The sequence below is a fragment of the Sporosarcina sp. JAI121 genome (genome assembly GCF_013408665.1).
Classification (GTDB): Bacteria; Bacillota; Bacilli; order Bacillales_A; family Planococcaceae; genus Sporosarcina.
Window position 1 is genome coordinate 2,276,049 of the sequence record NZ_JACCCL010000001.1, and the last position, 115,343, is coordinate 2,391,391.

Consider the following 115,343-nt stretch of genomic DNA (forward strand, 5'->3'; position numbering starts at 1 on the left):
CTTTTTTTATTTTCAAAATTGAGAGGAGAATGAAGATGTTACAAGATCAAATGCTACTACGAATTCCGGGACCGAGCCCCATCCCGCCAAGTGTTCAACGGGCGATGAGTCAACCAATGATTGGCCACCGGGGACAAGAGACATCGAACATGCTTCGAACTATCGCGCCCGGTCTGCAACGGATTTTCGGCACGACACAAGATGTTTTAATTTTAACAGGAAGCGGTACAGCTGGTTTGGAAGCTGCCGTTGTAAATATTGTCAATCCTGGCGATGAAGTATTAGTCGTTGTAACAGGAGCATTCGGCGAGCGTTTCACAAAGATTTGTGATGCTTACAACATCAAGGTTCATAGCGTAGATGTCGAATGGGGACAAGCACTCGATCCTTTGGAGATTAAACGTTATGTACAAAATCATCCTGAAATCAAAGCTGTATTTTCTACATACTGCGAAACTTCAACCGGCATATTGAATCCTATCAAGGACTTGGCACACGTGATCCGTGAAGTGTCAGATGCCTTACTCATCGTAGATGGTGTTTCCTGTGTCGGCGGTGTGGAGACGAAAATGGATGACTGGGGAATCGACGTCTTAGTAACAGGTTCCCAAAAAGCATTCATGCTGCCAGCAGGACTGGCCTTTATCGCAGCAAGCGAACGCGCTTGGAACATAATTGAGAACAATCCACAACCCCGCTATTATTTAGATTTAATAAGATATCGTGACAATTTGTTAAAAGATACTACCCCCTTCACACCTGCATTATCTTTATTATTCGGTCTGGAACAAGTGCTTCAGCTCATTGAGAACGAAGGCGTCGAGCAAGTGAATGCACGTCATACATTGATGATGAATATGACGCGCGCCGCATTCCAAGCATTAGGAATTCCTTTATTAACAAGTGACAGGGACGCCTCCCCTACTGTCACAGCGGTAAAACCGAAAGACTTCGATGCAGAAGCGTTTAGAAAAGTGATTAAACAAGAATTCGGTTTAATCGTAGCAGGTGGTCAACAGCATTTGAGCGGAAAAATATTCCGCATCGGCCATATGGGGTACTGTTCACCGGCAGATGTTCTTCAAACGATAAGTGCCATGGAAATCGGTTTACTCAAAATGGGCAAAGAAATTGAATTAGGTAAGGGCACTGCAGCTGCACAGCAAGTCTACTTAAATGAAGGAGTGTTGGTCTAAATGACTTTTAATATATTAATCAGTGATCCGTTAAGTGAAGATGGTATTTTTCCGTTAAGACAAGCTGAAGGTTTGAACATCGTTATTGAAACAGATTCCTCACCAGAACAATTAGCCGAGAAAATCAAAGACTATGATGCCCTACTCGTTCGTAGTCAAACACAAGTGACACGTGAAATCATTGAAAAAGCGTCGAAGTTGAAAATCATTGGACGTGCAGGTGTCGGCGTCGATAACATCGATTTGGATGCAGCGACCGAGCACGGCATAATCGTCGTCAATGCCCCGGATGGCAACACGAACTCCGCTGCCGAACATACAATGGCAATGCTGATGGCTCTTGCAAGGAAAATCCCACAAGCATTCAATTCGTTGAAAAATAAACAATGGGACCGAAAATCATTTATTGGCGTCGAGTTGAAAAATAAAACCCTTGGTGTGGTAGGTCTTGGGCGAATCGGTGCGGAAGTTGCAGCTAGGGCAAAAGGTCAGCGAATGAATGTCATCGCATATGATCCCTTCCTAACTGAAGAAAAAGCGAAGAAAATGGGTATTAGCGCCGGTTCTGTTGAAGACGTGTTAAAAGCAGCGGACTTCATCACCGTCCATACCCCTCTTCTAAAAGAAACAAAGCATATGATCAATAAAGAGGCATTTGAGTTGATGAAGGACGGCGTTCAAATAATCAACTGTGCGCGCGGCGGTATTATCGATGAAGATGCATTATATGATGCAATTGTGTCGAAGAAAGTTGCAGGAGCTGCACTTGATGTTTTTGAAACAGAGCCGTTTGTCGGTCATAAACTGTTGACACTACCTGAAGTAATCGCGACACCGCACTTAGGTGCAAGTACGATTGAAGCGCAAGAAAGCGTTGCAATTGATGTTAGTCGGGATGTCGTCACTTTCCTAAATGGAGGTGCCGTTAGTAATCCCGTCAATCTTCCTTCCGTCTCCAAAGAAGCGCTCGCTAAAGTTGAGCCGTTCTTTAACTTGGTGGAGAAGCTGGGTGTTTTCCTATCTCGTCTGGCGGAGGGCGTCATTGAAGAAGTGAATATCTATTATTCTGGGCAATTAGCCGAATCTGACGTTCGTCCTTTGACTCGCAACACCTTGAAAGGTTTATTGAAACGCAATCTTGGTACACATGTGAATGATGTCAACGCGAAATACTTAGCGGATCGCTTTGGTATTAAAGTGAATGAACATAAAACATCTACAGCGAAAGGCTTTTCTAATTTAGTGACCGTTGAAGTGTCAACAACGAATGGAGTTAGACGTGTTGCCGGTACATTACTAAACGGCTTAGGTGCACGTATTGTGAAAGTCGATGATAATCTTGTTGACGTCACGCCTGAAGGTCACTTGCTCTTCATTAAACATAAAGACCAACCGGGTGCTATTGGACGGGTTGGGACTTTACTGGCGATAGAAAACATCAACATTGCAACGATGCAAGTTGGCCGGTCAACTGTCGGCGGAAATGCAATCATGATGCTGTCTGTAGATAATCATGTCGAGCAAGTCAATGTGGATAGAATGAAAGAACTTGAAGATATTTATGATGTTATTGCGATAGATTTGTAGGATATAGTTCACTATCCGATAAAAAACGTACGATTATAAGGGTCCACAGAAAAAGTTAATAAACAGAAATGAGGCGACATTTCGTTCAGAATCAAACGAAATGTCGCCTTTTAAAATTCCCATTTACCTACGGAGTTAAAAACATAATTTTTTCAATAGCTTCAAATATAATGCCCAACTATTTCTTTATTCAATATACTAACTTCGTATATTGAATTTTTAATTATGATATAATTCAGAGCGCAGGCGCCTTACAGGGGTAGCCGAAGCCGTAAGACTGACGACGAAGTTCTCTGGCTTATGGCGGAAGGCATCCCCAAGCGCCGAAGCGTGTATTATGAACAATCCTTATCCAAAATCGATAATAGTGGGATTTTACAGCAACCATGATTTCCCAGCCGGTTTTTTCATTATCATACGATACAATCCCCTGTAAGCTTTCCAATCAAAATCATTCCACATCTTGATTATCTTCAATAACTTTTTTAAGTTTGGCGAGTTTGTTGTCCCAATACTGTTCATAGATGGATAGCCAAGACTGTAACTTTTGCAACGGTTCAGTTTCTAGACGATATAGCTTTTCGCGACCGCTCTTTCGAGAATTAACAAGTCCAGCCGATTCCAATATGTGAAGATGCTTTGTGACAGCTGTTCTACTCATCGTAAAATGGCTGCTCATCGTTGAGATTGATAATTCTTCTACCGCAATTATCTCAAGTAGTTTGCGGCGTGTTGGATCTGCGATTGCTTGAAAAACATCATACTTTTGGGTTTCTTCAAGCATTTAGGCTTCAACTACATTTTTCAGCTTCAGCACGAGACCATCCCAGCCGACAGACATGCGTGAACGTACTTCTGTATGTAATTCTCCAAACTCCGTTTGGCTTTCCTCATTCCAACCTGCGTGGATAAGTGTCAATTCGGTTTGGCCCGCTTTTGCATCCAATTCAAACGTAATTAGCCATTCCTTCCCCCACTCAAAAGATAATCGATTCGGCGGATTCACTTCCGTCACTTTACACGCCGATTCTCCCCATGGTCCCGCCTGAAGGATAAACTCCTTCCCTTCGATCGGTTCCATGTCGTTCGGCATAAACCAAGCACCAATTCCCTCAGACGTAGCGACATATCCCCAAACCTTTTCGATTGGTGCGTTGATGAGTATTTTCTTTTTAACTTCAGCAAAACAATCATTCTCATTGATGGACATAGTCATACCTCCTGTTTTGTAAATGAAACCATTTGGTTACGCATTAAATTATATGTAACCAAATGGTTGTATGTCAACCACTCTTTATCAGTCCTCTAACAATACCCATTATTTCTAGATACTTGTTACCGATATGATGAAGCCAATGACTTAGAAGTAAGTACCTTTTTCATTAATTCGAAAACCATATAACCTAAGGCACCACCTAATGTATTTAACATTAAATCATCCACATTGAATGTTCGTCCCGAAAGTGAAAGGATTACTCATTGGACAGCCTGTTTCTTATTCAACTCTTCAAGTATAGGGAATAACTTTTCCAGATGATCAATTTCATATGTTGGGGTAACCTCTTCACTTGGCTGTTTGTTCCCTCGATTAATCCAGACGGAACACATCCCTACCCGTGATGCTCCTAAAATATCAGTCATCAAATTGTCGCCTACCATGATTGCTTCATCTGCGGTTACGCCACTTTCAGCAAGGACATGTTGAAAAATAGATGCATCGGGCTTTCCTATTCCGAATGCCCCTGAGACAATGATTTTATCGAAGTATGGGGCAAGTTCAGATGTGATTTCCAGTTTGGTCTGTTGCAAACTGGGTGAACCGTTTGTTAATAGGACGAGTTTGTATTTATATTTTAGAGAGTCCAGCACCTTGAATGTCTCTTCATATAGAAAGGGATGCTTTTTTCGCTCCTGCGGAAATAGTTCTGCCAAGTTGCTGCCAAGTTCCTTATCAGAAATGCCGACACGCTGGAGTCCTTTTGTCCACGCTTCTTTTCGATACTCCGGAACAATTTCTTTCATTTTCTGAAAGAGGTCCCCTTCATCATCGAATGTACCCCATAAACCTTCAAACGGATTGATGCCGATTTTTTGTGTGAACTCATATGTATCATACGTTGCGTAAAGCGTTCTTGCTTCCAACCTGACAGCTTTTTCAAGTTCAGCCGGATTAAGAGTATGTACCCCTGCCGCATGTTCACATGTTTTCGTGAATGCTGTTTCCACACTTTTTTCATCCCATAATAACGTATCATCCAAATCAAAAATAATCGTCTTTATCATAAGTGACCATTCCCTTCCTACTATATTAACCATATAAGTTGAAGTAAAGATTTCTACTATTACGCTTTGGCGCTGTGGGGATGCCTTCCGCCATAAGCCCGGTAAGACGCCGACGCTGAGTTTATATACTGTATTCAATACTTCTATTTATATAGTATACATGATTTCAGACTAGTTAGACGAACAACAATAGTACTGGAGTCTAGTCGACAGAGAAAAACCGTCCCACATTGAAATTAGGGACGGCCTGATACATACTAATTGCTCAATAAATATCCCTATTCCAAAAACGTTGCGTTGCAATTGCTTTTACAAACGTTTTGTCAAAATCGGAATCGTTGGTTGCAAACACGATTCCCGGTCCCACCTTTGCATTTGATGCACTAAAGAATGGTACACCAGTCGATGCAAATCCAATTGGTTTATAATGCCTGAATGATTCGTTGATATAGTACTGAATATCAAAATTGAATTTCGCCTGATTGTCAGCTGTACCGCCGACAACGTACAGCGCATCAAACAGAACGGGATCCATTGTAAGGAAAGTGTCGTTCACATTTACGGAAAGGCCGTCTGTCCCTCTTACTTTGCCTTGTTTCTCTCCAACGATGTCAACCGTGACACCATATTTCCTTAACGTTTTAACGGTTTTCTTCACTTCCGCGCCGGTAAACCCGTTGCCGATCAGCACACCGACTTTTAATGTATACGGAACCTTTATCGTATTTTCCTGACTGAGTGCCGGAGATGATGCGGTAACATTCACTTGCTCTCCGGTTGGACGATTCACTCCGATACCATCTGCAACGCGGTCCGCCATTTCTTTATCCACACGAACGAACATATCGACAACTTGCTGTCTAACATTTAGGTTTTGCACTTTTCCGACCTCAAAAATGAAGGCATCAATGATATGCTGCTTCTCCGGAGGTGTCATACTATTCCAGAAAAGTCTTGCCTGAGAAAAATGATCTTTGAATGAATCGCTTCGTGCTTGAATAATACGCCCCTCAACTTTTTCTGCGTAATGGACGAATCCGCCTTCTTTCGCCGTTGAAGTTGAAGGTGTATTATTAGCTAGGGAATTTTTATGATAACTGACCTGACCGACATCTATTCTCTGACGGCTATAGCCGTTTCGCTGGTTATTATGAAATGGGCAAACTGCACGGTTAATCGGTATTTCTGTAAAATTGGGTCCTCCAAGACGAATTAGCTGTGTATCTATATAAGAAAACAGCCTGCCTTGCAGAAGCGGATCATTCGTAAAGTCTATTCCAGGTACGACATTGCCCGGGTGGAATGCAACTTGCTCTGTTTCCGCAAAGACGTTATCAACATTGCGATTCAAAGTCATTTTGCCGAAAATTTTAACGGGAACAATCTCTTCCGGCCAAATTTTTGTTGCGTCTAAAATATCAAAGTCAAACATGAATTCATCTGCTTCATCAATCATTTGCACACCTAATTCATACTCGGCAAAATTGCCATGTTCTATTGACTCCCATAAATCCCGCCTTTGGAAATCCGGATCTTTTCCAGAAATCTTCTGCGCTTCATCCCATACAAGTGAATGCACACCGAGTGCAGGCTTCCAATGGAACTTTACAAAATGGGCTTTACCTTCTTCATTGACGAAACGGAATGTATGAACGCCGAATCCTTCCATCATCCGCCAACTTCTAGGTATTGTTCGATCTGACATTTGCCACATGACCATATGTGCAGATTCCTGGTTGTTAGCAATGAAATCCCAAAAAGTATCATGCGCTGTGGCGGCTTGAGGAATTTCATTATGCGGTTCTGGTTTGACTGCGTGAATAAGGTCAGGAAACTTCACTGCATCCTGGATGAAAAAAACGGGAATATTATTACCCACAAGATCGTAATTTCCTTCTTGTGTATAAAACTTAACAGCAAATCCTCGCACATCACGTACCGTGTCTGCGGATCCAAGACTTCCTGCAACATTGGAGAATCTTGTAAAAACGGGTGTTTTCGTACCTGGTTCCTGTAGAAAACCCGCTTTCGTAAAATCCTTCATCGATTCATACAATTCGAAAACCCCATGGGCAGCATAACCTCTAGCATGAACAACCCGCTCTGGAATCCGCTCGTGGTCGAAATGAGTTATTTTTTCGCGAAAATGAAAATCTTCCATTAATGTCGGTCCGCGGATACCTGCTTTCAATGATTCCTCATCGTTTGAAATTTTCACCGCTTGATTGGTCGTTAGGCTTTTCCCTTCATTATTTACACGGAATTGTTCTAACTGTTTATCTTTACTGTTTTCATCTACAACACGTTTTTGGTTTAGCGATGATTTATCCACACAATCCCCTCTCAACATGAATATAGTCTGGTCTATTGAATGTATGGGACCCTTCACTACTATATGCAGGACCCTGAGACAAGGCATAAAGAAAAGGATAGCTCCACAAAGGGCTATCCTTTCCTCTTTCATACAGAAAAATTAATTATGCTTTCACCGGTTCAGTAACCTGAGTTACCCAACCGAATGGATCTTCTACTTTACCAGTTTGAATACCTGTCAGCGTGTCATATAACTTTTTGGCTAATTCTCCGGTTTCATTATTGTTGACGACCATTTTCTCATCATGCCAATTGAGTTCTCCGATTGGTGAAACAACCGCCGCCGTCCCCGTTCCGAAGGCTTCTTCCAACGTGCCTGCTTGGTGGGCCGCGCGAAGTTCTTCCATAGAAACTTTGCGTTCAGTGACTGGAATGTCCCAATGTTTCAGTAATTGAAGGATGGACTTTCTCGTAATCCCTTCCAAGATACTGCCATTCAAAACCGGTGTAATGACTTCGCCGTTAATTTTGAAGAAGACATTCATACTTCCGACTTCCTCGATATATTTCCGTTCCACGCCATCGAGCCAGAGAACTTGTGAATAGCCTTTCTTGTCCGCTATTTCCTGCGCTCTTAATCCGGATGCGTAGTTACCGGCTGTTTTCGCAGTTCCCGTTCCTCCAGCCACCGCGCGCACGTATTCATTTTCAACGAGAATTTTAACCGGGTGGATTCCTTCTTTATAGTAGGATCCAACAGGAGACAGGATGATGATGAATTTATATTTTTTCGACGGTGCAACGCCAAGATATGGTTCAGTCGCCACCATGAAAGGCCGTATGTAAAGTGATGTTCCTTCCGTAGTCGGAATCCATTCTTTATCGACGGAAATTAGTTTCTTCAAAGCCTCGATAGCGATTTCTTCATCGAAATGTGGCATACATAAGCGATCACTCGATTTGTTCATGCGTTTCATATTTTCTTCTGGACGGAATAGCAGGACCTGTCCATCTGTTCCTACATACGCTTTTAATCCTTCAAATATCGTTTGGCCGTAGTGGAAAATAGTAGATGCCGGATCCATTTCAAGTGGTGCATATGGAACAATTCGGTGATCTGTCCATCCTTGTCCTTCACAATAGTCAGCCACAAACATATGGTCTGTAAATACTCTTCCGAACTCCAATTGATCGGATGATGGCTGTTGTTTTTTCGATTCGCTCAATGTGACTGTAATTATATGGTTCGTCATGGTGTTTGCATCTCCCTATTCCAAATTTTCCGGCCATTCTCTCTGGCCATTTCCGTTTAATTGTCGATTAAAAAGGAATACCAGGATAAGCGACACATAACCGCTTAAATGATATCCCTTCGTTAGTATTCGAATACGGAAATCATTATCTAATAATATTGATTATATCAACTTATCCGCAAATAAGCTATCTAATCCATAAAAATTATTTGTGCAGGAAAATGCCTTGCTAATATGAACTTTCCGAGTTGATTTAGAGGTTTTAGGCTACACTAAGTGTGAACATGTCAGTACATTTTCAGAGGAGGAACAGGAGTGTCGAAACATTATTTTATTGGGATTACTATGCCTTCGACGTTAGAAAAACATGTCGAAGGTTTCAAGGATAAATATGAGCTTCAAACAGCTTATAAAGTGATTCCTCATATAGAGGATTTGCATGTGACCTTGCTGTATATTGGAGCCCTACCAGAGCAACATTTACCTTTTCTCACGGATAGTCTTTCGAAAATTGCAGCTACCCATACGTCATTTTCATTGTATATCGATGGATTATCCTATTTCGGTTCATCGTCCGGCCCGCGTGTCGTCTATTTGTCAGTTGGCGATTCCGTGGAATTATCACCTTTACAAAGTGAAATTGAGGTCACTGTCGCCAAACAACTTGATATGCCACTCTCGGATCGATTCACCCCTCACGTCACAATCGCGAAAAAAAGGAAGACAACGGATAAACTATCCATTCAAAAAGAGATGTTTGAGCCGATTGAAGTTCCAGTCCATTCATTTTCCCTTTTTACGATACATCCCGAAAAGTCTCCGAAATATGAGGCAATCGAAACGTTCCAACTTCAATCACAAACTGCAGATTTTAAATAAAATAAAATAAAATAAATAACCCCATCGAATCCGCTGCGGTACTAAGGGATATTCGCTGGTTTTTCTTAGGGATATTGGAGCTACTGAGAAAGTTCATGTCCACTATTAGAGAAGAGAATAAGCATTACACATGTTACACGCTTCGGCGCTTGGGGATGCCTTCGCTGTTTTTTTCGGGTATATTGTTGTACCCGATTCATCGAAACAAGATTAAAAGTTAACATGTGAAATATACCTTGGTATTACTAAAGATTTACTTTTAGAGATCCAGTACGTCAGTTTTTCAGTGCACGTACTAGCATCTGCATATAAGCTGAAGCATGTATTATTGCAATACTATGTCAAGTCTATAAGGGTGAACTTTTTTAGTGCAATTAATACCCTAAGAAGAACCATCGAAGGTGCCTTAATGTGAAGTAATATCCATTCACAACACCTTATGTCTTTGAAGTATCAAGTGATTAGGGGATTGAGATTTTGGAGTACGTGAACACAAGTACCTCTGCCGAATCAAAAAAGCTAATCGAACTATATAAAGTAATGGATGGCTATATTGAAAAAGGCGATTTCTATGAACATTATAGTTGTTGGGTTGATGAAGAAAAGAAAAAACGAGAGGGAGAAGTAACTTTGCAACTTTAATATTGGCAAAATTGAAACACCTAAAAGAACATTGATTCGGTTTGTGAAAAGTTGAATAATGGTTTTGTATAGATGTACGGGCACATGTTAGATAAATCTCTTTGCTAAAAAGACTTATTTTTATTGTGCCGTGACCCCCCTCACTTGACAAGGCAAAGAATCCTCTGTAAAATCACCTTGAATTCGAGATGTTTTTTATTACTACTAATTTTCACGAGAGGATTGATAAATATGAACGTAAAAGGTATTCACCATCTGACCGCAATGACTGGAAGTGCAGCGCATAACTTTAAGTTTTATACGGAGGTACTTGGCATGAGGCTTGTCAAGAAAACCGTGAACCAAGACGATACGACCGCTTATCATTTGTTTTACGGAGATGAAAAAGGAAATCCGGGAACTGAATTGACATTCTTCGATTTCCCAAATGCAGGCCCGAAAAGAGCAGGTGTCAGCAGCATCTCCAATTCATCGCTCCGTGTAGCAAGCGATGCTGCATTACAGTACTGGATTGAACGTTTTACTGAATTCAACGTCCAACATGCTCCCATTACAGAGTTTGCCGGTCGCAACGTTATTTTCTTCGAAGATGCGGAAGGCCAGCAATTGACACTAGTATCCGACGAAACAAATCCAGTCGCTGCAACGGGAACGCCGTGGGATAAAAGCCCGGTTCCTGTGGAGTACGGGATTACGGGACTCGGTCCAGTTAGACTTACCGTCCGCACACCGGAGCCTACAATCGCGGCGCTTCAAATTCTTGGGTTTACAGAAAAGAATCATGTTCCCGCTCTAGTCGCGGGTCAAAGCGATATCATCGTAATGGAAGTTGGAGAAGGCGGTTCGGGTGCTGAAGTGTACGTTGAACCACGCACCGATTTACCTGCTGAAGTTCAAGGAGTAGGCGGCGTTCACCACGTAGCTTTCCGGGTTGATGATGAAGAGGAACTGCATGCATGGATTGATAAAATTAACAGCACCCGCCTGCCGAACTCCGGTTTCGTAGAACGATTCTATTTCCGTTCTTTATACTTCCGCGAGCCAAATGGTATCCTGTTCGAACTTGCAACAGATGGTCCAGGATTCGCGACAGACGAACCGCTTGAAACATTGGGTGAATCTCTCGCACTACCTCCATTTTTAGAAGGTAAACGTGCATCAATTGAGGCGAACATCAAACCGTTGAATACGAAAAGATAAAAACGTGCCAGGCACCAACGCAACTTAAAATCGCGTCGATGCCTGGCACATTTTATTTAGAATGTACTATTAGTGACATTAAATATGCTAGATATAGTTAAGACCTTATTCATCTCAATACCTGTCGTTTGAAATCAATTTCCCTATTTCATCACATAATTATCGGCTAATAGTCAATAATAATTAGGATTATTGAAATCCAACGATAAGTAAGGATGTGAAGAGATATGGATTTTTTTTATGGTCAGGAAACACTTACGTCAATTCAGTGGATTTTACGGGCAATAATGTCGTTTCTCTTCTTACTGATCGCGACTAAAATGATGGGAGCACGATCTATTTCACAGTTGCGACTAATCGATTTCACCATTGCTTTAATACTCGGAAACATTATTGCTCACCCATTATCGGATGAAAAATTGGGAATGAAAGGATCCTTGATAACTACGACCGTGTTAATTATCTTATATATTATTTTCGTTTTCTTGAGTTTAAAATGGAACACATTCAGAAAGTGGTTTGAACCTTCGCCTTATCCTCTGATTAAAAACGGTGAAATAGTTTATGCGAACTTAGCAAAGGCAAGAATCACAATCGACCATTTATTGTCGGAACTACGAAAGGGAAAAATTGAAGATGTCGAAATGGTTGCTCTTGCACAATGGGAACCCGATGGTACCATTTCATTTTTCCTGTCGCCCCAACTCCAAGCACTGACTCCAGAAGACATGCAATTGATCAAAAAACCATTTTCTTTTCAAAGCATCATCATAAAAGAGGGGAATATCGATTTTCAGGAGTTACATCATACTGGTAAAGATACATTGTGGCTGGAAAACAAAATTTCTATCCTTAATGTAAAAATAAGTGACATTTTACTCGCTACTCTTGATAATAGCGATAACATGAAAATTTATTTGTATGACTAATGCAACATTAGTAAATAGTTCGTGGTAATAGCAAAACCGCAACTATTAACTTGAGTAATTCTGTAAGGTAAAGATTCAAATCAATGGTGTATGGCACCAATAGTTCAGTTTTCCGATTCGGCTACCTTTTTTACTCGTTCTACAAATTCAACAACAACTTTATCGTTGGCAAACAGTAAAAACAACTTCACAAACCATTTTAAAGGACGATTCGTCGTGGTATATGTAAAAGAGGTTTTATGCTCATTGAGCTTAACAAGTTCATAATACGCAGTAATATCAAACATATTAGCGAGTGTGAAACCGACTTTCATCTTTTTTTCATTCGGTAAATTCTGATATAGCAACGTTTCTACTTGGTACTCCATCACACGCTTGCCTTCTTTATATTTTTGTATATACACACTTCCAACCATTTCGTCTGTTATTGTTATTGGTTTGTTTTCAACCACTTGCGGCATAATTTTCCTCATATTTTCTGAAGATCCATCAAAAAGTTTCCAGACTTGTTCAATTGGTGCATCAATCTCAATTTTTTTCGTCCATTGTTTCATATTAATAACCACCTCTAAAATGTTTTATTCACCTGCTAGTAAGTACTTAACTTTACCACACCAGGAGATTTAATAATTATATACTTCATAAAAAAGGGAAACAGTATTAGCGGACTTACACCGCTCATCTGCTTCCCTTAGTTTCTGTCGGTAAGATTAGCCTAAACTATAGTACTTTACTTAAAAATGCTTTTGTCCGTTCATTTTTCGGTTCATTAAACACCTGAGCAGGTGTTCCTTCTTCGACAATAATACCTTGGTCCATGAATAATACCCGATCTCCCATCTCTCTTGCAAAACCCATTTCATGTGTGACGACGACCATTGTCATTCCTTCAACGGCAAGCTGTTTCATGACATCCAGCACTTCCTTCACCATTTCGGGATCGAGGGCTGATGTGGGTTCGTCGAACAGCATGACTTTTGGCTGCATTGCAAGTGCTCTTGCAATCGCAACCCGTTGCATTTGTCCGCCGGAAAGTTGTTCAGGATATGAATTTGCCTTATCGCCAAGACCAACTTTTTTAAGCAACTGATGAGCCAGTTTTTCCGCTTCTCCAGGATTCATTTTCCTAATTTTCCTCGGTGAAATAGTTATATTATCTAATACCTTCATATGCGGGAATAGGTTAAACTGTTGAAACACCATTCCCACATCTTTCCGGATTTCATTGATATCCGTTTTTGGGTCATTTACTTTTACGCCGTCAATAAAGACATCGCCAGCTGTGATATCTTCCAATAAGTTAATACAGCGTAAAAATGTGCTTTTCCCAGAACCGCTTGGACCGATAACACAAATGACTTCCTTTTCCTTCACTTCATAATCGATTCCCTTTAAAACGTCTAATTCTCCAAATGATTTATAAAGGCCTTGTACTTTAATCACCTGATCACCTTCCTACTTAACGCCGACTTGAAAACATTTTCTTTCTTTGGGTGGGAACATAACTATTACTGAACCGATTTTCCACATACGAAATAATTTTCCCGAAGACAAAAGTTAGGCATAAGTAAAGAATTGCAACCGTAAGATAGGGCTCCCAAAACCTGAAACTAGCACCTGCAACTACTTTCCCTGCATACAATAAATCATTTGCAGCGATGACCGTCACCAATGACGAATCTTTTAGAAGCGCAATCAGTTCATTCCCAAGCGGTGGAACCATCCTTCTAAAAGCCTGCGGCAGAATAATATTTTTCATCGCTACATTTTGTGTCATTCCAAGTGACCTTGCCGCTTCCATCTGTCCTTTTTCAATCGACTGAATGCCGGCTCGGATAATTTCCGCATTGTATGCAGCACTATTTAAAACGAGCGCCAATGCACCGGATACAAAATATCCTAAAGAATGACCGAAGATTCCTGGAATAAGCGCTAAGTGAATTAATAATATTTGAACTAATAATGGCGTCCCGCGAAAGAAGTCGACATAATATTTTGAAGGATAATAAATCCACTTTTTCTTGGACAATTTCCCCATACCAACGAATAATCCTAATACAAATCCTCCCAAATAGCCGACAGCGGTGAGTGCTAAAGTAATTCCTATCCCGCGAATGAACAATTCACGATAGTTCCAAATCATATCCAATCGAAAATCCAGGAAATCCAATTCAATCACTCCCATTTAAGGACTGGTATATGCGTTTTTTATATAAAACGATTACTCAACATCAAATCCCGTGATTTCCTTCAATTTCCCGTTTTCTTTAATTATCTTAATGCCTTCATTCAACATATCTAGAATTTCCGTATTTCCTTTTTTAACCATCAATCCATAATACTCTTTTTCGAAACTATCATCTTCTATTGTTTTCAATTTCACATTAGGATTGTTAGCCTTGTAATCGATAATGACTGCATTATCGCCTACAGATGCATCAGCATTGCCGTTGGTCATTTCACTGATTGCTAGCGGCATCGATTCTGTTGCAACGATTTTAGAACTTGTATTACCTAGAAGTTCCTTAGTTACGATATGACCCGTTGTATTGATTTGAACGGATACTCGTTTATCTTTCAATTCTTCAAACTTGGTAACTGTTGAATCTTCCGGTACTAGAATCAGTTGATTTGCAACGAAATATGGATCTGAAAAATCAAATGATTCCTTCCGTTCATCCGTAATCGTGATGGATGACACGGCAAAGTCCACTTCTCCACCACTTACAGCCGGGAATAGGGGCTCCCAACCATAGTTTTTAAATTCAACTTCGAAACCTCCCGCTTCTGCAATCGCTTTCACTATGTCAATATCAATCCCAATGATATTTCCTTTCTCATCCATTAACTCCATTGGTGCATACGTTGCGTCCGTGCCAACGATTAATAATCTTTTTTCGCTGTCACCTTCACCGCCGCTTTCTCCGTCTTTTGCTGAACCGGATTCCTTCGTGTCAGTTCCGCAAGCAAACAAAAGCATACTTACACTCAACAACAGTAGTCCTAATGAAAAAATGCGCAAACTTTTTTTCATTTTCATTCCCCCTTTATGATTTTTATTTCTAGCAACAGAGAGAGTTTTCGGACTTATCCGAAAACTCAAGTTGGTATTTTTATTATATACGAGTCCCCCTTCCTATACAATAGAAAAAATAGCCGCTATTAGAGGGACGATATCAATGGATATATCAATGAGGTATGGTGAAAAGTCCATGCTTAACACCAATTACCCCATTTCTTTCTCATAAAATGCAACTGTCATTCTTTCATTAATTTTAGTAAGTTTACCCGTCATGATATAACCTAATTTTTCATACAGCCGACAATTTTTTCTTCTAAAATCGTTTCCAGTTCCCAAACTAAACCGTCTTCATACATTCTCTCGACTGTTTGCATCATTGCTTTCGCAATCCCTTTCCCTTGGTATTCAGGGAGTATGAATAGTGGGGAAACCCTATATCGTCTATTCTTTTTCCTTACAATACGTATCGCACCTATCTTGATGGAGTTATAAACGATAAAATAATAATCTGTTTGGATTTGATGGAGACGATCTATCGTTCGCTGAATATTTTCGCTCGCTGGACTGGTCTCAAAATCTTGATACTTCTCCAAAAGCGACTTAAATGCTTGCATCTGCAGGGAATGGATTAATGCAGCATCCTCAACAAAAGCCTTCTTAAATGACTAATCGCTCCAAAACAGTGCACCCGCCTCTTTATTATAGTAGGCATTTTCTGACAACCACAGATGAAATACTTAACCTACAAGAACAATTCAGATTAGTTTCTGATTTGTAGTGGTGACTGTCACCCCAACAATATGCAGTTCATGCATTGGTCTTGTCATTGCTACGTATAGTAACTTCCGGTCGATTGGATGGTTACGAAATGGTTCGTTGAAGGTTGCTATAATGACCGCATCGAATTCCAGCCCCTTCGCCAAATGACTTGGAATGATAAGCAGACACTTATCGCTGATGCCGGATTGTTCACCCAGCAATTGAATCGGCATCCCGAACTTCTCCAGATGAATATGAATCTTCTCCGCATCTTTCCGTGTTTTGCAGATTAGTGCTACTGATTGATGTCCGCGTTTGATAATGCCTTCATAGATATTTTTAATTCTAGCACTATCAAACTCGGGCATATCGTAGAATTGAGGTTCCCTCCCATGGCGTACGACCGGTTCTACAAGCGGCAGATCTTCTTCCATCCGAGTAAGTACTTGATTGGCCAAATTCATTATTTCAATTGTCGTCCGATAGCTTTTTTGGAGTGTCGTGTATGTTGCACGGGGGAACAGTTCTTTAACAGGTTCCCACGACGTTAATGACCTATAGCTGTGAATTCCTTGGGCCAGATCTCCGACCATCGTAAACATATCCGTCTCGAGTCCTTCTTGTAATGAAGCGAGCTGAAATTCACTATAATCCTGAACTTCATCAATGAAGACAACCCTCATCTTCCAGTTATCTGCAACACCTTTCAGCAAGGCATGCAAATAATAAATGGCCGCTAAATCTTCAACTTCCCAGACTTCTTTTTTATGTGCATCAAAAAAAGCATTCTTTTCATTGTCGGACCAGTCGTGTACGAGCTCTTTTTGCAGTTCCTTGCTTGCCAGCCAATCCCGGTACAGCTTTTTCACATTGAATTTTTTGAATCTGCGCATGTAGACCGTTACGGTCGTCTTCCCTTCTTTTTCAATGATGGGAAGCCTTTCGTCGCGTTCTTCCAAAATTCTCGTCAATTTCGCTTTTCTTTTTTCTTCATCCCGGATTCCATACAGTGCCTTATCAAGTGCAGCATCATACTTTGTCGTTAGCATCGTCATGAGTTGTTTCCTTTTACGCTTAACGTCACTATCAACGATGATTTTAATTCGCTCTAGTCTTTTTTCGACCGGCAAATAGGCAAAGTCTTTTAGAAAGAGCTGTTTCAATCGGGAAGCCTTCATAATCCGATACTTTTCAATGAAGACATCTTGAAACAGGTCCGCCATATCAAGTTCCAGCTTCTTTACATAACGGCGCATGATTTCCCTGTATTGAAGTGAACCCTTCACACGTGTCACAAATAGCAAACCCGTTTCTAGCGTTTCAGATTCGGTCAACTGTTCCAACTTTGCATCCGGATCTGTCAATTTCAGTTTCAGCCCCGTCGCATTCAGTACATATTCCGTATAAGTCGTTTGACAAATACGCCCTACACCAAGTTCAGGCAGTACATCCGCGATATAATCCATGAATAACTTACTAGGTGCTAAAATCATCAGTTTATCGGATGGAAAGTTTTCACCCAACGTATAAAGGAAATAAGATATTCGATGGAGAGCGATTGTCGTCTTGCCACTCCCTGCGGCCCCTTGGACAATAATAGGCTGTTTTAAGTTTGCGCGAATGATGGCATTCTGTTCAGCTTGGATTGTCGACACAATTTCGGTCAGCCTAGTGTCCGCCTTGCCGGCTAGTGCTTCCTGAAGCAGTTCGTCGTTAGTCGTCAGGTCGACATCGCGAATATCAAGAAGCTCCCCCTCCTCAATCCGATACTGCCGTTTAGAATACAGATGTCCTTCAAATTCTTCATCCCGCACTTTATAAGACAGATTACCAAGCCTGCCGTCGTAATATACATTTGCGACAGGAGAGCGCCAGTCGACGATAATAGGTTCCTGCGTTTCACGATGGAATAAAGAGGTTTTACCGATATAAAGCAGCTCATCCGCCTCATCTTCCTTTTGAAAATGAATGCGGGCGAAATAAGGTTTTTGCTGAATAGCTTCCAGCCCTTCTTTTTGCGAGCGGGCCATTTCAAAAAAGCGGGTGTTGGTCAATATGTTGATGTAGCTTAAACTGGAGTCCAAGTAATCCAAGTCGGCTATTGACTGGCGGATCTGATCTTGAGAGGATTTCACGTCACTAAGAGATTCCTCTAAAAGTTTTTGCATGTATTCTTTTGTGTAATCAAGGCGCTGTATTTCAAATTCGAAATCAGGATGTTTCTGCATCATACAGGTCCTCCACTTTACGTATTTGCGTCCCTTAGTTTCTATAAATATAAAATCAGGAAATTTTGAACAGTATTCCATAATATCACTGTTAGCATCTCAGCGCAATCCATATTCTCAATATTACAAAACTATTCAAGGTGGGCACTATAAAACTAAAGACTTTTCATTAAATATGTACTTACAGTTTCCACCACTACCTAATTAAATTGACGTATTGAATATGATGTAAAACTAAGTGTGGCAACTGAAAAACTCTCCATTCAGGAAGAAAGTTAGATACCCCATAATACACGCTTCGGCGCTTGGGGATGCTTCCCGCTATAAGCCAGACAACTTCGTCGCCAGTCTTATGGCTTCAGCTACCCCAGTAAGACGCCTCCGCTCTTTTTATATACCATATTTAAATTCCCGACTTACATAGATAATACTTTGATTTATAAAGCAAAATCCGGGCATTATATTCGAAGTTACTGAAAAATAACGTTTTAAATTCCATAAGTAACTTTAGATTTAAAAAGACGACATTTCGTTTGATTCTGTACAAAATTGGTGCCTTTCCTGTTAATTATTTTCCTCTGATTCTCCCATTATAAGAGTCCCAAATCTTGTAAGCTTGACCGAGCATAATGCTATCGCACTTTGTTAAAGCTCGCCTGTAATCCGTTTACTCTGGATCAAAGAATTAGGTGACATCAATATTCTTGGGAGAATCCAGCGCAGGCGCCTTTCATGTGGTAGCCGAAGCGTTATTCAATGAAATCTTTACTCCATCATAGCTAGTCGACTATTCCCTTATAAAAATGAACAATCCTCTACTTCTCATCAAACTCTAATCTTTGTCACATTTCCCTCTAACAAAGAAACGTTATTCTATATTAGCAGGGCAGCCAAAACGTTAGTAAAGGAAATCCTTACTTCCACTAAATTAGTCCACAAATTACTTTTGTAAAATGAAATAACCATTTGTTCTCATCAAACTCTAATCTTCGTCACATTTCCCTATAATTTTGAAACGTTATTCTATATATACAGGGCAGGTGGAACATATTACATCAGGCTTGCCGCGAAATAAATTAGCAGCAAAATTATTCTATAAACTATAAAAAACGGAGGCTAAAACCATGTTAACTAAACTTCAAAAAAGAATTCATGGATGGATAACATTACATTTCCAAGGGAAAGATCTTTCATTGCTCTCCCAAAATGCAGTCACTAACTGGTTTAACCCAAATCCATTAAGCAAACATGAAATACAGCAATTACAAAATGATAGAATCAAAGCAAATGCCAAAATGCATAACTTTATATATTAAAATTAATCTTTAAAAACGGAGGCTTTATATATGTTAAATCAATTCCACATCACAAAAGCATTATTCCAGAACCATATTAATGAGCGGTTTTCATTTTCATTGAACTACCAAGGTAATGACTTTCAAGGAATCTATCATGAAGGTGTTATCAACTGGTTCAATCCACACCCACTAAACAAAATGGAAATTCAACAGTTGGGACAAGTTGAATCCACTGTAACTGATAAAATGGAAGAACTCCTCGTATCCATGTAAAGAAACAAACGCACTAAAAACAAGCAGATTGCACGTGGCAATCTGCTTGTCGTATTTTTTGCTTATAATCAATTCAAATCACTTTTCAAAACGAACAACCCACAGGTCATCCAACTTTTCAATTCCCGTGCCAATCCAGCCTTCTAGAAGATACTGTTGTTGTTCCTTTGTATCCTCCATCGCTATATGTCGACTTTTCGTGAATTCATATCCCGTTGCTGATTGTTTTAGGTCTTTCATCAAAATATACCTCAACATGTCTCCGTATTTCATCTTTAATGATACGATTTGCATGCCGTGGGCAAATTTGTCTTTTAAGCTGGCAATGTTGAATGGAGCAACAGTTGTACAGATGTAGCGGAACTTTTCTCCATCCACCGCTCCCATTAATACTTTCCCCAATAATACTTGTAACTTATTTCCCCGGAAATCCGGATCAACATTCGAAATTTCAGAGTAAAGCACTAGCGGCCACTCATTTCTAGGTAACCCTGCATCTATCCCCAGATGCTCTTCATCGATTTCAGGCTCAAGCATGGCCCGGAATGCAATCAATCGTTCATTATAATAAGCACCTATCATTATCCCCTTGCCATTTAAAATGTATAGAAACTCCCCTTCTGTTAATGGTTGCAAAAAGGACTCTGTAGTTAACGTTTCAACTACTTTGCGTTGCAGTGCAAGAATTTCATCGAGTTGATCAACAGTTAATTGAATGATAGTAATTTCTTGCCCATTTTTTAAAATATGCTTTTGTTTCATCCCATCACCTTCTCCGAGAATATAGTAAGTTCTTTGAGCACTTGCTCATCAATTTCAATCCCTAATCCGGGCTTGTCATTCAAGCGGATAAACGGAACATCGTAGTGTAAATCTCCAACGTCTTTACTGAATTTAAGGGGCCCTGTCAATTCAACACTTGTAATAATCTTTTTCGAGAATGCGACATGGAATCCAGCCGCTGACCCAACGGACGACTCGACCATTGAACCGATTTGACACTCAATTCCAGCCATTTCCGCCATATGGGCAAGCTTTGTGGCCGGATAAATACCACCGCATTTCATCAATTTAATGTTCACTTTGTCCGCAGCACGTTTGGCAATGATTTCCCTCATGTCACGCACGCCGCGCAAGCCTTCGTCAATCATCATTGGAGTGGAGGTTTTGGACTTCACTTCCACCATGCCGTCGATATCATCGGCGCGAACCGGCTGTTCTAACCAATCAAGCGAACAATTATCCAGTCTTTGAAGTCCTTGCAGTGTATTGGCACTCGTTTTCCACCCCTGGTTCACATCCACACGAATCGCAATTCCCTCGCCTACACGTTCACGTACTGCTTGAATGCGCAACACATCATCAGCAACATTAGTGCCGACTTTCATTTTCATCGAGCGATAACCTTCAGCCACTTTTTCTTCGGCTTCTTTTGCCATTTCTTCCGGCGCCGCGATGCTTAAAACATGTGTAATCGGAAATTCATCGTGGTATCTTCCTCCAAGAAGATCATAGACAGGGACCCCAAGCGCTTTTCCTACAGCATCATAGCATGCAATATCGATTGCAGCTTTAGCGGTTGGTACTCCGTAAATTTCGGAATCCATCAATTCATGGATGCGTTCCATATTCATCGGATTTTCGCCTATCAGTTTTGGTGCCAGGGTGTTTTTCAAGACTGCAAAGATGCCTTCCCAGCTCTCTCCTGTTACATGCTCGTCCGCTACACTTTCTCCGTAACCGACAATCCCCGTATCAGTTGTGATTTTCACAATGACAGAAGGCATGTAATCGTACGTTGCATAGCTGATGACAAAAGGTTCATATAGTGGCAAGTGAATCGCATGAATTTCAATTTCAGTAATTTTCATAAAGGCAACACCCTTTCTATTGGCAAAGTCTATATTTTATTGTAACATTGTCGTTAAATAGTCGCTAATTAAGGAGGCTTCATTTTGAAAGTTAAAATCGCTGTCATAGGATCGAATGATTTTTGCCGGCGTACAGAACAGCTTGTCGGCAATCGAAAAGACATTGAACTCAATTGCTATCGCTATGATGAACCCAGTGAAGCCCCCAGTTTGATGCAGACACTTACACCAAGTGATGCCATTCTATTTTCAGGTTCACTTCCGTATTTTTATTCAAAGAAGGTGCTGGACGGCCTGTCTATCCCTGCCGTGTATCTGCAACAAGATGAAACAGCTGTTGCCATCACATTACTTAAACTCTCTTCACAAGGGTTGCAGGATTTGAGCCGCATATCCATCGATGTGCGTGAACAATCCAATATTGAACGTGTCTTAAATGATTTGAATCGAAAGATAGAGTTACCTTTCATTCACTTACTGCAAGATGAAGAAATGATAGAAGCAATCACTTCCTATCACCAATCACTCTTTTTACAAGGCAAAACAGATATGGCGATTACAAGTGTCCATGCCGTTTTCGAACAACTGCAACAGCAAAACATTCCTGCGTGTAAAATGATCGATCCTGAAAGCACAATCCTTCGTTGTATAGACCAAGTAAAACAGCAAGCTCTTCTACACAAAAGTCAGTCTGCCCAGATTGCAGTCGGCATTGTACATGCAACTTCACCAACTATCAATATTGAAACGGCCATCACGACAATCTCGTCCATCATGCAGGCCCGCTGGAATGTGAAGGATGAACGATATACTTTATACACATCGATGGGAAACCTCGAATCCGCTTTAAAAAGAAGAGAATTCCTGTCTACTTTCGAGACCCTTGCCAATAAAGCCAAGATGGCATTCGGCTACGGCGAGTCGATTATAGATGCAACTGCCAACGCCAACATTGCACTCGATCTCATACAGCACAATGACGGGCATTCTTTTTACATAGTAGATTCAAATAAAAGATTGTACGGCCCATTTCCGAAATCGTTCGGAATCGTAGAATTGAAGAACATAGAGCCTGAACTCGTTAAGATGGCCGATAAAACGAAACTTAGTCCAGCTAACATTTCAAAATTGATGCATTACAGTCAAACACGTCAAACGAAACAATTTACAGCAAATGATTTGTCGCTGTACTTGGACGTCTCACGAAGAACTGCGGAGCGTACGTTAAAAAAACTTGTTGAATTCGATTATGTGAAAATCGTGGGTGAAGAAATGACGTATCGCCAAGGCAGACCCCGCGCTTTATATGAGTTTAATTTTCACTCTTATCGGTAAAAAAAAGGAAAGTTCACAAACCCGATGTGGACTTTCCATTCTTTCATTATGCCAAATTGACTTCTTTATCCATTCTTTTTTCTTCCAACTCTTCTTCTTCCAGTTTTTCTATTTCCAGTTCCGTCAGCTTAACAATAGAAAAGCCTGTTATTGCATAAAGCATTGAAATGAGCGGAACAGCCAAATTCAATATTGCATACGGACCGTATTGTACGACACTAACGCCCAATGTTCCTAATATGAATACGCCGCACGTATTCCATGGGATGAAAACCGATGTCAGCGTTCCGCCATCCTCAAGTGCACGCGATAAGTTTTTCGAATGTAACCCCATATTCCTATAGGCTCTACTGAACATGCGTGATGGTACAACGATGGAAATGTACTGCTCTGAACAAGATGCATTCGTTAAGAAACAAGCACCGATTGTCGATACGATTAAGGAAGCCGAGGATTTCACGACTTTAAGTAATTGATCCATCATTGCTTGAAGCATTCCCGAGAACTCCAAAATCCCTCCGAATGTCATCGCAACGATCGTCATGGAAACGGTATACATCATCGAATCCAATCCGCCTCTGTTAAATAAATCATCTACCATTACATTACCCGTGGCAATTGTAAAACCGCTCTGCAACGCTTCTAATCCACCAACGAGAGAACCGCCTTGTATAAAGACTTGTGCCAGGAACCCAAGAACAATACCAACAACAAGTGCGGGTATCGCGGGAACTTTCAATGCAACCATTACAATAACAGCCAGCGGTACAATCAAAAGCCACGGCGAAATAAGAAAGCTCTCCTGCAACACTTTTGCTGTTTGTGCAATATCAGCGACTTCAATATTATTTTCTGCAAAGCGTTTTCCTAAATATGCATAGATACCAAGCGCAATAGCCAATCCGGGAATCGTAGTGTAAAACATATGCTTAATATGATCAAACAAATCCGTACCCGTCAATCCTGCTGCCAAGTTAGTTGTATCTGACAATGGTGACATTTTATCCCCAAAATAAGCTCCAGAGATGACTGCTCCCGCAATCATTCCAGCGGGAATCCCCATACTCAAGCCGATTCCCATCCCTGCTACACCGATTGTTCCCATTGTCGACCATGAGCTGCCGATTGCTAAAGAAACAATCGAACAAATTAGACAAATAGTTACGAGGAACCAAGCAGGCGTAATAATTTGCAATCCATAGTAAATCATCGTCGCGACAATTCCGCCGCCCATCCATGCCCCAATAGTCAGCCCGACCAACATAATAATAACAACTGCAGGAAGTGCCAAACGAATTCCCTTATACATCATTTCCTCAATCTCTTTCCAAGTAAAACCAGCCCTCCAAGCAACAATAGCTGCAGTCGACGTTCCAATTATCAACGGTATATGCGGTCCTTGTTCTAATTTAACAACTGTAAAGATCATAACACCAATCATTACAACCAAGGGAACTAGTGCCATCCAAAAGCCTATCTTTCTATCCTGCTGTTGTTTCATTTGTATTCCCCCCAGTTTGAAGTTTTCATAAAATTACTAAATGTCGCTTAATAGTCGTTATTAGATATAATAAGTGCTGCGTGTTACAAAGTCAACATCATTTCATCATTTGTTGTAAGCGGTTTCACCTACATCTGAAAAGGATATGGAAACCGCGAATAGCTTCCAGCTTTCAGGGGAAAGTATTGGAGCAAGTTTCAATTGTGAATGATGGGAGGTAATTAATCGTGGCGAAAATTGCGGTGGAAGAACCATTTAGTGATGTAAAAACAGCATTAGGAGAAAAAGGGCATGAAGTGACGATGTTCGAAACAGGTGAAAATGTTTCAGGATATGACATCGGTGTCGTTAGAACTATCAATGAAGGACATAATGATGAATTCAATTTTCCCGTTGTAAGTATGAAAGGACAGTCAATCGAAGATGTTGTAAATGCTATCGAAAAGAAGCTAAAAGATTTTTAACAATAATAAGTTATGAGTGGCATCCGCTAATGATGCTGCTCATTTTATTGTCTTTGATACTTTCCCCTTGCAAAAGACTCCTTTGAAGTCACCACCGCCACTAATTCAGTCTGCATTTGTTATACTGCTACTTGTAGAGACTATTGATAGAAGGAGTGTCAGTAATGCAAACTATAAAAGGTAAAAACGCCATAATTACTGGAGCAGGCAGAGGAATCGGTCGAGCGACGGCAATCGCCTTTGCTAAAGAAGGTATTAACGTAGGGCTCATCGGAAAAACAGCTGCTAATCTTGAGAAGGTCGCGGAAGAACTTCGTGAATACAATGTTGACGTGACGATGGCCACTGCTGATGTATCGGATAATGAATCCGTCATTGCCGCGGTCGAACATATCAAAGCAGAACTTGGTCCGATTGATATCCTCATAAACAATGCGGGCATCGGTAAATTTGGTAAGTTCCTTGAACTATCACCGGAAGAATTCAAAAATATTATCGATGTCAACTTAATGGGCATCTATTATGTCACTAGAGCGGTTCTGCCGGAAATGATTGAAAGAGAATCAGGCGATATTATTAATATATCTTCAACTGCCGGGCAAAAAGGCGCACCTGTCACTAGCGCATACAGTGCTTCAAAATTCGGCGTTCTCGGACTTACAGAATCACTTATGCTTGAAGTAAGGAAGCATAACATCCGTGTCAGCGCATTAACGCCAAGTACGGTAGCTACAGATTTGGCATTCGAAGAAAACCTAACGGACGGCAATCCTGAAAAAGTAATGCAGCCGGAAGACCTTGCTGAAGTAATGGTTGCCCAGTTGAAACTGCACCCCCGAATCCTTATTAAATCGGCAGGTTTATGGTCGACGAATCCTTAATAGAATTTTATTTATATTTCTTCAAAACAAAAAGGACCTTTTCAGGTCCTTTCAGACTGTAGGCAAACTCCAAAAGTTAAAGCTTTCTTATAATATTATTTTCCCTTTGCCTAACACCTCATATATAGTATACCAACAACTCCAGTCGACTCTTTTTTTAATAAAAGAATTTACTGATAAAAAATAGTATTTTAAACCTCAATCCATCGCCCCCAAAAAACAGTTTAATTTAGGATTGGCTAAAAAAGATTCACAGAAACGTCACTTATGTAAAAAGATCTGGGCATATATAATTACATTTATTCGCTATACGAAAGGATGTTTTTATTTGCCTAGTACTAAAAAAGAAGGCATTATTTTCGGGCTATTCATGTGTTTTGGAATGGTTCTTATTATGTCATCCTACAATACAGCATTACACGGATTTTCATCATTTACAGTGGGGAGTGCAGTGATTCAATTTGTCATAACATTTATCGTCGCTTTTATCGCGGAGTCCTTCGTTGAACCTAATGCGCGTAAAATTGCTTTATCACTGCCTTATGACAAATCGAAAGAAATCAACTTTATTGTGGCAATTGCTTTTTGTATGGTCCCAATAATGGTTCTTATTATGTCAATTTACGGAGTTATTTTAACAGCGTTCATGACAGGAATTGAAGGTTCGATTTTTACGGCTTACCTTAAAACAGTTGGTCTAAACTTTATCGTGGCGCTTCCATCACAGTTACTTATTGTTGGACCAATCTCACGTATGCTATTAGCTAAATACATTAAACCTTCAACACAAAAGCCAGAATTAAACATGTAAAAATAAGCAAGCTACTTATTGGTGGCTTACTTGTTTTATGCACAACTTCCAAATTGAGTTTCAATGGCTTACCCTGTTATTCAACAAAACCTGCCTGTTACTTGAAGAAGAAATTTCACTGCTTCACTAATTCTTGGTTTCAAGTCGTCAGAAGAACGTGATTAATAACCACTTTAATATAATATAGAAAAATAAACTATGCCTTTTATTATTTCATTCTACTTTTAGTCAGCTTCTCCCAATCTTCAAAAGACAGCTTATCTGTAATATGTTTTAATTTATTAGGTACTTCGACATAACACATCAATTCTAAACTGTTACCATCTAGGTCATTGAAATAAACTGAAGCATTGCCTTGATGTGGTCGAATAAATGGCTCAATAGATTTACTACCACCAAATGGCACAACCTCAACTTTAATAGAATCTAACCATTTTAAAGACTCCTTTAAATCCTCATACGAAACTTGAAAAGCAATATGTCGTAAAGAAGGGTGATATGGAGTTTGATACTCATTACCTTCCCACAAACCCAACCAACTTTTTCCTTCTTCAATCCAAAAGAATGCAGTGTCTTCATCACGCCAAGCAAATTTCAAAGCCAATTTCTTATAAAACTCCAATGAATTATCTAAATTCTTTACCGGCAAATGTGCTTCATATATTCCTTTTATCAAGTTCTCACCCCTTTCGTAGACTTGAATATATCTCCGCTTTGGTTTATGGGATAATGCGGGCTTGTTCAACTATCCTGCCCTTAAGTTGAATAAGAAAAAAAGAGCCGTCTATGCAGCTCATTGATCTTTTGCAAATGCCTCCGATAGTTGAAGAATTAAATTAAAGCCTTTTCCCCAGGTGATCCGTTCTCAAATTCAAATTTAGCTGTCTATGCAAAATTTAGACCCTTAGCAAGCCACGGAAGCCCCTTGCAGCATAGTAGGATTCTGCTCCATTGTGGTACACAAAGACAGTGTCGTAGCGACGATCACAAAAGATGGCCCCGCCGAGTTTTCTAATAGCAGCAGGTGTTTGCACCCAGCTCGACGTTTTCATATCGAAATTTTCAAGTTTCTGCAACTCCCGGTATTGTTCTTCCGTTAAAAGTTCAATGCCTATGGCAGTTGCCATATCAATAGCATTATTTTCTGGTTTGTGTTTTTTCCTTGACTCCAGTGCTTCACGGTCGTAACATACACTTCGGCGACCTTTAGGACTTTCTGCAGAACAATCACAAAAAATGTATTCTCCCGTCTTTATATCATGGCCAACAACATCCGGTTCACCGCCAGTTCCTTCCATTTCATTGAGCGACCACAGTTTTTCAGCATTAGCTTCGAGCTTGGCTTGTACTGTAGCCCATTCGAGACCTACATGGCGGTTCATATTTTTCTCAAAACGAGCTTTCAAAGTTTCGAGTAATTCCTCACGTTGTTCTAGTGACAACTCCATATTTCTCTTTGTCATATTAGTTTCCCCCTATTTGTTTTTAGACTTTTATTCCTAGCAACCCATACTTCTGTTATATTCACCAATCGGACCTTCAAATTAAGTTCTGTGGTCTTTTATGATATTGGATGGATTGGTATACATTATTAGTTTGTAATACTTAATTCCAAACATAAAAAATTCACCCTTCACAATTCGACCATTTTATCATCTTTTGTTAAACTAAACTGCCCGTTAGTCGTTGAAGAACAAAAGATTTTTCCTTAATTTAAAACGGTCCATTTTGCTGGTCGTGCCGCGCCATCTCCCGTAGAGAATCGGCATCCGCTGAGTTCTGATTTAAAGACTTTTCCTGTTCTTTTAAATTATATTTCCGTCCAGTCAAAAAATCCACAAGATAGCTGCCTACAATCAAAGTTATCATGGAACCCCAGAAAATCCACATCACCCAATGCATTACATCCCCCCTTTTCACATATACGTAGCGTTTGGCTAAAAGTTACGTTTAATTTACTATTGTAGTAACCAGCCTCGTTAGTAAAAATGCGCCTCTATTGGTTGTAGAAACGCCTCCGTTCGCTGTATAAGGTTATTTAGATAAGTTGTTCTATATGACAGTAGATCTATTAATCAAATTTAAAAAAATAACTTGTAAAGTACATATCCAACTATTAATACAATTATTAATATAACCATGTCTTTCCAACCCATACCACCTGCCAAATCAACTAAATTACCATTTTCAGCTCGATCCAACCCCTCTTTTAATGCGCCTGTTGGATTTCCCTTGAGTTCTTCTTGTCTTACCCTTTCTCTTTTTCCAGCTGGAGTTTCTTGTCGATTATTCAAACCAAACACCCCTTATTACTACTGTACTAAATGGTTTTTGATTTTTTCGTTAATCAAGACTACCCATTTATTCAAGAAGAACATTTACTTATTCTTTACTCCTATGATTCGACTTCATTATTAGGAATACCTTTTTACTTTTTGACAGTAGACCAATCATCGGGGAGCCGAAGCATATTCGAAGGAAATCTTTATTTAACTTATGCAGTTGTGTATGCAAATTGAAAGAGGTTGATTTCTATTCCACACTTTTCAATTTCCTGAAAAACTAATGAAAAAAATCAACACTGTTAAAAGGCAGTGTTGATTCATGTTCTACTATGAAGTTAATTAAAATGTGCATCCATTGTTCATAGTAGAGAACTTATTCTCTACCATTATCACTTAATAATATGGCGAAATGAGGATATACACCAATACACCTGTAAAACTGACGTATAACCAAATTGGCATCGTCCATCTGGCAATTTTCTTATGACGCTCGTTCTCCATATTCCATGCACGGGCAACGCTTGTCAGTGCAAGCGGAACGATGGCTGCCGCAAGAATGATATGTGTAATCAGGATGAAATAATAGAATGCGGCCATAAAGCCTTCTCCGCCATATGGCGTGGATGGCGCTAGATAATGGTATGCAACGTACGTGATTAGAAAAAGAAATGTTGTAGTAAATGCCGCATAAATGAAACGGCGATGAACAGTGATATTCCGTTTAAGAATAGCGATTAGTGCACACGCAAGAAATACAAAAGTAAAGCTGTTCAAAATCGCATTCATCAAAGGCAGGATTGTTATATCGAATGCATCGAAGTCTTTAACTCCCTGCATTCCCGAAAGGACACCAATCGCACCAATCAGTATGACGGAAAGTACAATAATCATTGGTTTATAATTGCGTTTTTTAAAAGTCTTTGCAGAGTTCTCATTACTTTTCATGACAATCAATCACTCCATTATTATTTAGGTAAAACACTACCCTTTAATTGTATAGTAAGAAACGAAGCGGTGCCGCATGAAAAGGCACTTTTTTGTGAACGGTTGCCGGATTACTTTAGTGCTTCACTCCTGTTCACTACTAACCAAGGTCTAGCCCCTCTCCACTGGACCTTGACAGCAATCCGATATGTTTCGCTCAACAGATTATCACTAACCACTTCTTCTTTTGGTCCCCCCGCAACGACTTTTCCTTCTTTAAGTAGAAGAACATGCGATATCCCTGGAACAAGCTCTTCAATATGATGGGTTACGTACACAATATGACATCCATTCCCCATTACGTCATTGAGTGATTGCAGGAACTGTTCTCGGGATAAAATATCCAATCCTGAACATGGTTCATCCAGTACAAGCATTTTAGGGTCGCTCATTAAGGCACGGGCGATGAGCACTCTTCTTTTTTCTCCTTCGGATAGTAGCTGATATGGCTTTCCTATCAAATATGACAGATGCAAACTTTCAAGTAATAAGTGCGCTTTTTTCCAATCCTCTTTCTCCACTTGCTCATAAATGCCGAAACTTGCAAACTTCCCGCTTACTACGACTCTTTCTATCTTTTCTTTATTGAAATACTCCGCAAAGCGATCCAAGGAACTACTGACAAAACCGATTTCTTTTCGCAATTTTGGTAAATTGGTCTTTCCAAATAGATTCCCAAGTACTGAAACTTCACCGCTTGAAGGGAAATGAAACCCGGACATGATATTAAGCAGGGATGTTTTCCCCGACCCATTCAAGCCAAGTATTCCCCAATGCTCATTTTTTTGAATAGACCAATTGATGCCATGTAAGATTTCCCGGTCGCCTCTTCGAAGCATTACATCCCTAAAAGAAACAATTTCCTTCATACTTATATATCCTCACTTTCACAATTAAAGTGGCTGATTTTTTTCATCATACCACTTCATAAAAAAACATGCTCTTCAAATCATATTTCTCTTCCACAGAAATTTAGTAACATATATTCTGTAGTTTTTGATGTTCACTATAATTGCGAACACAAAATAACGGTTGATTTTATCCCCAAACCGATTCGATAATCAGTGGAGTATTCATTCTTATTTCAAATAATGCAAAGTTATATAGTTTAATAGTTGAATAGTCCGAATTCTGCTATGCTAGTAACAGGACATATTGTTGGAGATGAGCCATAATGAATTTAATTTTGATTATATTACCGGTATTTATCATTTTTTTCATTGGATACATCGGACAGAAATTAATAGGTTTTGATATCAAATCAATTTCGACAGCGGCCCTTTACCTAATGTCGCCCTTTCTAGCATTCCGGACATTCTACACAAATGAATTGACGATGGACTATCTTTACATTGTGTTATTCAGCATACTACTTACAATCATCCTTCTTGTTGTCGTTTGGATTACTTCTTTAATTATGAAAGCAACGCGGCCACAGCTGTCAGCGATGATTCTTGGTGGTGTATTCATGAATAGCGGGAACTACGGAGCACCGGTTGTTCTATTTGCATTCGGGGCTGTCGGATTTGACTATGCGGTGATCATGATGGTTTTTCAGTCGTTGCTAATGAATACAGTCGGTATCTTCTTTGCGTCCATCGGCGGTGAAGAGAAGGCAACTTTAGGGCAGTCATTCCAGCGCGTAATCCGTATGCCGCTTATTTATGCCGCCATGTTAGGCATTGGTCTTCAATTAGTTTCAGTACCTATACCAACAGCATTAATGGAAGGGATCAGTCTTGTGGCAGATGCATCCATTCCGACTGTCATGCTTGTACTCGGTATGCAGCTTGCAGTTATTTCTAAAAAGAGAGTGGCATACCGTTATGTATCCGCGGTCAGTGTCATCAGAATGGTGGCTTCTCCTTTGATTGCGGTGGGAATTTTGTATTTCATGCCGGTGAACGACCTGCTTAAAGCCGTTATTATTGTACAAGCGTCAATGCCCGCCGCGGCAAATACGACGATGTTCGCATTGCAATTTGGGACGGAACCTGATCTTGTATCATTTACGACATTTATCACCACGCTGATTAGTATCATCACCATTCCCGTTGTCCTGTTCTTCTTAGGCGTATAACTTTCCCCTTCCGCGGTTAGATTGAGTATAGTCTGATTTTACGAACGCCCGGAAAGGATGACCAACATGGAAAAGAGACCCATCAAGCTACTAATCGCACTGATTGCTTCTTTAGTATTGATTATAGGCTGCAGCAATAGGAATTTGGTGACAAAAGCGGAGACCGAAACGGATACAACGAAGGAATCCATTGGTGACGCATACGGCTTTACTTTGTTTGATTTGACGATTGATACAAAAGAAATGAAGGATGCGCTTGTCGTCAATTACAATGAAAAAAGTGATAAAACGGAAGCAATCTATGAAAATAAAATGGAGGATTCCTACTTGCATGGCAACAAAGCGATGGATAAACTCGAAAAGATTTTCAACGAACTTTCGCTTGAGGCGGATATGGATGCCGAAGATATGATCAAGAAAGCATCAGAGTCATTCGAGGTCATTGATTATACAACATTGAAATTGAAAGTGAAGTTTAAAGGTCATGACATCAAAGAATTGATGATGACGAAGTAACTGCTATCTATAAGGTGAGGATTTCCTTCAAATACGCTTTGACGATTTTGGAATGCCTTCCATTCTTCAACTTAATTGGAAACTGTGCGACGGATTGACTAAACTGTACGACAGGTTGAATGAACTGTACGAAAGAATAAACATTAGTTAAAGTTCTAGTTCATAATCAGTTAATAAAACTTCCAATTATCTAATTTGTCTGTTAATATTGCATAAAAGCAATCTATGAAGGGGGCTCGCCGGTTGTTTCCTTTTAAGAACAGAAAAACAGTGCGTGTAAAAGAGGATAAGTTGTATTACAGTTATTCATCAGAATCCTCGACGAAAGAAGATATGGATGAAATGTCCTTTCTGCTCACGACATTATGCAAGTCGTATAACAGAGAAATCATTTTTTTGTGTATCGGTTCAGATCGATCTACAGGTGAATCATTCGGACCCTTTGTTGGAACGATGTTAAAGGAAAATCATTTTCCTCATCATGTCTTTGGAACAATTGCAGATCCTGTTCACGCACTGAATTTGAATCTAGTATTGAAAGAAATCGATAACCGGTTTTCAGAACCAATCATTTTCGGCGTTGATGCCTGTTTGGGCGATAGTCATCAGATTGGTTCCATTCTATTAAAAGAGGGCCCCCTCATTCCTGGATGCGCCATCAATAACCTTCTACCCGAACTGGGCAACTATCATTTAAAAGCAGTTGTAAATCATTTGGATTGTATCACCCCCGTCAGCTCATTGAATACAACACGTTTAGATACGGTCCTGACTCTTGCAAAAATCACTTCTACTATTATATTGAATTCAGCAAAAAACAAATCCAATGCAAAAATGACGGCGAATCATTATTGATTCGCCGTCATTTTCATTTCAACCTATTGTAATAACACCTAACACCAATGCTGCTACGGTCATAACGACTACAGTTCCGAATGTCCACTTCAGAGCAAAACGTTGGAGATCACCAAACTCCGTTTCCACTAAGCCAATCAATAAATGAGCCGCCGTAACTAGAGGGCTTAGCACGTGAATCGGCTGGCCTAGCAATGACGCCCGCCCAATTTCTACAGCGCTTACTCCATAGGCTTCCCCAGCTTGTGCCAAAATGGGTAACACACCGAAGTAAAAGGCGTTATTTGACATGAAGAAAGTGAATGGTGCACTTTAGAATGCTACGATTATCGCCAAATAAGGACCGAGTGCATCGGGAATAATCATAACCATTGTTTTCGCCATCTCATCAATCATTTCCGTACCACTCATGATCCCGGAAAAGATACCTGCTGCAATTACAATAGAGACAACCGCCAATGCATTTTTCGAATGGACTGCGATACGTTCTTGCTACTGTTTCAATTCTGGATAGTTGACGAGCAATGCAATTGCAAAAGCAATCATAAAGAGAATAGCCAATGACATGAAGTCTATGATCAAACAAGCCATTAGGACAATCGTCAATGTAAAGTTGAACCAAGCGAGTTTCGGACGGCGATAATCGGGGGCTTCGGCAGTTGCCGCCAATTCCAGATCCGCTTCGTGTTGTTTTGCAACAGATTTTTTAATGGGTTCAAGTTCAATAACTCCTAATCTTTTGCGCTCCATCTTTCCTAACATAAACGCGGAAATCAGTACCCAAATCAGACCGAATCCCATAACTGGAATCATCGGGATGAACAATTCCGATGATTCCAGTCCTAACGATGCCATCGCCATAGCAGAGGCACCGCCCCATGGTGTCATATTCATGACACCCATCGCTGTTGTAGCCAATACCAACCGATTCATACCAAGCCGTTTATATAAAGGCAGCAATGCAGAGACAGTGATGATATAAGTCGTCGTCCCATCGCCTTGATAGAATATTATCAGTAATTAGAACAAAGGAATAGATAATGATCGTAATGACTATTTTTTTATTGTTTGACTTATTTTCGTATTTTTCACGGAAGCTATAGATTACATCATATAAATACAACTAAACAATTTTGTGTAATACAGCCATTCCCTCTAAATAGTAGGTGGTTGTTTTTTAAATGTACTGACTTAAAGCAGTTAATAATTTTAATTAGGTTTTGTCAGATGCTTTTTAAATACTGTTAAAGTTAAGTTTATTGGAATATTATTCATTACGAAATACGTCACTATTATCGCGCATTTGCAACTATAAAACATGCTATTCTTCTAATAGGAAATTAATGATTTTTAACTACTATGGTTGGTTAGCCATTGACATTTAATTTCCGTTAGAGCGCCTATTTAATTATTGGCGCTCTTTTATTATGTCGAATTCTGCTTATGCACCCTATTAAAGAACAAGCCGGTTACCCACATGTTGTATTCCCTCTTCGAATAGGCAGATTTCTTACAACCACACAGGTTAAAGGTAGTTCAATTATCCCCATTCCTAACAATAACGCATCCATTTTAAATGTAATGTCTTTATTCACCAGGCCATCGCCTTAACAATCCTAGAAAAGACTTGCCCCGTTCATCGTCAAAAGATAATACATGCCCTTCCTCCGTTTTTAGTAATTACTTTGAAACAAAACGTCTTGCATACCGCAACTGCTGTCATTTAATAGCTCAAAATGTAAAAACGATTGACCTGTCGCAAATATCGACTGATCAATCGTTTTTTAGCGGGTTGCCCGTTTATATTTTCTCTCTGGTCTTCCAACACTTCCATATAATATTTCGATTTCCACTTCTTCAAGAGAAACGAGATATTCCAAATATCTGCGCATTGTTGAATAACTAATTCCAGCCAGTTGACCGAGTTCGTCTGCACTTAGACTTCCATCGATATCCTTAATCTTACTTCTGACTAGTTTCAGTGTATGTTTGTCAATTCCATTGGGGTATGTCTCATTTTTAGATCCAGCAACTGCCTGCGTCTTATTGTTCGATCGAAATAAATCATCTATGTTGTTCTGATTAACTAATTGATTTTGGTGAAATTGCCCCCTAACAACGTCATATTGCTTCAGCGTAGCAATAAGCTTGTCGATTATTATGGGCTTTATCAGATAACCGAAAGCACCGCCGCGGATTGCTTCACTGACCGTTTCTGTGTCGTTTGCGGCAGTGATCATAATAACATCAATGCCACGATACTCTTTCCGGATTTCCCGAAGAAGTTCAATTCCATTCATATCTGGTAAATAGACATCTAATAATAGCAGTTGGGGTTGTATCACTTTCAATAATTGCAAAGCCTGTCCGCCTGAACTTGCTGTTGCAATTACATTAAAATGTTTGATTTGATTGGTGAACTGCTTATAGATATTTGCCGCGTCTTCATCATCTTCAATGATAATGACATTAATAGTTTCAGTAGACATTTTCACACATCCTTTTTAGTCCAACTCTCTAGTGGAATAACGATTGTAAATCTCGCCCCGCCTAACTCACTTGTATCGACATAGATTTGACCATTCAATAATCCGATTGCGTTTTTCACAATCGCTAAACCGATCCCATGATTCCCACCATTTTTTGTCGTGTAGCCATCCAGGAAGATAACATCTTCCATCGCCATTGGTATTCCCGCTCCGTTATCTTCAATATCAAAAATGATTTCATTGCCCAAATCTGTAAACGAAACATTAACCATCCCTTTGTTTCCATTCTTTGCTCTTGCAGCTTCCATCGCATTTTCAATGACATTGCCAATGATGGGAACGAAGTGATTCGATTTTGCATTATCTGAAACACTGTCCAAACGGCTTTCAGGATCAATGTCCAAACGTACTTGTAATTCCATGGAACGGTTTACTTTACCAAGTAAACAAGCTGCAATCAAAGGATCTTTTACTGACGATATGAGAAATGAAATGATTTCTTGACGTTCACTAACTTCTGAAGAAACAATTTCAATGGCACGATCATACTCTTTTAACATAAGCAATCCATATATCGTGTTTAATTTATTTAGGAACTCATGGTTTTGGGCACGCATGTTTTCAGAGAACGTTTTTTTTTTCGAAAACTCTTCCGTCAATTGTTCAATTTCTGATACGTTCCGTATTGTTATAACAATTCCCATTACATCATCTGCCAGTACGATTGGAGATGTATCTAAAAATATAAAGTTGTTGACTAAATAACAGCTTTTTATTGATATCGCTATCCTTTGTTTTGATGACATTATCGATATACTTTTTCAAATCAATATCTGTAATAACTGAGCCGACCGCAAGTTGCTGATTGTCGAATAATTCACGTGCGCGCTTATTCATTGAGGTAATTTCTTTTTCAATATTAACAGTAATTGTGGCGTCACGAATTGATTCGAGGGTCGCTTCTTTTTCTGTAAAGAGGAACGAAATTTCCTGTGGTTCCAAACCAAAAATAAGTTTTTTCAACCTTCTTGCTATCAATATTGCTCCGATTATCCCTACAATGAGTGGAATAATCGCCAATTGTATGATGCGTTTTCTGTAATTTAGCACTTGCTGCTCGATATTATTCACTAAAAAACCGACGGATGAAACACCGATAACTTTCCCTTTCTCATTCCAAACGGGTGTCTTCGCTTTAATAGCGGGTCCAGATACCCCGCTCCCCCGATAAATGACGGACTGATGCATATGCAACACAGGATCATTACCCGTAGCTGTTGGTTTACCTATGTTTTCAGGATTGGGATGAGAATAACGCAGTCCTTTGTCGCTGGCGACGGTAATCTGCACCCGTTGTTCGGCGAATTGTTTCAGCAATCGGCTGGATGATCTGCGACGGTTTCTCTTCGTTAAATGCTTGAATTATCGCTGGATGTTGGGCCGTTAATTTCGCTACTGTCATCGCTTGCTTTCCCATATAGTTTTCTACAATATCGTCAATCATTATATAAAAAAGAATGCTTACCAGTAATGTACTGATCAAAACAACGATGGTTATAAGTGATGTTATTTGAGTTAACAAAGTCATTCGGGATTTTTTCACTGATCTGCCCAACCGTTCAATTCACACCTTTACGTTTACCTTTATTCTAACGGGTTATCCTTTTGTATCACCTGCCAGCTATTTCTTACTTTTATCATACATCCATTGTCGATGAAGTGCCCACGCTGGAGCAAAGAAAATGCAGAATAGAATTGCGAGTCGATCGTTATTCAAGTATAATAACTATTTAACGAATATGAATTATGCCGATTTCTTATTTGAAAATCATTGCACTCGGGCTCATTACATTTTCATATTTTATTTGAATTATGTTATATTTAACGGTTTCCATGAGAGTAATCATGGTATCATTATATTTTCATATAGTTCGGATCATTGCAGTAGGTTATTAAATAAATTGTAAGTATATAAATAGGAGGGATATCATGTACTTACCTGGTTATTTTGAACATTCCAAAATTAAAGCGCAGTTGGCTAATGCAATTACATTGATGAATTTAAGTTTTGGCGTCTTTGCTATCATTCTTATATTAAAGGGCTTAGGTCATATGAGTTTATTATTTATTTTCCTTGCTGCGTTATTTGACCGTTTCGATGGCATGGTGGCAAGACATTACAACGCAGAATCCCACTTTGGCAAAGAGCTTGATTCGTTGTGTGATCTTGTTTCATTCGGATTGGCGCCTGCATTATTAATCTATGAAACGGCCATGTACCTAACACCTAAGCTTGGAATCATCGTTACTGTTTTTTATGTATTGGCAGGCGCAGTCCGTCTTGCGCGCTATAATTCAAATGAATTTGACGGTGCATTTTACGGGGTGCCGATTACTGCAGCGGGTGTTGCGATGACATTAAGCTATTTCCTCATCCCTTATTTGGGACCATTATTTTTTGTTGTTTTAATGTTGATTATGTCCGTATTGATGATTAGCAACATTCGCATTGCAAAGGTGTAAATGAAGATGTTGGGGGATAAAATGAAAAAAGTACTCTTTAAATCTTTTGTCGAGCTGACAGGAAACCCGGTTTCATCCGCTCTCTTAAAATCATTCACTAGCTCACGATTGAGCCGGCCGTTCATTCAGCCATTCAGCAATGCCTATCGCATTAATAATGAAGAAATGGAACACATGATTTCACACTATAAAAGTCTGCAAGCACTTTTCACACGCCGTCTGAAAGAGGGAATCCGTCAAGTGGATCCTTCGCCTAACGTGCTCACTTCACCAGTGGATGGCATTGTAAACGGAATGGGAAAAATAGCTGACGATCAAACTTTCCTAATTAAAGGCCACCAATATCGGATAAACGAAATTTTGGGCACTGAATCAAAGGCGGCCCCCTATAAAGATGGCACTTATTTTATCTTTTATCTTTCACCAAGTCATTATCACCATTTCCATTATCCTGTAACGGGTGAATTGGTTTCACGCTATGCGCTTGGCGGTGTTTCGTATCCTGTGAATAATTTAGGGTTACGTCTTGGACAGAGCCCCTTCTCTACGAACCATCGCCTCATTTCAGAAATTGAGACGGACTTTGGAAAAGTGGCGATTGTAAAAGTCGGTGCATTGAACGTCAATAGCATTCAACTCCTTACCTCTTCGAAAGAATGTGTGAAGGGCCACGATTTTGGTTATTTCAGTTTCGGCTCTACTGTTATTCTATTTCTGGAAAACAACCAGCACTTCACTCCGACAATTGAGTTAAATAACGAGGTACTGGTGGGGCAACCAGTCGGCTATTGGAAGTAACTGCAACTAAAAAGCAATTCCTGATCTGTGTAAACTGACCAGGAATTGCTTTTTTTGTACGATTATTTATTCGCTTTGTGCACTTTCAATAATTTTCCTTTAACCGTTGTCGTTTTCATTTCATTCAAAACCAGCTTGCCTTTGCCGTTTAGGATATCAATATATGTCACAGTATCCTGGATTTTGATGATGCCGATATCTTCTGCGGATACACCGGGAATTTTTGTAATTGTCCCAACAAAGTCAACGGCGCGAAGCTTTTTCTTTTTGCCGCCATTGAAATAGAGCTTCATGATATCTTTGTTCACCAATTCATTTTTGTTCTTTTTCAATTTCGGCAGACTTTCCAGCTTTTCCGTAAAAGCATCCATTGCTGCGGTAACCGCTACCTTTGAAGGAGCGGTGCGGTGTGGAATTTCAAAACCGATATACGCTTCGATTTCCTCGAGGATGTGACTTTCATTGGGCGTAACGAATGAAATCGCTTTTCCTTTTTTACCTGCACGTCCCGTTCTTCCTACTCTATGCACATAACTTTCAGTCTCCACAGGGAGGTCATAGTTGATAACATGCGTAATACTATCGATATCAATTCCTCGTGCAGCAACGTCTGTAGCTACCAAGTAACGGAATTCACCGCGCTTAAATTCATCCATGACGGCGAAACGGTCTTCCTGCATCATGCCGCCGTGTAGTTTGTCGCATGTGTAATGCATTTTTTCAAGCTGTTCAGTTACACTGTCGACATGATCTTTCGTTCTGCAGAAAATAATACAGCTATCCGGATTTTCAACGACAGTCACATCACGGAGCAAATCAAATTTTTGTTGCTCCCTCACAATGATTAGTGAATGGTCAATTTGATCCGTCAATGTAACAGTTGAAGCGATCTCAATTTTTTTTGGATCCTTCATGTACTTACTGCTCAGTTTCCCGATTTTTTCAGGAAGGGTAGCGGAGAAAAGCATTGTCGTTCTATTTTTAGGCAATTTAGTAATAATCGATTCGACTTGGTCGATAAAGCCCATATTCAGCATTTCATCCGCTTCGTCAAGAACGAGATAGTCGATTTTATCAAGTACAAGAGTACCCCTCTCAATATGGTCAAATACTCGCCCCGGTGTTCCGACAACTACGTGGCACTTTTGCTTCAATTCTTCTTTTTGATACGCAAAAGGGGATTTTCCGTAGACTGCCGCAGCTTTGATACGTTTAAAACGACCAATATTTGTAATGTCTTCTTTGACCTGATCTGCAAGTTCACGTGTCGGCGTTAAAATTAGTGCCTGTGGTTTATTTTCATCCCAGCTCACCATTTCACAGATTGGAATGCCAAACGCAGCCGTCTTTCCGCTCCCCGTCTGTGACTTAACAACCAAATCGGTTTTGGTAAGCGCCGCTGGAATTACTTTAACCTGCACTTCAGTAGGTGAAGAATAACCGAGCCCGTTCAGCGCCCGTGTAATCTCCTCGCTTAAGTTGTAATTTTTAAATGTCATTTCAAATCAGCCTCTCATTCTAAACGTATTATCTCACAAACAAGGCTTATTAGTCAGTTGAGGAAGTATTATGATTTTTAATATACTCGCTATATGACTCAAACTTACGGCGTTGAATAGTTGGATTCAATCTCCAAAGTTAAGAAAGCCAATCAATCCTTTTTGTCATCAAACGACCTGTTCATTCAGTCCCAAGTCACGAAAATGCTTAATTTCCCACTGCGCGTGATGCGGTGTTATCATATGTGCGCGGAACTTTCCGGAACCATATCATTAATTTTATCATTGATTTACTTTGCTTTTCTCGTCTTGCAACGTCAGCATACCATCAGTCATGTTATAGACCTTGTCACAATAGCCGACTAGACGAATATCATGCGTGACGACAATAGTCGTCGTGTTCTTATTCTTTGTTTCATTTTTTAGAAGTTCCATCACTTCATATGCACGATCGGAGTCAAGGGAAGCTGTCGGTTCATCTGCTAAAATAATGGATGGATTGCTGTATAGGGCTTTGGCGATTGCAACTCGCTGACGTTCTCCCCCCGACAGATCGGCCGGGTATTTTGTACGTAGATCACCAATGCCCAAGTCCTCATATAACTCTTCCAATTCTTTTTTTGTCATATTCCCTTTTTTCACTTGGTCCAGTAATTTCAACTGATTGGCCACTGTCAAAAATGGAACCAGGTTTGACGCCTGCAAGATGAATCCGATTTCTTTCAGCCGGATCTTTGAGCGTTGCTTCTCAATCAGCTCAGTCAAATTATTACCGTTGATGATTACATCTCCTGAAGTCGGAGATAGAAGACCGCCCACAATTGTAAGGAATGTACTTTTCCCCGAACCCGAAGGACCAATGATTGCGATCAGTTCTCCCCTATCAGCCTGGAAGTTGGTTTCTTTCATCGCTTCTACTTGCATATGGCCGCTACCGAACGTCTTTTTGACTTGTTTTAATTCTAAAACTACCATCAGTTACCCTCCTATCGCTTTCAATGGATCAATCCTAACAATGGTAAGAACTGAGAATACTGCGCCCGCTATAGCAACCACAATTAATACTAGACCATAGATAAGCATCGTTACGAGGTCAAATGCGACTGGTACTGCACTTGGTAAAAATGCACCCGTTATCAATGCCATTCCAAAACCGACGGCTACACCAATTGCGGCTAATATGAATGTCTGTGCAATGACCGAACGAGACAGATACCTGTTAGAGATACCTTGTGCCTTCATAACACCGAATATACTTACCTTTTGGACTGTCAAAACATATAAGAAAATCGCTACGATGACCGCTGAAATACCAAACAAGAAATATATCATGAAGTTTAATGTCAAATTCTGTTCCGTGTAGCCAGGCAAGTTCCGTATGAATGTTTCAATTTCAATCGCTTCCAGCGAATCATTTTGAACGAGATTAGATTGATCACCAGTGCGGATTACAATTCCATTTATGCTATCCTTATTCGCTTCTGCTGCTTCACCGAATTTAACCCGTTGGAAAGTAGAAAGGTCTCCATAAAGTACTGGCGCTGCATTAAATCGTGCGTGGTCTGTAAAACCTACTATTTTCAAGACTTCTTCCGAGGAGGATAAATGCAATTCGTCCCCTAATTTGAACCCTTCTTCTTTCAAGGAATCACTTGCAATGACCTCATTTGCATGAGAAAATATCTCGCCCTCCGTCACTGTTGGCATAATGAATTCATCTTTATAGATGCCAAAAATAGAAACGTTCGTTTTTTCATCACCGTTACCGGCGATTGCATTTATTTGACCGATTACAGCGATTTCCTTAGCATCGATGTCGTTGATATCTTCAAGCGTCATCGAAGATTGAGACATACTCTTATCGGATTCATCGGTTAAAATGATGGAAGTTGCTTTCCATTTGTCGACGGATTCCCGATTCATATTTTCCAAGCCGTTAGCAAGACCGGATAGAAAGAATACTAAATATGAAACGAGCATCAATACGCCTATGATTAACATAAAGCGCAATTTATTCTTTTTGATTTCATTCCAAGCTAAAAACATCACTTCACTCCCCTTTTTATATAGTAATATAGCATAGTTCTTCTTATACTAGCTTTGAAAACATTTTCACAAGTTTCCTATTGTAAAAAAATTAATATAGATGAACGATGCTGAATTGATTAGGTACAGCAAAGTAAAAGGTACTAGCTTCGAATGCCAGTACCTCACTTACGCTTAAAATTCAATTATATGTGGCTCTTCGCCCTTTTTATTCATTAAACGGATTGATTCTGGTTCCACTTTTAGAATGACGAGACTGGTGTCTTCCGGTCCACTGAACCACGGTTTCATATGCTCATTCCAAATTTTCTGTTTTAGGCTTTCGTCATCTGAAATGCTGACAGTTCCTTCAATTTCGAGATAGTCGTCTCCGAGACCTTTCCCATCGTAGCCGATTAATATGTGTGTGTAGGGATTCGTTTCAAGTTCATCCACCTTCTGTGTTTGTTTCGAGCTTGCTGTATAAAGCGTAAATTCATCACTGAAAAACGTCATGTACCGAGTATGCGGTTTGTTCTGTTGAACCGTCGCCATCGTGCCGACCGAGCTTTCCTTTAAAATCTTCAGTGCATTTTCTTTTGCATTCACAATAATCTACTCCTTTTTTTAACGTTGTTACAGTTTACCTCTTTAGGTGGGAACCTAAACACAATCGTCATTGTAGCAATGCCGATAAGTTTATCTATCGGATTACAGCACACAATAAAAGTTCCGCCTCCCAAATAATAAGGAAGACGGAATGGTAATTTAAAATATTTTTTTCCGGTCACGCTCATCTTTCAGTAATTCAACGGATTCACGGAATCGCAGCGAATGGATATTTTCCCTTTCCCGTAAAAAACGTAGGGAATCATTGATTAACGGATCGTCTGAAACATCGATAAGCCATTGATATGTCGCCCTCGCTTTTTCTTCAGCCGCGATATCCTCATACAAATCGGCAATCGGATCACCTTTCGCTTGAATATATGTCGCGGTGAACGGTACTCCGTTTGCATTTTCATAGAAGAGGTCGTGACCGTGGTTGACGAAATGTGCCCCGAGACCCGCTTCAACCAGCTGTTCGGGTGTTGCATCTTTCGTTAATTTGTAAATCATGGTTGCCAGCATTTCTAGATGGGAAAATTCCTCCGTTGCAATGTCGTTCAGCACGCCGATGACTTTACTTGGAACCGTATAGCGCTGATTCATATAACGAAGTGCGGCTGCCAGTTCGCCGTCTGCTCCTCCATATTGTTCCATAAGGTATTTCGCGAGTGTTGGATTACACGTGCCTACCTCAACTGGATACAACAGTTTTTTTTCATAAACCCACATTGCTTATCTCCCTCCTCATCGTTGCCATGGCCACGGTGTTGAATTCCAACGCCATCCAATTTCAAGTGCCTGTTCAGTAGGAACCGATGCAAGGGATAGGGGTCCATATCTGTTTTCGTATTGGCGCCGTACATGAGCTGCTTCTTTAATGGCTTCGCGCCATTGACCTAGCGCTTCTGCATCATCGGGATGAGTATCTGTGTACAATGTCAGCTCTACTACTACGAAATCCGCCTGCTGTACGCGTAACATCATCTCTCGTTCTTCTTCAAACGCGCTCATGAAATCCCCTCTTCCCGAGAAAATCCATCATCGAATAACGGCCAAAGTGTCCCGCGACGAAGTGCTTCTTCAGGAGAATATTGGGGAAGCCCCGGCTGTTGAAAATTCGTGAAAATTTGCGGTGGTAAAACAAAAGTCTTCACCCGGATAGGCGGACACGGGTCAAGCGGAGACACATATGGCTTATAACTTCCCCGGTATAGCGGACGGTCCAAATTTCATCACTCCTCGGAATATCATATGCAAGAATTGCCCATGTGACACAATTGTTGCTATCTGTCCGCTGTTCTCATAAACAGTGAGTTCGACTCATACGAATAATATAAGTAAGAGGAGGTCGTTTATTGAATAAATCGTTTCAGGAGGATGCACTCTTTGAGCTTCATTTTTGGTTGCAAATTCTAGGTGATCATGGCCGTTTCATCCATGATTCATTGGCGCCGAGTGAAGTTGAAAACATCAAAATTGCAAATGCATTCATCATAAAATTCGATCAACTTCTTACAACTTCTAAGAAGCAACTGGATAAACAACAGCTTTGTTCCCTTCTTCAAAATGCGAAACAGGCAAGCGAAGAAATCCGTACTTTCAAATTGATTTTGATTCAGGAACAACTAATAGGCACTATCAAAATCTCTCTACCCCCATCTTTCATTAACCATATGGTCAATGAGGTGGAAGAAGCGACTCGACTTTTTACCAGTCTGGAAAAAGGTCAGATGGCTCCGGCCGTCCACCCACTCCATCACGATTTGCTATGGTTATTAGATGCTGCTGGTCACGCTGGTGCCATTGACGCCAATCTAGATCATGTTGAAAAACCGCTACATGAGAAGAGCCGTAAATTCGCTAAGGATTGGGAAGACTTCTATTTGAAAGCTGTGGAACTTGCAGGCTTTCTAAGGACCCAGGTCATGAAATTTCCTGCATTAGAGAAATTTCATAATGACGTTCATTTGGAAATGATAATTTTCCAAGGTTTTTTGCATGAATTAGAAGAAATGAGACTGAATAAAGAAACGCTTGGAACGTTAACTCCACTTATGGCTGATCATATGGCTCGAGAAGAAAGTTATTATTTAATGAAATTGGCAGAAACAGCAGGCACTCCGCCCCCACCAAGCAACCCAGCGAAACCTCGTACTGAAATGTAAATGTTTCCAACCAGAAGAAAGGTGCCAGTATCCAACACGATGAAAAATCGTATTGGATACTGGCACCTTTTTCAACACCACTTTATGAGTTTTAAGATTTAAACATATTGAGCCAACCTTTATATTTGAACAGCGCCAACATAGCTACCCCGATTCCGATCATGACGCTTAAAACGATGAAGTAGCCCAAGCGCCAATGAAGCTCCGGCATGAAATCGAAGTTCATGCCATACACACCCGCGATGAATGTAAGGGGGATAAAAATCGAAGATACAATCGTCAGTATCATCATGATACGATTCATCTGATTGGAGTTAATGGATAATTGGCTGTCTCTAATATCTGTAGTTAGTTCCCGATTCGATTCAAGAATATCGCCGAGCCGTAACAGATTATCATAGATGTCACTAAAATAGGCTTGCTCATTTACGGTGAACGTCAGAGATTCGGAGCTAAGCATCCGGTATAAAAGCTCGCGCATCGGTACGATTGTTCTTCGTAAACGTAGCAAATTACTGCGTACGTCAAATACGGCGTCCATGGATAAATGGACCGTTGAGGGTGCAAGACTGTCTTCGATTTCATTCAGGTGGTCTTCAATTTTAAGAAGTACCGGAAAATAATCATCCACGACTTTATCGATTATTTGGTGTGCAACGAAAATATGACCTTGCTTCCACTTATTTGGATTCTCAATAATACGCTTCTTGGCATTTTCCAGCTCTGGAATTTCCGTGAAATGAAAGGTGATGACATAATTCATCCCCAGAAAAAGATTCAACTCTTCCGCTTTTAGATCATCATTGCATAGGGAATGCAGCACAAAAAAAGCATAATCGTCATAAAAATCCACTTTTGGTCTTTGAAGGCGATTCAAACAATCTTCTATGGTAAGTGGATGGAAATGAAAAAAAGAATCCAATAAAGCGGTTTCTTTTTCATCCGGCTGATCAAAATCAATCCAATACCACTTGAATGTTCGAGCATGAATCTCTGTTAGCGGGAAATCAAAAACCATTTTATTCTCTGCTGTAAGTCCTATCGTTCGGATCACGCGAACACCTTCTTTCTAACTCCAACGCCCATCATCGAAGACTGGACAAAGAACTCCCCGCAATACACGCTGATTAACAAACCCCACACTATACACTTTTCAAGATATTGAGGATATAAAAAAATCCCAATTAATCCGCTTCGGCGCTTAGGCATGCCTCCCGCAATAAGCCAGACAACTTCGTCGTCAGTCTTATTGCTCCGGCTATCCCTGTAAGGCGCCTTCGCTAATTCTCCTCAAGTATACTGAGTTCACTGAAATAGTCGACCATCATAGAATTGGACTAAAGAATGACCATACTAGACGCTTCGGCTACCACTCACCACAGATATGGCGACTTCGCTCAGTTTAATATCGTATTGATCTATTCAACATATATAGTATACGAGATAAAATTCATTCACCGCATCCTTTTTGCTTTTCTCAATAGGTTTTAAATTGTTACATACTTCCCATCCTAGTTGTATGTCGTTCACTATTGTCAGATAGGTGGGAGAACTTATAATGGATATAAAGCTACCGATTTTAAGCCGTCATAAACTATTCGCTTCGGGGGTTACCCTGTTATTGTTAGCCGCTGCTGATTCCTTATTCACCGATTTCGGTATTCAACAACGATATATAACAGAATCAAATCCACTCATGCGTTTTGTCTATGATCAAAGCGTTTTTGGATTCTATGCCATTAAAATCTGTCTGCCGTTTGTATTGTTGATTTTACTGGCGAAAATTGAAGCGAAAAGGTATTTACAGATTTTAATGGGATTTAGCCTTCTTCTATATAGTATCGTCTTATTTCAGCATTTTTTTTGGATTTCCTTGGTATTGTAAAATAAAAGTTATTGAATTTTATACAAACAACCTAAAAAGTAAATACCACTCAATCTGCGTAAATTGAGTGGTATTTACTTTTGCTTGTCTTATTTTAGCTCCTGCCTGTAATCGGTGTACTCCTGTTTAAGCGCTTCAACTTCCTCGGGGGCAGCCGGGATTAGCGAACTCCAGCCGTGTTGGAACTGTAATTCAAGCAACTTCTGATGTAGTAATGACGTTTCTTTCAGCAAGTCGAAATATAATGAATAGAACATCTTTTGCCCCACTTCATGCATTGCGGTTACATAGGCGATATCAAGGTTTTTTTCAGTTGCTAATGCAGCACTAAGCAAATCATGGTCAGTGACACCGGCCTTTTGTGAATGCGGCATTTTTGGGTTTTCAATTTTTTTAGAAGATGTCACTTAGCTTGACCTCCATTTTCCACCAGAAAACTTAGCAATTTATCGTACTGTGCTAAATGCATTTGACCCGCTTCCTCGAATTGACGCTTTAAATCTGGTAACTGACAGTTTTGAACGGCTTGCCGATATTGTTTCACCGCAAGTAAGTTCGCACTCAGCAAATTTTGCAAATAGCTTATGTGTAATGTGGATATCACTTTCGGGGGCTCTAGATAAGCGGGAGGCTCCTTTGCTGTATCTGTTGTTTTTGGTTGTGATTTTTGCCCTTGCGGTTGTTGTTCGGGTGCCTTTGCCTGTGCTGGTTGTTCCTTCTGGGACGGCTGTTCTCCCTGCGCCGATTGTTCTACCTGGGCCGATTGCTCTGACTGGGAAGGTTGTTCTGACTGGGCCGATTGCTCTGACTGGGCTAGCTCCGGCTTTGGTTGTTCTTGAATTTGTATGGATTGCGGTTGCTGTGCTGCCGATTCTTTTTTCTGTTCCTCTTGTTGAAGCTGTATTTGAATTTCAAGTTGCTGCAATTGTATTTGTAGTTGTTTTAGTTGCTGAAGCTGTTGTAGCGACTGTAAAGACTCCACACTCTCCGCTCCTTTCATGCAATTTGCATGTAGTATGATTCCAGTGATGGGAATTATACGATACTGGAGAATGTTTTCATGAGAAATGGAAATCGACAATACACAAACCATTTAAATATGTAAAAAACATAGAGTACTACAATTCCAGATGATGCGTATCATAGTAAAAAGGAGTAATTTAATGAATCCGTTTTTCTCGATTTGGACACAACCAAGCAAAACGATTCGCTATATTGTCGAGCACAAATCTATTTTGTATCCGCTCGTACTTATCTCCGCCTCTTCACTTGGAAGCAGTTTCATGGCATTTGCAGACACAGGTTTATTTGTTGATTTGTCATTATCGTCCACCATCACGCTTATTCTAGTTCTTAGTTTATTATCAGGACTCGCTGGATGGGGAATAGCGTCATTTGCGTATACTTGGTTCGGTAAATTGCTCGGTGGTACAGGAACACCGCAAAAAATGGCGCGTGCAATTGGAGCAAGTACAATACCCGCCATTTGGACAGCGCCTATTGGCATCATTGCTGTTTCCATATATGGCAAACAGCTTTTCGAAGCACCAAATAGTCTGTTTGGCACGAATATGGGTTTCTTTTTTTTCTTTTTGCAAACTTGGATCATAGTTGGGATATCTATTTTCGGGCTCATTATCCTTAGTAAAGGAATAGGGATTGTCCATAATTTTTCCGCATGGCGTGGATTCGGAACAATCATGTTGTTTACTGGTTTTATGTTTGTTATTTCAATCATTATTCTAGGTTCTCTATTTTCAATACTTTTATTTATTGGAGTGAAGTAACATACGTCATCAGAACATTAAACAAATAATATCGTTGATAAATAGACTACGAACGTCACCGTAATAGCGCTTAAAACAGTTGTAAAAAGAACTGTTTGTGCCGCCAGATTCGGATACACATCGTATTCCAAAGCGAGTGTCGAACTATTTCTTGAAGTCGGAAATGAACTAGCGATAAACAGCGACTGTGCTACAATACCATCCAGTCCGAAAACAAAGATTAGAAACAGTGAAACAGTCGGACCGATTATCAGTCTTCCTATGCTGCTAACGACAATCGTCCGATTAATGATTGTCCGAAATTGAATTTGTGCCAGTTGTGCCCCCAATAATAGAAGTGCGATTGCTAAAAATGCATCAGCCAGATGACTGATGGGAATCCAAATAAACTTCGGAATCGGGACTTGTAATGCGTTTAATAAACTCCCAAGAATCATTGCGTGGATGATGGGCATTTTCAAAAGTAACTTCAAGATTTCTAAACCGGACTTAGTCGCGGAAATCAAATTATACAATCCATATGTATACGTTAGAATATTTTGAAATACCATCACGATAATTTGGATGGATACGCCTAATGGATTAGCTTGAAATATCAACTGGCTGACCGGTATTCCATAATTCCCTGAATTAATCAAGGTAATGCCATTTTTAAAAATTGCCGATTCCCCTTTATTCAAACTTAATAATTTACTTAACATAGCAGTAACGACAATTAATAACAGACTGAAGGTCAGTAAATAACCGATTATTTCAAAGAGAACCTGGACTTCAATCTCAGTTTCATACAGATTGATGAAAACAGCAGCCGGCATGAGACAATACGTAATCAAATTCGAAATCCCCCGCAAATTAAAAGCGAATTTCCTTTGCAAACCTGCGCCTATTACTAATAGGAATAGAATTGGTAAGATAACATTCAAGAAGATGATTCCTATGAACATAAAAGTACTCCCCCCATTCATTTGATTCAAATTACAGAACTTATCTCATTGGAGTCTTCTTCCATTTATAAGTATATAGGAAAAAAGGTATCAGGTTATGAAACAAGTCCACTTGTTCCATAATCCGATACCTTTTTTAATGTCGAAAGTACAATTGGCTTGATGCGTTGTTTTTCCATAACTTCATATCTATCATGACAACCGAACAATCAAGATAAGGCTATTGCTAATCCTTACAACTTAATAGAAAACCGCTCATTCAAGGACCCACTTCATTTTTTTCATTTCAACAGTTTGGATATTTTATATACCTCCTTATCAAAGAGACATTCGTTAACAGGCTTTAGAGGGATAACCTATGTCCACCGGATACAGTCAGCGATAATAAGTGTATAATTAAAGAGGAACGAAGTGGCCGATTTTAAGTTGGTATTACTAGTGCAAGATTAACACCGTCCATCAAACACATACCACAATTGGCTTTCCAACTGTTGTATGTGTTTAGTTATGACTGTATAGTGGTACAAAATAGGTAAAGACAATTTACTAGTCTGGATGGGGGATGAAATGTGAATGGAAATACTTTTATACGTGAGCGCTATCATTGCGGCCTTATCCTTACTGCTCATTGCAGTTTTCGTTGTCATAACTTTGAAAAGCGCAAAACAGACGATGGGTGAAGTTTCTGAGACATTGAAACGGGTTGAGAAGAAACTTGGTGGCATTACTGAAAAGTCCGAGCAATTGATGGAAAAGACGAACCGGATTGCGGAAGATGCGGAAAACAAACTGCAAACCTTGAACAGCTTGTCACTTTCGGCGAAGAACCTTGGAGATTCCACTGATCATATGAACAAATCGATTCGTGCCATTTCAGATGAAGTCGCAGCACCTCCTGAAAAATATCGGGATCTTATGGAAAAAGCGACCGTTCTGACTGAAACAGCGGCACGTGTCTATTACCGCTTCCAACGCGAAAAACAGAAAACCGAATGGGATGAAGTTGAGGTTAAGCCCAAACGTTTGCCGATGCCGCAACAAAAGAATAGGTCATAAACTTGAAAACGGGGTGAGTGAATATGGATTGGTTAGGTATTGGTGTACTTATTATTGGAATCGCATTTGCTGTACTGGTCATTTTTCTTTTGAAACCGATTAAAAAGTTGTCGGATGTACTTGCAAGTCTCCAACAGACAACAGATCTTTTGCCCGAAGTTCTCGACGATGTTACACATCAAGCTTCGGACATACTTCAAACAAGCAATGCGACATTGGGCAATGTCAATGAACAAGTGAATGAAATAAGCCCGCTTTTCCATATCGTTGGGGATGCAGGTGAAGCTTCAAGAAAACTCACATCTGCCGCTCTTGATAAAACAAACACTTTAAAAGAACAGACCGGCAGTGCAAAAGAGTTTGTGAGACGTGAAAAGTATGAAGGTATCTACGGGCTTCTATCATTTGTATTCTTTCTTTCGCAAAGAAGAAAAGAGATCAAAGAAACAATACCAGTTACAAAACCGAGTTGAATAACATAAAAATCGTGTGGAAGGGATTCTATCCTTCCACACGATTTTTATGTTGCATCTTCACTGTTATATTTTCCACTTCTTGCAGCTTCTCTCGCTTCGGCTTTCATCCTATCAATATCAAATGTACGTTTTTCACCTTCCGTATACAAATTTCTAACACGCGTTGAGCGGGTTCCTTTCTTAGCTTCTTTGTTTTTTTGCATGGCATAAAATCCCAGAGCAGCCGTGCCGTATAAACCGCCCAACCTCCTATCCTGTTTATCGGGATCTGCTTCGTCCATCCTACCCTTTGCAGAAGCTGTCAAATCGACAAGCGATGATGACAATGTTCTTGTAGACTCGCCTACATCTCCAACGATATGGAACAAAGGCGTCAGTGTTCCCAGTTTTTCATTGACATCGGCAAGCGTATTATTACTGTTATGGATCAAGTTCCCCGTCTCATTTAAAATACTATCCAATTGATCCGGTAGCTGTTCAATTGTCTTGTCGACCCCATTTAATATAGAAGAAAAATTATTCAATACGCGTGCCACAAAAATAGCAAGCACCAGCAATGCGATACCTATCAGCAATACGCCGATTCCTGTCAAATTCATGTCCATCCCTCATTTCAAAATTGTTTTGATGAAGCACTCTTGCCGCGCTTCCAGGAATTGAATAGACCTGAAGCGAATTCAGAAAACTGAATGATTCGAACGAACGGTTTCGTCCCCGGCATCGAAGAATCTTCCGAATAGCGTTTTGTTCTTGCAGCTACTCCATTACTTATGAGTGACGTTGAATCCCCTACATGCTTCACTGTGTAGAAGATACTATTCAATGCAAGTGATTTTTCCTCGATGTCCGTTGCTGTTACATTCGTTTCTGTAATCGTTTGTTCCAATTCAATGACTGTCTTGTCTAGTTTTGATTCCATATTACTAACAGTTTGGCCGATGGTACCAATGACGCCTGATATTCGCAAAAGCAATTTAGCAATGAATACCGCAACGATTGCAAACGCGACCGCCATGATAAAAACGCCAATATGTACGAAAGTCATTTACTTTCAACTCCTCCCTACTCGTCTTATACCACTAATGCATAGTTTGTGAAACATAGATATCCCCAAAATTGAATTCTTTGTAGAGTTCCAGTTTTAAAATCAGTTTTACTTTCAGGGATTAAATACGGGTTTTTTCCAGTTATCCCTTCACTAATTCTGATCGTTTTTTCCGAGAAAACTATATCAGTCCTGCAAACCTGTAACCCCGACTTGGTCAGTACCATCTTTTCATATAAAAAACGAATGTATCAAAACCAGTTTGTTTTTTTCATTAAGTTCCTATACTTAGTGAACATATAATGAAGGTTGTTATAATTGAGTAGTGAGCCTCCCTCTCCTTGATTTGCAATATACCGCCCGCCATGTGTTTGGGTTACAGTTCGAGTGCGAACCCGAATTCACAGGTTCTCACACTAGACTCATCATTTCCACACAGTCATATACTTTTTACGGTATTTGACGTCTTCTTCTGTTTCAATCAATCCCATAGCTATTTTTTTAATTTCTTCATCTTTTAATACATCATATAAATTTTTCAAGCCTTGAATCATATCAAACCGAATTAACGTATAATTCTTTTCATCCACACCGTTTTGAAAACGATCCACTATATGATTAATTACCATTTCTTTTTGTTCCTTACCGGCTAAACCGACTTTCCATATCGATTGTAAGCTATGTCGGGCTGTAACAAATTTCGGGTTCTTTGTCACTTTCCATAACGCCGAAAAATCGCCTAGTATGCGTTTTTCAGGATCACTTTTCGCTAGGCCGGCTAGGAACTGAGCTGCCCTGGATCTTCGATGATTATCAGTATCTGTTAGCCATTCCTTTAATTCATCCCAAACTTCATAAGCCCAGTCCACTTCTTCTTTTGTAGCTGCAATAATATTATTAAATGCTTCAAGTTGCACGTCTTTGTCCTTTGCTTCCAGATTTGCAAAGTAGGATTGGATGACACTGTCCACTTTCTTCATCTCCCTATCAATTTATAGTTCTTTACTCTGTTGGTGTGATTGGTTCGTAAATGGTGTCGGTTAAAATAAAACAAATCACAAGACAAAACGTTTAACACCATTTAGTTCACCGTCGATAAAAGTGCGTTCGACGAAAGTAATACTTCGATCATGACCTATTAGCAATACTGTAGAAGAACGAGTTCCATAGGCAGGTGTTTTGATGAAGAGTGGTGACAGTTGGCGTTCAAGATCCAAGCCTACCCCAGTATTCGGCAATCGTGCATCCGGCGCAACATCAGCATCAGAAAGGATGTCAAAAAGAACATCTGTATTAACGATATCATGTTCCAATACATAATCCCGAAGCTTAGTTCTTCCCTTCACCACTTTTGGCCAAGCCGTGTTCAGAAACTGATTGCTCAAACTATGTGTTCCTGCGGATACATTCCTGATTTCCGCTTGCTTATTGGAATAGTAGTATAAAGAATCGGAATCCCCAACTAGAATATTGAATCCTGCATAATCATCTTTCTTCCTCTTCAACGTCTCAAGGTATTCTTCAGGCGACACAGTTTCTGATAGAAAGGTGGTGACGATATCACCGCGGGATTGTTTGTCGACACTGATCTCCCGCGGGTCCCGGTAATTCGTCAATGCAGCAAATCGCCCTGACTTTGTTATACCAAGCCAAGTTCCCATATGCAATAAATCACGTCCTGCCAATATATCAGGCTTGTCCGTCCAGAAATCCGCCGGGGCGGTCGATCGCTCATAAAACTCATCCCGATTCGCGGCTACAATCAATTTGTAAATCGGATGTTCGTTGTAATGAAAATTAATCAGGCACACATTTCAACACCCCTTCCCCTCCATTATACGCGGAACCAAATAAACGCGGTAATTTGCAAGACTATTCCTTCAAATTTCCGTATGTTAGACAGGAGATCATATAAAGGAGGAATTTCAATTGAAAGTTGCTTCACTTTGGAGATATCCTGTGAAATCAATGATGGGTGAAGAAATGAATGCTTGTGACATTACAGAAAATAGGCTTTAACTTCTTTCCAGTTGTTAACCCGCGTATATCCGGTTTCATTTACATTATGTGGCGCTGTAAATAGTATACCCTTCCCTTGAAATGCTTCTAAATTACTTGGCGTATCATCTAGCAAATAATCTGCAAGAATAATACTCTTATCTCCGCAAAACACGAAATTCTTTTCATTCAAAAAGCTGAAGTGTTTTTTCAACCATCGATATTTTGGAGCCAACGAAGCCGGAAACTCCATTGCGGCGGTTACGATATAAATTTCATAATAAGCACTCAATTCTTTTATGACTTTTTGACTGTCCTTTATCACTTCTAACTCCAAGAAAAACGATTCGTTCGCCAAATATTGGTCTACCTTCTTTTCAAATCTAGCATCTAACTCCATGAGTTTCTTTCCCTGTAAATGCTGATCCGTATATCTTTCTTGAAATTCTTCATTAAATAGTTCCAGACATTTAGCGCTGAAATATGATATGACTTCATCCATATCTATTGCGATTCGTTTCACAACATTTGCTCCTTTATAATTCATCAAATAATTTTTTTCTAGATAGTTGGTGGACTTGGACAAAATCAGCAGATGGTCAATAATTTATACGTTGTATTTCGCAGCATGTCTTACCATTCAACTACAACTTTCCTATAGTTCAAAGCACTCTATGAAGACATAGGCTACATGGTACTAATCGTAACATTGCAAGCAGTCAAACGTTAGTAATTCCGAAACATTATAGATTATTTTGCGAGCACATTTGATAAGATTTATCAGCGGGACTTATTTGAGTTCTTTCAAGATAATGAATGATTGCTAAAATGCTCGAAAGTAATTACCACAGCATTGATTGACATGGGTAGTAAAGGGTAAAAAAAAGAAAAATCCACGCTGCAACAACAATCACGCAAGGCATAGAGTAGTGCTAGTTCATATTTGCAATAATTCCCAATATCGTAAGGACAATCACAACTGGAATTAATGACATCACCTGCACGTATTTATTTTGTTAACAGTTTAAAAATCGTAGATCATATCTAATCCTTATCTTTTAGTATAGAGGTATTCTGTTTGAATCTAGAACGGAAAGTATCCAGGTACAATTAAAAAAGACGGAAAAGTTAGAAATGGAACTTTTCAGATGGAATAACGTATAGTTAGTACTCAAAGAAAGAGGCGAGACTATAAGTGGCAGATTCTAAAGAATGGTTAACAGAAGAATTAAAAAAGGTTGAGGTGTGGGAAAAAGATCAGAGTGATTTATGGTTTTGGGAAAAGCTTGGGCGTTTACCATTTAAAATCATTGATAAATTCACTCCTACTTTTATTCAAAATAAAATCGGCTTACTTTTGGATGAACTTGGTCAATATGTACAAACGGGCGGTAGCTATTTAAGTTCCGCTTCTAAAATTCCTGCTTATTATCCTGACTTAGTTGTCAATACATTGGAAGATGTCGAAAAGCTTGATATTTCAACAATGGACACGGCTGTAGAGAAAATCACTGGCAACAGAAAAAAGATCGCGACCTTTCAAGGTGCTGGTACTGGTATTGGCGGTATTTTCACGTTAACAATCGACATTCCTCTACTTCTTAGTTTACAGCTGAAAACATTACAGGATATCGCGATTTGTTATGGCTATGATCCGAAAATAAAAGAGGAACGTTTGTTTATCGTAAAATGCATGCAATTTGTATCTGCTGACATTGTAGGTAAACAAGCCATACTTGCCCAATTGTCTCAATTTGATAATCCTGATGACTCTACGAAACGCGAAGTCCTTTCTGAACTGCAAGGTTGGCGTGAAGTCATTTTTTCTTTCCGGGATCAATTCGGTTGGAAAAAGCTTTTTCAAATGATCCCCATTGCAGGGCTCGTTTTCGGTGCGTTCATCAACCGTTCTGCTGTGAACGATATCGCTGAAGCCGGCAAAATGCTTTATCGAAAAAGAAGAATTATGGAAAGACTCGGGAGTGATGAAAGTCCCTAGAGCCGAAATACCTCGCCCTGCATTAAGATAGGACATTCTTTTAGGTACCTGATTCGCGCACAGCGTACTTGTAAATTAGAAGTTTCTGCGTTTCAACTATTTTTCGCTATTACACCATCTATTGATAAATACCATAAGCGTTTTGGTAAATGTTAATAATTCTTCAATGTTTATCTTTTCATCAACTGAATGAGCCTCTTCCAACTTCCCCGGTCCATATATAACCGTGGGAATCCCTGCTTCACCTAGCCATCCGGCATCTGTTACTGTTTTGGACATGCCAATAGTTGCGGGGCTTTTTTCAGTTTGTTCATGACAGTGTGCAAGCAGTTGAACTCCTACATGATCCTTATTCATTTCGAGCGCCGGGAATATTTCTCCCCGTTCTTCAATCATCGATTTTCCGCCCCATTTATAGTGAATAGGATTATCTCGAAGCCAAGGATCCGCTTTTGCTACATGATTCAAATGTTCTTCGATTTCATTCACCACAGATTGATAGGTTTCATTTGGATAGAAGTGAACAGTAATCCAAAGCCGGCATTCATCCGCTACAAAAGCCGCATGTCTTCCGCCTTCTATCACTGCAGGATTGATGGTGTTGGTACCAGGGGCAAAACCCGGATATTGTTTTGTCACAGCCCAATGGCGTTCTAAATCTTGCAGTCCAGCAATCACTTTCATCATCTTCTCAATCGCACTGGCCCCCTTAACGTTACCGCCCGCATTAAGCATACTCATCCTCATCGCATCATGGAAAACTTCCTTGCTTTTAACCGTTATCCAGCCGGTTATCACGCCTCCCTGTCCGTGAATTTGACGATCGCTGCCATCGACCACGAGTGCGAAGTCTGCCGTATAGCCTTTTTCCATACAAGAAAGCGTGCCAGCCTCTCCAGCTTCCTCTCCAATGACAGCTTGAATTTGCAAATCTCCTTTTAGTTCAACGTCCAGTTCGTTCAGTAGCTTAATGGCTAGTAATGTCGCTGCCACTGCACCTTTCATATCGGACGTTCCTCGACCATATGCAAATCCGTCTTTTTCCGTCAGTTCAAAGACAGGCACGGTCCACTCTGTTTCGTCCCCAACTTCCGCAACGTCAATATGACCATTTATGATTAAGCTGTTATATCGAGTTCCATTTGTCCCCCTTTTAATGCCTACTACATTGGGATCGCCAGGGAATACATCCCAACTGGACGTCTCGAATTTTTCCCTTTTTAAATATTCACGAATATACTGCTGCACCCCGGCTGTATTTCTTGCAGGCGGGCTGACAGTCGGAAAACGGACGAGATCTGCAAGCAATTGCAATAGTTCCTCTTGACGTTCATCAACCAAGTTGCTAATTAGATTTTCCATTTCAATCATCCATTCTCCATTAATTTTTTAGTAAAGTTAATCTGTTTTATATAGGTTGAGAATTGAATACGGTGCAAAAACTGAGCGAAGGCGCCTTACTGGGGTAGCAGAAGCGTGTATTATGGATTTCTTAATTTCAACATATATAGAACCACAAAAATAATGCCGCCTTCCATAATCGGAAAGCGGCTGTTTTCTACGTAGTTACATTCAATTGTTGTAGAGTTTCAGTTGCTTCCCTACGCTAGAATAAACTAGATCAGGTTCGAAGGGTTTACATGCATGATGTGTCTCAGCCAAAATGGCTCCCCTAGCAGACTTCTATTCAGTTAGTGTTTTTTATAATGCGTCCGTTCGTTCTTCCCCTTCAGGAAGATATTGCATTAAGTCGATATCACGCAATCCGTTCTTTATCTTTGTAGTGTACCCTAGCTGTTCATTCGATAAAAACGATGCTTTGGAAGCAATCATTTCTTCAAGCAACGGCAAATACGTCGGGTCAATATCTCGCCAAAGCTTATAAGAGTTAATTAAATCCTCTAACGTAAGGTGTTTGTAGTCATCGCCCTTGTAGTCTCGCAGTGGAGAAATACGGTACCAAATATCGCCGCTATCACGTAGCCAATCTTCTTTATCCGCTGCAATCGCAGTTTGAATAGCCCGTGCTGTATCTATATATTTTTGATCATCGAACTCATTGTAGGCCATGAGTAAAATGTTCATACCGCCCAACACGTGATTCATGGACGCATGCGTCGTCACTTCTTGCGCAATTGGGAAATAATCAGAAATGTAGAATGATTTATCATTTACCGGAATGATATTTCCTTTACTCTTTTGTGAAACGAGTAAGTCTGCGTAATTGCGGAGCGGTTCCTTCGCATTTTCAACTCCAAAATCAGCCCCGCTATTATAGTAGAACAGCGCAATTTGCTCGTTGAAACGTGTATCAATAAATGGAGCGGTAATGTCATATAAATCTTTCAAGTATGTGCTTGTGACCTCTGTTTCCCAATAATCCTTATCACCCTTGAAATTCTTCAAGTTAACAAATGAGTTGAAAATCAAGTTCTCAAAATAACGGTCCTCTTGCTCATTATATAAAACCAATGCACGATCTTCTTTTAATAGAAGTAAATTTCTACCGTATCCTTGTCCTGTATCAGGCATCGGCTCTGTCGTTGTCGCCATTTTATTGAATGGTCCGCCCGCCGTGTACCAATTATTACGCTTTTTATAGTACGTGGCAGATTCAAGCATCCAGCTTTCCATATTCTCATCACTTTCGAATAATTGGTCATCCGCATTCATATACCACTGGTCAACAATGTCGTCACCTTTCGAATCCAATGTATGGACAGAAAGTAAAGTCGTACCTACTTGGGCATATGATAATGCCTCCTTTTCACCGAGTAATTGACGCATGTAGCTGTATCCATCATCTTCATACTCCAATGACAATTGCTTTGATATATATGATTGCCCGACCATCCGCTCCTTCACTGTTCCATCTTGCTTTACGAAGCGCAGCAAACCGGTCGGATAGGACGTTGTGTCACTGCCGAAAACATCTTGATCACTCCGTTTAATTTTATAGCGATCATAACGGGTCAGCCCGAATGATTCAACTTCATTTTCTTTCTGAATCACATCGACTGTTACAGCTGATTTAGAAGGATTTTCGAGTTTTGAAAATAAGAAATAATCACCATTATCAAAGGAACGAACCGTCAACTCGATTGTTGCCCCTTGTTCGCCCACGTCATATGTGTAAATATTATCTCTTGAAAATGAATTATCGATTCTCGTATGATTTGTGAACAGGATATTCTCTGCGGATCGTAAGTATATCGGGTGCTCGTCAAATGATACTTTCATTAAGCTAACATTCAAAGGGATTCTTATGAAATTAGCCGATAGCTCCAAATCAGTTAACTCGTACTTTTTGGCAATTGCAATTTTACCGCTCTCTACAAGTGCTTGATGCAGAACGACTGCAAAAGAAGCGCGGTCAATCATTGCCCCTGGATTGACAAGACCATTTTGAGTAACCTTCAACGCCCCATATTGCGGAACAATGCCTGCAATCCCTTCGGAAGATGAACGAATGCTTGGCCAATCGATAAGAGTATTAGCGTTTTGCAAGTTGAATGCGCGTTCTATTGTGTACACCATTTGCCTTTGAGTTAAAGAATCCTCTATACCAAAAGTGTTATTCCCTTCCCCGGTGAAAATAGGTAAAAATGATTCTTCTTGTAACTGTAGCGCTTTCGCAAAAGATTTCGCAGCCTCTCCGACTGTCATTTCCATATCCGGGCGGAATTGCATATCACCGTCGCCCACCATGATGCCCATTTCTACAAGTTGCATGACTTCGTTTTTCGCCCAATGGCTATTTGGAATATCAGTGAATTTTGCGGCAGTCGTTACTACTTCCGACTCAACGGATTTGGTTTTTTCCATAATCGGTGTATCGTCTATAGCTAATACGATGGTTGCTGATGTTGGCATTGCTACTGTTAACGCTAGAGCGAAAAACAGTGTATGTATTTTCTTCATTTTTGTTTAAAGCCCTCCCTTAATTTATATAGTTTCTTGGAAAATAGTACGTTGAATTAACTATAATTATAACATTTTTCATCATTATTTGGAGTTTCATACACATTTGAGTAGTTTGCTGAATGTAAATAGTAAAGTTAGGGAGCTTTACTCTTAATCCGTTTTGGGATCATTCCCGCTGTAAGCCTGACCGCTGCGCTACAAACAATCACGATTATTCGAGTGACTGGTAATGGACACTTAATTATGTACCTTGAATAAGTCCACATAATTAAGTTTATTTCAAAACATATTCTGCTAACACACTTTGTACTTTATAAATATTCAAGGATTTGTTGAATTTCTTTTGAATTGGTGCTGAACTTCCCGATAGCCAGATTTTCAGTTCAGCATCAAGGTCGAAGGTCCCCGCGGTTTCGATTGAGAAATGTACAACACTTTTATATGGAATGGAATGATATTCAACTTTTTTTCCCGTGACGCCCTGTTTATCTACAAGTAATAGACGCTTATCCGTAAATATTAACAAATCCCTAATCAGTTTATAAGCATGCTCCACCTTTTCAGTAGGTGTAAGTAAATCCTTCATTTCTTTCTCTGCTTTAATCAAATCAATTTCAGATGCATTCCCCATCATCCCGTCAAAAATACTCATTTTTATTCCCCCTATAAATAGTTTATCAGTGTACATTCGTATCCTCTTTTAACCAGCCTTTCAATGAATCCTTCATCCAGTTGTTGCTCGGTATGAAAACCCAAAGATATGCTCCTTCGACAGATTTATAGACTGATCATAGTCCTATCACTTTACCATATTTGGTACTATATTTGTCTGATAGTTCGTGACCAATAAATTATTTGATTAGTTTTGTTGTAACTTATCCTTTGTTTCTGAGTTGGCTTCCGTACTGTTTTTCGCCCCAAAAGATTTTAGATTTACACTATTCTGAAAGACACTTGTACATTGTCGGAATTTTTGGTAATGTAAGTTGATATCCACTAAAGTTTTCATATTTTACTAGTTTTGGGTCGTTTCCCAAATCAAATGAAAGCGTTTTCGTTTTAAAAAAGGGGGTTGAACAATCTAAGGAACAGTAGTTTTCAAAACTTCATAAAAAAGGGGATGAAATCATGAGTAAAAGTTCCAAAAAGAAACAAGTGAAACCGACACTGGATTATGAAAAAATCATCGATACACCCGAATTCAAAAATTTGGTTAAACGGAAAAAAGCCTTCTCTACACCGTATATAATTTTCTTTTTTGTTGCCTTTTTCACCCTGCCGATTTTAACCGGATATACAAATATACTCGAAGCTCGCGCCATCGGTTCAATGACTTGGACATGGGTGTACTCATTATTAATGTTCGTAATGGTATGGCTATTTACATCCATCTATATGAATAAGGCAAAAAGCTTCGATAGAGATGTCGAAGAAATAGTAAAGAAAAATGTTTTGAAATAAAGGGGGGAACAGCATATGGATAATATCATTTCAATACTAATTTTCGTTGCAGTAATCGGACTGACACTCGGAATTACATACTGGGCAGCTAAACAGACAGCAACTGCAAGTGATTTTTACACTGCCGGGGGATCATTGACCGGTTGGCAAAACGGGATGGCAATCGCCGGCGATTACTTGTCTGCTGCTTCATTCCTTGGTATTGCCGGGGCAATCTCTTTAAATGGATTTGATGGTTTTTACTACAGTATCGGTTGGTTAACAGCTTATCTGGTCGTTTTATTTCTAATTGCAGAGCCCCTTCGTAATCTAGGGAAATTTACAATGGCTGATATGATCGGGGCTCGTTTCGGGGCAAAAAAAGTTCGGGGCGCAGCGGCGTTAAATACAATTACGATTGTTTTGTTTTATATGCTTGCTCAGCTTGTTGGTGCAGGTGCACTTATTAAATTACTTTTAGGAATCGATTATTGGATTTCAGTTCTGATTGTTGGTGTAATGATGACGATCTATGTATTATTTGGCGGTATGACTGCAACAAGTTGGGTTCAGATCGTTAAAGCCATTTTACTTATGATAGGTACCATTGTCATTTCATTCCTCGTTCTTTTAAAATTCAATTTCAATTTCATCGGCATGTTCGATGCCATGAGAACGGCAACACCGCATGGTGAAGCTTTCTTGCATTCCGGAATAATTTATAAGGATCCAATTGGTCTTATATCCGTTCTAATTGCACTTGTTTTAGGTACGGCAGGATTGCCTCATATCTTAATGCGCTTCTTTACAGTGAAGGATGCAAAAACAGCTCGTTCATCTGTTATTTATGCGGTTTGGATTATCGGAATATTCTACGTCCTAACTATTTTCCTAGGATTCGGCGCCGCTAAATTCGTTGGTGTTGATGCAATCATTGCAGAAAATGCTGCCGGTAACATGGCCGCACCAATGCTTGCAGGCGTTTTAGGCGGGGCGGCATTGGAGTCATTTGTTGCTGCAGTTGCTTTCGCGACAATTCTAGCGGTTGTTGCGGGGCTCGTATTATCAGGAGCTTCAGCGATTGCCCATGATATTTATGCAGAAATTATTAAAAAAGGAAAAGTAACGGAGAAACAACAAGTACGGGCCGCAAGATTTGCTGCGATTGGTGTTGCTGTTTTCTCTATCATTTTGGCGCTCGGTGCGGAAAAGTTGAATGTCGCGTTCCTTGTTTCACTGGCATTCTGTATTGCAGCTTCTGCAAACGTCCCGACAATCCTCCTAACAATCTATTGGAAAAAATTTAATACAACAGGTGCAGTTGCTTCAATGTTAACCGGTTTGATTGTCGCACTAGTCCTCGTTGCTTTAAGTCCAAGCGTTATTAATCCTGTGGAGGGGGCGGCGTTCTTCGTAGGTGAGCCAATCTTCCCGTACGCTAACCCGGCCATCATCTCGGTTCCAGCTGGATTCTTGGCAGCTATTATCGGTACGCTCGTTTCTTCCAAGAGGCATGAAGCTGATGAAGTGTCTTATGCTGAAGTGAAGTTTAAAGCGGAAACAGGTTACAGAGAATCTTGATTGTTAACTTTTAATATCAATATCAAAAACAGTCTCCCTTCTTTGAACTCGTTCATTTAAGTGGAACGAACACAGATTAGACCGCTAATTCCTAATTGAATTAGCGTTCTTTTTATCTTTAAATTCGTATATTGCATACAAATTGCGTTTTCCTTTTCGAGAAAAGCGTAAAATACTTCCTATTCTTATAATTAAGAGGTATTTTAGTAGATGGCTTACGGTACATTATCATTTAACTTCTATTAAAAGAAGCTTCACCTATTATATGTGCGAATGGTTTCAATCTTCAACTTCCGTCAAATCCCTTAAATTCGTTGAACCGAAAACGAGGAGAAGTAGAAATACAATTAAGATGACTGTATTGAGAAATTTTCCGGGGTCGAAACCCTTTGTTTCACTCACGTCCGCTCCCCCTGTCTTTATTCATACGCCTTTTTATTCCCTCGAATAACTCGTCTAATGTCAAATCACCATTCTTCTCTAGAAAATCAGTCATTTCATCCTTTTTCCGACCATTTACATTTTTGAATTCCCCTAACAATGTAACCGCAATTACTGGTTTATCCCTAAATAATTGAACGGAATCGACTTTTAGTTTGCCGAGCAAAAGAAGCGATGCGGCAACAATTTCAAGATCCTTCCCATTCAAGAGATCGCCCAGCGTGTATTTCGAATTTGAATTATAGTTATAGTCGTTGTACACGCCTGCACACGTCCTTTTTCGGGATAGTGGTTCTCACAAAGTTACCTTCTTGTTTATCGTATGTGAAACTCGTTCGCTTTGTGTTTGAAGTGCTCATGAAAAAAGCACCCCGAAGGATGCTTTTATTTCTTAAAGGAATGTTTTCCCCCTTTTATATCCACTATTTCAATGGTAGTGTCCGTTACAGTCATATCTTTCGCTTGGACAGAAGAAATTTTCTTCGTTTTACCGTCCAACAAACTGAAAGCGAAAACACCTGTTTGATTGAAATAATACATGGTTGACGGATCATATTTAACCGATTTGTTGTTTTGGTTCACGTTCGGTTTTGTTTTGGAGCCTTTTATGTCGTCAAAAATGACGCGTGCATTAAATTCATGCACTTTCTTTACGCCGAAGCCATTTTGATCGGCTGAATAAAGGATCAATGAATCATCAATATTCACTGTTTCATTAAAGCTTTTATCAAATTGACGAACCTTTTTCTCCACAGTGAAGTAAATTTCGAAATTATGAAATGTTACATTCCGAATGACGTTGCTATTTGGAAGATTATACATGCGAATATCCATGTACTTCTCCCCGTTCGTAGCAAGTTCTTTTCCTGAAATCGCCGATGTCATCAGTCCATACTCTGTCGGTATTCCGCTCTTAAGATCAACTTCTTTCCAATAAGGGATGAGAATTTGATTATTGAATAAAATGATTGGAAATCCATCTCTTAGCCTTTGCTCAACATATCCATCTGTATCTTTGAAATCATCTTCCGTAAGCAAGATGACTTTTTCTTTTGTTTTTTGATTAACTTTCACCAATTCGCTGTTTTTTATCGTATACATCCAACCATTCCGACTGACTTCCAGCCCTTTTTCACTGACTGCAGATCGATAACCTGCTAGTTTCATTTTGTCGTCAAGGGAACGAGCCAAAAAGGATGAGAACTGAGAGCGTGTTACCGGATTTCCTGGTTTGTATGTTCCGTCTTGGTATCCACCCGCAATCAAGTTTTTGGCCAAGCTGTTTATATCTGCAAAAGCCCAATTTGCGGGAGACACATCAACAAAAGTAGGTTGATTGTCCTGTGGCAGTTCGAACGCTCTGCGCAAAATTGCCGCCATTTGTGCTCTTGTTGTTATTTCACCAGGACGCATATAGCCGTTATCCCCTCGGATGATGCCCAACTCATTGACTGTTGCTAAAGTTTGATAATGACTGGATGCCTTAGTAACGTCGTTAAATTTCACTGTTGGTGTGTCGATCAGTTTGATATCGAGTGCCTTCACTAACATCGCAGCAACTTGAGCACGCGTGATCGGTTGGTTTGGTTTAAACGTTCCATCGGGGTAACCGCCGATAATGTTCTTTTGGTATAAATACAGAATGTCTCCGCTCGGTCCTTTTAAATCGGAAAACGGGTTAGAATCTTGGTAGTTGGGAGACACTGCTGCTGCATTCGCAATGGGCAACATTGAAAAAAGTAGCCAAAAAGCCATAAGTGTCATTGTAAGTTTCTTCATATTATCCCCTCCCTATTTCACTAAATTATATCATAGAGTAGTAGATTAGTTCAGCAAGTCTAGTGACCGACAATCTATAGTAGTTGAAAAAAGGGATTCCATTGAATCCGCTACGGCGCTCGGGCATGTCTCCCGCATTTGTCGATGCTAATTATTTTTCGGCATCCCCATATTGTAGATCGCTTTGATCGGGCTGAGTTTTACTTTTTCTTGATTTGAAAACATTGAGACGCCGTATAAGATTAGTGCACTCATTATACAAAAAATAGCGAGCCTTTCCTCAGTATCTTTGAGGTAAGACCCGCTTTTCATCTGTAATCACTGTCTCGATAATTAGGCATCAATTTATATACCTAGGCAAATTATCGCAGGCGCCTTTCATGGACAAGCGTTCGGACAGGCCTGAAACTTTATCAAAAAGAGGTGATCATTTCATTTCAAATACCTTCTCGAACCCGCAAAATTCGCTTTGTAGGGATGTGCATCAATCGAGATGATTTCCACGTTCCTGCTTGAATTCGGCGCATGGATCATTTGATTGTTTCCGATGTACATCCCTACGTGATAGACCTTCCCTTTTCCCTGATTGTACGCGAAGAACAGCAAGTCGCCCGGCCGCATATTTTTCCTGGCAACGGGTGTACCGTTAACAGCCTGGACGAATGAATCACGCGGAATCATGATGCCGTGATTTTTGTACACGGAATGAATGAGTCCTGAACAGTCGAAGCCGAAGCCTGATATACCTGACCAGACATAAGGGAGTCCCAGGAACATTTTAGCGCTATCTACAATGTCTTTCTGGGTCGGCTTTGGAATCGCCGCAAAGTTTTTAACGATTTTAGCGTCTTGCTTGCGCAAATATTTCACACCGTTGGAGGGCGTTTGAACGTGGATCCACTCGCCTTCTTCCTGAATGACCGGAAGAATAGTCGTGTAGCTAATATCCACGAATTTATTCGCTTTTTGGGGTTCGTTGTATAGGGTCGCTATATTCGTATCGACGATAGCTATTTTACAATCCGTGTAATCAGCTGTCGTTTCGGTTACATGGGATTTCGGTACCCATCCCGGATAACCTGCTTTATTCCTGGGCGTGTATTGATCTTTCACAGCGATTTCATGCCAGTTGCCACTGCTTTTCAAAATAACGACTTCTTGGCCGTATAAAGCCTGTGTATCCGTTTTTCCTACAAGCCATAACTTTTGGCTGACAGACATGCCTTTCGTCCATTTTGCGATGTCGGTTGGACTGGAAATCGAAGGACGGTCCACTACACGATTTTTGTTCGGCGATTTCCAAAGGTTTGTCACCTGTACATTGACGACAACCTTCTTTTTACTGTCTGCCTTGTAACAGACGGGCTTCTTTTTAAATTCCGGATTCAAGATACGGGCAAGGAACACTCCGAAATTCGCTTTCGTAATGAATGCTGTCGGCTTGTATGTATTGTTCGGGTAGCCGGTAGTGACTTCATTAAAAAATAGTATATTAATCGATTCGGATGCCCAATATGAAGGAGCAACGTCCTTGAAAGCATGGTTAGACGTTCCTTTCAACTTAAAGGCACCGACTAGAATTGCTGCCATCTGCCCTCTTGTCAACTTATTGTTTGGCATGAACGCACCTTTTTCATTGCCATTCATGATTCCTTCGTCTGCTATCGTGGCTATGATTTCGTAACCCTCGTCATGGGCCGTGACGTCGGTGAAGTTTGGATCAGGCCGGTCTGCCGTTTTCAGGCCTAGTGCCTTGATAATCAAAGTTGAAGCTTCCAAGCGGGTGATTTCTTCGTTAACGCCGAAGTTTTTTGCCGGATCTGCAAAAATGATGCCTCGCCCCGCCAAATAATCCAATTCTGCTTTCGATGCGTGTTTGTCACTGACGTCTTTGAATAAAGGCGCCGCAGATACGTTGCCGACTGTTGTAAATATAAGAAGGAATGCGGTGAAAAACACCATAAACTTTTTTATCATCTGAATTCTCCTATTCTACTAAAGGTTTGTATAGTAATCATACAGTAGAAAGAAAATTCCGTATAGACATTCTTTACTAGAAAAATTGAGGTATTGTTTACGATGTATAAACTGAGCGTAGGCGGTGAAGCGGATTTGAACGGATTCTTTCTTTCAATTAATATAGTAATAAGAAAAAAGCCCAAAACGTCCGCCCCCATTGAAGACGGTCCCATCGTTTCAGGCTTGCTTGTTATATAGTCTAGTTATCGGTTTTTGACCATCAGTTCAAGCATCTGTTCAGGCACATATGTTTTCATGCCTTTCATTTCGGGTGCTACTTCGAAATATCCGATGCTGCGGTTATACCCATACATTTTGTCGCCGCGTTTCACAGTAAAGGAACTGTTCTGTAATGTGATGATTGCACCGTTCACTTCGGGCTGGGACTGGACATAGTAACCAAGCTCTTCCGCCACTTTCCGAAGCGGAATCATCTTAACTCCATTTTTCATGTAGTGATCATTGCTAATGATTTCTTGCACCTTTGATGTGTCCGACTTTTCAGGTTCTGTCGGTGTTTCTGTTCCTGGCAGCTCTTCTGTTACATAATCCAGAGCAATAATTTTGGACGGTGTCGTTTGCGGTGGAAGACTTCTTGTCGTTACATCGTAGAAAACAGCTAATTCCTTCCCTTGAAGATTTTTTTCCTGAATTTCTTTTCCTTCTTGATTCAGAAGAATCGTATCTTTATCTAGGTTCAGCTTTAATTCCCCGTCCAGACTAAGGTACGCCTTGTTAAATTTGGCGATTTTCACTTCTCCGAAAATGTCTTCATCTTTCACGACAATGACTTCAGGGGTTACTTGCGCAGGATAAATTAAGATCATTGGCTTATTTTTATCATAATATGCTTCAACTCTTGATCCTTTTTTCAAAGTCGTTTTTTGAATGGATTTAGTCGTTCCGCTATTGAATAGTAGTGATTCGTCGTTGATGCGCAACATCATGATCATTTCATCTTTGTCTTCAACCGTCACTTGAATCTCTTTCGCACCTTTTTCAATTTCTTTCACGACACCGGAAAACTTCATGTAGTTTGTCGCGTCCTTTTCATTGTCTTCAATGACTTGTGTCTGCTCATCTTGTGCAAATGTCGGGTATGTACCGGCCATACTTCCCGTCAACAATGCAGCCAGTGCGATTGTACCGATTTTCTTCATACTCTCTCTCCTCACTTTTTGTTATTCAATGAATTCGACGGCTCATGAAGGTAAAAGTTACAAAGAGATGAAGGTTTTTCTATTTTGGTACCCATATGCCCACTAAATCTGTATGAATCTTAATTCGCTGAAATCCATGTAAACCTGGTAACCGCCTTCCCACTGCTCCTTTAGCCATATGATGCATTCATGCATCTCTTCACTATGCTGTTTCGCCAGTCCCTCCAACACATCCACTTCATTAAAAGCGGCTAAGCACCATTTAGGATCCGGAAGCAGATTCAACCATTCAGCTTCTTCTTTGTCCAAGCTATCTACAGGAGACATTTTCATGGCGACCGGAAGCAAAATACTCCACTTACTTCCTAAGCCGATCTTCTCTACGAACTTTTTGACTTCTACTATAAATCGGAAAGACCATTCGAATGTGTTTACATCATCCCAGCTTGTCACTTGAAGGTCATAGTAGACAATCTGTTCTTTTTTCAGTAATCTTTCAACCATACTTTGTTTTACCGGGCTTTCAATGAAGGTTGCATTCCTGAACGCCGCCACTTTAATGGGTGCTTTCATTTGTTCCTCGTTATAATTCACTTGTCTTTTATGTACTTTTTCAATATATTCATCCATTTGCTTCAATAATGTAAGTAGTGTCTGCTCTTCGTCAGCTGATAATCCCTTCGTCACTTGCTTTTCACGTAAGCTTTGAATGCCCGTGTAAAGTTCTTGCCGCTCATCAACAGTCACCATTTTCCCTCCCCGTTTTCGCTGTTACTGATTACTATTAGTGTACATCGTTTCCACATAATTAGTTTCAATATTTATCCAAAATGATTCCAAAGGTTCAGAATAATGCGCAGAGTATAGGCAGAAGACCTAATAATAGTAAAAAAACCAAACAGACCTGCTATCGCGTAGCAAGTCCTTTTGGTTTACCTTCAGACAGAGGTCTATTGAATAGCGATTCACTGAACGCTTTAATTCAAACGTTTGTTAAGAATGCGCGATTTGTTCCTTGAGTAAAATTGCCGCAAGTATATCCACCGCTTGGTCGATTTCTTCATAAGTGACTGTTAAGGGCGGCAACAATCGAACGACATTGACTCCTGCTTGAACGAGCAGTAACCCCGCCTTTTCAGCCTGTTGAATGAATGGCAAAACATCCTCATCGCATTCAATACCGAGTAATAAACCGGCTCCACGAACGGCAAATTGCTCCTGTGGTAACACAGTTTGTATTTTTTCGATTAGATAGTTCGATTTATCTTCAACTTCTTCCAGGAACTTTTTCTTAAAGACAATATCGACAACCGTTTGTGCAACTGCGACGGCTAGGGGATTACCTCCGAACGTCGTGCCGTGAGATCCTGGCCCGAATGAATGAAATAGCTCTTTTGAACCGAGCATGGCACCAATCGGGAATCCCCCGCCTAATCCTTTGGCTAATGTAATAATGTCTGGCTCAAGCGCTGTCTGCTCATATGCATAACGGGTTCCCGTGCGGCCTATGCCTGTCTGCACTTCATCGACAATCAGTAAAATCCCGTTTGATTTGCAGATGTCTGTTACTTTTTGTGCGAAGCCGGGATCGACTTGGTGGACGCCGCCTTCCCCTTGTATCACTTCCAGCATAATTGCGGCTACATCACCGTCGATTGCAGCTTCCAATTGTTCCTCATCGTTGTATGGAATGATGCGGAATGTTTCCAGCAATGGACCGAATCCTTCGCGAACCTTCGCTTGCCCGGTTGCGGACATAGCGCCGAACGTCCGTCCGTGAAACGATTGTTCAAATGTAATGATGACGTTTTTCTGTGTATGTTTACGTGCTAATTTAATGGCAGCTTCGTTTGCTTCAGCTCCGCTGTTACAAAAAAATGCATGGCTGAAAGGTGTATCTCGTACGAGCTTCTCTGCCACTAATTCCTGCTCAGGGCTTTCAAATAAATTTGAGACATGCCATAGTTTTTCGCTTTGTTGTTTGACCGCTTTGACGAGGGCATGGTGCGCGTGACCAAGGCTGACGACTGCGATTCCACTTGTAAAATCGAGGTAGTCCTGTCCTTTGTCATCCGTCACAACTGTTCCACTTCCTTTTACAAGATGAATGGAACGTCGCGCATAATTCTGAAATAATGTACTCAAGTGAAAACCTCCTCGCATTTAATGGTGGTACCTTCCAATTGCTGTCCGACAATCTTCACCGATGGAATGCCTGCACCTAAACAATCAAGTGCAGCTTTCACTTTCGGCAGCATGCCTCCATAAATTTCACCCGTTTCAATCCATTTTCCGATTTCCGTCGGTGATGCTGTTTGTTGGACGCAATCTTCAATACTTATACCTGGTGTGTCAGTAACCAGTAGCAGACTATCCGCATTCATCGCAAGCGCGATTTCGCTTGCGACAGTATCCGCATTGATATTGAGCGGAGCGCCATCATCTGTCGCTCCGATACAAGCGACGACCGGAACTAGCCCTGCCTGAAGTATTTTTTCGAGCAATTCGGTGCGGACATGCTGTATTTCACCGACAGAACCGTATCGCTCTTCGTTCAACACTGTACAAACTAGCAATTTCCCATCACTTCCATTCAGACCTATCGCATCAACGCTGCCTTTATTCAACTGATGGACGAGAGCCGGATTCACTTGGCCGATCAACGTCGATTGAACGATGCCCACGGCTTCTTTCGACGTTACACGGATGCCATTCACTACGGAGGATGTTATCTTGTTTTTGGCTAATTCCTTATTGATGAAAGGTCCGCCTCCATGAACGAGTATGAGTTCATGACCCGTTTCCTGCAATTTCTTGAAATTCGTGAAAAAAGCTTCACTCAACCCTTCTAGCATGCTTCCACCTAGCTTCACTACCATTCGTTTACGATCGGTATGTTGCGTTGATTTGGACATAGTCATATGTTAAATCACACCCCCACGCTATTCCTTTTCCGTTCCCCTGTTGAAGGTCGACAAAAATTTTCACTTCCGGCTGTTTCAAATAGACAAGCAATTGCGCTTCTGAAAAGGTTACCGGTTCCCCTTTTTCAACGACTGTCGTAGAGCCGATGTCGATCTTTATCGTATCTGGATTCAGTGTGGCTCCGCTATATCCGACGGCAGCAATGATTCTTCCCCAGTTCGCATCACAGCCGAAGATAGCTGTTTTTACGAGTGGTGAACCGACGACCGTTTTGGCGATTTTACGTGCTTCAGCATCCGTAATCGCTCCTGTCACTTCGACTTCAATCAGCTTTGTGGCACCTTCTCCATCCTTCGCAATCATTTTTGCCAAGTCTTGCGAAACGGCTTGCAATGTCGCTATAAATTGTTCCCATCCCTCATGTGCGGGCGTCAATGAATCATTCCCTGCCATGCCGTTCGCCATAACAAGCACCATATCGTTCGTAGATGTATCGCCATCCACCGTAATGGAGTTGAACGTCAGGTCTGTAACTGTTTTAAGCGCCGCTTGCAGATGAATCGATTCGATGTTGGCATCGGTTGTTATAAAACCGAGCATTGTTGCCATATTCGGATCGATCATACCCGATCCTTTTGCTGTTCCCGCAATCGTGACTTTTTTGCCATCGATTTCTGTGCTGTATGCGGTATTTTTCGTGACAGTATCCGTCGTTAATATCGCTTGGGAAAATAGAATTGAACCTTCCAGCTCTGAACTGGGTTCCAATTTCTGAATCCCCTTTATGATCGGTTCCATCGTCATTACTTCCCCGATGACACCAGTCGATGCAACACCGACCAACTCAGGCGCAATGCCAAGTTTTTCCGCCGTTTTTTGTTGCATTTGACGTGCGTCTTTAACTCCTTGCTTACCCGTACAAGCATTCGCATTTCCTGAATTCACAATGATTGCCTGCATTTTCCCTGATTGCTGAATCGCTTCTTTTGTGACAATCAACGGTGCGGCCTGAATGGCGTTTGTCGTAAACACACCTGCAACACTTGCCGGTACTTCGCTGATGAGCAATGCCAAATCATTTTTTTTATGTTTAATGCCGCAATGGAGTCCCGTCGCTTTAAAGCCGATTGGGGATGCGATGTTATTTCCCGATAGACGCTTCAGTCCTATAAGTGTTGTTGTCATAATAGTACTCCCCCTAAGTTAGATGAATGCCGGGACCAGTGACAGGCCAGTTATTTCCTCAAAACCGCATTGCACATTCATATTTTGAATGGCTTGCCCAGCTGCCCCTTTTACCAAGTTGTCGATGACAGAAACGACTGTGGCCCGATTCGTCCGCGGGTCAACATTAACGAGGAGGTCACAATAATTCGATCCGTATACTTGATTGGTACCAAACTTATTCTTTTCCTGCAACACACGGACAAACGGATGATTGGCATACGTTTCAGTCAGACACTCAACAAGATGAGCCTCTGTCACCCCTTCTACGACAGGTGCATAACACGTTGCAAGAATTCCCCTTGTCATAGGAACTAAATGCGTACTGAATGTAATTGGAGGTGTTTCTTTCGCAAAAAGTGCAAATGCCTGCTCTATTTCCGGGATATGCTGGTGCTGATTCAATTTATAGATGGAAGTATTTTCATTCGTTTCGCTGAAATGCGTCATTTGATTCGGCTGGTTACCCGCGCCGGAAACACCACTTTTCGCATCTATGATCAATTGATCGGCAACGATGACGTTTTCTTTCAGTAAAGGTAATAATGCCAAAAGTACTGCTGTTGGATAACAACCCGGGTTTGCAATCAACTGCGCTTGCCGGATTGCTTTTGAATTCCATTCGGTCAATCCGTATACGCTTTGTTCGACTGCCGATGCCGGTGCAGGTTCTTTTTTATACCACTGCTCATATTCAGTCAGATTTTTTAATCGAAAATCTCCTGACAAATCGATAAGTTTAGGTCCCTTTCCAATTAGCGGGGACAATAATGTACTTGCCACTCCAGCAGGTGCGCTGGAGAAGATAACATCGAATTGTGCTAATCGGTCATGTTCTATTTTTTGAAGCGGCTGATCAGCTATATTCATAAGATGCGAATACTTATGGGAGAATACCGTTCCTTCGTCGGAAGACGTGAATAGTTCAATCCGTTCGACTTCAGGGTGGTTATGCAGTAGCCGTATGAGCTCAAGTCCACCGTATCCTGAAGCACCAATGATTCCTACCTTCATTCCAATCACCCCTGTTTTCAACTTAAGCTTATTATATGTATGCATAATTATAAAGTCAACTGTATTTTTATTTATTGCAAACATTTCAGTTTTGGATGCGTTTTCATTTTTAATTTGCAGCTATTCACACTATGTGAGCAAATATGCTATACTTTGCTTAGCATCTGGTACTACTAATAGGTATAGGTGAATTCACTACCTACTCAGGAGGTCACTATGGACGATTTACTTAAAATTAAAGGTAAAAACATTGTTGTAATGGGCGTGGCGAATGAACGGAGCCTTGCTTGGGGAGTCGCAAAAACGCTATTTGCAGTTGGGGCGAATGTCATTTTCACCTATCGAAAAGAGCGTTCTCTCATTAAACTTGAGAAACTGTTAAGTGCAGCCGGCTACGAGGCGAAAATGATCGTGCAGTGTGATGTAAATGAGGATGAAAGCATCCACGAGGCGTTCGGAAAAATCGGCGCGGAGCTCGAGACAATCCACGGCGTTGTACATTCACTTGCATTTGCACATGCTGAAGATTTAAAGAATGACTTTGTAGAAACAACGAGAAGCGGATATGCATTCGCGCAGGATACAAGTTCTTATTCTCTCATTGCGACTGCCAGAGAAGCACGTCCATTCATGACCGAAGGCGGTTCCATCGTAACGATGAGTTATTTGGGAGCGCAGCGCGTACTTGACGGCTATAACGTAATGGGCGTTGCAAAAGCGGCACTTGAAGCATCTGTAAGGTATTTGGCGTTCGATTTAGGGAAAGATAATATTCGTGTCAACGCGATTTCAGCCGGAGCAATCCGCACGCTGTCCGCAAAAGGCATCGCTTCCTTCAATACCATTCTGACTCAAATTGAAGAACAAGCACCGTTAAAACGCAACGTGACACAACAAGAAGTGGCGGAGATGACGTTGGTCACTTTGAGCAATCTATCCAGCGGTGTTACGGGTGAAATCATTTATGTAGATGCCGGCTATAATATTATGGGATAACAGAAAAAGCTTGAAAGGACGAATCTGTCCTTTCAAGCTTTTTTATATATGGAGATGGGATTCATGGAGCGACCATATATCCTTGTAGACCGACCGTATACTCCCGGCAACCAATCATATCCCCCGCCATCCGCTTACTTTTATTTCCCCACTTGCTTCATCAAATGCTTATTCCCTTTTGTAATAATATTTTCGTAGTCGATATATTCATAAATATCATCGGAAATCTGCTCACTGAACTTTGCCAACTCTTCAACCGTCAAGTCCTCGATCGCCTTCTTCTGTTGTTCGCAATAAATGATCAGTTTCCCGACGATTTCGTGAGCATCGCGGAATGCAGTCCCTTTGCCGACCAAATAATCGGCAACTTCAGTTGCATTGAGGAAGCCGGCTTTAATCGCTGCTTTCATATTATCCGCATTGACCTGCAGTGTATCAATCATTTTCGACATAATTTCAATACAGTCCAGCACAGTATCAAGTGCATCGAAAAACTGTTCTTTATCCTCCTGCATGTCTTTGTTGTATGTCAGCGGTAGTCCTTTTAACGTCGTTAACAGTGAAAATAACGAGCCATAGACTCGTCCCGTTTTACCGCGAATTAATTCCGCTGCATCAGGATTTTTCTTTTGCGGCATAATACTGCTGCCTGTTGAATAAGCATCTGCCATATCGATAAATTTGAATTCCTGGCTGCTCCATAAAATAAGTTCCTCGCTCAAGCGGCTCAAATGCATCATAATGATTGAGAAATCCGACATGAGTTCAAGTAAATAATCGCGGTCACTGACACCGTCAAGGAAGTTGTCGACGGGTTTTGCAAAACCTAATAGTGCTGTAGTCACATCACGATCGATGTTATGTGTTGTACCAGCAAGCGCTCCACAGCCTAGTGGATTTTCATTTAAAATATCAATCGCATTTCCAACACGTTTTTTATCTCTGTTAAACATCTGTGCATACGCACCTAAATGATGGCTGAATGTCACGACTTGCGCCCGCTGTAAATGCGTATAGCCAGGCATGATAACATTGTTTGCTGCACCTTTTTCATTCAACGAATCAATGAGCATTTGTAGGTTGTCCATCACTTCGGTTGCCTTGCTTTTTGCGTATAATCGCATGTCTACCGCCACCTGGTCGTTACGGCTGCGTGCTGTATGCAGTTTCTTGCCTGTTTCTCCAATGCGTTCCGTCAAATGCATTTCCACGAAAGAGTGAATATCCTCGTAATTACCTTCAATTTTAATCGCACCTGTTTCGATATCGTTCAAAATGGAATCAAGTCCGCCTACAAGCAGCTCTCCTTCTTCCGGTGTCAATAAATCACTGTGTACCAGCATCGTAACATGCGCTAAGCTACCTGCGATATCTTCCTTATACAATCTATGATCAACAGGCAATGATGTATTAAATTTCTCCATTATTTCATCTGCACGACTTGTAAATCGTCCGCCCCAAAGCTTCATTTATGCTACCACTCCTTTTTTGTATTTACTTGAATTCAGTTTCGATAAAACAAGCACTGCCAAAATTAGAAGAACGACCGTCAAAAGTAACGTGATTGCGCTTCCCGTAATACCCGCTACGATAAATCCGACAAATGCAATTGTCGCGTTAAGAAGAGCATACGGGAATTGTGTTTTTACGTGATCGATATGATCGGCTCCCGCGCCTGTTGACGAAAGAATCGTCGTGTCTGAAATTGGTGAACAATGGTCTCCGAAGATTCCCCCCGAAAGAACCGCACCAATACAGACTAACAGATGTGCATCGAGGGTGACAGCCATCGGTATGGCGATTGGAAGCATGATTGCGAAAGTCCCCCAAGAAGTGCCGGACGCAAGTGACATTCCAGCTCCTACAAGGAATAGTATTGCTGGAATAATGAACGCAGGCACATTTCCTTCCATCACTTCAACAATATAGTTTGCTGTTCCCATCTCATTGATCACTTTACCGAGAGACCACGCTAGAACGAGTGTAACGGCAACATACACCATTTTTTGCATACCTGTTGTATAAATATTGAAAATCTCACCAAATTTTTTCACTTTATAGATGAGCATTAAAATGATAATTGTAACGGCCGCAAACAAGTAAGCTGTCGATAATGCAACCCTGAATTCATTCCCAGGTACCGGCTTGAAAGGGAATCCAAACGAAATCAAAAGTCCGAACAACGTAATGAACAATACTGCTAATGGAAGTAAGATTAGGTTTGCATGACTTCCTTTTGTCCTTTCATCATTCTCTTCAGGTTTTCGAAGAGGCGTCGATTCAGGCCAGTAAAGGGCGCCTGTCTGTTGAATACGTCTTTCCGCTTTTGCCATAGGACCGAAATCCAATTTTGTCATTGCCACAAGAGGAACCATCAAAACAGCTAATATTGCATAAAACTGAAATGGGATGACTTGGACTAAAGTGCTAAATTCGGAAGTCGTTATATTCAACAAGTCAAATTCATTTTTAATGAGTCCCATGATATAAACTCCCCATCCGATGAACGGAATTAACACCGCCACCGGAGATGAGGTGGAGTCAATAATCCAGGCAAGCTTCTCTCTGGATATTTTGGCTTTGTCAAAAATCTTTTCAAACACTGGACCAACGATCAAAGGCGTGCCAATATCAGAGAAAAAGATGATAACCCCGCCGAGCCAAGCGGACAGCTGCGCTCTCACACGCGTGTTAATAGACTTTGCTGCTTTCTCCGCAAGAGCTGCACCCCCTCCTGACTTTTCCATTAAAGCTACAAATCCGCCAATGAAAAATAGTAAAACTAAGACTGCGGCATTATAGCCATCCGCCACTTGTATAAACAAGTAATTTTCGATTGTCTCCATCGTCGCCTCAAGAGGACGACCTCCGACCAATATTAAAACACCAATGTATACGCCTGAAAATAGCGATATCACAACATTTTTCGTTACAATCGCTAATATCACTGCGATTATTGGTGGCAACAACGATACAATACCCATATGTTCCATTAAACTCTCCTCTTTCATTCATCAATATGTATAATTATGAACTATATTTCATGATTACTCATTTGACAAGAAGTATTAATGGATGGACAGTAGTTCAAATTTTCTCTCCATTTAACAATTTAAACAAGTGCAACCAATCGTTACGCTTGTTAATTTATCAATTTATTGACTTATTTTAAAATGCCTGTATTAAGAAGGTCGAAATCTACACTTACATTGTATTCTACCGAAGCAATTATTTTTTCAGTTAACTTTTCATTCCATTTCCCTTTGTAATACATTCTGAAATATTCACTGAAACCGACGGGGTCAACTTCCAATTTCCGTAGTTTTTCCAGGAGATCTTTTACTTCCTGTTCCACGTGTTTGCTAATATCCTTTTGCAGTTTTGCAAAATCTTCATCTTTGCTTAAATCTTTATTTCCCTTATATTCAACGAGGGATCCCTGCAATTTTATTCGAATGGACACTTGTGGGGAATCCAAACTTTTATTACTTCTAATCTTCACTTTATTTTCAATCAATTCTATATGCAGTTCTTCCTTATCCGAGCCCTTATCAAGGGTAATATCAAGCGGTGCAAGTTTATCCAACCCTTTCAATGCTTGGATAAATGACGATTGTTTACGTGATACTGTTTCAAGCATTTTACCTCCGTCAAACAAAGTAACGCTTGCAATTTTAATCGAATCCTCTTTTTTTTCTAAATAAGGCATAGATGAATGGGATACAGTGTTCGTTTCTGCATTAATAAAATCATGCAGTGTTGTAAAGGGACTAAATGATGTATGCATTTTGGGTTGTAACAAATCATGTAAATACGTATTTATACTTGGAATGTTAGGGAAACTCCCTTTCAAAATATCTTCCGCTTTATCTTTCACGACAGCAAGATGAATATTATTCCCAACGGTTGCATCCCGATAGAAATGCTTAGCTATAACCGTTACATCTCCTTTCCTTGCATATTCCTCGCTGAATAAAATTGTTCGAAGCTGGCTTAATGCAATCATTTTTCCCGCCTGCGAAGAGACCTCGGTGAACCCATCCTGGATTAACGATGTATTCACTGTATAGTTTTGTGTGATTTCCTGTGAATCGCCTGTCGATTGTGGAATAGACACAGTCATCCTTACTTCATCTTCACTGATATAATCGAAGGCAATACTGCTGACCATCGATAAATCCTCAACGGAACTTGAAGGTTTTTTTTGCGTACAACCAACTGTACCTAACAAACTAATTAGGAATGCGAAGAATATAAAACGTTTCATTTTACAACCTCTTTTTTTGTTTTCAGTAGATGGATTATGCAAAGGAAGCTTGGCCAAATCATAAATCCATAGTTACTATAATAAACACGTTCATAAACCATCTTTTGATATTCCGCTGGAAATGGAATGCTTACTATGCCAAACACAATAGCAGCTATAATATATAAGTGACTCTTTTTTTCTTTATCCCGTATGGAATCCAACCCTTTTTTTGCAACCCATAAAAACGCAGCCGCGGTTGTGAGAATTAAAAAAACCCACAGTGAAATCGCTAAAACATCAACTCGCTCCAGAAAAGGAAGTGTAACCGCGTTAAGCAAATATAAAACCGGATACATCACATTTTCAAGTTGCCATTCGGAATAATACATGACACTCGCAAAGACTGTCACAAAATATACAGATACGGTGATCCATATGCCTAAAGAAGCTTGTTTAAATGCTTTTTTCTGACAGATGATATATGGAAAGTAAAAAAGGATTATTTCAAATCCAGACATTGCTATAAAACCATTTTTTGTTGCTGTGAAAAACTCCTGTCTAGTAAAATTAAAAAGAGGCAAAATATGTTTAATGTCCCCTTCACCAATTGCCCATTTCAAAAAAAAGAGAATCCAAACCACTAGAAAAAAACTAATGATACAAAAACGGGCGATTGACTTAATGTCACCGTTTACAATGTAAACGAGCAATAGCATGAAGACGATCAAAGGCCCGATGATTGTCCGATCCGGAAGCGCAATAATTTGTATAAGGTCTAAATACCCCTCAACAACAGACGCCAAAGTCAACACTGCATATAAAATCAGAAAGCCATTCAGGCTTCTCCCCAGCCATTTACCAAGCAGCAACTCGTGAATAGCGAACAAATTATGTTGTTTATATTTCAAGGCGATCCAAATCATCGGAATAAGTAACAGATTTGCAATAACTCCGAACAGGAGCGGGAACCACCACTGGCTAAAGCCTAGCGGACTAAGTAAATTTGGCAAAGTTAATAAGATGTTGCCGCTCATCACAAGATGGACGAGAAAGACGACATGATATCCGTTCAATACCTTTGTTTGGTTTTGATCCATGACCTATTCCTCCCTGTTTTCTGGGAGTACTTTTTTGCTTTCTGCACTTGCGACGCCCTTTTTATGTTTTAGGAAGGAAGTTGGGGCCAAAACGATGCTGTCAAGGAGGTCTGTCCATTTCCTAGGTATGACTGGAGACATAAAAGGAGTTCCTAAAGATGTTAAATTTACTAAATGATAAATAAGCCATGCAAAAGCTATCATTTGCCCGTATAAACCGAAGAAACCCGCTGATAAGATAAAAATGTAGCGAACAAAGCGACTTGCATTACTCATTTTATAACTTGGCGGTAAAAAGGAAAGTAATGCTGAAATGGCTACTAACACAATCAATATATTACTGACAAGACCTGCTTCAACGGCTGCTGTCCCAATAACGATACCACCCACAATACCAATCGTTTGTCCGATTTTGGTCGGCATCCGAGACCCTGCTTCTCTTAGTACTTCAATAACTAATTCCATGAATAGTACTTCAATGACTGGCGGGAAAGGAACCCTGCTTCTTGATTCATATAAACTTTTTAACACTTCATAAGGTAACATTTCTGGATGATGAGATAGAGCGGAAATATAAAAAGGAGTTAGCATTATCGTTAAAAAGAAACCGAAAAAACGGATGCAACGAAGTAACGTGGCTGTGGTCCAACGGTTATAATAATCTTCCGGGGACATGAAAAAGCCAAGAAAGGAACTCGGACAAATCACCGCGCCAATACTGTTGTTCATCATGATAACAACCCTTCCGTCAATTAGAGAGCTTGTTACCATGTCAGGCCTTTCGGTTACTTGGTATTGAGGAAATGGAGAGAATTGATGGTCTTCCATTAGCTGGGCTAAAATGGTGATATCATTAAAACCTCTATAGTCAATTGCTTCAATTTTGTTAATAACCTTGGTCAAATTGTTGTCGTTTACAATTTTTTCGATATACAAAACAGAAACTTTCGTATTTGTTTCCGTTCCAATAATATAGTCACGATTTTTTAATCTAGTATTCTGAATCCTTCTTTTAACAAGGGATAGGTTTGTTTGCAGAGATTCGGTAAATGCATCCCGGGGACCGCTGACCGTTGATTCGGTATCCGAATTGGCGATTGAACTAGTTGGCGGGCTATATGTATTCACGGTTGAAAAGAGATTCTTTGATTGAAAATAAACAATTGTGTTCCCTTCAGTAATGGAAGATAAAATGCTAGAAATATTGACTTTCTCAGGTACTTCGGCAGATTTCAACAGGTCTTCCTTATTCGTTAACAATGGCGCGATTACAGTTCTGTGTAGTGTAAGTTTTTCGATAAGTGAACTAAGATAAATGATTGTCACGAGTTCATCGGCAGTTTGAATGTTTTTAAATACAGCATCTTCTACTTCATTTAGCTTGTTCTTAATGGCGTCAAGAAGTACATTATCGTTTTGTATGGATGTTTCATTAGAAAAACCATTTTTATCACTCTCCGAAAAACTCATCTCTATCACCTCACTATTTCTTCATATTGTTATTATCAATCTCTCCCAAACCATGCTAATTTATACAAGAAGGCTTATGCTAGTCAGTGGTAGCGGACGTCTTAGTATCAAATTTATAAATAGTGAAAAGCGACATCAGTAATCCGTCTTCATTATGATAATAGAGATACTGTTTACGTAAGTGATATACATAATACAATGAGGTGTTTGTGATGAATAGAAAGCCGATTTACGTTGAAATACCGATTCAGGCAGAAATTGAAAAAGTATGGGACGCCACCCAAAAACCGAACATGCATGAACAATGGGATCTTCGTTTCTCTTCAATTACCTATTTGCCAAAAGATGAAGGTAAGCCCCAAGAGTTTCTCTATTCACGGACAGTAGGACCTTTCATAAACGTGGTTGGTTGGGGGAAAAGTGTTGGATCGTTTCATAAAGAAGATGGTACGCGTTCATCTTCCCTTCAGTTCGGAACGGATCAATGGATATCCCCAATCCGCGAAGGTCGTGGCTATTGGAAATATGAACCCCAGAAAGACGGTGTGAAATTTTTAACGCAGTATGATTATGACGTCAATTGTGGTCGTATCGGTAAAGTTGCTGATAAACTGGCATTTCGTCCCCTTATCGGCTGGGCGACTGCACTTAGTTTTGATGTGTTGAAGCGATGGCTTGAACAAGGCGAAGCACCCCGCTCCCAGTATTTGCGGTTTTTCAGCACCTATTTAATGACTCTATTGTTTGCCTTCATTTGGATGTATCAGGGACTTGTACCGAAAATTATCGGGATGCATATAGAAGAGAGGGCGATGGTCGGAAACGCTTTAGCTTTATCGGAGAATGGAATTACGACATCTGTACTGCTAATCGGAATTCTAGAAGTGTTGCTCGGAATTATCTGGCTAGTTTATCGCAATAAAAAACAGTTATTTAGACTGCAGCTAATTCTCTTTCCTTTGCTAACGATAGCGGCAATCATTACAGTTCCGGCAACCGCAATCCATCCTTTCAATCCTGTGACATTCAACTTGTCACTAATGGTACTTTCTATAATTGGATGGTCCATAAGTAAAGATGTTCCTTCGGCGACAAGCTGTAAACGAAGAAAGTGAGGTGGACTTCATGTCGATTTTCAGACAAGTGTTGGGTAATGAATTTAACCGATTGCATCCGATGCTGCAAAAAAGGTATGACCTGTCAGCGGGTGCTACATTCAGAGCATCCGGCGTCATGAAAGAAATCGGTGGCGGATCGAAATGGTTGTATCCGATTTTAAAGGCAGGCGTAAGATGGAAATTACTTTACCCGGAACGAGGCGTAAACATTCCATTTACGATAATCAATACAGCGTTTGTTGGGGATAAGGGAGAAAGTCAGGTGCACTGGGAACGTATTTTTCAATTTGGAAAGACAGTACGCTATTTTAACGCGCTTATGAGTTATGATGCAAAGCGGCTTGTCATAAGGGATTACCTTGGTGAACCGCATCTCCTTTATGCTGATTTGGACTTTCAAGTAGCAACAGACGGGCGTTTGACGATTACATCATTAGGGCAGCGGCTTGTACTTGGGAAGTTTGAAATTCCATTGCCACGGATTTTTCAAGGGCTTGCAACCGTAACAGAAAGATTTGACGATGAACGAGGACTTTACCATATACATGTTGAGGTACGAAATCCTCTGATTGGAATCGTGTTTTGTTATGATGGGGAGTTTTCCGCTGATGTCGACGTGTAAGTTTGCAAGTATTCATAGTGTGTTATTTTTATCAGTAGCTTTTTTTAGTGGGAATCCGTGGCATTTTCTGATGTTGACGATTGCACAGCTCTTCTACATCCCGTTCGCTTTGCGACTCATTATGGGTAAGGACGATTGGTTTGCTAAGTGCTATTATTATTTTGCGATTCCCGCTTATTTAGCGGTGGCACTGTTGCAAGTAACACCAGATTCAAAGTGGGATGGTCTGCTAGCAGCACTTTATTTATTGTTTACGATTGGTATCGCTTTATATGGATTGTGGCGGTTTTTCAATAGAGGTTTCACGAATTTGGAAGAGTTCGCAATTGATGCCGGGCTGTTTTACATAGCACTTGGCGGCACTTGGTTCTTTGCTTATGTGACTGGTATTGACACTGGATTCAGTCCCCTAATTACGTGGTTGACCGCTATTCATTTTCACTACTCCGCGTTTTTGTTGCCGATTTTCATCGGTTTACTGGGCAGACTTTATAAACCCCGTATTTATCGGATTGTCTGTTCGATTCTGTTAGTATCACCGCTGATTGTTGCGATTGGCATTACATTTTCCAGGTGGATCGAGCTGCTATCGGTCGGATTATACATTGTCGGTTTGGGCGGCATTATTTTAATTGCGTGCAAAACGCCCTTCGAAAATCAATTACAAAAGTGGCTCGTTCGGATTTCGTTTGGCACCCTTGGTGTGACAATCATCTTTTCACTTTTATATGCGCTTGGCAACGGCTTTGGATTAACAGCCGTGAATATCGATTTCATGCTTCGTTTTCATGGTGTGTTGAACTGTCTAGTATTTGCGTTATTTGGTATTGTCGGCTGGTCCTTCCAAGTTCCCAGTGCAAATTTTCATCAACCCACTTTCCCCGTCAGTCACATTCGTGGGAAGTGGATTATAGGTGAACAAGTTCTGAATGGTCGATTGCAAGATAAACATCAAGGACTTATCGACAATATAAAGGTCTACGAGCCATTTATCCAATGCGATACGCTATCCCCGCGCATCATCGATTTCTATGAAAACACGATTGATTACCGGCTATTCGCAACGATAAAATGGCATTCATGGTTTAAACCGTTCGCCATTATTTACGCGTTTATGAGTAGTAAAACCCAACAAATCAATTTGCCTCTTCATGGCAGACAAGTTGAAATGACAGGGGACGTAATTGCGCTTCAGGATGAACTGGACAGCAGAGATAAAGTCAGGGCCTGGATCCGTAAAATCAATAATGACACGGTATTCGTTGCCCTTTATTCACAACATATAACAGCAGGTCGAATGTATATGAATATTGCCTTACCGTTGCCGTTTTCAACGATGACCGGTATATTGGAACTGCATCAGGCCGGGAATGATTTGCAGCTGACAAGCAAGCGTAATTCTGGTGAGTCAGATGCGGGAATCTATATTTCTTTTTTCAAGAATCATCCGTTCAAGCTACCCGTTGAGGAAGATTTTATCGTAAGTGAAAGGAAAGATGGTACATTAAGTGCCCAGCATGAAATGCGTATATTTTCAATCCCGTTTTTGTCGATTACGTATTTAATAAGGTCAAACTGATAGTAAGTAAAGTCTTGAAACTGTTACGCTTCGACTTATAGCGGGAGGCATTCCCAAGCGCCGAAGTATGTAAGATGGAAAATCCCTAACTCACTCCGTCTTTCAACATACCTAACCCCTTTTCTTGATGTCTGAATCCGACAGTGTTACAATTGAAAAACGTCTGAATTTAGCGAGTGATACATATGACCGCATTTCGCCCACACAAATATAGAAATATCCCGAAACCTTGACACAGGACTGTCAAGGTTTTTTGTTTCCCTCGGGAAACATATTACATAGGAGGTCATCATCGATGAGTAAACATAACCATTCAAGTGCTTCAATTTTTGCGGTTTGGATTAGTCTCATAAGCAATATCATCCTAACAGTAATTAAACTCATCGTGGGCGTTCTCTTCCAAAGTCCCGTTCTGCTAGCTGATGGTTTCCATAATGCCGGCGACGTGATTGCCAGTGGCGCCGCCCTTACCTCGATGAGAATATCCAAGCGCCCTGCAGACGACGACCATCCCTATGGTCACGGAAAAGCCGAAGTGATCAGTTCCGCCATCGTCGCACTAATATTAGGGTTGGCCGCAATCTATATTGCCTTTGAAGCGATTTCAGCTTTATTTGAAGAACCGGCGAAAGCCAGTTTGATTGCTTTGCTAACAGCATTCATCTCACTTATTTGGAAACAAGCGTTGTACATTTATACAATCCGAATTGGCAAAATGGCCAACAGCAAAGGATTGATCGCAACCGCTTATGACCATTTGGCGGACGTGTATGCTTCCCTCGCTGCTGTTTTGGGAATTGGACTTGCACTCATCGGGGACTTATACGAGATTCATTTCCTCGCATACGGTGACCCTTTTGCAGGATTCATCGTTTCTATTTTAGTACTCAAACTTGCATATGATATCGGAAAAGAAGCAATGGACGTTCTCATGGAAAAAAATATAAGTCAGGAAAGACTGGATGAATTCGCCGCTTTAATCATTACAATTCCTGAAGTGAAGCGAATTGACCGTTTGCGTGCACGAGAACACGGTCACTACATTTTGGTAGATCTGCGTGTCGGCGTCCACGGAAACATGACAATTCAAGAAGGCCATGACATTTCGCGTGAAATCAAGAAAACAATCATGAATGATCACAGTGACGTGGATGAAGTTTTAATTCACTTGAATCCTTGGTATGAAGAGGACGAATAAAAAAATTGCGTACGTGTCAATGACACGTACGCAATTTTCTTGTTAAATCATCAATTCCCGAATTCCCCGGTCTTAGCATTGTCCGATCCGGTCATTCCTTCTTCGTCCTCTGTTGAAAGAAATTGTTGTAAAGCATTTTTATTTTTCTCAAAATCGATGCTCAGTACCGCACCCGCTGCTTCACGCTTGTTCTCAAATGAGTTTTCAACCGGGATACGCAACGTCTCTATCTTTTCAGATTTACCGACCAGTAACCCTTTTCCAATTGTAAAGAGTGTACGTTTATCAACGTTTGTCGTGACGAAAGGCTCTACAACGCCAAGTAACTTGGGCAAATTCATTAAACTATGAACACTGACAGCTTGTTCCTTCACTTTCGCCAAAGCTTCCTGCTGGCGTTCCACTCGCCCGAAATCACTTTGAATGTCATGTCGGAAACGCACATAACCTAATAACTGCTCTCCATGTAACACTTGTTTCCCAGGCTGTAACGTCATTCCTATACCATGTGACATGGCATAGGGAATATCAACTTCAATACCATCGGGTGCTACAACATCCACAATTTTTGAAAAGCCGGTAAAATCGACAATCGCATAATAATGGATATCAACGTCAAAGTTTTCCTTAATCGTCTTCCTCACCAGTTCCGGTCCCCCGAGAGTAAAAGCGGCGTTCATCTTATGCTTACCGTGTTCCGGAATATCCACATACGTATCCCTCATGATGGAAACGAGTTTCATCTGATGCGTCGTTTGATTATAATGAGCGATCATTAACGCATCTGACCGTGCATCGTCATCGCCCCGTGAGTCACTTCCTAATAACAAAACATTGATTTCACCGAATTGTGGATCGGCGCCTTTGAATTCATCGGCTAGCATATCATCTTCTTTAGCCAATCCTTCTTTTCCTATAGATAATCCGCTATTGTATTGGGCGACCACATAGACGATTCCGGCTAATAGAACGAATGTAGTCACGATAAGGAAATTTCGTAGCCATTTGCGCTTCTTTTTTCTTTGTTCACTTCTTTTCATATATATCCACCCATCTTTAAATTCTATGTCATTTTTCAAGTAAGTAACGTCGAGTGTTATCTACGCTATGAAAATTCTATAGTTGTACAGACATCTTGTCAACAATCGATAGTCATTATTAATATGAAGATAGTATTTACTTCCATACAAAGTAAAGCACTACCCATAAAATAATGCAGTACATGCATGCTACAAATTAAAAGCCTAACCGTACAATGTAAGCTATACTAAAAGATAAAAGGAATGCAGTTCAATTCCTCTTTCATGAAGGAGTAGATGTGATATGTTAAAAAAAGAGCTGGCAAAGTATATTGCGGATAATGAGAAGGACAACAAAATTCAACTATTTGATGTTGATAAAGAGTATGCCGACAAACATCAATTGATTTCCAGTGATGTAACGGTTGTCGAGAAAGAATTCAATTTTAGTGTCATCGAACGGTGCGTGAAAGAAACAGAAGATCTTATCAGGGCAGAAGATCTGGATTTTTTAAATACCAGTATTTCATATTTGAAAAGCCATCTGAATGAATTTGTTTATGTGGAATCAAGTGCTTTTGAAACTATCCGGATCGATGCGGTCGTACTTGAATTCGATGAAGTTTTTGAATCGTATACCGCTTTGTTCGGGCTGAAAGTACAGAAGAAATACGGCGATGCGATTAAAATGTATCTCGATACACATTTAAAGGGAGACGGAGCGAAATACAGTGTAATGTTTTCCGGTGAAGATGGGCTATGGGATATGAATTTCGCTTTGGATTTTGTGAAAGATTTTAGTGATGACTTGTCGTTTGTAGAGGTTTATCAACTGATGTACGGCTTTATATTCAAATTGGTTGAGGCGATTGAGGAAACGCAGTGAAGGATGATAATCAAGTGAATGATTCACAATATATTTACACATATACACAGCACCAAGACGAGTATGATTTATGCCTGTTGGAGATGAGGTCCTTTTTCGGTTTCGATGTGCCTTCCACTGTGTTGATAAGTACGGTAGAAATTGATCCGAGTCGGAGCCCTTTTATGAAAGAGAGGCTAGACATACTGTATGAAGGTGACAGTCTTGAAATGATTTCGCAGCAAGTTGAACAATATGATTTAGGTGAATCCACATTCAGGGTCGTCAGCTTAAATACGGCCAACCTCGATACAACTAATAAAATGGGACATCCGGAGCGCCGTAAAATTGAGCGTGAAATCGGATTACGTGTGAAAGGTACGCCTGATTTAGTGAATCCTCCTGAAAATACATTCGGCATTGTTTTACTTAATGGCACATGGTATTTCGGGAAATTGATTGAAAATCAATCCATCTGGTTCCTTCATCAAAAGAAACCGCATATGTATTCGACTGCACTCAGTACTCGTGTTGCAAGGGCCGTTGCCAATATTGCGGTGCCGCATCCTAAAGGTGTGCGGGCAATCGATCCTTGTTGCGGCATCGGAACCGTGCTTGTTGAAGCATTGTCGATGGATATTAATATCGTCGGTCGGGATATCAACCCGCGTGTCGTGTTAGGTTCCAGGAAGAACATCACCCATTTCGGACTTGAAGGCAATGTAGAAATTGGACCCATTGCAGATGTCGTTGATGAATATGATGTGGCGATTATCGATATGCCTTATAATCTATTTACCCATATTACACCTGAAGCGCAACTCGAAATTTTGAAGGAAGCTCGTCGATTTTCGAAGAAAGTCATCGTCGTAACGATTGAAACAATCGATCATATGGTTGAAGAAGCTGGTTTCGTCATTATTGATCGCTGTGTTGCCAAAAAAGGGCATTTCATCAGACAAGTTCTTGTTTGTGAATAAAGGGAGACCTAGTGTAATTAAGTGTGGCCACTGAAAGACGCCTGCTCTGGTATTGCTTAACTAATGAACAGGAAAGACGACATTTCGTTCATAATCGAACGAAATGTCGCCTTTTTATATTTCAGATAGTACAACCTTGTTTCGTCCTTCATTTTTTGCCTGATACAAGGCCTTATCCACCCTATCGAATAATTCTTCCGTTGTTTCCTTATAATCATAAGTACCACCTACACCAGAAGAAATCGTTATATAATTATTTGTCGGGCATAACGCCGATGCGACGCTTTCACGAAGCCTGTCTGCGATTACCATCGCTACTTGAACATCCGTTTCAGCCAGTAGGATAACAAATTCCTCCCCGCCCAGTCTGACACAAACATCACCGTCCCGAACGGCTTCGCCTATTTTTCCGGAGAGGAATTTTAGGACTTCATCTCCAATATGATGACCATACACATCATTGACAGCTTTAAAATGGTCGATATCAATCATGATAATGGAAAACTGTTTATAGTCCTTCTTCCACTTCGCAGTAACCTTTTCACAATATCTGCGATTCTTTAAACCGGTAAGTGGGTCTGTGTAGGAGCGTTCCCTATAATTCTCAACTCTTTGTTGCTGACTCTCGGCATATTCGTGTATTGTTTCATTCAACTGCTTCGCCTCGAAGTACCACGTTGGAATAACTGTCAATTCGCCTTGCGCTCCATTTCCTTTCAGATTCGCTGAAAAATTCGCCAATTTACGCAACGGGGACGATAATCTTTCGCTGAGGAGAATCGTCAACAAGAAGAAGAATAGGATAAACGGAAGCGCGTATATCAGCATTTTGTACACCATTCCTGTTAATGGTTTGACGCTTGCCGCATAAGGCGTTTGGGAAACAACTCCCCACTTACTCGACTTTATGTATGTGTAGCCGGCCAGAAAATCTTTACCTGCTGTGTTCCTAACTTTTTGCGCACCGCTTTCATGCATTGGAACTTTTTGTGCAATTTCATTTTCAAGGACTGTTTCCCCAATTCTTTCAGATTCCGGATGGTAAATCAACATCCCTTTATTATCGACCACCCATACATAAGAACCGTCCGTGGAAAAGTGTTGACCAAGAATATCATTGATGATATTGGCTTCCTGCAAATAAATCGTGCCGCTCAAAAATCCAAGATATTCATTTTTTTCATTCCATAAAGGGGTGGATACGAGAATGAGCAGTCTGCCGGTTGCCGCTTTATAGGGCTCCGATATAAGGTTTCTTCTTTTGTATAGTGCTTCTCTCGGGCCGATGGTCTCCAGCTTTTTACCGACTATACCCAATCCTGGCGAGGTGGCTAGTACCACTCCTTCCCTGTCAATAATGGAGAGGGAATTAAAGTTTTTACTGCTATTTAATAAATCAGCAAGCTTTTCTTCCAATTTTTTACCGTCGTCAATATCAGCACTCATTTCAGACGCCTTAATTTGTAAATTACTATGCATTCCGTTAAATACTTCTTCCGTCAATTGTGCCAATTTCATTGAATAGACTCTGTTGATTTCCAAGGAATTGTTTATCAAGTTTTCTTTAGTAACAAAATAACCAGAAAGCAACGTGATACTGAGTATGCCGATCATCGCAAATGAGATAAGAAGCATTATCCAGAAACGTAACGTTTTGATCACATGAAAAACCTCATTTAACATTTATTTGTAATCTATCATTATATAGGTTTTCTGGGTGACAGTCACCACTACAATTCGGACACTATTCAGATAATTTAACGAAAATAGAGAGTGCCCGGTATCATAACTGGGCACCCATTTTTTAGTTTGAAATATGTGTTGTAAAGTCGGCTAATAGTCGTACACCGTAGCCTGTTGCGGATTTCGCATAGTACCCTGTTGCACTGTTTTTACTCATCATGCCTGCCATATCGACGTGCAGCCACTTGCTTTCTTTCGGTACGAAACGGCGAAGGAATAAGCCTGCTGTAATCGAACCTGCCCCGCTTAGTGAACTGATGTTATTCATGTCCGCGTAATCACTGTCGAGCGACTTATCGTATGCTTCAACTAATGGCATCGGCCAGATGAAATCACCGTTTTGATCGCCGATTTTTTTCATTTCAGCTGAAAACTCGTAGTCCCCGAATACGCCCGCGAGCTCAGTACCGAGTGCATTGACGATTGCACCCGTCAGTGTCGCGATATCGACGATGTATTCCGCTTTCCATTCACCAGCACGAATGAGCGCGTCCGCCAAAATGAGACGCCCTTCCGCGTCTGTGTTACCGACTTGCACCGTCAAGCCATTTTTGTACTTGATGACTTCTCCTGGTAAGACGGACGTGTTATCCGGCATGTTTTCCACAATCGGAATAAGCGCGACAACATTCACTTTCGCTTTCGATTTTGCGAGTAACATAAGTGCACCGGAAACGGCGGCTGCTCCGCCCATATCCATTCGCATGTCACTTAAATCTTTGCCGCTTTTCAAGCTGATGCCGCCTGTATCGAATGTCACGCCTTTGCCGACGAGTGCAACGAGCGGTTTCGATTCATCGCCTCTGTACACGAGTTCAACGAATGACGGCTTGTACACACTCCCCCGTGCGACTGTCAATACACCGTTCATCTCCATTTGTTCAAGATTTTCTTTGTCGAGTACATTGACTTCAACGTCAGTGCCTTCAAAGTTTTTCTTCAACACTTCCGGAAACGTTTCCGGATTCAAGACGTTCGACACTTCATTCATCAAATCACGTGAGAAAGCAGTTGCGGCTGCACGGATTTTGCCTGCTTCAATGAATGGCTTCGCTTCGTCGCCAACTACAGTAAGTTGAGTTTGGAATGCCTTGACATCCGATTTATAGGTGACGAACTGATAGGAGCCCAGTTCCCATCCTTCTGCAAAAGCTGTTAAAACAAGCCCTTTATCCAACTTCGCATAGGCATTCGAAATAACTCCATCTTCTATGATCGCTGTTTCAACTTTTTGAGCGCTTACATCACGAGCGATATTTCCCGCAGTCGCACGGACTTTTTCGAGTGTCATCTCTTTTTCTTTGCACTCTTTTACGACAATATAATGCGTGCCTTCAATTAATACAGAGCTATGCTCCGCCTTTTGGTTTGCTACGAATTTTTTGACTGCAGCATTTTCCGAAACGAATGGATCGTTCGCAAAAATCACTTTTACTTCGTTAGACATATAGTTTCCCCCCTGGACAAATTAATTCGACTTCTAAAATAGTTTATCATAAGTAGTCCAACTTCATAGAATTATCTCTTTTCTGATAGTAACAAGCAGAAAGTTGCGAAAGAACCTAACAATAAAGATAGAAGAAACCAATTTAACCCGGTTCTATTTTTCCCCTGCGCAAGTCCTGCGTTGATCAATGCAAGCGTTCCCCAACCTACGAAATAACTATTATCCAAGAGAATCACTCCTAATCTATTGATGTTGAAATAAAGATTTCCTTCAACTATGCTTAGCCACTTTGAATTTACAAAAAGCCGGCGCTGATTAGAAACCCCAACATAATGCTGAACTTTTTTTCGGCCGTCGCTTTTGTACCCCAATTTGCACCTTTATTATGTTATACGTGCCAGCTAACTGAAAGTTCCCTGTACTCATATCAATCATTTTACCGAGCAACAGGTATGTTACACTTTTGTTAATCAAACCCTTCAGGAGATGAACGCGTTGAAAAAAGTATGGGATCATCATGGCATTATCGAGAAATTTGAAGCGAACCGCAATGAGGAACTGGCCGGACCAATGAAAGCCTATCTGAAAAACCACTTCCCTTTTCTGGGCATCAAAAGTCCTCTTCGCAAAGAATTAGTAAAAGAACAGTTCAGGGAATACGCGTTGCCTGAACCAGGGCGAGTTTTTGATGAAGTGTGGAAATTGTATACTCTTCCCGAGCGTGAATATCAATATGCCGCCATCGCGCTGATCGAGAAAATGAAAAAGCATGTAACGACAGAGGATTATCCTTCTTTACTTCAGTTGATTGAAACGAAGTCGTGGTGGGATAGTGTGGATTCGATTGCACCTCATTTTGTAGGTCATCTTGTAAAACTTGACCGCGGTTACGGTGAAAAAACCATGATGGAGTGGTCACTTTCAAACAATATATGGACAAACCGTTCTGCTATTCTTCATCAACTGAAATTCAAACATGAGACGGATATCGATTTGTTATTCAATATCATTGAACAGCACTCTAGTTCAAAGGAATTTTTCATTCAAAAAGCGATTGGCTGGGCCTTGCGGGAATACGCTAAGACGGATCCGAGCAGTGTAAAGTCGTTTGTTGAGCGGCATCCTTTAAAACCGCTAAGTAAGCGGGAAGCGTTGAAACATTTTAAATGAACAAGAGAAGACATCTGGAAAACAGATGTTTCTTTTCGGAACAGTACCTTGCAATGAATAATACCATATGATATATTGTTGTCATCGAGTACATCTCATGAGTTGGTACTGTTTATTAATTAATAGTGAAAGGAGTTTTTATTAGATGAATGTGCAATTCAAAAAAGGTGTGTTGAATTTGTGTGTGCTTGTCCTTCTCGACAAACAAGATCGATACGGTTACGAGCTTGTGCAAAAGATTTCAGACCAGATATCCATTTCGGAAGGATCTGTTTATCCCCTGCTACGCCGTTTAACGAAAGAAGGTTATTTTACAACCTATCTGCAGGAATCAACGGAAGGCCCTCCCCGAAAGTATTACAAATTGACCGATGCAGGGCGGGAATATCTGCACGAACAGTTAGCGGAGTGGAAAGTTTTCACGGATGGCGTGAATACATTAATCGAGGAGGGTGTACGAAATGACTGAAAATCAATTTATTGGTGAACTGGAAACCGCTTTGAAACAACTGCCTGCTGAAGAACGGAATGATATCATACAAGATATCCGGGAATATTTCACTGACGGTCGTGAGGATGGTAAATCGGAGAGTGAGATTGCTACTTCCCTCGGATCTCCTACTAATATTGCCGCTGAATTACTTGCATCCTATTCTTTTGAGGAAAATGAAGTTGAAATGACTTCTACAAACGAAATTATCACCATTCAGGATAATCAATTTACAAATGTTGATATCGACGTCCAGCACGGTGCATTATTCATCAGACCATCTGATAACTTAATAACGACTGTCGAATTGATCGGTTCGAATGAGAAATTGCAACTAACTGCGGAAGTTGTCGGCGATACGTTGTTCGTACGACTTAAAAGTTTACGCCACTGGTTGCTCATGTTTAATTTCAATATAAAAGCGGTGACACTAAACGTGTTCATTCCAAAGAAACTGTACCAATCAATTGCGATGAAAACGGATAATGGGCGAATCTCCGCGGAGAAACTGCTCGGGAAAAAAGTCGACGCGAATGCCGATAATGGACGAATCCAATTAAGAGAGATTGCCGCCACGACATTGGTTGCTGAGACCGATAACGGGCGAATCGATATCGTTAAGGTGCAGGCCGACCATTTACGGACGAAAACGGATAATGGAAGGATCGAAATGCATTATGTCGATGCCGACAGTATTGCTGCTGAATCGGATAACGGCAGAATTGAGCTCAAACATGTAAGTGGATCCATAGTGGGAATTACGGATAATGGGCGAATTACACTTCAGACGGATAGCCTCGATCGGAATATCGATTTCCAAACAGATAACGGAAGTATTGTTATTCAATCAAGTAGCGAACCAAAGAATGTGTCAATTCATGCGAAAACAGGCCACGGGAAAATCGATATTTTCGGAGAACGGAACTCGCGGACAGTCATCGGAGCTGGTGGACATACGATTCGTTTAAAGTCGGATAATGGACGGATTACGGTAGGGTGACCTAGGATCTGATAGGTTTGCCACGGGTTGCTGTCACTTTAATTAATTTAAAATGAAAAAAGCTGATCACACGCCGTTTTTCCGGTGTATGATCAGCTTTTTTGATGTTATTACACTTTTGGAGCTTCCCCGCCGAACATTGCCCACTCTTCGCGCGACGGTCCATAGACACCGGGTACACGCAATCCCGCCTGCCTCATGAGTACCGTCATCTGTCCGCGGTGATGTGTTTGGTGTGCCGTTAATATACTTAAGATAGTGCCGATTGACCATTGCTCTCCATACATGTCCTTCACATCATTCAATGTGTTGTCGTTCCACTGTTCTTTTATTGCTGCAACCATCGTATCGTTTGAAGAGAGGTAAGCTTTTGCAATTGCTGCAGCCTCTTCTGGTACGGGTGCATCGTGAGGGGTCGCTTTGAACTCGAGACCTGTTCGTGACACCATTTCATCGAGGGTCGTAACGAGATGCCATGCAATTCTGCCGAGGGTACGATCTTCAGGTGAGACTTCTTGTAATAGTGACTCATCTGTCAGCGTATTAAGTATTTTTTGTGTTGAACTACTCTCATGGCCCCAGTTAATAAGGAATTCCTCAATTGTTTTAAACATGTGTTACCCCTCCAATGTTTTAGATACGTTACTCTCTTCGGTAGTGGCTCTGTGTTTTCCTTCATTAGCGTAGAGAGTTGTTTTTGTATCTTTGGGTTTATCAAGCATCCAGTATGCCCCTGTTGTTACTTCCCATACCGTTTCTTTTCCGGTTACAAGGAAACTGCAATATCCAGTTTCAATTCCCATCATTAGAATGGAGGAGTTTAATGGCTCGTCAAAAAATGTTATTTTCGTTTCTATTGCTGTGTTCAATCCTACTAACAGCTTGTTCGCCGAAAACCCAGGTCGTGGAAAGTGCTGAATTCACTCAGGTACAAACTGAATTTATTCAAGATGTTGACTTTGAAAATATTTTCGCCTCCCTGGAAACGTTAACGAAAGAGCCCCGCGTTGCAGGCACAAAAGCTGAACTGCAGGCAGCCGCTTTTGTAGCCGCCCAACTCAAGATGAGTGGTTATGTAGTCGATGTTCAACCATTCGATTTCGAGAGATATGTAATGCCGGAATCACACCGCCTTGTCGTTGAAGGTTTTGACAGTCCACTCTCCCCCGCCCCCTTTCAATTTTCGGTTGACGGTAACACCATCGGAGAATTGGTTGATGCGGGACATGGCTTGAAAGCAGATTACAAAAAGCTAGATGTTGCTGATAAAATTGTGCTAGTTGAAGTTGCTGACACCCCCTTTAAAGAACTTGTCCTATCCGCCTCTGATGCTGGTGCACAGGCAATTATCCTATATTTCCCTGATGGATTGGAAGTTAATAAATGGTCGCTCGGCAGGGAAGGTTTTGAAGAGTTCATTCCTGCACTAGCCCTTACCTATGAAGAAGGGACGAATCTTTTGGATTTTATTAAATCCGGCAAATCCGCCAATGCGGCAGTCTCGATTAAAGGTGCTCGCATTGAAACGGCTGCATCACAAAACTTGATTGCGACCAAATCGCCTGTTTCGGAGACGGATGATGATATCGTTATAATCGGTGCTCATTATGATTCCGTCGATAAAGCGCCCGGTGCAAGTGACAATGCGAGCGGAACGGCGGTTGTCCTCGAACTGGCAAGGATGTTCAAAGCAATTCCGACAAATAAAGAAATCCGGTTCCTATTTTTTGGTGCTGAAGAAGAAGGATTGTATGGGTCCGAAAAGTATGTAAGTGCTTTGACGAAGGATGAAATAAAACGCTCTGTCGCCATGTTCAACTTGGATATGGTCGGCAGTGCCCATGCCGGGGAACTATCTATTCAAACGATAGATGGATCGGACAATACCGTTACAAAAGTGGCAAGTAAAGCGAATAAAATACTGAATGGCGACTCGATTAAGACCGAAGTCGGGGACAGAAGTGATCACACACCGTTCCACAAAGCAGGGATCGATGCTGCATTGTTCATTTATAATCCAGTGGAAGAGTGGTATCATACGCCTGAGGACACAGTTAATAAGTTAAGTAAAGATCGCCTTCTGAACGTCGCAAAAATCGTCGGTTCATCGGTTTTTGACCTGACTTTTTCAGGTGTCTCTGAAGATTGATATAAAAGGGGTTCTTTATTCGCCAAGTTGGACATAAAGAATATAAAGGAGGACGACTTGATGACGACAATTCTTATCGACGCGGATGCATGTCCGGTTGTGAAAGAAACAATCAAAATAGCAAGTACCTTCGGATTCCGCTGTGTCTTGATCTGCGATACGACACATGAAATGCATCGGGATGGAGCAGAAACCATTATCGTCTCAAAAGGGGCGGATGCGGTCGATTTCGTCCTTGTTAATCGTGTACAGAAAAATGATATTGTCGTTACGCAAGATTACGGTTTGGCCGCGATGGTGCTTGCAAAAAAAGGCCATCCAATTGATCAAAACGGACGACTCTACACAGAGGATAATATTGATCAGTTATTGTATGCCCGCCATACCGCCCAGAAAGTAAGGATGGCCGGCGGACGCTTGCGAGGACCGAAAAAACGCTCAAAAGATAGTGATTTGAAGTTCGAAGAGAGTTTGAAGAAATTGTGTATGCAATTGGTCGGTCAATAACAGTAGCGGATAGTAGTAGAAGAGCTAGAAACCTTAATGGGTTTAGCTCTTTTTTTGTTGTTATAAAGGGGAGATTTTCAATGAATGATCCCAATTAAATTGAGTCTGCGCTGGTTTTACAAGGTATGTTGGAGGTACTGGGAAAGTTCACTATTATAGAATTGGGATAAGGATTGCCCACCATACACGCTTCGGCGCTTGTTCTTAAGAAGTATATTGAGGTCACTGAAATTGTCCACTGTTATAGAATTGAAATAAGGATTCCCCATCATAAACGCTTTGGCGCTTTGGGATAAATTATCCAGTTTCATATGGAAGGCATCGGAGAAATAATAATGAATAAAAGAGGTGACATTTCATTCAAATTCGAACGAAATGTCTCCTTTTTAAAATTAGATGTTCTGACATTTTTAAGTTTTTAGCGGTCACAACTAAATTGAGTTGATTCTTACTTACGTTTCCAAAGCATCAGCATCATGATAGTTATGAATGTAAATGCAATGAGCGCTAAAAATGGAATTGTAATAAAACCTAACCCGTTAATGTACTGCCCCGTGCATGGAACCCCGCTCGTACATGTGCTGAACTCCTGCAAGGAAGGGATTTTTTGCAACGCATAATGGTAACCCGAAACGATTATTCCGATGATTGACATCGGCAGAATATATTTATAGATTCCACGGTCGTTCCGATAAAAGGCGATGCCTAGAAAAACAACGAGTGGATACATCAAAATACGTTGATACCAGCAAAGCGTACAAGGTACGAAACCTAAGCGTTCACTGAAAAACAAACTCCCAGCCATCGCTGTAATCGATACTATCCAGGCAAAGAGAATCGGCTTACTTCCCACTGGACGCCGCTTCTTCCACCATTTTCGTGAAATCATTCATCGTCTTTCCAGTAAATTGCTTTCCTCCAATAAAAATTGTCGGCGTCGATGATACACCTAAACCATTTGCTATTTTCATGTCTTTATCCCATGCTTCTTTCCCTTTACCTTCATCATAAGCACGCATGACTTTTTCTGTTTCATCTGGAGTTGCAACTTCCGCTACGACCGCTTTCAAAAACTCCTCGGTATATAGATTTGGTTGTCCTGCCTCTGTTGATTGATTCGCGAACAACAAAGCATGAAATGCCCAAAACTTGTCATTTCCCAATTCCCGATAAACTGTTTCCGCGAATTGTGCGGCTGTCGTTGAGTCTGCTGCAATAAAAGAATAGTTCATAAAATAAAATTTCGCTTTCCCCGTTTTCACTAATTCCTCTTGAATAACCGGGAAGAGTCGGTCATTGAAATCTCTACAGCTTGGACATTTGTAATCGCCAAATTCAACAATTTCAACCGGTGCTGACTCCTCACCTAAAAATGGTTGCCCTTCGTAATCTATGACGACCGACTTGTTAGTAACATCTGTTAACACGATAATACCTATGATCAAAACTGCCACCAAACCAATAATCCAAAATATTTTCTTGGACAAAATAAACACTCCTAATTCAAACTACGTATCGTAGTGTAATGGGGTAAAAAATTTACGCAAGCGCGTAAATAAAGAGTACACAAAGTAAACTGAATATCGTTAACGATATTAACGTGACTTTCAAAGGAAGCTCCAATTGAACTCCCTTTACCGGATTCAGGATATGTTGAATCCGGTAATTTACGGACGTATCCGCAAATGATGCATAGGTAAAAGACATTTTTTTCGGCTTGCCAACTTTCAACATTTTTAAAAGTGCACTGGCCAAGTTGACAGATGTCCGCTGTTTTTCAATCGCGAACTCATCCGCCAATACTTCCTGAATGATTCTGTATTTTTGATTAAACCATTTCAGTATCGGAATATACCACATTGTCAATGCGCACAGGGATAACAAAAATAGCTTCAGTGGATCACGATTTTCTTGATGATATTTCTCGTGTGACATGACGGCTTTTAATTCACCTTCATTTAAAAGGTTCATTAAACCGGTTGAGACAATGATTTTAGGCCAAACAAAACCCATTGTAATCGCAATCGGTGCGGGATGTGAGACGACAATAAAGTCCTCTTTTCCGCTCCCGTATGCCCGGTTCAATTCGATTGTGAGCTTTCTCTCTCTATATTGTTCAAATCGTTTTTTCATTCGCGCAGCATGCACAATTTGTGACCCGATTTTCCATATTGAAAATGACAATGTATAGATCACGAGCGCATCAAGCGCATATTCGAGTGATGACAATCCAATTGACCTCAACCAACTGTGACATACGACAACTAAGTTAAATTTGGCGTTCCAACCTGCTACTATCGAAATGATGTATAAGCCCATTTGAAGAAAAATCATACCCGAAATGACGAGTGAAACGATAAACATTAAAGTAGATTGACGTTTAGACATACATTACATATCCTTTTTCAATTCTTTAATTTTTTGTTCGAGTTTAGCGACAAGGTCATCGTCGACTTCTTCAAGTGCATCAAGCATATGGCTCACAACAACATTTCCGAATTCATCCATTAATTCGTTTGTCATTTCTTTTGATTGTGTATTCAAAAATTCCATTCTTGTTAGAATCGGTTTGTACATGGATGATCTTCCTTCTGCTCTCTTTTGAAGGATCCCCTTTTCGACTAATCGATTCATGACGGTCATGACAGTATTGAAATTCGTCGTTTTCTCCCGATCGAGAACTTGCTGGACATCTTTTATTGTCATCTCGACATCATTCCATAAGATGTCCATGATTTTTGCCTCAAGAGGTCCAAAAAAGCGATTCAAACCACTTTCATTAATTTTGAATTTCCGGATTCTCACGATTTGACCACCTCACATTACTCATTGTAGTGTGAAGAGGTTTTCCAGTCAACAATTTATAATTGTCAACGTTTAATTTAACAGATTTGTAACATCTATATAGGTTGAAAAGGAATTCCATTGAATCCGCTACGGCGCTCGGGGATGCCTCCCGCCATAAGACTAGCTACTTCACTACTAGTCTTATGGCTTAAACGAAGCAAATGCGCCTTCAAGGGGGTAAAGGTATTTTATGTTCGTGAAGTTGAATAGATTTTGTTGAAAAAGTAACGGGCAACTCCCGACGGAATTCATGTGGGAGTTGCCTGTATTTAAAATATTCTTACGTTGGTTTATTTAGGGTTCTGCTGACATTATAACCGCCCTATACACCATCACAGTTCCAATGCTCCAAGTTATTAAGATTGTTTTGAACAAGAGTTTCGGTCAAATACAAACACTCGTTTCCTCCAAGCGGTCACATATTAACAGAATTTCTTGAGTGATAGTCATCTTTTGTACAAGTTATGCGTACGTTGAGGTATGAACTAGCTTTCAGGTTAGCATTTCCTTGGCAATCAATTCATACGATTTTAGCTTGTCTTGGAAATCGTATGCTATCATGACAAGCATGACTTCATCCGCATTATATTCTTCTGCAATCTTTTCGATTTCTGCCCGTACTATTTTTGGTGTACCGACAATCATCCGTTTGCGATTTTCAAGAACCCGCAATTGTTCATAGTGACTGTACGGGTAAGAAAGTGCCTTTTCGGGCGACGGAGTTCCTCTCGAAGGCATTCCCTGTTCGAGCATGACCATGGACAGATCGAGTGATGAAATAATCCGTTCCGCATCTTCTTCCGTTTCAGCGCAAGCGAAAAAGACGGCGACTGCCTGCTCCGGTCTTTGTAAGTATGCGGAAGGCTGGAACCTCTTATGGTAGTGGTTTGCACTAGATGGACCGCCTTCTCCGTTGATGAACTGTGCAAACATATAAGGCAGCCCTTTTTCTGCTGCAAGAAGTGCGGAACTTTGGCTCGATCCCAACATCCAGACTGGCGGCGCCTTTACGGTGACAGGCGTCGCTTTCACCCCTTGATATGGGTGGTCCGCTGGCATTGTGTCGTTCAAATACATGAGTAACTCGTCAACTTGACCCGGAAATTTACTGACATCCCGGTAGTTCCCATCATGTAAGGCATATGTTGCTCGCGGCATACCGCCAGGCGCACGTCCAATCCCTGCGTCAATCCGTCCAGGAAAAAGTGCCTCCAGAAGTTTGAAGTTCTCGGCGACTTTATACGCGGAATAATGAGGCAGCATGACACCGCCTGATCCAATACGGATTGTAGATGTGAGTGATGCTAGGTGTGAGATAAGTATTTCCGGGGATGAACCGGCAAGTGTCGTTGCGTCATGGTGTTCGGATACCCAAAATCGTGTATATCCCCATTCCTCGGCCTTTTGTGCAAGTTTAGCTGTATGTTTTAGTGACTCCATTGCGTTACTGCCTTCAGAAATCGGTGATTGGTCTAAAATACTTAATTTGATGGACATATAAGTCCCTCCTATCGTCATTCCCTCCATTTTACATGAAGTCTATTGTTTACATGGTGGGCATGCTCAGTGTCTACGTTTGGTACATTCATATTTAGGTTATGTGTAATATAAATGAAGCTGGAGGTAGCCTATGCCGAAAATCCTTTCTGTAAGTACATTAAAACCGCCACATGAAGTAAAACAGCAACAGGCCGTTGAATTGACCCGTTCACTTTTTAGTGAGAAATATAATGATATTGAACGGCTTTTGAAAGTCTTTCAAAATGGCGATATCGAGACACGCAACGTATGCATGCCGCTTGAATGGTATGGGCAAGCACATGATTTCGAAGAAAGAAATGATTTATATATTCACCATACCATCGAGTTCGGCGTTCAAGCCGTGCTGGCGTGCCTTCAAGGGAACGGGATGTTTGAGGCGCCGATTGAACCGTCCATGATTGACGCTATCTTTTTTATTTCAAGCAGCGGGATTTCAACGCCAAGCATCGAAGCACGTATTATGAACAAAATTCCTTTTCGGGATAATACGAAACGCGTTCCTATCTGGGGGCTCGGTTGCGCTGGAGGTGCCGCAGGTATTAGCAGGGCGTATGAGTATTGCCTTGCCTTCCCGGAGGCGAATGTCCTCGTTCTCTCCGCTGAATTATGTAGCCTGACATTTCAAAAAGACGACTATTCCAAAAGTAATCTGGTAGGAGTATCATTGTTTTCTGATGGAATTGCATGTGCGTTAGTTTCTGGGGATAAATCCTCCATTAAGGGTAAAATAGCAGTGCCTAGTGTTATTGCGACAACTTCGAAATTGTTGCCGGATTCTGAAGGTGTTATGGGCTGGGATGTGAAAAATTCTGGACTGTACGTTGTTTTTTCAAAAAGCATTCCCGCGATCATAACTAATTGGCTCGGACCTTTCGTCCATGAATTTCTCACCGAGCACGACCTGACAAAAGATGATATTACACACTTCGTCGCGCACCCGGGCGGTAAAAAAGTGCTTGAAGCCTACGAAACGGCGCTTGGTTTTGATTCGACCAAAACAGATATTTCACGCGATGTACTACGTCAGAATGGGAATATGTCGTCCCCTACCATCCTTTATGTGCTAGAGAGATTCATGGAAAGTGAACCTGCTGCCGGTGATTATGGACTGATGGCTGCACTCGGACCGGGATTTTGCGGTGAACTGCTGTTATTGAGATGGGAATGAGGTGTATAGTAGATGATATTTTCAATTGTCATTTCAATCGTCATCTTGCAGCGTCTCGTTGAACTTTTTGTCGCGAAGCGGAATGAGAAATGGATGCGCAGCCAAGGGGCATTTGAAGTGGGTACCACCCACTACCCTGTTATGGTTACCATGCATATAGCGTTTTTCATTTCACTTCTAGCGGAAGTTTTTCTGTTCGGCAGGTTGCTGTCGCCAGAATGGATTTTATTTCTCTTCATTTTTCTTGTCGCGCAAGTTGCTCGAATCTGGTGTCTTACTTCACTCGGGAAGTTCTGGAACACGAAAATCATCATTTTGCCAGGGGCGGATGTTGTGCAGAAAGGTCCCTATAAGCTGGTGCGGCATCCGAATTATATAATTGTGGCGACTGAACTTCTTGTCCTACCGCTCATGTTTGGCGCTTATTTTACTGCAATCATATTCACACTTTTAAACGTATGGATGATGTCAGTGCGAATTCCAGTGGAGGAAAAAGCTTTAAAAGAAGCGACCAATTACAGTGAAAAATTTTCTTTGGAATGATGAGTGATGAATAGTCATGCTATCCGCATATGAATCTGAAACTACTACTTCTAAACGATAAAAAACGCTGAACTTTGCTAGTCAGCGTTTTTTTATTTCATTATGAGGAATTAATATCTCCCACGCATGGATTTCATAATAAAACTTAAAATAATCACGAAAATAAGCGCTCCAATAATGGCTGGGACGATGTAAAACTCAGCTAGTTTCGGACCCCAATTCCCTAGCAACCTACCGCCAATCCATGCACCAACGACACCGGCAATAATATTACCTATGATTCCACCTGGTATATCTTTACCTAAAATTAATCCTGCGAACCATCCGATGATACCACCGATAATTAAAAACAATAATAAACTCATGCCATACACCCCCCATTAAAGTTATTTGGTGAAACCTATAGAACTAGTAAAGTTGAATTAAAGATTTCCTTCAAATACGCTCCAGCGCTTCGGGGATGGCTCCTCCTTGTAAGCAAGCCACTGAAAAAGTTCTTTTTTATAGTAAGAACTAGTTGATTGTAGTGGAGAGCGGCGACTCCAGCGGGAACAGCGCGAGCTGAAGACTCCGCAGGAACGCAGTGACGAGGAGGCTGAAGCCGTGCCCGCGGAAAGCGTCCGCTCGGAAAGGAAATCAACGGGCTTGAAGGAAATTCGGACTTTTTCGATGTCCCCCTTGTAAGGCGTCTACACACAGAGCATACACGTCATCATATGCTCCTCCACTTATTTAGTTGAAAATTGGGGCTGAATAAGTGAAGTGACAAGCGGCACGTCACCACTCCTTCCTTTATCCAGCCCTGCTACTTATAAGAATCCTGTACATGGTCTTAATCCAATAAATAAAAAAGTGTATTGGATTCTCTATAAGAGAGTACGCATTGCAATCTGGGAATATGCCTATTCATCCAATCTCTTTCCGCTTTTGATAGATTTCAATTTGGCCAATCTGAATGTTACATTTTTAAAGTACTACCACCAGTCAAAATTTGTTGAGTATATAAATTGAAATAAAGAATCCCTTCACATCCGCTTCGTCGCTAGGGGATGCCTCTCGCCATAAGCCAGACAACTTCGTCGTCAGTCTTATGGCTTCGGCTACCCCTGTTAGGCGCCTGCGCTCTGGCTATATATCATATTTAAAAATTCCAACTTTCATAGTAAGTATGTCGAACTAGAAAGCAAAAACCTGGCATTATATTCGCCTAAAAGTGGTGGTACTCTTTAGTTCTTTTTGATGAATTCCATAATAAGTAAACTTCTCATATCGGTATCCTGTCGCAAGTGAATCAAAGTACTTTTTAAATATGTTATGGAACAACTACACTACTCATACGCTCCAAATGATTTCACTTCATATGAATACTTTCATCACAACATAGCCCTTCGTAATTAAATTCCTAACAAAAAGAGCACTCCCCAAAAAGTAACGGGCTATTTTGTATGGAAATAAGTGCATCATTTTAAGATTAATAAAGGCAAAAAAAACTAGCAAGAGGTAATTGGAAACGTAGGAACGAAGATAGAAGAAAGTAGGTTTGAAGGTTTTTTCGTTTTTTCGGTAAACTTTTGTAACGGCATTTCAAATTTATCGTATTATAAAGAAAAGGAAATTTTATTACATTTCATAATATTTCGGAAGGAGTTCTATAATGAAGAGACTTGGACTATACAATTTTTTAAATCTTATTGTTCCTTCAATCATTATAATGATCATTGGTTACGTTTCTTTTACAGATATGTTTTTCCAACAAACAGATCACAAATACTTCTTGATTTCGCTACTAATTATTTATCCTGCTTTATTTTTAATACAAGGTGTACTAACTGCAATTTGTAAAAGCAACATTTTTATATCATTAGGTGTTTCTGTTTTAGGGTTTTTAGTTACAATCTTTACATGGGCAAATAGCAGTGCTATTGGATATGTTTTTGTATATCTTCTAGTTGGATTAGTAGGCTATGGAATAGTACGTTTATTTAAAAAAGGAAAACAGCAACCTAAAATTACTTAATTTCATCAAAAAAAGAGCTCCATAGGATGCTCTTTTTTTGAAATCATATGCTTTTTTTATCTTTTGTCCCCTGAAGGGAACCCATTACCCAAAAAGGTGCGCTCACTCGCGTATAGTACAATTACTCACTTTTCATTCGCAATATACGTTAATGTCTTCCCAGTAAACCCAAACAATACCGTTAATATAGGCGATAACAGGCAAAAGAATGCAAATGGCAAATACTCCATCGTAGAAACGCCTAGCACACCCGTGATGAAAATTCCGCAGACACTCCACGGTACTAACGGATTCACAACCGTCCCTGCGTCCTCCATCACTCGGCTTAAGTTCTTGCCCGTGAGGCCTACCTTTTCAAATTGTGATTGGAAAGCTTGGCCTGTCAATAATATCGATAAATACTGTTCGCCGATCAACACGTTGATACCGATAGCAGTTAATGCCGATGCCGCAATCACTGAGGATACTTTCCTCAATAGACTTTCAATTTTTGAAAGCAGTGATTGGACAATTCCAAGCGTGAATAATAGCCCACCCATACTAAGCGCCAGCAATACTAAACCGACAGTAAACATCATACTTTCCATGCCGCCACGAGTGAGTAGCGCATCGATGTCCTCAATTCCTGTCGTTGAAACAAAGCCACTGAATAAGATTTTGAACACTTGTGCTGCGCCATAGCTTTGATGGAGAAATGAAATTGCGACTGCACTGGCGGCGCTAACGGCCAATGTCATTAGCGCAGGAACCTTCATTATCGTCATGATAACAAGAACAACTAGCGGAATCACCGTATACCAATGTATCATCCCTGTCTCCAAAAGCCCTTCCTGGAAAAAGGCGATTTTATCGACTTCAGTCAGTGTGACACTTGGAGAAAGTATACCGAAAATCACTAGTGATATAACAAAAGCGGGAATTGTCGTCCAGCCCATATTTCGAATATGTTCGAACAAGTCGACGCCCACAATCGAAGAAGCAAGATTTGTCGTATCTGATAGGGGAGACATTTTATCTCCGAAAAACGCTCCCGAAACAATTGCTCCTGCTGTAATGGCCATCGATAAGTCAAGCACGGTTGCCATACCGATAAATGCAACACCGACCGTTGCAACCGTCGTTAACGAACTGCCGATTGAAAGGCCAATAATTGCAGTGACAACAAATACAATTGCAAAGAAAAAGGATGGTGTAATCAAATTAAACCCTGTATAGATCAAGGTAGGAATCGTCCCACTCATCATCCAGCTGCTGATTAAAATTCCGATGAAGAAAAACAGGAATACCGCACTCATACCCGCTCCTGCTCCTTCCACCAAACCTCTTTCAAGTTTACGGTAGGGAACTTTTTTGAACAGACCATAGCAAATCAATAACAATATAGAAAATAAAATCGGCATATGCGGAACTGATTCAAATTTAACTATACTGACACTGATCATCGTTACAATTGCTGCTATCAGTGCTGCGGCTTCTGCAAAAGTCGGTGAAATAATTGATTTTATACGAAACATGATGAGATCCTCCTCGATGGTTAAAACAAAAGATATTGAACATATGAATACTTATTTAACCTATTAGTAGATAACAAAAAAGCCCCTTCAATCCCTTGGAAAGGGACGAAGAAGCTCTCCGCGTTACCACCCTAATTGATGAACCAGTTCTGGACCGGCCATCCACTTCATTAGTAGTTGAGAAAATCGGATGGCGTACTTCATACATAATGCTGCCTGAATTCACACCTGCCATTCAGTCTCTTGCTGCTGCTCACATTATGATTACTGGACCATCTCTCAAATATATTCAATTATAACGATTAGCATTTACGCAGTAGTAATTGATTTGAATCTTATCATGTTCATGGCGCAAGTCAAGTAGTTTACTAAAAAACGCAATTGAGTGTTTTATCTAACTCTTTGTCAAGATGTCAACGTTCACATGCAAACCCATCTTTATCGCCGTCCATATTTTCAGAGTAAGCAGGATGTCCTTGCTTCACTCCAGTTGGATATTTCTTGCGCAGTTCTGTACAGTTTTTGAAAAATTCTTTAGCACCGGATACCGGCTTCGTCACCGTCTTTTTTTCTACATACGTTTCACTGTCGAATCCGCGATCGGTTGCATAGTTTTTAAGCGTCCAGATTCCAATACCTGCTTTTTTCGCTTTTGCCTCCGCTTTTTCAAACGCGTCAAGATGCCGCGTATTCGGCGGATAAACATACGCAACGCGGGCAAGGCCTTCTTCCAACAGTTTTTCCTGGACACTTATACCGTTAATGTAAATATAGGCTAGCAGTCTGCCATACTTATCCGTTTTTCCGCCTATGTCAAATTCGATTTCGAGTTTCCCACTGTTCAAGAGCTCCTGATTACGCTCTTTCGCTTTCTCGCCGAATGGCTGCTTACCGAGTCGCGGATGATTCGTTTCCGGAGTGTCGATGAGTAAGTATCTGACATTTTGTTCTTTGCCTTCATACATGATTTTAATCGTATCGCCATCGATTGTCTTTACAAGTTCGACCGGGATTAAACCGTCCCGGCCTGGCTCCTGATCCGGAAAAAAAACAGTGTACACAATCATAGCGAGCAAGGCGACACCGATACCCACGATGCTTGCCGGTTTTTTCAGTAAGGTGCTAGAATTCTTTTTGTTTTGCTTCATATTTGTATCATCCTTTTACTATATACTCAGCACTATTAATTTAGAATTTAATAGAAACTGTAATATTCTCTTTGTACGACGATTAAATCTAGCGAAGGAGCGACAAGTGTGGGCCGGAGTAATGAGACCGACAGTGATCTTCTGGCGGGCTCATTACGGGAGGCCATCACCAAGCGACGAAGCGGTATTGGAAACTGCTTTCTAGTAATAATCACAAAAAACTCTCTTACTTTCCATTTAATCAGTGCCGAGTATATAGACTGAACTAACGATTTTCCATACTACACGCTATGGCGCTTGCGGATGCCTCCCGCGATAAGCCGGGCAGAAAACCACTGCCAGTCTTATCGCTTCGGCTACCGCTGGAAGGCGCCTTCGCTAGATTACCTGTAATATTTATGACTGCATGATATAGTCATAATTCCTGTCTATATACTCTGCACCATTGATTTAGAATTCAATAGAAACAGTAACAATCGACTTATACGATGTACGACTCCAGCGAAGGAGCGACAAGTGTGGGCCGGAGTAATGAGACCGACAGTGATCTTCTGGCGGGCTCATTACGGGAGGCCATCACCAAGCGACGAAGCGGTATTGGAAACTGCTTTTTAGTAATAATCACAAATAACTCTCTTACTTTCCATTTAATCAGTGCCGAGTATATAGACTGAACTAACGATTTTCCATACTACACGCTATGGCGCTTGCGGATGCCTCCCGCGATAAGCCGGGCAGAAAACCACTGCCAGTCTTATCGCTTCGGCTACCGCTGGAAGGCGCCTTCGCTAGATTACCTGCAATATTTATGACTGCATTATATAGTCATAATTCCTGTCTATATACTCTGCACCATTAATTTAGAATTCAATAGAAACAGTAACAATCGACTTATACGATGTACGACTCCAGCGAAGGAGCGACAAGTGTGAGCCGAAGTAATGAGACCGACAGTGATCTTCTGGCGGGCTCATTACGGGAGGCCATCACCAAGCGACGAAGCGGTATTGGAAACTGCTTTCTAGTAATAATCACAAAAAACTCTCTTACTTTCCATTTAATCAGTGCCGAGTATATAGACTGAACTAACGATTTTCCATACTACACGCTATGGCGCTTGCGGATGCCTCCCGCGATAAGCCGGGCAGAAAACCACTGCCCGGCTTATCGCTTCGGCTACCGCTGGAAGGCGCCTTCGCTAGATTACCTGTAATATTTATGACTGCATGATATAGTCATAATTCCTGTCTATATACTCTGCACCATTAATTTAGCATTCAATAGAAACAGTAACAATCGACTTATACGATGTACGACTCCAGCGAAGGAGCGACAAGTGTGAGCCGGAGTAATGAGACCGACAGTGATCTTCTGGCGGGCTCATTACGGGAGGCCATCACCGAGCGACGAAGCGGTATTGAAAATTGCTTCCTAGTAGTAATCACAAAAAACTCACATACTTTCTATTTGTTAAGTGCCGAGTATATAGACTGAACTAACGATTTTCCATACTACACGCTATGGCGCTTGCGGATGCCTCCCGCGATAAGCCGGGCAGAAAACCACTGCCAGTCTTATCGCTTCGGCTACCGCTGGAAGGCGCCTTCGCTAGATTACCTGCAATATTTATGACTGCATGATATAGTCATAATTCCTGTCTATATACTCTGCACCATTAATTTAGAATTCAATAGAAACAGTAACAATCGACTTATACGATGTACGACTCCAGCGAAGGAGCGACAAGTGTGAGCCGGAGTAATGAGACCGACAGTGATCTTCTGGCGGGCTCATTACGGGAGGCCATCACCAAGCGACGAAGCGGTATTGGAAACTGCTTTCTAGTAATAATCACAAAAAACTCACTTACCTTCCATCTGTTAAGTGTCGAGTATATAGTCCAATAGTTTTTACATTCATATGTTACCAGTTCTGCAACCAAATGAAAACAGTCGCCACATAAGTGACGACCGCTTCAATTTCATTCCATCAATAGATTTTTCGCTCCCAATGCCGGTGTGCGGCGACCGCGGCGACGAACTCGCTGTTGAAATCCGCTGCGCCTGCCAGTACGATACCCGGACCTTCTTCCGCAATTGACGCCTCGAAGAAAGGCTTGCCGGTTGTGGCGATACCGATTGGTTTATAGTGCTGAAAAGCTTCGTTGATAAAATTGACGATATCTTGCATTAGTTTTCTTGGATTATCCGCCTCGCCTCCGACGACGTATAGTCCATCATACAATACGGAATGGACAGTTAGGAAAGTTTCCGTCACTTCGACTGCCAGTTTATCTTCACCATAAACGAAGCCGAACTTCTCGCCGACGATATCAACAGTCATCCCTGCTTCCAGACAAGCTTTGACAACCGCTTCCACTTCGCCGCCATTGAACTTTTCACCAATGAGAATAGCGATTTTTCGTGTAGCCGGCGATTTCGCCGTTAATTCCTGGCTAAGAGCTGGTGAGGATTCGGTCACATCCGATTCCTTGCCCTCGGGATGCTTGACGCCGACCGCTTCTGCGATAGCGGTTGCCAAGCCTTTATCGACATTGACAAACATATCCACAACTTGTTGTTTGATATTCTTATCTTTCACTTTACCGACTTCAAAACTGAACGCATCCACAATATGCTTTTTCTCGGGCAATGTCATACTGTTCCAGAAAAGACGTGCTTGCGAGAAGTGGTCACTGAAAGATTCGCTGCGCGCTTGAATTTTGCGTCCTTCCACCTTCTCTTGGTAATGAACGAAACCGCCTTCGTCTTCAGAAGATGTTGCCGGTGTATTGTTTGCCAGAGAATTTTTATGGTAGCTGACCTGCCCCACATTGATTGTCTGCCTGCCATAGCCATCACGTTGATTGTTATGGATCGGGCACACTGGGCGGTTAATCGGCAACTCGTGGAAATTTGGTCCGCCGAGGCGGATGAGCTGCGTATCCGTGTAAGAAAACAAGCGGCCCTGCAGCAACGGATCATTTGAGAAATCAATCCCCGGCACGACATTTCCCGGATGGAATGCGACTTGTTCCGTTTCGGCAAATACATTATCAACATTACGGTTTAGTGTCATCTTCCCGATGATTTTGACGGGGACTTTCTCTTCCGGCCATATTTTGGTCGGATCCAGAATATCAAAATCGAACATGAACTCATCTTTTTCTTCAATCAATTGGACACCGAATTCAAATTCGACGAAGTCCCCTTTTTCAATGGACTCCCAAAGGTCCCGGCGATGGAAATCTGGATCTTTCCCGCTGATTTTCTGTGCTTCATCCCACACGAGAGAGTGAACGCCGAGTTTCGGTTTCCAGTGGAATTTTACAAAATGCGCTTTCCCTTCAGCATTCACCAATCGGTATGTATGGACTCCGAATCCTTCCATCATCCTGAAACTCCGCGGAATCGTACGATCGGACATATGCCACATGATCATATGTGCAGATTCCTGGTTGCTCACGACAAAATCCCAAAATGTATCATGTGCAGAAGCCGCCTGTGGCATTTCGTTTTGGGGTTCAGGTTTTACCGCATGGACAAGATCGGGAAATTTGATGGCATCCTGGATGAAGAAAACCGGTATATTATTACCGACTAAGTCATAGTTCCCTTCTTCGGTATAGAACTTTACCGCAAATCCGCGTACATCCCGAACCGTTTCTGCCGATCCCTTACTGCCCGCAACCGTGGAAAACCGTGTGAAAACCGGTGTTTTCGAACCAGGCTCCTGCAGGAATGCAGCTTTCGTATAGTCTTTCATCGATTCATATAATTCAAATTCACCGTGGGCCGCGTAGCCTCTTGCGTGCACGACTCTTTCAGGAATCCGCTCATGGTCAAAATGGGTCATCTTTTCACGGAAGTGGAAGTCCTCCATCAATGTCGGACCACGTACCCCCGCTTTCAAGGAATGTTCGTCCTCTGACACTTTAAGTCCTTGGTTCGTCGTCATTTTTTCCCCCGCATCATATGAACGGAATGTTTCTAACTGTCTATTCTTATCATCATTATGTCTGCTGTCCAATGTCGTTTCCTCCATTCGGAATTTTAGTAGTCTACCACTCTATTCCCCAATGGACTCAACTCAAACAGACAAAATTAGAAAACGCCGATTCCTGCAATGTAGCCCAGAAATGCGAGGCCGATTCCCGAAATGTATATAAGCAGCAAATAGAGCACTGCAATCCTTTTCCTGTCGTATTTCCACATGGTAAGCAACTCTTTATTCATCGTAGAAAATGTCGTCAATGCCCCTGCAAAACCGGAGGCAAACAGTAAAGTCGCCCAGAAAGGCAATTCCAGTCCAAAAATAATACCGATCAATAAGGAACCTGCCAGGTTAACGAGCAATGTCCCCGCCGGAAATCCATCTTGCTTATTCATCTTTGCTGATATGAAATGTCGGATGACAGCTCCTAAAAATCCTCCGATTCCAATCATCAATAATTCGATGGACGTCATGTACGCACCCTCTTCCCGCCTAGACGAAAGCCGAGCCCCCCGGCAGAAAGTCCTCCGATTACACTACAGACGATATAGATACCAGCTAAAACAATTTGGCCTCTTTCCACAAGTAAAACTGTCTCAATACTTACAGCTGAAAACGTTGTGAATGAACCAAGAAAACCCGTCGCTACGATATCTTGCATATCCTTATGTATTGCCAATTTGCGAAAAGCCCCCGCTACAATGAAACATAGTAAAAACGTTCCGACAATATTTACCGCTAGCGTCGAAAAGGGGAATCCTGAATCATTGGAAACGACATGACTAATAGATACTCGCATAATCGCCCCTGCAGCTCCTGCTAAACCAATCAACAAGAGCTTTATCATATGGCAACTTTCTCAAGCAATCTTAGGGAGATCACCGTTTCAAGATCTAACTTTTTCTCAATTTTTCCGAATTGGATATGGATTTCGTCACCCTCGCGCCGGATGATTTCACCTTGACCGAATACACGGTGCTTCACCGCTGTTCCAACCGCAAGCTCTTCACTATCCTTAATGCCATCAGGATTAAGCGGAATCGATGCTTTCTTAATTTTGACCGGTTTCTGCTCTTTTTGAGCTTCACCAGGCTTCAGAAGCAGGCCCCGCACTTCATTCAGAAATCTTGAATCTTCTTTCGGTTTCCCTTCATCCTGACCATAAGAAAGCAATTCAAGCCGCTTTTTTGCACGTGTCATGCCTACATAAAAGAGGCGTCGCGCTTCTTCGAGCATAGCCACGTCGCTTTCATCTTCCTCTGAAGGAATGACCCCTTTCAGTAAATCAATCATGAACACACGCCGGAACTCGAGTCCTTTGGCACTATGGAAGGTCGATAATGTCACTGCGTTTTCGGGTGCATTGTATTTCGCATTTTGTACCGCTTGCTCAAGTTCTTTCAACCTGTTCGCAAATTCGACCATCGTCCGGAGCTGGGATGCGATTCCTTCAAGTGTGTCGAGAATGGTTAGGAGACTGTCAAAACGGAAGCCGAACTTTTCGGCCCTGCTTTTAAGTGCCGCCTCATAGCCCAGTTCATTCCGCACTAGCTTTATCACTTGCGCAGGGCGCATATCAGGAATCTTGTCGTACGCGTTCTTGTAGTCTGTCAGCTTTTTGATTTGACTGTCTTTCAAATCGACCGTCCGAATGAATGTACTGAATACATTCCCTTGTATGTTACTGTTTTCAAACGTTGTCAGCATGCTGCGTGAAATGAATGCATTCATCTTCATAATGAGCTTTGCGAATATATCTTTCCGTTCCGTATTGAAACTGAGACGCATGAAATTGAGGATATCTTCTACAATCCAATGGGAGAAAAACTTATCGTCTGCGTCTTTCATATAAAACGGAATGCCGCGCCTGTGCAATTCGTTCACAAACATTGTCGAAGAAGAGTTATTCCTGAACAATATAGCGATCTCATTCAAATTCTTTTCACCTAGCAGTTCGTACGTTACGTATTCAAGCTGCTGTTTCGGGTTATTCAGCTGTTTAATGTAGATCGGCTCCATCTTCCCGTTTTCCGTATGCATATCTTTCGGATAACGCTTTTTGTTCCGTTTGATGAACTTCGAAGACATTTCCACAATCTCTTTTGACGAACGGTAGTTGCGTTCCATCATGAGTACTTGGGCGTCCGGATAGACACGCTTAAAGTCCAACAGATAATCCGGCTCCGCCCCACGCCACGTATAAATCGACTGGTCATCATCCGCGACCACGCAAAGATTGCCATGATGCGCCACAAGATGCTCAACAATCTTATGTTGAACAAGTGACGTGTCTTGGCTTTCGTCTGTCAAAAGGTAGTCATAACGGGTACGGTAGTGCTCACTCAGCTGCTCATCTTCCCGAAGCGCCTGCTCCGCAATCGTCAGCATATCATCAAAGTCGAGCAGTAAATGACCACTTGTGCGTGTTTTATATTTTTCATATTTCCTTGCAATACGTCCCGCCTTGTCTACAGGACCTTTCAGATCTTCCCATTTCCCGATAGGTATCAAACGGTTTTTAATTGAACTGATGAATGTCGAGAGTGATGACAGTTCGTCATCGGTGCATTCTTCTTTCAATACGTCTTTATAAAGACCTTTCAATAAAAAGGATTTGTTGAC

General features: G+C 40.9%; 116 protein-coding genes, 1 pseudogene and 1 riboswitch (1 of these 118 only partly in view). Of the genes and pseudogenes, 40 read left to right on the forward strand and 77 right to left on the reverse strand.

Annotated features, from left to right (window positions below; genetic code table 11):
* Window positions 1-35 precede the first annotated feature (35 nt).
* Together HDC33_RS10725 and serA are read left to right on the forward strand one after the other, a co-directional pair.
* Window positions 36-1,196, forward strand: a complete 1,161-nt coding sequence (locus HDC33_RS10725; RefSeq protein WP_179392419.1) for a pyridoxal-phosphate-dependent aminotransferase family protein — start codon at window positions 36-38, stop codon at window positions 1,194-1,196.
* Window positions 1,197-2,783: a phosphoglycerate dehydrogenase gene (serA, locus tag HDC33_RS10730; protein ID WP_179392420.1), complete on the forward strand. Its 1,587-nt coding sequence runs from the start codon at window positions 1,197-1,199 to the stop codon at window positions 2,781-2,783.
* A 451-nt stretch (window positions 2,784-3,234) separates the two neighbouring features.
* Here the strand turns inward: serA and HDC33_RS10735 are convergent, their stop codons facing one another.
* The 6 genes from HDC33_RS10735 to HDC33_RS10760 all read right to left on the reverse strand — a co-directional run bounded on the left by HDC33_RS10735 (window position 3,235) and on the right by HDC33_RS10760 (window position 8,632).
* A complete protein-coding gene (locus HDC33_RS10735; RefSeq protein WP_179392421.1) occupies window positions 3,235-3,567 on the reverse strand; it encodes an ArsR/SmtB family transcription factor in 333 nt (110 codons plus the stop codon).
* On the reverse strand, window positions 3,568-3,993 hold the full coding sequence (locus tag HDC33_RS10740; RefSeq protein WP_179392422.1) for an SRPBCC family protein: 426 nt from the start codon (window positions 3,991-3,993) through the stop codon (window positions 3,568-3,570).
* Between the two features lie 125 nt (window positions 3,994-4,118).
* Window positions 4,119-4,256: a VanZ family protein gene (locus HDC33_RS10745; protein WP_370457467.1), complete on the reverse strand. Its 138-nt coding sequence runs from the start codon at window positions 4,254-4,256 to the stop codon at window positions 4,119-4,121.
* Window positions 4,257-4,259: 3 nt separating this feature from the next.
* Window positions 4,260-5,066: an HAD family hydrolase gene (locus HDC33_RS10750; RefSeq protein ID WP_179392423.1), complete on the reverse strand. Its 807-nt coding sequence runs from the start codon at window positions 5,064-5,066 to the stop codon at window positions 4,260-4,262.
* A 265-nt stretch (window positions 5,067-5,331) separates the two neighbouring features.
* Window positions 5,332-7,416 (reverse strand): catalase, encoded by a 2,085-nt coding sequence (locus tag HDC33_RS10755; RefSeq protein ID WP_179392424.1) that lies wholly within the window; start codon window positions 7,414-7,416, stop codon window positions 5,332-5,334.
* A 127-nt stretch (window positions 7,417-7,543) separates the two neighbouring features.
* Window positions 7,544-8,632, reverse strand: a complete 1,089-nt coding sequence (locus HDC33_RS10760; protein WP_179392425.1) for a branched-chain amino acid aminotransferase — start codon at window positions 8,630-8,632, stop codon at window positions 7,544-7,546.
* A 315-nt stretch (window positions 8,633-8,947) separates the two neighbouring features.
* Here HDC33_RS10760 and thpR point away from each other — a divergent pair, with 315 nt between their 5' ends.
* The 4 genes from thpR (at window position 8,948) to HDC33_RS10780 (ending at window position 12,282) form a co-directional block, all read left to right on the forward strand.
* Window positions 8,948-9,511, forward strand: a complete 564-nt coding sequence (gene thpR, locus HDC33_RS10765) for an RNA 2',3'-cyclic phosphodiesterase (RefSeq protein ID WP_179392426.1) — start codon at window positions 8,948-8,950, stop codon at window positions 9,509-9,511.
* 477 nt (window positions 9,512-9,988) lie between these two features.
* Window positions 9,989-10,153: a hypothetical protein gene (locus HDC33_RS10770; RefSeq protein WP_255457338.1), complete on the forward strand. Its 165-nt coding sequence runs from the start codon at window positions 9,989-9,991 to the stop codon at window positions 10,151-10,153.
* Window positions 10,154-10,384: 231 nt separating this feature from the next.
* Window positions 10,385-11,353 carry a ring-cleaving dioxygenase gene (locus HDC33_RS10775; RefSeq protein WP_179392427.1) on the forward strand — a complete coding sequence of 323 codons (969 nt, stop codon included), beginning with the start codon at window positions 10,385-10,387 and terminating at the stop codon, window positions 11,351-11,353.
* Between the two features lie 227 nt (window positions 11,354-11,580).
* Complete coding sequence (locus tag HDC33_RS10780) at window positions 11,581-12,282, forward strand: DUF421 domain-containing protein (protein ID WP_179392428.1); 702 nt, start codon at window positions 11,581-11,583, stop codon at window positions 12,280-12,282.
* A 104-nt stretch (window positions 12,283-12,386) separates the two neighbouring features.
* On the opposite strand, the gene HDC33_RS10785 is transcribed toward HDC33_RS10780, so the two are convergent.
* The 6 genes from HDC33_RS10785 to helD all read right to left on the reverse strand — a co-directional run bounded on the left by HDC33_RS10785 (window position 12,387) and on the right by helD (window position 18,294).
* The gene (locus HDC33_RS10785; RefSeq protein WP_179392429.1) at window positions 12,387-12,836 is read right to left on the reverse strand and encodes an SRPBCC family protein; all 450 of its coding nucleotides are present in this window, start codon (window positions 12,834-12,836) and stop codon (window positions 12,387-12,389) included.
* A 166-nt stretch (window positions 12,837-13,002) separates the two neighbouring features.
* On the reverse strand, window positions 13,003-13,725 hold the full coding sequence (locus tag HDC33_RS10790; RefSeq protein ID WP_179392430.1) for an amino acid ABC transporter ATP-binding protein: 723 nt from the start codon (window positions 13,723-13,725) through the stop codon (window positions 13,003-13,005).
* A 16-nt stretch (window positions 13,726-13,741) separates the two neighbouring features.
* On the reverse strand, window positions 13,742-14,452 hold the full coding sequence (locus HDC33_RS10795) for an amino acid ABC transporter permease (RefSeq protein ID WP_179392431.1): 711 nt from the start codon (window positions 14,450-14,452) through the stop codon (window positions 13,742-13,744).
* 51 nt (window positions 14,453-14,503) lie between these two features.
* The gene (locus HDC33_RS10800; protein ID WP_179392432.1) at window positions 14,504-15,316 is read right to left on the reverse strand and encodes a basic amino acid ABC transporter substrate-binding protein; all 813 of its coding nucleotides are present in this window, start codon (window positions 15,314-15,316) and stop codon (window positions 14,504-14,506) included.
* Between the two features lie 269 nt (window positions 15,317-15,585).
* Entirely contained in the window at window positions 15,586-15,897 is a 312-nt protein-coding gene (locus tag HDC33_RS10805) for a GNAT family N-acetyltransferase (RefSeq protein ID WP_255457339.1), read from the reverse strand.
* 162 nt (window positions 15,898-16,059) lie between these two features.
* Window positions 16,060-18,294: an RNA polymerase recycling motor HelD gene (gene helD / locus HDC33_RS10810; protein WP_179392433.1), complete on the reverse strand. Its 2,235-nt coding sequence runs from the start codon at window positions 18,292-18,294 to the stop codon at window positions 16,060-16,062.
* A 1,121-nt stretch (window positions 18,295-19,415) separates the two neighbouring features.
* On the opposite strand from helD, the gene HDC33_RS10815 reads away from it, so the two are divergent.
* Both HDC33_RS10815 and HDC33_RS10820 read left to right on the forward strand, forming a co-directional pair.
* The gene (locus HDC33_RS10815) at window positions 19,416-19,607 is read left to right on the forward strand and encodes a hypothetical protein (protein ID WP_179392434.1); all 192 of its coding nucleotides are present in this window, start codon (window positions 19,416-19,418) and stop codon (window positions 19,605-19,607) included.
* A gap of 30 nt (window positions 19,608-19,637) precedes the next feature.
* Window positions 19,638-19,862 (forward strand): DUF5342 family protein, encoded by a 225-nt coding sequence (locus HDC33_RS10820; RefSeq protein ID WP_179392435.1) that lies wholly within the window; start codon window positions 19,638-19,640, stop codon window positions 19,860-19,862.
* Between the two features lie 78 nt (window positions 19,863-19,940).
* Here HDC33_RS10820 and HDC33_RS10825 read toward each other — a convergent pair whose 3' ends face one another.
* Both HDC33_RS10825 and HDC33_RS10830 read right to left on the reverse strand, forming a co-directional pair.
* Window positions 19,941-20,624, reverse strand: a complete 684-nt coding sequence (locus HDC33_RS10825; protein ID WP_179392436.1) for a GNAT family N-acetyltransferase — start codon at window positions 20,622-20,624, stop codon at window positions 19,941-19,943.
* On the reverse strand, window positions 20,621-21,733 hold the full coding sequence (locus HDC33_RS10830; RefSeq protein WP_179392437.1) for a mandelate racemase/muconate lactonizing enzyme family protein: 1,113 nt from the start codon (window positions 21,731-21,733) through the stop codon (window positions 20,621-20,623). The genes HDC33_RS10825 and HDC33_RS10830 overlap by 4 nt, the downstream gene beginning before the upstream one ends.
* An 84-nt stretch (window positions 21,734-21,817) precedes the next feature.
* Here HDC33_RS10830 and HDC33_RS10835 point away from each other — a divergent pair, with 84 nt between their 5' ends.
* A complete protein-coding gene (locus HDC33_RS10835; protein WP_179392438.1) occupies window positions 21,818-23,068 on the forward strand; it encodes an HTH domain-containing protein in 1,251 nt (416 codons plus the stop codon).
* Between the two features lie 46 nt (window positions 23,069-23,114).
* Here HDC33_RS10835 and nhaC (HDC33_RS10840) read toward each other — a convergent pair whose 3' ends face one another.
* Window positions 23,115-24,569, reverse strand: coding sequence for a Na+/H+ antiporter NhaC (gene nhaC / locus HDC33_RS10840; RefSeq protein WP_179392439.1), 1,455 nt, complete (start codon window positions 24,567-24,569; stop codon window positions 23,115-23,117).
* 227 nt (window positions 24,570-24,796) lie between these two features.
* On the opposite strand from nhaC (HDC33_RS10840), the gene HDC33_RS10845 reads away from it, so the two are divergent.
* The 3 genes from HDC33_RS10845 (at window position 24,797) to HDC33_RS10855 (ending at window position 26,725) form a co-directional block, all read left to right on the forward strand.
* Window positions 24,797-25,033 carry a YkuS family protein gene (locus HDC33_RS10845; RefSeq protein WP_179392440.1) on the forward strand — a complete coding sequence of 79 codons (237 nt, stop codon included), beginning with the start codon at window positions 24,797-24,799 and terminating at the stop codon, window positions 25,031-25,033.
* A gap of 164 nt (window positions 25,034-25,197) precedes the next feature.
* The gene (locus tag HDC33_RS10850) at window positions 25,198-25,914 is read left to right on the forward strand and encodes a 3-ketoacyl-ACP reductase (protein WP_179392441.1); all 717 of its coding nucleotides are present in this window, start codon (window positions 25,198-25,200) and stop codon (window positions 25,912-25,914) included.
* A gap of 328 nt (window positions 25,915-26,242) precedes the next feature.
* On the forward strand, window positions 26,243-26,725 hold the full coding sequence (locus HDC33_RS10855) for a DUF2798 domain-containing protein (protein ID WP_179392442.1): 483 nt from the start codon (window positions 26,243-26,245) through the stop codon (window positions 26,723-26,725).
* Window positions 26,726-26,933: 208 nt separating this feature from the next.
* Here HDC33_RS10855 and HDC33_RS10860 read toward each other — a convergent pair whose 3' ends face one another.
* The 6 genes from HDC33_RS10860 to HDC33_RS10885 all read right to left on the reverse strand — a co-directional run bounded on the left by HDC33_RS10860 (window position 26,934) and on the right by HDC33_RS10885 (window position 30,863).
* Window positions 26,934-27,401 (reverse strand): VOC family protein, encoded by a 468-nt coding sequence (locus HDC33_RS10860; protein WP_179392443.1) that lies wholly within the window; start codon window positions 27,399-27,401, stop codon window positions 26,934-26,936.
* A 220-nt stretch (window positions 27,402-27,621) separates the two neighbouring features.
* Complete coding sequence (locus HDC33_RS10865; RefSeq protein ID WP_179392444.1) at window positions 27,622-28,188, reverse strand: DUF4256 domain-containing protein; 567 nt, start codon at window positions 28,186-28,188, stop codon at window positions 27,622-27,624.
* Between the two features lie 250 nt (window positions 28,189-28,438).
* A complete protein-coding gene (locus tag HDC33_RS10870) occupies window positions 28,439-28,627 on the reverse strand; it encodes a hypothetical protein (protein WP_179392445.1) in 189 nt (62 codons plus the stop codon).
* 179 nt (window positions 28,628-28,806) lie between these two features.
* The gene (locus HDC33_RS10875) at window positions 28,807-29,028 is read right to left on the reverse strand and encodes a DUF6366 family protein (RefSeq protein ID WP_370457436.1); all 222 of its coding nucleotides are present in this window, start codon (window positions 29,026-29,028) and stop codon (window positions 28,807-28,809) included.
* A 375-nt stretch (window positions 29,029-29,403) separates the two neighbouring features.
* Window positions 29,404-29,955, reverse strand: coding sequence for a DUF420 domain-containing protein (locus HDC33_RS10880; protein WP_179392447.1), 552 nt, complete (start codon window positions 29,953-29,955; stop codon window positions 29,404-29,406).
* A 110-nt stretch (window positions 29,956-30,065) separates the two neighbouring features.
* Complete coding sequence (locus HDC33_RS10885) at window positions 30,066-30,863, reverse strand: ABC transporter ATP-binding protein (protein ID WP_179392448.1); 798 nt, start codon at window positions 30,861-30,863, stop codon at window positions 30,066-30,068.
* A gap of 305 nt (window positions 30,864-31,168) precedes the next feature.
* On the opposite strand from HDC33_RS10885, the gene HDC33_RS10890 reads away from it, so the two are divergent.
* The 3 genes from HDC33_RS10890 to yyaC all read left to right on the forward strand — a co-directional run bounded on the left by HDC33_RS10890 (window position 31,169) and on the right by yyaC (window position 33,445).
* Complete coding sequence (locus tag HDC33_RS10890; RefSeq protein ID WP_179392449.1) at window positions 31,169-32,074, forward strand: AEC family transporter; 906 nt, start codon at window positions 31,169-31,171, stop codon at window positions 32,072-32,074.
* Between the two features lie 66 nt (window positions 32,075-32,140).
* On the forward strand, window positions 32,141-32,590 hold the full coding sequence (locus tag HDC33_RS10895) for a YusW family protein (RefSeq protein ID WP_179392450.1): 450 nt from the start codon (window positions 32,141-32,143) through the stop codon (window positions 32,588-32,590).
* 243 nt (window positions 32,591-32,833) lie between these two features.
* Entirely contained in the window at window positions 32,834-33,445 is a 612-nt protein-coding gene (gene yyaC, locus HDC33_RS10900; protein WP_179392451.1) for a spore protease YyaC, read from the forward strand.
* Window positions 33,446-33,463: 18 nt separating this feature from the next.
* Here yyaC and HDC33_RS16895 read toward each other — a convergent pair.
* The 5 genes and pseudogenes from HDC33_RS16895 to HDC33_RS16645 all read right to left on the reverse strand — a co-directional run.
* A pseudogene (locus HDC33_RS16895) lies at window positions 33,464-34,462 on the reverse strand (CitMHS family transporter); the annotation flags it as partial.
* A 767-nt stretch (window positions 34,463-35,229) separates the two neighbouring features.
* Window positions 35,230-35,934: a response regulator gene (locus HDC33_RS10910; protein ID WP_179392452.1), complete on the reverse strand. Its 705-nt coding sequence runs from the start codon at window positions 35,932-35,934 to the stop codon at window positions 35,230-35,232.
* 2 nt (window positions 35,935-35,936) lie between these two features.
* Window positions 35,937-36,638, reverse strand: coding sequence for a sensor histidine kinase (locus tag HDC33_RS16635; RefSeq protein WP_255457340.1), 702 nt, complete (start codon window positions 36,636-36,638; stop codon window positions 35,937-35,939).
* A 4-nt stretch (window positions 36,639-36,642) separates the two neighbouring features.
* A complete protein-coding gene (locus tag HDC33_RS16640; RefSeq protein WP_255457341.1) occupies window positions 36,643-37,311 on the reverse strand; it encodes a sensor histidine kinase in 669 nt (222 codons plus the stop codon).
* Complete coding sequence (locus HDC33_RS16645) at window positions 37,229-37,522, reverse strand: hypothetical protein (RefSeq protein ID WP_255457342.1); 294 nt, start codon at window positions 37,520-37,522, stop codon at window positions 37,229-37,231. The genes HDC33_RS16640 and HDC33_RS16645 overlap by 83 nt, the downstream gene beginning before the upstream one ends.
* 401 nt (window positions 37,523-37,923) lie before the next feature.
* Here HDC33_RS16645 and pssA point away from each other — a divergent pair, with 401 nt between their 5' ends.
* Complete coding sequence (pssA, locus tag HDC33_RS10920) at window positions 37,924-38,457, forward strand: CDP-diacylglycerol--serine O-phosphatidyltransferase (RefSeq protein ID WP_179392453.1); 534 nt, start codon at window positions 37,924-37,926, stop codon at window positions 38,455-38,457.
* Window positions 38,458-38,478: 21 nt separating this feature from the next.
* Entirely contained in the window at window positions 38,479-39,255 is a 777-nt protein-coding gene (locus tag HDC33_RS10925) for a phosphatidylserine decarboxylase (RefSeq protein ID WP_179392454.1), read from the forward strand.
* A 62-nt stretch (window positions 39,256-39,317) separates the two neighbouring features.
* On the opposite strand, the gene HDC33_RS10930 is transcribed toward HDC33_RS10925, so the two are convergent.
* From HDC33_RS10930 to HDC33_RS10960, 7 genes are all read right to left on the reverse strand, one after another.
* Window positions 39,318-40,754 carry a DEAD/DEAH box helicase gene (locus HDC33_RS10930; RefSeq protein ID WP_179392455.1) on the reverse strand — a complete coding sequence of 479 codons (1,437 nt, stop codon included), beginning with the start codon at window positions 40,752-40,754 and terminating at the stop codon, window positions 39,318-39,320.
* Between the two features lie 282 nt (window positions 40,755-41,036).
* Complete coding sequence (locus HDC33_RS10935) at window positions 41,037-41,729, reverse strand: ABC transporter ATP-binding protein (RefSeq protein ID WP_179392456.1); 693 nt, start codon at window positions 41,727-41,729, stop codon at window positions 41,037-41,039.
* A gap of 3 nt (window positions 41,730-41,732) precedes the next feature.
* The gene (locus HDC33_RS10940) at window positions 41,733-42,800 is read right to left on the reverse strand and encodes an ABC transporter permease (RefSeq protein WP_179392457.1); all 1,068 of its coding nucleotides are present in this window, start codon (window positions 42,798-42,800) and stop codon (window positions 41,733-41,735) included.
* Between the two features lie 174 nt (window positions 42,801-42,974).
* Complete coding sequence (locus HDC33_RS10945; protein WP_179392458.1) at window positions 42,975-43,388, reverse strand: pyridoxamine 5'-phosphate oxidase family protein; 414 nt, start codon at window positions 43,386-43,388, stop codon at window positions 42,975-42,977.
* Between the two features lie 159 nt (window positions 43,389-43,547).
* A complete protein-coding gene (locus tag HDC33_RS10950) occupies window positions 43,548-44,117 on the reverse strand; it encodes a manganese catalase family protein (protein WP_179392459.1) in 570 nt (189 codons plus the stop codon).
* A 15-nt stretch (window positions 44,118-44,132) separates the two neighbouring features.
* Window positions 44,133-44,399, reverse strand: a complete 267-nt coding sequence (locus HDC33_RS10955) for a spore coat protein CotJB (protein ID WP_179392460.1) — start codon at window positions 44,397-44,399, stop codon at window positions 44,133-44,135.
* Window positions 44,396-44,614, reverse strand: a complete 219-nt coding sequence (locus HDC33_RS10960; protein ID WP_179392461.1) for a spore coat associated protein CotJA — start codon at window positions 44,612-44,614, stop codon at window positions 44,396-44,398. Before HDC33_RS10960 ends, HDC33_RS10955 begins: the two co-directional genes overlap by 4 nt.
* A 129-nt stretch (window positions 44,615-44,743) precedes the next feature.
* On the opposite strand from HDC33_RS10960, the gene HDC33_RS10965 reads away from it, so the two are divergent.
* A complete protein-coding gene (locus tag HDC33_RS10965; protein WP_179392462.1) occupies window positions 44,744-45,553 on the forward strand; it encodes a DUF2935 domain-containing protein in 810 nt (269 codons plus the stop codon).
* A gap of 91 nt (window positions 45,554-45,644) precedes the next feature.
* Here the strand turns inward: HDC33_RS10965 and corA are convergent, their stop codons facing one another.
* Entirely contained in the window at window positions 45,645-46,607 is a 963-nt protein-coding gene (gene corA, locus HDC33_RS10970) for a magnesium/cobalt transporter CorA (RefSeq protein WP_370457439.1), read from the reverse strand.
* A gap of 504 nt (window positions 46,608-47,111) precedes the next feature.
* On the opposite strand from corA, the gene HDC33_RS10975 reads away from it, so the two are divergent.
* On the forward strand, window positions 47,112-47,438 hold the full coding sequence (locus HDC33_RS10975; protein WP_179392463.1) for a DUF5658 family protein: 327 nt from the start codon (window positions 47,112-47,114) through the stop codon (window positions 47,436-47,438).
* Between the two features lie 89 nt (window positions 47,439-47,527).
* Here the strand turns inward: HDC33_RS10975 and HDC33_RS10980 are convergent, their stop codons facing one another.
* Window positions 47,528-47,845: a spore coat protein gene (locus HDC33_RS10980; RefSeq protein ID WP_179392464.1), complete on the reverse strand. Its 318-nt coding sequence runs from the start codon at window positions 47,843-47,845 to the stop codon at window positions 47,528-47,530.
* Window positions 47,842-48,420: a hypothetical protein gene (locus HDC33_RS16395; protein ID WP_218843196.1), complete on the reverse strand. Its 579-nt coding sequence runs from the start codon at window positions 48,418-48,420 to the stop codon at window positions 47,842-47,844. Before HDC33_RS16395 ends, HDC33_RS10980 begins: the two co-directional genes overlap by 4 nt.
* 181 nt (window positions 48,421-48,601) lie before the next feature.
* Here HDC33_RS16395 and HDC33_RS10990 point away from each other — a divergent pair, with 181 nt between their 5' ends.
* Window positions 48,602-49,225 (forward strand): YIP1 family protein, encoded by a 624-nt coding sequence (locus HDC33_RS10990; protein WP_179392465.1) that lies wholly within the window; start codon window positions 48,602-48,604, stop codon window positions 49,223-49,225.
* Between the two features lie 17 nt (window positions 49,226-49,242).
* Here the strand turns inward: HDC33_RS10990 and HDC33_RS10995 are convergent, their stop codons facing one another.
* Window positions 49,243-50,169, reverse strand: coding sequence for an AEC family transporter (locus HDC33_RS10995; RefSeq protein ID WP_179392466.1), 927 nt, complete (start codon window positions 50,167-50,169; stop codon window positions 49,243-49,245).
* A gap of 573 nt (window positions 50,170-50,742) precedes the next feature.
* Between HDC33_RS10995 and HDC33_RS11000 the strand changes: the two genes are divergently transcribed.
* Window positions 50,743-51,225, forward strand: a complete 483-nt coding sequence (locus tag HDC33_RS11000; protein WP_179392467.1) for a DUF948 domain-containing protein — start codon at window positions 50,743-50,745, stop codon at window positions 51,223-51,225.
* Window positions 51,226-51,248: 23 nt separating this feature from the next.
* Window positions 51,249-51,698 carry a DUF948 domain-containing protein gene (locus tag HDC33_RS11005; RefSeq protein WP_179392468.1) on the forward strand — a complete coding sequence of 150 codons (450 nt, stop codon included), beginning with the start codon at window positions 51,249-51,251 and terminating at the stop codon, window positions 51,696-51,698.
* A 47-nt stretch (window positions 51,699-51,745) separates the two neighbouring features.
* Here HDC33_RS11005 and HDC33_RS11010 read toward each other — a convergent pair whose 3' ends face one another.
* The 5 genes from HDC33_RS11010 to HDC33_RS11030 all read right to left on the reverse strand — a co-directional run bounded on the left by HDC33_RS11010 (window position 51,746) and on the right by HDC33_RS11030 (window position 55,267).
* Entirely contained in the window at window positions 51,746-52,300 is a 555-nt protein-coding gene (locus tag HDC33_RS11010; RefSeq protein WP_179392469.1) for a DUF948 domain-containing protein, read from the reverse strand.
* A gap of 14 nt (window positions 52,301-52,314) precedes the next feature.
* Window positions 52,315-52,746, reverse strand: a complete 432-nt coding sequence (locus HDC33_RS11015; protein WP_179392470.1) for a DUF948 domain-containing protein — start codon at window positions 52,744-52,746, stop codon at window positions 52,315-52,317.
* A gap of 425 nt (window positions 52,747-53,171) precedes the next feature.
* Window positions 53,172-53,717: a hypothetical protein gene (locus tag HDC33_RS11020; protein WP_179392471.1), complete on the reverse strand. Its 546-nt coding sequence runs from the start codon at window positions 53,715-53,717 to the stop codon at window positions 53,172-53,174.
* An 84-nt stretch (window positions 53,718-53,801) separates the two neighbouring features.
* On the reverse strand, window positions 53,802-54,557 hold the full coding sequence (locus tag HDC33_RS11025; RefSeq protein WP_179392472.1) for an NRDE family protein: 756 nt from the start codon (window positions 54,555-54,557) through the stop codon (window positions 53,802-53,804).
* A gap of 188 nt (window positions 54,558-54,745) precedes the next feature.
* Entirely contained in the window at window positions 54,746-55,267 is a 522-nt protein-coding gene (locus HDC33_RS11030) for a 5' nucleotidase, NT5C type (RefSeq protein WP_179392473.1), read from the reverse strand.
* A 672-nt stretch (window positions 55,268-55,939) separates the two neighbouring features.
* Here HDC33_RS11030 and HDC33_RS11035 point away from each other — a divergent pair.
* A complete protein-coding gene (locus HDC33_RS11035) occupies window positions 55,940-56,743 on the forward strand; it encodes an EcsC family protein (protein WP_179392474.1) in 804 nt (267 codons plus the stop codon).
* A 96-nt stretch (window positions 56,744-56,839) separates the two neighbouring features.
* Here HDC33_RS11035 and HDC33_RS11040 read toward each other — a convergent pair whose 3' ends face one another.
* From HDC33_RS11040 to HDC33_RS11050, 3 genes are all read right to left on the reverse strand, one after another.
* Window positions 56,840-58,105 (reverse strand): acetylornithine deacetylase, encoded by a 1,266-nt coding sequence (locus tag HDC33_RS11040; protein WP_179392475.1) that lies wholly within the window; start codon window positions 58,103-58,105, stop codon window positions 56,840-56,842.
* A gap of 219 nt (window positions 58,106-58,324) precedes the next feature.
* A riboswitch (TPP riboswitch) is annotated at window positions 58,325-58,427 on the reverse strand.
* A 17-nt stretch (window positions 58,428-58,444) separates the two neighbouring features.
* Window positions 58,445-60,664 (reverse strand): S-layer homology domain-containing protein, encoded by a 2,220-nt coding sequence (locus tag HDC33_RS11045; RefSeq protein WP_179392476.1) that lies wholly within the window; start codon window positions 60,662-60,664, stop codon window positions 58,445-58,447.
* 277 nt (window positions 60,665-60,941) lie between these two features.
* Complete coding sequence (locus HDC33_RS11050; RefSeq protein ID WP_179392477.1) at window positions 60,942-61,319, reverse strand: PH domain-containing protein; 378 nt, start codon at window positions 61,317-61,319, stop codon at window positions 60,942-60,944.
* Window positions 61,320-61,795: 476 nt separating this feature from the next.
* Here HDC33_RS11050 and HDC33_RS11055 point away from each other — a divergent pair, with 476 nt between their 5' ends.
* Together HDC33_RS11055 and HDC33_RS11060 are read left to right on the forward strand one after the other, a co-directional pair.
* Window positions 61,796-62,128: a DUF485 domain-containing protein gene (locus HDC33_RS11055; RefSeq protein WP_179392478.1), complete on the forward strand. Its 333-nt coding sequence runs from the start codon at window positions 61,796-61,798 to the stop codon at window positions 62,126-62,128.
* A 15-nt stretch (window positions 62,129-62,143) separates the two neighbouring features.
* The gene (locus tag HDC33_RS11060; RefSeq protein ID WP_179392479.1) at window positions 62,144-63,688 is read left to right on the forward strand and encodes a solute symporter family protein; all 1,545 of its coding nucleotides are present in this window, start codon (window positions 62,144-62,146) and stop codon (window positions 63,686-63,688) included.
* Window positions 63,689-63,967: 279 nt separating this feature from the next.
* Here HDC33_RS11060 and HDC33_RS16650 read toward each other — a convergent pair whose 3' ends face one another.
* The 10 genes from HDC33_RS16650 to argC all read right to left on the reverse strand — a co-directional run bounded on the left by HDC33_RS16650 (window position 63,968) and on the right by argC (window position 74,250).
* The gene (locus HDC33_RS16650; RefSeq protein WP_255457343.1) at window positions 63,968-64,090 is read right to left on the reverse strand and encodes a hypothetical protein; all 123 of its coding nucleotides are present in this window, start codon (window positions 64,088-64,090) and stop codon (window positions 63,968-63,970) included.
* Window positions 64,083-64,391, reverse strand: coding sequence for a hypothetical protein (locus HDC33_RS11065; protein WP_179392480.1), 309 nt, complete (start codon window positions 64,389-64,391; stop codon window positions 64,083-64,085). Before HDC33_RS11065 ends, HDC33_RS16650 begins: the two co-directional genes overlap by 8 nt.
* Window positions 64,392-64,513: 122 nt before the next feature.
* Entirely contained in the window at window positions 64,514-65,908 is a 1,395-nt protein-coding gene (locus HDC33_RS11070; protein WP_179392481.1) for an S-layer homology domain-containing protein, read from the reverse strand.
* Window positions 65,909-66,340: 432 nt separating this feature from the next.
* On the reverse strand, window positions 66,341-67,885 hold the full coding sequence (locus HDC33_RS11075) for an S-layer homology domain-containing protein (protein ID WP_179392482.1): 1,545 nt from the start codon (window positions 67,883-67,885) through the stop codon (window positions 66,341-66,343).
* A gap of 245 nt (window positions 67,886-68,130) precedes the next feature.
* Window positions 68,131-69,087 carry a stalk domain-containing protein gene (locus HDC33_RS11080; RefSeq protein WP_179392483.1) on the reverse strand — a complete coding sequence of 319 codons (957 nt, stop codon included), beginning with the start codon at window positions 69,085-69,087 and terminating at the stop codon, window positions 68,131-68,133.
* A 102-nt stretch (window positions 69,088-69,189) separates the two neighbouring features.
* Window positions 69,190-69,837, reverse strand: coding sequence for a hypothetical protein (locus HDC33_RS11085; protein ID WP_179392484.1), 648 nt, complete (start codon window positions 69,835-69,837; stop codon window positions 69,190-69,192).
* Between the two features lie 243 nt (window positions 69,838-70,080).
* The gene (locus tag HDC33_RS11090) at window positions 70,081-71,250 is read right to left on the reverse strand and encodes an acetylornithine transaminase (RefSeq protein ID WP_179392485.1); all 1,170 of its coding nucleotides are present in this window, start codon (window positions 71,248-71,250) and stop codon (window positions 70,081-70,083) included.
* Window positions 71,229-72,008: an acetylglutamate kinase gene (argB, locus tag HDC33_RS11095; RefSeq protein WP_179392486.1), complete on the reverse strand. Its 780-nt coding sequence runs from the start codon at window positions 72,006-72,008 to the stop codon at window positions 71,229-71,231. Before argB ends, HDC33_RS11090 begins: the two co-directional genes overlap by 22 nt.
* The gene (gene argJ, locus HDC33_RS11100) at window positions 71,971-73,197 is read right to left on the reverse strand and encodes a bifunctional ornithine acetyltransferase/N-acetylglutamate synthase (protein ID WP_179392487.1); all 1,227 of its coding nucleotides are present in this window, start codon (window positions 73,195-73,197) and stop codon (window positions 71,971-71,973) included. Before argJ ends, argB begins: the two co-directional genes overlap by 38 nt.
* An 18-nt stretch (window positions 73,198-73,215) precedes the next feature.
* The gene (gene argC, locus HDC33_RS11105; protein WP_179392488.1) at window positions 73,216-74,250 is read right to left on the reverse strand and encodes an N-acetyl-gamma-glutamyl-phosphate reductase; all 1,035 of its coding nucleotides are present in this window, start codon (window positions 74,248-74,250) and stop codon (window positions 73,216-73,218) included.
* A gap of 216 nt (window positions 74,251-74,466) precedes the next feature.
* On the opposite strand from argC, the gene HDC33_RS11110 reads away from it, so the two are divergent.
* Window positions 74,467-75,246, forward strand: a complete 780-nt coding sequence (locus tag HDC33_RS11110; protein ID WP_179392489.1) for an enoyl-ACP reductase FabI — start codon at window positions 74,467-74,469, stop codon at window positions 75,244-75,246.
* Between the two features lie 140 nt (window positions 75,247-75,386).
* Here the strand turns inward: HDC33_RS11110 and argH are convergent, their stop codons facing one another.
* The 5 genes from argH to HDC33_RS11135 form a co-directional block, all read right to left on the reverse strand.
* On the reverse strand, window positions 75,387-76,715 hold the full coding sequence (gene argH / locus HDC33_RS11115) for an argininosuccinate lyase (protein ID WP_179392490.1): 1,329 nt from the start codon (window positions 76,713-76,715) through the stop codon (window positions 75,387-75,389).
* Complete coding sequence (locus tag HDC33_RS11120; protein WP_179392491.1) at window positions 76,716-78,239, reverse strand: Na+/H+ antiporter NhaC family protein; 1,524 nt, start codon at window positions 78,237-78,239, stop codon at window positions 76,716-76,718. It abuts the gene before it with no gap.
* Between the two features lie 170 nt (window positions 78,240-78,409).
* Complete coding sequence (locus HDC33_RS11125; RefSeq protein WP_179392492.1) at window positions 78,410-79,513, reverse strand: Ger(x)C family spore germination protein; 1,104 nt, start codon at window positions 79,511-79,513, stop codon at window positions 78,410-78,412.
* Window positions 79,510-80,592 (reverse strand): GerAB/ArcD/ProY family transporter, encoded by a 1,083-nt coding sequence (locus HDC33_RS11130; protein ID WP_179392493.1) that lies wholly within the window; start codon window positions 80,590-80,592, stop codon window positions 79,510-79,512. Before HDC33_RS11130 ends, HDC33_RS11125 begins: the two co-directional genes overlap by 4 nt.
* 3 nt (window positions 80,593-80,595) lie before the next feature.
* Window positions 80,596-82,062: a spore germination protein gene (locus HDC33_RS11135; protein ID WP_179392494.1), complete on the reverse strand. Its 1,467-nt coding sequence runs from the start codon at window positions 82,060-82,062 to the stop codon at window positions 80,596-80,598.
* Window positions 82,063-82,274: 212 nt separating this feature from the next.
* On the opposite strand from HDC33_RS11135, the gene HDC33_RS11140 reads away from it, so the two are divergent.
* The 4 genes from HDC33_RS11140 to HDC33_RS11155 all read left to right on the forward strand — a co-directional run bounded on the left by HDC33_RS11140 (window position 82,275) and on the right by HDC33_RS11155 (window position 86,579).
* Window positions 82,275-83,177 carry a DoxX-like family protein gene (locus HDC33_RS11140; RefSeq protein ID WP_179392495.1) on the forward strand — a complete coding sequence of 301 codons (903 nt, stop codon included), beginning with the start codon at window positions 82,275-82,277 and terminating at the stop codon, window positions 83,175-83,177.
* A 10-nt stretch (window positions 83,178-83,187) separates the two neighbouring features.
* On the forward strand, window positions 83,188-83,802 hold the full coding sequence (locus HDC33_RS11145; RefSeq protein WP_179392496.1) for a DUF4166 domain-containing protein: 615 nt from the start codon (window positions 83,188-83,190) through the stop codon (window positions 83,800-83,802).
* Window positions 83,789-85,381 carry a YndJ family protein gene (locus tag HDC33_RS11150; protein ID WP_179392497.1) on the forward strand — a complete coding sequence of 531 codons (1,593 nt, stop codon included), beginning with the start codon at window positions 83,789-83,791 and terminating at the stop codon, window positions 85,379-85,381. Before HDC33_RS11145 ends, HDC33_RS11150 begins: the two co-directional genes overlap by 14 nt.
* A 295-nt stretch (window positions 85,382-85,676) precedes the next feature.
* Window positions 85,677-86,579 (forward strand): cation diffusion facilitator family transporter, encoded by a 903-nt coding sequence (locus tag HDC33_RS11155; RefSeq protein ID WP_179392498.1) that lies wholly within the window; start codon window positions 85,677-85,679, stop codon window positions 86,577-86,579.
* Window positions 86,580-86,629: 50 nt separating this feature from the next.
* Here HDC33_RS11155 and HDC33_RS11160 read toward each other — a convergent pair whose 3' ends face one another.
* On the reverse strand, window positions 86,630-87,619 hold the full coding sequence (locus HDC33_RS11160) for an LCP family protein (RefSeq protein WP_179392499.1): 990 nt from the start codon (window positions 87,617-87,619) through the stop codon (window positions 86,630-86,632).
* A gap of 283 nt (window positions 87,620-87,902) precedes the next feature.
* On the opposite strand from HDC33_RS11160, the gene HDC33_RS11165 reads away from it, so the two are divergent.
* Complete coding sequence (locus HDC33_RS11165; protein ID WP_179392500.1) at window positions 87,903-88,484, forward strand: branched-chain amino acid aminotransferase; 582 nt, start codon at window positions 87,903-87,905, stop codon at window positions 88,482-88,484.
* A 14-nt stretch (window positions 88,485-88,498) separates the two neighbouring features.
* Complete coding sequence (locus tag HDC33_RS11170) at window positions 88,499-89,443, forward strand: TRM11 family SAM-dependent methyltransferase (RefSeq protein ID WP_370457440.1); 945 nt, start codon at window positions 88,499-88,501, stop codon at window positions 89,441-89,443.
* A 114-nt stretch (window positions 89,444-89,557) separates the two neighbouring features.
* Here the strand turns inward: HDC33_RS11170 and HDC33_RS11175 are convergent, their stop codons facing one another.
* The 3 genes from HDC33_RS11175 to HDC33_RS11185 all read right to left on the reverse strand — a co-directional run bounded on the left by HDC33_RS11175 (window position 89,558) and on the right by HDC33_RS11185 (window position 92,860).
* The gene (locus HDC33_RS11175) at window positions 89,558-91,105 is read right to left on the reverse strand and encodes a sensor domain-containing diguanylate cyclase (protein WP_179392501.1); all 1,548 of its coding nucleotides are present in this window, start codon (window positions 91,103-91,105) and stop codon (window positions 89,558-89,560) included.
* A 142-nt stretch (window positions 91,106-91,247) separates the two neighbouring features.
* Window positions 91,248-92,633, reverse strand: a complete 1,386-nt coding sequence (locus HDC33_RS11180; RefSeq protein ID WP_179392502.1) for a leucyl aminopeptidase family protein — start codon at window positions 92,631-92,633, stop codon at window positions 91,248-91,250.
* A 71-nt stretch (window positions 92,634-92,704) separates the two neighbouring features.
* Window positions 92,705-92,860, reverse strand: a complete 156-nt coding sequence (locus HDC33_RS11185; protein WP_179392503.1) for a hypothetical protein — start codon at window positions 92,858-92,860, stop codon at window positions 92,705-92,707.
* A gap of 259 nt (window positions 92,861-93,119) precedes the next feature.
* Between HDC33_RS11185 and HDC33_RS11190 the strand changes: the two genes are divergently transcribed.
* The 3 genes from HDC33_RS11190 to HDC33_RS11200 all read left to right on the forward strand — a co-directional run bounded on the left by HDC33_RS11190 (window position 93,120) and on the right by HDC33_RS11200 (window position 95,293).
* Entirely contained in the window at window positions 93,120-93,803 is a 684-nt protein-coding gene (locus HDC33_RS11190) for a DNA alkylation repair protein (protein ID WP_179392504.1), read from the forward strand.
* Between the two features lie 145 nt (window positions 93,804-93,948).
* Window positions 93,949-94,272: a PadR family transcriptional regulator gene (locus HDC33_RS11195; protein WP_179392505.1), complete on the forward strand. Its 324-nt coding sequence runs from the start codon at window positions 93,949-93,951 to the stop codon at window positions 94,270-94,272.
* On the forward strand, window positions 94,265-95,293 hold the full coding sequence (locus HDC33_RS11200; RefSeq protein WP_179392506.1) for a DUF4097 family beta strand repeat-containing protein: 1,029 nt from the start codon (window positions 94,265-94,267) through the stop codon (window positions 95,291-95,293). Before HDC33_RS11195 ends, HDC33_RS11200 begins: the two co-directional genes overlap by 8 nt.
* Before the next feature lie 110 nt (window positions 95,294-95,403).
* Here HDC33_RS11200 and HDC33_RS11205 read toward each other — a convergent pair whose 3' ends face one another.
* Window positions 95,404-95,907, reverse strand: a complete 504-nt coding sequence (locus HDC33_RS11205; protein WP_179392507.1) for a DinB family protein — start codon at window positions 95,905-95,907, stop codon at window positions 95,404-95,406.
* Window positions 95,908-96,116: 209 nt separating this feature from the next.
* On the opposite strand from HDC33_RS11205, the gene HDC33_RS11210 reads away from it, so the two are divergent.
* Together HDC33_RS11210 and HDC33_RS11215 are read left to right on the forward strand one after the other, a co-directional pair.
* Window positions 96,117-97,442, forward strand: coding sequence for a M20/M25/M40 family metallo-hydrolase (locus HDC33_RS11210; RefSeq protein ID WP_179392508.1), 1,326 nt, complete (start codon window positions 96,117-96,119; stop codon window positions 97,440-97,442).
* Window positions 97,443-97,502: 60 nt separating this feature from the next.
* Window positions 97,503-97,949 carry a YaiI/YqxD family protein gene (locus tag HDC33_RS11215; RefSeq protein ID WP_179392509.1) on the forward strand — a complete coding sequence of 149 codons (447 nt, stop codon included), beginning with the start codon at window positions 97,503-97,505 and terminating at the stop codon, window positions 97,947-97,949.
* Window positions 97,950-98,397: 448 nt separating this feature from the next.
* Here HDC33_RS11215 and HDC33_RS11220 read toward each other — a convergent pair whose 3' ends face one another.
* The 5 genes from HDC33_RS11220 to HDC33_RS11240 all read right to left on the reverse strand — a co-directional run bounded on the left by HDC33_RS11220 (window position 98,398) and on the right by HDC33_RS11240 (window position 102,293).
* The gene (locus tag HDC33_RS11220) at window positions 98,398-98,838 is read right to left on the reverse strand and encodes a disulfide oxidoreductase (protein ID WP_179392510.1); all 441 of its coding nucleotides are present in this window, start codon (window positions 98,836-98,838) and stop codon (window positions 98,398-98,400) included.
* Entirely contained in the window at window positions 98,792-99,436 is a 645-nt protein-coding gene (locus HDC33_RS11225; RefSeq protein WP_179392511.1) for a DsbA family protein, read from the reverse strand. The genes HDC33_RS11220 and HDC33_RS11225 overlap by 47 nt, the downstream gene beginning before the upstream one ends.
* Before the next feature lie 52 nt (window positions 99,437-99,488).
* The gene (locus HDC33_RS11230) at window positions 99,489-100,337 is read right to left on the reverse strand and encodes a M56 family metallopeptidase (RefSeq protein ID WP_179392512.1); all 849 of its coding nucleotides are present in this window, start codon (window positions 100,335-100,337) and stop codon (window positions 99,489-99,491) included.
* 3 nt (window positions 100,338-100,340) lie between these two features.
* The gene (locus tag HDC33_RS11235; RefSeq protein WP_179392513.1) at window positions 100,341-100,754 is read right to left on the reverse strand and encodes a BlaI/MecI/CopY family transcriptional regulator; all 414 of its coding nucleotides are present in this window, start codon (window positions 100,752-100,754) and stop codon (window positions 100,341-100,343) included.
* 534 nt (window positions 100,755-101,288) lie between these two features.
* Window positions 101,289-102,293 carry an LLM class flavin-dependent oxidoreductase gene (locus HDC33_RS11240; protein ID WP_179392514.1) on the reverse strand — a complete coding sequence of 335 codons (1,005 nt, stop codon included), beginning with the start codon at window positions 102,291-102,293 and terminating at the stop codon, window positions 101,289-101,291.
* A gap of 133 nt (window positions 102,294-102,426) precedes the next feature.
* On the opposite strand from HDC33_RS11240, the gene HDC33_RS11245 reads away from it, so the two are divergent.
* Window positions 102,427-103,506 carry a type III polyketide synthase gene (locus HDC33_RS11245; protein ID WP_179392515.1) on the forward strand — a complete coding sequence of 360 codons (1,080 nt, stop codon included), beginning with the start codon at window positions 102,427-102,429 and terminating at the stop codon, window positions 103,504-103,506.
* A gap of 12 nt (window positions 103,507-103,518) precedes the next feature.
* Window positions 103,519-104,049, forward strand: a complete 531-nt coding sequence (locus HDC33_RS11250; protein WP_179392516.1) for an isoprenylcysteine carboxyl methyltransferase family protein — start codon at window positions 103,519-103,521, stop codon at window positions 104,047-104,049.
* A 110-nt stretch (window positions 104,050-104,159) separates the two neighbouring features.
* On the opposite strand, the gene HDC33_RS11255 is transcribed toward HDC33_RS11250, so the two are convergent.
* On the reverse strand, window positions 104,160-104,414 hold the full coding sequence (locus HDC33_RS11255; protein ID WP_179392517.1) for a GlsB/YeaQ/YmgE family stress response membrane protein: 255 nt from the start codon (window positions 104,412-104,414) through the stop codon (window positions 104,160-104,162).
* A 1,289-nt stretch (window positions 104,415-105,703) separates the two neighbouring features.
* Here HDC33_RS11255 and HDC33_RS11260 point away from each other — a divergent pair.
* Entirely contained in the window at window positions 105,704-106,066 is a 363-nt protein-coding gene (locus HDC33_RS11260) for a hypothetical protein (RefSeq protein WP_179392518.1), read from the forward strand.
* Window positions 106,067-106,191: 125 nt separating this feature from the next.
* Here the strand turns inward: HDC33_RS11260 and nhaC (HDC33_RS11265) are convergent, their stop codons facing one another.
* The 6 genes from nhaC (HDC33_RS11265) to HDC33_RS11290 form a co-directional block, all read right to left on the reverse strand.
* On the reverse strand, window positions 106,192-107,580 hold the full coding sequence (gene nhaC / locus HDC33_RS11265; protein ID WP_179392519.1) for a Na+/H+ antiporter NhaC: 1,389 nt from the start codon (window positions 107,578-107,580) through the stop codon (window positions 106,192-106,194).
* 413 nt (window positions 107,581-107,993) lie between these two features.
* Window positions 107,994-108,728, reverse strand: coding sequence for a thermonuclease family protein (locus tag HDC33_RS11270; protein ID WP_179392520.1), 735 nt, complete (start codon window positions 108,726-108,728; stop codon window positions 107,994-107,996).
* Window positions 108,729-110,717: 1,989 nt separating this feature from the next.
* On the reverse strand, window positions 110,718-112,757 hold the full coding sequence (locus tag HDC33_RS11275) for a catalase (protein ID WP_370457441.1): 2,040 nt from the start codon (window positions 112,755-112,757) through the stop codon (window positions 110,718-110,720).
* Between the two features lie 74 nt (window positions 112,758-112,831).
* Entirely contained in the window at window positions 112,832-113,194 is a 363-nt protein-coding gene (locus HDC33_RS11280) for a fluoride efflux transporter FluC (RefSeq protein WP_179392522.1), read from the reverse strand.
* On the reverse strand, window positions 113,191-113,568 hold the full coding sequence (locus HDC33_RS11285) for a fluoride efflux transporter FluC (RefSeq protein ID WP_179392523.1): 378 nt from the start codon (window positions 113,566-113,568) through the stop codon (window positions 113,191-113,193). Before HDC33_RS11285 ends, HDC33_RS11280 begins: the two co-directional genes overlap by 4 nt.
* Window positions 113,565-115,343, reverse strand: partial view of an ATP-dependent helicase gene (locus HDC33_RS11290; protein WP_179392524.1) — the 3' portion only. 378 nt of this gene lie beyond the right edge of the window; 1,779 of the gene's 2,157 nt are visible here — the last part of the coding sequence; the start codon falls outside the window, past its right edge; its stop codon occupies window positions 113,565-113,567. The genes HDC33_RS11285 and HDC33_RS11290 overlap by 4 nt, the downstream gene beginning before the upstream one ends.

Excerpts from the sequence above, each read along its gene's own strand:
- HDC33_RS10725 (WP_179392419.1), top strand. The coding sequence starts at position 36 with ATGTTACAAGATCAAATGCTACTACGAATTCCGGGACCGAGCCCCATC.
- serA (WP_179392420.1), top strand. The coding sequence starts at position 1,197 with ATGACTTTTAATATATTAATCAGTGATCCGTTAAGTGAAGATGGTATT.
- HDC33_RS10735 (WP_179392421.1), bottom strand. The coding sequence starts at position 3,567 with ATGCTTGAAGAAACCCAAAAGTATGATGTTTTTCAAGCAATCGCAGAT.
- HDC33_RS10740 (WP_179392422.1), bottom strand. The coding sequence starts at position 3,993 with ATGTCCATCAATGAGAATGATTGTTTTGCTGAAGTTAAAAAGAAAATA.
- HDC33_RS10750 (WP_179392423.1), bottom strand. The coding sequence starts at position 5,066 with ATGATAAAGACGATTATTTTTGATTTGGATGATACGTTATTATGGGAT.
- HDC33_RS10755 (WP_179392424.1), bottom strand. The coding sequence starts at position 7,416 with ATGTTGAGAGGGGATTGTGTGGATAAATCATCGCTAAACCAAAAACGT.
- HDC33_RS10760 (WP_179392425.1), bottom strand. The coding sequence starts at position 8,632 with ATGACGAACCATATAATTACAGTCACATTGAGCGAATCGAAAAAACAA.
- HDC33_RS10775 (WP_179392427.1), top strand. The coding sequence starts at position 10,385 with ATGAACGTAAAAGGTATTCACCATCTGACCGCAATGACTGGAAGTGCA.
- HDC33_RS10780 (WP_179392428.1), top strand. The coding sequence starts at position 11,581 with ATGGATTTTTTTTATGGTCAGGAAACACTTACGTCAATTCAGTGGATT.
- HDC33_RS10785 (WP_179392429.1), bottom strand. The coding sequence starts at position 12,836 with ATGAAACAATGGACGAAAAAAATTGAGATTGATGCACCAATTGAACAA.
- HDC33_RS10800 (WP_179392432.1), bottom strand. The coding sequence starts at position 15,316 with ATGAAAAAAAGTTTGCGCATTTTTTCATTAGGACTACTGTTGTTGAGT.
- helD (WP_179392433.1), bottom strand. The coding sequence starts at position 18,294 with ATGATGCAGAAACATCCTGATTTCGAATTTGAAATACAGCGCCTTGAT.
- HDC33_RS10815 (WP_179392434.1), top strand. The coding sequence starts at position 19,416 with ATGTTAACTAAACTTCAAAAAAGAATTCATGGATGGATAACATTACAT.
- HDC33_RS10820 (WP_179392435.1), top strand. The coding sequence starts at position 19,638 with ATGTTAAATCAATTCCACATCACAAAAGCATTATTCCAGAACCATATT.
- HDC33_RS10825 (WP_179392436.1), bottom strand. The coding sequence starts at position 20,624 with ATGAAACAAAAGCATATTTTAAAAAATGGGCAAGAAATTACTATCATT.
- HDC33_RS10830 (WP_179392437.1), bottom strand. The coding sequence starts at position 21,733 with ATGAAAATTACTGAAATTGAAATTCATGCGATTCACTTGCCACTATAT.
- nhaC (WP_179392439.1), bottom strand. The coding sequence starts at position 24,569 with ATGAAACAACAGCAGGATAGAAAGATAGGCTTTTGGATGGCACTAGTT.
- HDC33_RS10850 (WP_179392441.1), top strand. The coding sequence starts at position 25,198 with ATGCAAACTATAAAAGGTAAAAACGCCATAATTACTGGAGCAGGCAGA.
- HDC33_RS10865 (WP_179392444.1), bottom strand. The coding sequence starts at position 28,188 with ATGACAAAGAGAAATATGGAGTTGTCACTAGAACAACGTGAGGAATTA.
- HDC33_RS10870 (WP_179392445.1), bottom strand. The coding sequence starts at position 28,627 with ATGCATTGGGTGATGTGGATTTTCTGGGGTTCCATGATAACTTTGATT.
- HDC33_RS10880 (WP_179392447.1), bottom strand. The coding sequence starts at position 29,955 with ATGAAAAGTAATGAGAACTCTGCAAAGACTTTTAAAAAACGCAATTAT.
- HDC33_RS10885 (WP_179392448.1), bottom strand. The coding sequence starts at position 30,863 with ATGAAGGAAATTGTTTCTTTTAGGGATGTAATGCTTCGAAGAGGCGAC.
- HDC33_RS10890 (WP_179392449.1), top strand. The coding sequence starts at position 31,169 with ATGAATTTAATTTTGATTATATTACCGGTATTTATCATTTTTTTCATT.
- HDC33_RS10895 (WP_179392450.1), top strand. The coding sequence starts at position 32,141 with ATGGAAAAGAGACCCATCAAGCTACTAATCGCACTGATTGCTTCTTTA.
- HDC33_RS10910 (WP_179392452.1), bottom strand. The coding sequence starts at position 35,934 with ATGTCTACTGAAACTATTAATGTCATTATCATTGAAGATGATGAAGAC.
- HDC33_RS16635 (WP_255457340.1), bottom strand. The coding sequence starts at position 36,638 with ATGGGAATTGTTATAACAATACGGAACGTATCAGAAATTGAACAATTG.
- HDC33_RS16645 (WP_255457342.1), bottom strand. The coding sequence starts at position 37,522 with ATGACTTTGTTAACTCAAATAACATCACTTATAACCATCGTTGTTTTG.
- pssA (WP_179392453.1), top strand. The coding sequence starts at position 37,924 with ATGTACTTACCTGGTTATTTTGAACATTCCAAAATTAAAGCGCAGTTG.
- HDC33_RS10925 (WP_179392454.1), top strand. The coding sequence starts at position 38,479 with ATGAAAAAAGTACTCTTTAAATCTTTTGTCGAGCTGACAGGAAACCCG.
- HDC33_RS10930 (WP_179392455.1), bottom strand. The coding sequence starts at position 40,754 with ATGACATTTAAAAATTACAACTTAAGCGAGGAGATTACACGGGCGCTG.
- HDC33_RS10935 (WP_179392456.1), bottom strand. The coding sequence starts at position 41,729 with ATGGTAGTTTTAGAATTAAAACAAGTCAAAAAGACGTTCGGTAGCGGC.
- HDC33_RS10940 (WP_179392457.1), bottom strand. The coding sequence starts at position 42,800 with ATGTTTTTAGCTTGGAATGAAATCAAAAAGAATAAATTGCGCTTTATG.
- HDC33_RS10950 (WP_179392459.1), bottom strand. The coding sequence starts at position 44,117 with ATGTGGGTTTATGAAAAAAAACTGTTGTATCCAGTTGAGGTAGGCACG.
- HDC33_RS10955 (WP_179392460.1), bottom strand. The coding sequence starts at position 44,399 with ATGAGCGCGTTTGAAGAAGAACGAGAGATGATGTTACGCGTACAGCAG.
- HDC33_RS10975 (WP_179392463.1), top strand. The coding sequence starts at position 47,112 with ATGGATATAAAGCTACCGATTTTAAGCCGTCATAAACTATTCGCTTCG.
- HDC33_RS10990 (WP_179392465.1), top strand. The coding sequence starts at position 48,602 with ATGAATCCGTTTTTCTCGATTTGGACACAACCAAGCAAAACGATTCGC.
- HDC33_RS10995 (WP_179392466.1), bottom strand. The coding sequence starts at position 50,169 with ATGTTCATAGGAATCATCTTCTTGAATGTTATCTTACCAATTCTATTC.
- HDC33_RS11000 (WP_179392467.1), top strand. The coding sequence starts at position 50,743 with ATGGAAATACTTTTATACGTGAGCGCTATCATTGCGGCCTTATCCTTA.
- HDC33_RS11005 (WP_179392468.1), top strand. The coding sequence starts at position 51,249 with ATGGATTGGTTAGGTATTGGTGTACTTATTATTGGAATCGCATTTGCT.
- HDC33_RS11010 (WP_179392469.1), bottom strand. The coding sequence starts at position 52,300 with ATGAATTTGACAGGAATCGGCGTATTGCTGATAGGTATCGCATTGCTG.
- HDC33_RS11015 (WP_179392470.1), bottom strand. The coding sequence starts at position 52,746 with ATGACTTTCGTACATATTGGCGTTTTTATCATGGCGGTCGCGTTTGCA.
- HDC33_RS11040 (WP_179392475.1), bottom strand. The coding sequence starts at position 58,105 with ATGGAAAATCTAATTAGCAACTTGGTTGATGAACGTCAAGAGGAACTA.
- HDC33_RS11045 (WP_179392476.1), bottom strand. The coding sequence starts at position 60,664 with ATGAAGAAAATACATACACTGTTTTTCGCTCTAGCGTTAACAGTAGCA.
- HDC33_RS11050 (WP_179392477.1), bottom strand. The coding sequence starts at position 61,319 with ATGAGTATTTTTGACGGGATGATGGGGAATGCATCTGAAATTGATTTG.
- HDC33_RS11055 (WP_179392478.1), top strand. The coding sequence starts at position 61,796 with ATGAGTAAAAGTTCCAAAAAGAAACAAGTGAAACCGACACTGGATTAT.
- HDC33_RS11060 (WP_179392479.1), top strand. The coding sequence starts at position 62,144 with ATGGATAATATCATTTCAATACTAATTTTCGTTGCAGTAATCGGACTG.
- HDC33_RS11070 (WP_179392481.1), bottom strand. The coding sequence starts at position 65,908 with ATGAAGAAACTTACAATGACACTTATGGCTTTTTGGCTACTTTTTTCA.
- HDC33_RS11075 (WP_179392482.1), bottom strand. The coding sequence starts at position 67,885 with ATGATAAAAAAGTTTATGGTGTTTTTCACCGCATTCCTTCTTATATTT.
- HDC33_RS11080 (WP_179392483.1), bottom strand. The coding sequence starts at position 69,087 with ATGAAGAAAATCGGTACAATCGCACTGGCTGCATTGTTGACGGGAAGT.
- HDC33_RS11085 (WP_179392484.1), bottom strand. The coding sequence starts at position 69,837 with ATGGTGACTGTTGATGAGCGGCAAGAACTTTACACGGGCATTCAAAGC.
- HDC33_RS11090 (WP_179392485.1), bottom strand. The coding sequence starts at position 71,250 with ATGCGAGGAGGTTTTCACTTGAGTACATTATTTCAGAATTATGCGCGA.
- argB (WP_179392486.1), bottom strand. The coding sequence starts at position 72,008 with ATGACTATGTCCAAATCAACGCAACATACCGATCGTAAACGAATGGTA.
- argJ (WP_179392487.1), bottom strand. The coding sequence starts at position 73,197 with ATGACAACAACACTTATAGGACTGAAGCGTCTATCGGGAAATAACATC.
- argC (WP_179392488.1), bottom strand. The coding sequence starts at position 74,250 with ATGAAGGTAGGAATCATTGGTGCTTCAGGATACGGTGGACTTGAGCTC.
- HDC33_RS11110 (WP_179392489.1), top strand. The coding sequence starts at position 74,467 with ATGGACGATTTACTTAAAATTAAAGGTAAAAACATTGTTGTAATGGGC.
- argH (WP_179392490.1), bottom strand. The coding sequence starts at position 76,715 with ATGAAGCTTTGGGGCGGACGATTTACAAGTCGTGCAGATGAAATAATG.
- HDC33_RS11120 (WP_179392491.1), bottom strand. The coding sequence starts at position 78,239 with ATGGAACATATGGGTATTGTATCGTTGTTGCCACCAATAATCGCAGTG.
- HDC33_RS11125 (WP_179392492.1), bottom strand. The coding sequence starts at position 79,513 with ATGAAACGTTTTATATTCTTCGCATTCCTAATTAGTTTGTTAGGTACA.
- HDC33_RS11130 (WP_179392493.1), bottom strand. The coding sequence starts at position 80,592 with ATGGATCAAAACCAAACAAAGGTATTGAACGGATATCATGTCGTCTTT.
- HDC33_RS11135 (WP_179392494.1), bottom strand. The coding sequence starts at position 82,062 with ATGAGTTTTTCGGAGAGTGATAAAAATGGTTTTTCTAATGAAACATCC.
- HDC33_RS11140 (WP_179392495.1), top strand. The coding sequence starts at position 82,275 with ATGAATAGAAAGCCGATTTACGTTGAAATACCGATTCAGGCAGAAATT.
- HDC33_RS11145 (WP_179392496.1), top strand. The coding sequence starts at position 83,188 with ATGTCGATTTTCAGACAAGTGTTGGGTAATGAATTTAACCGATTGCAT.
- HDC33_RS11150 (WP_179392497.1), top strand. The coding sequence starts at position 83,789 with ATGTCGACGTGTAAGTTTGCAAGTATTCATAGTGTGTTATTTTTATCA.
- HDC33_RS11155 (WP_179392498.1), top strand. The coding sequence starts at position 85,677 with ATGAGTAAACATAACCATTCAAGTGCTTCAATTTTTGCGGTTTGGATT.
- HDC33_RS11160 (WP_179392499.1), bottom strand. The coding sequence starts at position 87,619 with ATGAAAAGAAGTGAACAAAGAAAAAAGAAGCGCAAATGGCTACGAAAT.
- HDC33_RS11165 (WP_179392500.1), top strand. The coding sequence starts at position 87,903 with ATGTTAAAAAAAGAGCTGGCAAAGTATATTGCGGATAATGAGAAGGAC.
- HDC33_RS11180 (WP_179392502.1), bottom strand. The coding sequence starts at position 92,633 with ATGTCTAACGAAGTAAAAGTGATTTTTGCGAACGATCCATTCGTTTCG.
- HDC33_RS11190 (WP_179392504.1), top strand. The coding sequence starts at position 93,120 with ATGAACGCGTTGAAAAAAGTATGGGATCATCATGGCATTATCGAGAAA.
- HDC33_RS11195 (WP_179392505.1), top strand. The coding sequence starts at position 93,949 with ATGAATGTGCAATTCAAAAAAGGTGTGTTGAATTTGTGTGTGCTTGTC.
- HDC33_RS11200 (WP_179392506.1), top strand. The coding sequence starts at position 94,265 with ATGACTGAAAATCAATTTATTGGTGAACTGGAAACCGCTTTGAAACAA.
- HDC33_RS11205 (WP_179392507.1), bottom strand. The coding sequence starts at position 95,907 with ATGTTTAAAACAATTGAGGAATTCCTTATTAACTGGGGCCATGAGAGT.
- HDC33_RS11210 (WP_179392508.1), top strand. The coding sequence starts at position 96,117 with ATGGCTCGTCAAAAAATGTTATTTTCGTTTCTATTGCTGTGTTCAATC.
- HDC33_RS11215 (WP_179392509.1), top strand. The coding sequence starts at position 97,503 with ATGACGACAATTCTTATCGACGCGGATGCATGTCCGGTTGTGAAAGAA.
- HDC33_RS11220 (WP_179392510.1), bottom strand. The coding sequence starts at position 98,838 with ATGATTTCACGAAAATGGTGGAAGAAGCGGCGTCCAGTGGGAAGTAAG.
- HDC33_RS11230 (WP_179392512.1), bottom strand. The coding sequence starts at position 100,337 with ATGTCTAAACGTCAATCTACTTTAATGTTTATCGTTTCACTCGTCATT.
- HDC33_RS11240 (WP_179392514.1), bottom strand. The coding sequence starts at position 102,293 with ATGTCCATCAAATTAAGTATTTTAGACCAATCACCGATTTCTGAAGGC.
- HDC33_RS11245 (WP_179392515.1), top strand. The coding sequence starts at position 102,427 with ATGCCGAAAATCCTTTCTGTAAGTACATTAAAACCGCCACATGAAGTA.
- HDC33_RS11250 (WP_179392516.1), top strand. The coding sequence starts at position 103,519 with ATGATATTTTCAATTGTCATTTCAATCGTCATCTTGCAGCGTCTCGTT.
- HDC33_RS11255 (WP_179392517.1), bottom strand. The coding sequence starts at position 104,414 with ATGAGTTTATTATTGTTTTTAATTATCGGTGGTATCATCGGATGGTTC.
- HDC33_RS11260 (WP_179392518.1), top strand. The coding sequence starts at position 105,704 with ATGAAGAGACTTGGACTATACAATTTTTTAAATCTTATTGTTCCTTCA.
- nhaC (WP_179392519.1), bottom strand. The coding sequence starts at position 107,580 with ATGTTTCGTATAAAATCAATTATTTCACCGACTTTTGCAGAAGCCGCA.
- HDC33_RS11270 (WP_179392520.1), bottom strand. The coding sequence starts at position 108,728 with ATGAAGCAAAACAAAAAGAATTCTAGCACCTTACTGAAAAAACCGGCA.
- HDC33_RS11280 (WP_179392522.1), bottom strand. The coding sequence starts at position 113,194 with ATGACGTCCATCGAATTATTGATGATTGGAATCGGAGGATTTTTAGGA.
- HDC33_RS11285 (WP_179392523.1), bottom strand. The coding sequence starts at position 113,568 with ATGATAAAGCTCTTGTTGATTGGTTTAGCAGGAGCTGCAGGGGCGATT.